The organism is Bradyrhizobium canariense, assembly GCF_018130465.1.
In the GTDB taxonomy this organism is placed as follows: Bacteria; Pseudomonadota; Alphaproteobacteria; order Rhizobiales; family Xanthobacteraceae; genus Bradyrhizobium; species Bradyrhizobium canariense_C.
Genome location: NZ_JAFCKJ010000015.1, coordinates 1 through 115,343 on the forward strand (window position 1 = coordinate 1; position 115,343 = coordinate 115,343).

Here is a 115,343-nt window from a genome sequence, read left to right on the forward strand (position 1 = left end):
TCTGGATTGCTTCGCTGCGCTCGCAATGACGGAGTGTGCGGTAATACCTGGTGCAATCAGATCAGCGTCTCGTACAAATCCATCCAGTCCGGATTGACGCTCTCGATCAGCGCGAGCTTCTTTTCCCGGCTGCCGGCCTTGATCTGCTTCTCGCGTGTGATCGCGTCGGTCATCGTCGCGTGCAGCTCGTACCAGACGAGAAGCTTGCAGCCATACTTTGACGAGAACCCCTTCACCAAGCCCTCGCGGTGCTCGAACGCGCGGCGCGGTGGATTGGACGTGACGCCTGTATAGATCGTCCCGTTGCGGCGATTGGCGAACATGTACACGCAGGGCTGCTTCATGATCGTGCTCAGCTGAGGAGAGCATTCATGATATCACAACCAAGAGATGATTGCGAGACTTTCGCCACATCGTCATTGCGAGGAGCACTTGCGACGAAGCAATCCAGGTTGCCTCCGCGGAAATATTCTGGATTGCTTCGCTGCGCTCGCAATGACGGAGTGTGCGGTAATACCTGGTGCAATCAGATCAGCGTCTCGTACAAATCCATCCAGTCCGGATTGACGCTCTCGATCAGCGCGAGCTTCTTTTCCCGGCTGCCGGCCTTGATCTGCTTCTCGCGTGTGATCGCGTCGGTCATCGTCGCGTGCAGCTCGTACCAGACGAGAAGCTTGCAGCCATACTTTGACGAGAACCCCTTCACCAAGCCCTCGCGGTGCTCGAACGCGCGGCGCGGTGGATTGGACGTGACGCCTGTATAGATCGTCCCGTTGCGGCGATTGGCGAACATGTACACGCAGGGCTGCTTCATGATCGTGCTCAGCTGAGGAGAGCATTCATGATATCACAACCAAGAGATGATTGCGAGACTTTCGCCACATCGTCATTGCGAGGAGCACTTGCGACGAAGCAATCCAGGTTGCCTCCGCGGAAATATTCTGGATTGCTTCGCTGCGCTCGCAATGACGGAGTTTGTGGCACGGCCGTCGCGCCCCCTACTCAGCCAGCGCCTTCATTTCCTTGTAGAGATCCGATTTGCCTTCGAAGCCGATGCCGGGGAGATCGGGCATGGTGATGTGGCCGTCCTCGACGCGGACGCCGTCGGGGAAGCCGCCGTAGGGCTGGAACAGGTCGGGGTAGCTCTCGTTGCCGCCAAGGCCGAGGCCGGCGGCGATGTTGAGCGACATCTGGTGGCCGCCGTGGGGGATGCAGCGGCTCGGCGACCAGCCGTGGGTCTTCAACACCTCCAGCGTGCGCTGGTATTCGCACAGGCCGTAGGACAGCGCGCAGTCGAATTGCAGCCAGTCGCGGTCGGGCCGCATGCCGCCGTAGCGGATCAAATTGCGGGCGTCCTGGTGGCTGAACAGGTTCTCGCCCGTTGCCATCGGCCCCGGATAGAATTCGGCGAGGGCTGCCTGCAGCGCGTAGTCGAGGGGATCGCCGACCTCCTCGTACCAGAACAGCGGATAGTCGCGCAGCATCTTGGCATAGGCGATCCCGGTCTCCAGATCGAAGCGGCCATTGGCGTCGACGGCGAGCTGCGCGTCCTTGCCGATCTCCTTCAGCACCGCCTCGATGCGGGTGCGGTCATCCTCGATATCAGCGCCACCGATCTTCATCTTCACGACGTTGTAGCCGCGATCGAGATAACCGCGCATCTCGCCGCGCAGCATCGAGAGGTCCTTGCCCGGATAATAGTAGCCGCCGGCGGCGTAGACGAACACGCGCGGATTTGCCTTGACGCCATGACGCTCGGCCAGCATGCGGAATAGCGGTTGGCCTGCGATCTTCGCCACGGCATCCCACACCGCCATGTCGATGGTGCCGACCGCGACCGAGCGCTCGCCATGACCGCCCGGCTTCTCGTTGGTCATCATCGCGCCCCAGACCTTGTCGGGGTCGAGATTGTCGCCGGCCGCGTTCAGCAACGATTTCGGATCGGCCTCCAGGATACGCGAGGCAAAGCGCTCGCGGATCAGGCCGCCCTGCCCGTAGCGGCCGTTGGAGTTGAAGCCGTAGCCGACGACGCGCTTGCCGTCGCGGACGACGTCGGTGACGACGGCAACCAGGCTCGTCGTCATCTTGGTGAAATCGATATAGGCGTTGCGGATCGGCGAAGAGATCGGTTTCGTGATCTCGCGGACGTCGACGATGCGGATAAACATGGGGTTTCCTTTCGTCATTGCGAGCGAAGCGAAGCAATCCAGAAATGCATCCGCGGAGATAGTCTGGATTGCTTCGTCGCAAGGGCTCCTCGCAATGACGAGGAGAGAGCGCGCGCTCTTACTTTTTATCCCTGAAATACGGCTCGACCGGGCCGTGCACCTTGATGGTCAGCGGGTTGCCGTGGCGGTCCTTGGCGTTGCCTGCGGTGACGCGGACCCAGCCTTCGCTGATGCAGTATTCCTCGACATTGGTCTTCTCGACACCCTTGAAGCGAATGCCGACGTCGCGCGCCAGGATGTCGGCGTTGTAATAGGGACTGTTCGGATCGACCGAGAGGCGGTCCGGAAATTCGTCGCTCATGATTGTCTCGCTCATAACAGGGTCTCGATTTGCTGCCGCAATCCTTCGGGCCGTGCGGTCGGCGCGTAGCGCGAAACCACCTTGCCGGCGCGATCCACCAGGAATTTGGTGAAATTCCATTTGATGGAGGCGCCCAGCAGGCCGGATTGCTGGCGTTTCAGGTACTCATACAACGGATGCGCATTGCTGCCGTTGACGTCGATCTTCTCGAACAGGGGAAAGGTGACGTCGTAATTGGTCGAGCAGAACGCCTGGATCTCGCTCGCCGCTCCAGGCTCCTGCGCGCCGAACTGGTTGCAGGGAAAGCCGAGCACCGAGAAGCCGCGGGGATTGAGATTGCGATGCAGATCCTCCAGCCCGCGATATTGCGGCGTGAAGCCGCATTTGCTCGCGGTGTTGACGATCAGCAGCACCTGTCCCTCGAAGCGTTTCATCGGCACTTCTTCGCCGAGAAGCGAGTTGGCCTTGAAGTCGTAGATCACCGACATCGCTAACCCACGGGGTCGATCGGCGACGGCGGCACGCCGCCCGCCTCGATCGCCTCGCCTGCGAGCAGGCAGAGATCCTCGCGATAGCGGCCGGACACGATGTGCACGCCGACCGGCGCCTTGCCGACGAGGCCGGTGGAGACCACGAGGCCCGGCAGGCCCATGAAGGGAGTGGCGATCTGCGGCAGCTGTGCTTCCCAGACGCGTTTGAAGGACGAGTCGTCCTTGCGGTCGAGATGATCGGGGAACGGCAATTCGCCGGAGACCGGCGTCAGCAGCACGGCATATGTCTCGAAGAACAGCATCCATTCGCGGGTCAGCGTGGCGCGGCGGGTCAATGCCTTGGCGTAATTCGCCTGGTCCATCGGCGTGACCCTGGCGCGGTTGCCGCGCAGGCACGCCAGCGCGCCGGGATCGCCCTCACGCTCGGCCATTTCGAGTTGCGCCTCGTAGCCGTCGCCGAGCCAGAGTTTTATCTGCCACTCGACGGCCTCGCGCATCGGCGGCGCGTTCTCGATCACGTCGACAGTCCAGCCCGCACGCTCCAGCCGCTTGCCGGCATCGTTCACGGCCGCCTTCACCTCCGGCGTGGTCGCAAGGCCATCCGGATTGAGGCAGAGCGCGGCGCGCTTGGGCCGCGCGGGGCCTTCCAGCGGCGCCGGCACGAACCAGGGATCGCGGATGTCGCGGGCCGACATCGCCGCGAGCGAAATCCTGATGTCGTTTACGGTGCGCGCCAGCGGTCCCGACACCGCCATGATCTGCGGCCCGATCGGGCGCTCCGGCAGGGCCGGATTGAAGGCCGGGATGCGGCCCAGGGTCGGGCGCAAGCCATGCACGCCGCAGGCATAGGCGGGATAACGGATCGAGCCGGCAATGTCGGTGCCGTGGGCGATATGGCCGATGCCGGCCGCGACCGCCGAACCGGCGCCGCCGGACGAGCCGCCCGGCGTCAGCGAGGCGTCGCGGGGGTTCTTGGTGTCGCCGTGGACCAGGTTGGTGGTGAACCAGCGATAGGAAAAGGCCGGGCAATTGGTGCGCCCAAGCAGAATGGCGCCGGCCTTGCGGAAATTGGCGACCACCGGATTGTCCTCGCGCGCGATCAGGTCGCGCTGGAGCTTGAGGCCGTTGGTGGTGGCAAAGCCCTCCTGGTCGACATTGGCCTTGATGGTGACGGGCACGCCGGCCAGCACCCCGGGGTCCTCCCCCCTCGCAATGGCGGCATCGACGGCGTCAGCCTGCTTGAGCACGTCCTCCGGCCGGTGGTCGATCACGGCGTTGAGGCTGGGATTGACGGCGTCGAGCCGGGCGAGGCCGGCCTGCGCGGCCTCCCTGGCGGAGACCTTTTTGGCTTTGACGAGGTTGGCGAGGTCGGCCGCCGACAGGCGCCAGAGATCTTGCATGGTTTGCTCCGTGTAACCGGCGTCTTTTAGCGCCGGGAACGCGGCAAAGCCATGCAGATTTCGCAGGGGCGAAGGACGGGTTTGGTGCCGGATAGCGCCTCATTCTCCGTCATTGCGAGCGCAGCGAAGCAATCCAGACTGCCTCCGCGGAAGCAGTCTGGATTGCTCCGTCGCAAGGGCTCCTCGCAATGACGGGGAGAGAGTCGGGGACCTAATGCCTGGTCGCGGACTGGTCGGGGATGTCCAGCAATGCCTCGGTGAAGGGGAATTCGAGCACAATCTCGCCTTCGAGGTCGGTGACCTCAATGACCGCCTCCATCAGGGCCGGCTGGGTGCCTTCCGATCTCAGCACCTCCAGAATCATCTGGCGGGCAACCTCCCAGGCGCGGTCGGGATTGCGCAAATCCTCTCCCTCAGGATCCACGATCAGTTCGTCGCCGATACGGGTGTTGAAGAAATATCTGGGCATCACGAAGTTCCAATTGGGTCGCCTGTGCCGGATTGAAAGCTGCACCGCACTCACAACTGCTTTATCAGGACAGGGTTCGCGACCGAATGCGCCAAGCGCAAGGCTGCGTCCTCAGAAGTGATGTTCCGCCATCATATTTCGCGGCGCAACATGAGTTTCTCGGGAAGATTTCACTAGCGAACTTTTCCGCCCGCATTACTTTAACCGTGGGCGGATACGTCCGAATTCACGAAAATGGAGAGCCGAAATGGCCTGGAAAGCCCCGAAGATCGTCGAAGTGCCCTGTGGCATGGAAATCAACATGTATGTGAGCGCCACCCGCAAGTAAGTGGCTGGCGATCTGCGTTCAGCGCAGGTGGATCTTTCGGTCACGGCAGGTTTCCGGCCGACGGAAACCGTGTTGGCCTGAGATCCACCTCGCAGCGTTCCTTCCAGGAGACGGATCATGCTTCGCGTCGTCGTCCTGGGCGCCGCAGCCGGCGGCGGAGTGCCGCAATGGAATTGCGGCTGCGAGGGCTGCCGGGCGGCCCGTGAAAACGGCCAGGAGCTCCAACGGACCCAGGCCTCGGTCGCCTTCAGCGGCGACGGCGAGCACTGGTTCCTGATCAACGCCTCCCCCGACCTCCGCCAGCAATTGAATGCCACGCCACAGCTGCATCCGAAGGCAGGCGCGCTGCGCCATACGCCGATCGCAGGCGTGATCCTGACCAACAGCGAAGTGGACGCGGTGGCGGGCCTGCTGTCGATGCGCGAGGGCTCGCCCTTCACCGTCTATGCGCATGAGAAGGTGCTGGCGATCCTGAAGGCCAACAGCATCTTCAACGTGCTGAACGAGAAGAACGTGCAGCGCCAGCCGGTCGACATCAACGAGCCGTTCGAGCCGCGGCTGCCGGACGGGGCGCGCTCAGGACTTGAGGTGCTGCCCTTCGCGGTCTCGGGCAAATCGGCCTGGTACCTGGAAGGCAAGGTGCATCCAGGCGGCGACACCGGCGAAGGTGATACGCTGGGGCTGAAGATCACCGAAAAATCGACCGGCAAATGCTTCTACTTCATCGCCGCCTGCGCCGAGGTCACCGACGCGCTCAAGGCCGAGATCGACGGCGCTTCGCTGGTGTTCTTCGACGGCACGGTGTGGCAGGACGACGAGATGATCAAGGCCGGCCTCGGCCACAAGACCGGCAAGAGCATGGGCCATGTCGCGATGTCCGGCGACCACGGCACCATCGCGCGGCTCGCCGACCTCGCTCTCGACAGGAAGATATTTCTGCATATCAATAACTCGAACCCGGCGCTGCTGCCCGCTTCCCCCGAGCGCAAGGCCGCTGAACAGGCGGGCTGGCAGATACCCGCTGACGGAACGGAGATCGTGCTGTGAATGCCGCGTCACTGACTGGAATGACCGCGCTCTCGGTCGGCAAGGACATCAGGCTCAACTCGGCCGAGGAGCTGGAGGCGACGCTGCGCCATATCGGGGCGACGCGCTATCACAGCCTGCATCCGTTCCATAAGCTGCTGCACGGCGGCAAGCTGAACAAGGGCCAGGTCCAGGCCTGGGCGCTGAACCGCTATTATTACCAGAGCACCATCCCGATCAAGGACGCGGTGGTGATCTCGCGCTTCCGCGATCGCGCCACGCGGCTGGAATGGCGCCACCGCATCGAGGATCATGACGGCGATATCGGCTCCGAAGGCGGTATCGAGCGCTGGCTGAAGCTGACCGACGGCCTCGGGCTGGACACGGCCTATGTGGAATCGACCGAGGGCATCTTGCCCGCGACTCGCTTCGCCGTTGAGGCCTATGTGCACTATTGCCGCGAGAAGTCGCCGCTGGAGGCGATCGCCTCCTCGCTCACCGAGCTGTTCGCGCCGAACCTGCACGAAGAGCGCATTGCCGGCATGCTAGAGCACTATGACTTCGTCAATCCCGATATCATGAGCTACTTCAAGCGGCGCCTAACACAGGCACCGCGCGATGCCGGCTTTGCACTCGACTATGTCAAGGCGCATGCCACGACGCCCGAGCAACGCGCGTCCGTCTGCAACGCGCTGATCTTCAAGACCAACGTGCTGTGGGTCCAACTCGACGCGCTCCAACACGCCTATGTCGAGGGCCACATTCCGCCGGGCGCGTTCGTGCCCCAAGAACACTAAAAAGCGAGCTGAGGAACAATTGATGGCCGGGCCGCGTAACATCAGCGTCAGCGAGACGAGCCGGCCGGTGCTGCCGAGGCACGCCAAGCTGAAATATGACGAAACGCGGAAAGTATGGGTGATCCTGGCGCCCGAACGCGTGCTGGCGCCGGACGAGATCGCGGTCGAGGTCTTGCAGCTCTGCGACGGCGAGCGCAATGTCGGCGACGTTTCCGACCAGCTCGCGGCAAAATACGCCGCGCCGCGCGAGGCGATCCTGGCCGACGTCATTGTCATGCTGCAGGATCTCGCCGACAAGGGCTTTCTCACGGAGGCCCGGGAGAAGACGTCATGAGCGATGTGCTCGGCAATCCCACCATCCCGCCCGACGCCAGCGACAGCCTCGCGGTGCTGGAGAAGAGCCGCTCGACGGCGGAGGCGTTCGGCATTCCGCTCGCCGTGCTGCTCGAAGTCACCCATCGCTGCCCGCTGCAATGCCCCTATTGCTCCAACCCGGTCGAGCTCGACCGCTCGGGCAAGGAGCTGACCACCGAGGAATGGAAGAAAGTCCTGAGCGAACTCGCCGAGATCGGCGTGCTCCAGGTCCATTTCTCCGGCGGCGAGCCGACGGCGCGCAAAGACCTCGTCGAGCTGGTCAAGCATGCCAGCGACGTCGGCCTCTACACCAACCTCATCACCTCGGCCGTGCTGCTGACGCGCGAGCGGCTGAGCGAGCTTGCCGATGCCGGGCTCTGCCACGTGCAGATCAGCTTCCAGGGCACCGAAGAGGGCCTGGCCGATCGCGTTGGCGGTTACAGAGGCGGGCACCACAAGAAGCTCGAAGTGGCAAAATGGACGCGCGAGCTTGACCTGCCGCTCACGGTGAATGCGGTGATGCACCGGCAGAACCTGCACCAGCTCCCCGACATCATCCAGATGTCGGTCGATCTCGACGCCGACCGGCTCGAGGTCGCCAATGTGCAATATTACGGCTGGGCGCTGAAGAACCGCGCCGCGTTGATGCCGACGGTGGCGCAACTCGACGAGTGCACCCGCATCGTCGAGGAGGCCCGCGAGCAGCTCAAGGGCCGGCTTACGATCGACTATGTCGTTCCCGACTATTATGCGCTGCGGCCGAAGAAGTGCATGGGCGGCTGGGGCCGGCAGTTCTTCAACATTTCGCCGGCCGGCAAGGTGCTGCCCTGCCACGCTGCCGAGAGCATCACCGGGCTCGACTTCGAATCGGTGCGCTCCAACCATTCGATCGCCTGGATCTGGCAGAATTCGGACGCCTTCAACCGCTATCGCGGCACCGGCTGGATGAAGGAGCCGTGCAAGTCCTGCGAATTCCGCGAGATCGATTTCGGCGGCTGCCGCTGCCAGGCCTTTGCGCTGACCGGTGACGCCGCCAACACCGATCCTGCCTGTGCTCTGTCGCCGCTGCACGAGACCATCTTCAAGCAGGCCGAGCGCGAGGCCGAGGGCGAAACCAACCGCTTCATCTACCGCAATTTCGCCGGCGGCACCCTGGAATCCGAGAATGGTGCCTGACGCCGACGCGGCCAGCTCAGTCAAGCGCGCCGATCCCTTTGCGCCGCTGACCTCCGAAACGCTCGACGTCGGCGACGGCCACGAGCTCTATGTCGAGGGCGTCGGCCGCACTGGCGGAATCCCCGCGGTCTATCTGCATGGCGGCCCCGGCAGCGGTTGCCAGCCCGACCATCGCCGGCTCTTTGATCCTGACCGTTTCCATGCCGTGCTGTTCGACCAGCGCGGCTGCGGCCGCAGCCGGCCGAAGGGATCGCGCGAGCACAACACCACGCAGCATCTGATCGCGGACATGGAAAAGATCCGCGAAAAATTCGGCTTCGACCGCTGGATGGTGGTCGGCGGCTCCTGGGGCGCGACGCTGGCGCTGGCTTACGCGCAGGCGCATCCCAAGCGCGTCTCCGGGATTGCGCTCCGCGCGACGTTTCTCGGCACGCGTGCTGAAGTCGAGATCGCCTTCACCTCGCGCCTGTCGCAATTCTACCCCGCGCTCCACGAGGATTTTCTGAGCGTGCTGCCGGTCGAGGAGCGCGCGCGGCCGGTGGAAGCCTACTATCGCCGCATCCTCGATGCCGATCCGGCCGTGCATGGCCCCGCATCGCGCGCCTGGCACGACACCGAGCGCGCATTGTCGGAGCACAAGGCGGCAAAGACGCGGCTGGACCTGGCGTCGCTGAATGTCTGGCGCACATTGCCGGCGACGCCGTTCATGGAGGCGCATTATTTCGTCCAGGACAGCTTCATGACGGAGAACCAGTTGTTGCGAAACGCCGGCAAGCTCGACGGCATTCCCGGCATCATCGTCCAGGGCCGCTACGATCTGTTGTGTCCTCCCGAGACATCTCAGGCGCTCGCGAAGGCGTGGCCGGGTTCCGAGATTCGCATCGTGGAAGAAGCCGGCCATTCGCTCTATGATGGCGGCGTGCGGGACGCGGTCATGAAGTCGATCGCGGATCTTGCTTCGAAGACCTCGCGCTAGATCTATCTCCTCATCCTGAGGAGCGCTCCGACGGAGCGCGTCTCGAAGGATGTAGGCCGAGATGCAGCAGCGGGGGCCTTCATGGTTCGAGACGCAACTTCGTGGCTCCTCACCATGAGGGTCTGAATGGGAAGGACAACAAGAAAATGCCGCTCGCCGGTAAGGGCATGCTGCTGACGTCGATGGACATCGACGCGGCCGATGAAGCCGATTTCAACCGCTGGTACGATCGTGAGCATCTGGAAGAGCGCGTCGCGATCGACGGATTCCTCGAGGCGCGGCGCTATGTCGCGCATGCCGCCAATCCCAAATATCTCTCCTTGTATTCGACCGCGACGCTCGACGTGCTCGACAGTCCCGCCTACCGGGCGCGGCTCGCCAATCAGACTGAATGGTCGCGGCGGAGCATGGCGCATTTCAAGAACATGCTGCGGGTGGTGGCCCGCATCACGGTCAGCAACGGCACTGGCCGCGGCGCGGCGCTCGGCCTCGTGCGGCTGCGGCCGGCGCCGGACAATGCAGTCGCGTGGCGTGACGCACTGCAAGAAAGGCTGGCGCCGGAAAAGCGCGAGGGCGTCATCTCGATGCATCTGCTCGAGAGCGAACCGGAATTGTCGGGCGCAACCGCGGACATTCCGGCGATGCGCAACGAAGGCGCGCGCGACTGGTTCGTGCTGATCGACGGCACGCATGTCGGCGCGGTCTCGGCCGTGATCGCCGAGCGCTTCACCGGCCCTGCCGCCCCGCCATTCCCGCTTCCTGTGTCGGTCGGCACCTACAGCCTGATGTGGGACCTCGCAAAGAGCGACATCGCGCGCAACTGAGCAATCGGACGCATCGCAACATATTGCACCGCCACATGCTGCGCGCGGCCGTTAATGCTGTGCGCGCGTAGCTCCCATGAAAGAGGGGAAGCGCGGAAATTTGCCGTTGTACTTCGGAGTGGTTCTAATAAGCTAACCCAATGACGTCATTCAGAAACCAGATCGCCGCGCGTTAGCGTTCGCCAAGCTCAAGAAAAGGCCGCGGGGTCTTTGAGCCTGCGCGGACAGGGTAGGAATGAAACCGACCGATATCGCGGCCCCCGACTACTTTCACAAGGTGGTCGATTGCCAATGGGCCTGTCCTGCGCACACCCCGGTTCCCGAATACATCCGACTGATCGCCCAAGGCCGCTACAGCGACGCCTACATGATCAATTGGAAATCGAACGTGTTTCCCGGAATTCTGGGGCGCACCTGCGATCGTCCATGCGAGCCGGCGTGCCGCCGCGGACGCGTCGAGGAAACGCCGGTCGCGATCTGCCGCCTGAAGCGCGTCGCCGCCGACTTCAAGGACGACATCACGCAACGCTTGCCGCGGCCCTCGGCCAAGAACGGCAAGCGCGTTGCATTCGTCGGCGGCGGTCCCGCTTCGCTGACGGTGGCGCGCGATCTCGCGCCGCTCGGCTATCACTGCACCGTGTTCGACGGTGATCCCCAAGCCGGCGGCATGATGCGCTCGCAGATCCCGAAATTCCGCTTGCCCAATTCGGTGATCGACGAGGAGACCGGCTACATCCTCAATCTCGGCGTCGAATTCAAGGGCGGCCACCGCATCGAGAGCATGAAGGCGCTGCTCGCGGAGAAGTACGACGCGATCTTCGTCGGCTCCGGCGCACCGCGCGGCCGCGAGCTCGACATTCCCGGTCGCAAGGAAGCAACCGCCAACATCCATATCGGCATCGATTGGCTGTCCTCGGTCTCGTTCGGTCATATCGACAAGATCGGCAAGCGCGTCATCGTGCTCGGCGGCGGCAACACCGCGATGGATTGCTGCCGCACCGCGCGCCGCCTCGGCGGCGAGGACGTCAAGGTGGTCGTGCGGTCCGGCTTCGAGGAGATGAAGGCCTCGCCCTGGGAGAAGGAAGACGCGCTCCACGAGGACATCCCGATCCTCAACTACCTCGTCCCCGTCGCTTTCGTCCACGACAACGGCAAGCTCACCGGCATCACCTTCCAGAAGGTGAAGGCCGAATACGACGCCAAGGGCCGCCGCAACCTCGTGCCCTCGGGCGAACCGGACCAGACCATCGAGTGCGACGACGTGCTGGTCGCGGTCGGCCAGGAGAACGCCTTCCCCTGGATCGAGCAGGACTGCGGCATCGAGTTCGACAAATGGCACATGCCGAAGGTCGATCCGAAGACCTTCGTCTCCACCAATCCAAAAGTGTTTTTCGGCGGCGACGCCGCGTTCGGGCCGAAGAACATCATCTGGGCGGTGGCGCAGGGCCATGATGCCGCGCTGTCGATCCACAAGATGCTCTCGGGCGAGGACATCACCGAGCGGCCATTGCCCGAGGTGTACATCTCCTCGCAGAAGATGGGCATCCACGAATGGAGCTATGACAACGACATCTCCAACGACAAGCGCTTCAAGGTGCCGCATCGCGACAAGGTGATCGCGCTGAAGGACATCCGCGCCGAGGTCGAGCTCGGCTACGACGTCAAGCTCGCGCTGGGCGAGGCCGAGCGCTGCCTGAACTGCGACGTCCAGACCGTGTTCTCGACCTCGCTCTGCATCGAGTGCGATGCCTGCGTCGACATCTGTCCTATGGACTGCATCACCTTCACTGACAACGGCGAGGAAGGCGATCTCCGTCAGCGCCTGAAAGCGCCCTCGCCGCATCCAGACCAGGATCTCTATGTGTCCAGCGACCTCAAGACCGGGCGCGTGATGATCAAGGACGAGGATGTCTGCCTGCATTGCGGGCTGTGCGCCGAACGCTGTCCCACCGGCGCGTGGGACATGCAGAAATATCTCATCGAGATGACTTACGCAGGTTCAGCATGTCCGACAAAAAGCCGATCAGCAGCGTAAACGACTTCGTCGTCCGTTTCGCAAACGTCAACGGATCGGGCTCGGCCAGCGCCAACGAGATGTTTGCGCGCGCGATCCTGCGCCATGGCGTTCCGGTGAGCCCACGCAACATCTTCCCCTCCAACATCCAGGGCCTGCCGACCTGGTACGAGGTGCGGGTGACCGAAGACGGTCATCTCGGCGCCCGCGGCGGCGTCGACATGATGGTGGCGATGAACCCGCAGACCTGGGACAAGGACGTGGCCGGCATCGAGCCCGGCGGCTATCTGTTCTACGATTCCACCAAGCCGATGCCGTCGACGAAATTCCGCGACGACATCACCGTGATCGGCGTCCCCCTGACCGCGATCACCAACTCGACTTACACCGATCCGCGCCAGCGCCAGCTGTTCAAGAACATCATCTATTTGGGCAGCCTTTCGGCGCTGCTCGACATGGACCCGAAGCTGATCGAGCAGCTGATCGGCGAGCAGTACAAGGGCAAGGAGAAGCTCTTGTCCTCCAACGTCCACGCGCTGCATCTCGGCCGCGACTGGGCGCTCCAGAATCTGAAATGCCCGACCGGGCTGCGGGTGAAGAAGTCCGACAAGGTCGGCGACCGCATCTTCATCGAGGGCAACAGCGCGGCCGCGCTCGGCGCCGTCTATGGCGGCGCCACGGTATGCGCCTGGTATCCGATCACACCGTCCTCGTCGGTGGCGGAGGCTTTTACCGCCCACTGCAAGAAGTACCGGCATGATCCGGAGACCGGCAAGGCGAAGTACGCGATCGTGCAGGGCGAGGACGAGCTGGCTTCGATCGGCATCGTGATCGGCGCCTCCTGGAACGGCGCGCGCGCCTTCACCGCCACCTCCGGCCCCGGCATCTCGTTGATGACCGAGTTCATCGGCCTGTCATATTTCGCCGAAATCCCGGCCGTGATCATGAACATCCAGCGCGCCGGTCCCTCGACCGGCATGCCGACCCGGACCCAGCAATGCGACATCATCGCCTGCGCCTATGCTTCGCATGGCGACACCAAGCATGTGCTGCTGTTTCCGGAGGATCCCGCCGAAGCGTTCGAGTTCGCGGCCGCGGCTTTCGATCTCGCCGAGCGGCTCCAGACCACCATCTTCCTGATGCTCGACCTCGACATCGGCATGAACCACCGGCTCTGCCGTCCGCTGAAATGGGACGACGCCCGGCAATATGACCGCGGCAAGGTGATGACGGCGGAGATGCTGGACGAAGGCCGCGACTTCGGCCGCTATCTCGACGTCGACGGCGACGGCATCCCCTACCGAACCTATCCCGGCACGCATCCGACCAAGGGCTCCTATTTTACCCGCGGCACTTCGCGTGACCGCTATGCGCGTTACTCCGAGGAAGGCTCGGTCTACGCCGACAACATGCAGCGCCTCATGCGCAAGTTCGAGTCCGCGCAGGATATGGTGCCGCGGCCGCTCCAGGCCAATGCGGAACGGCCGACTAAATACGGCGTGATCTATTTCGGCTCGACCTCGCCGGCGATGGACGAGGCGATCGGATTGCTGGACGCGCGCGGTCATCAGCTCGACCGCCTGCGCATCCGCGCCTTCCCGTTCCACTCCAGCGTGGCGAGCTTCCTCGCCGAGCACGATTTCGTCTACGTGGTCGAGCAGAATCGCGACAGCCAGCTGCGCCAGCTCATCGTCAACGAGAACGGCATCGACCCGGTGCGGCTCGTGCCGATCGTGCATTACGACGGCTCGCCGATCACCGCCCGCTTCATCGCAAAAGCCATTGGCGACCACCAGGATCACCTCAAGGTGACCCCGCTCCGCAAGGCCGTGTCATGACCGACGTCTTGCTCTCTCTTTCGTCATGCCCGGGCTTGACCCGGGCATCCACGCCTTTCTTCCCTGCCACCGAGACGTGGATGGCCGGGACAAGCCCGGCCATGACGGCCTTGGAATCGCAGGTGCCCTGATGACCTACATTGCAAAGCCGAAATTCCACCATCCGGGCCTGAAGAAGAACGAGCTCGGCTACACCCATCGCGACTACGAGGGCAAGATCTCGACGCTGTGCGCCGGGTGCGGCCATGACTCGATCACGGCCTCGATCATCGAGGCCTGCTATGAGCTTTCGATCGAGCCGCACCGGGTGGCGAAGATCTCCGGCATCGGCTGCTCGTCGAAGACGCCGGACTATTTCCTCGGCAATTCGCACGGCTTCAACTCCGTGCACGGCCGCATGCCCTCGGTCCTGACCGGCGCCAACCTCGCCAATCGCGACCTGATCTATCTCGGCGTCTCCGGCGATGGCGATTCCGCCTCGATCGGTTTCGGCCAGTTCGCGCATTCGATCCGGCGCGGCGTCAACATGACCTATATCGTCGAGAACAACGGCGTCTACGGCCTGACCAAGGGCCAGTTCTCGGCGACCGCCGACCGCGGTTCGAAGTCCAAGAAGGGCGTCACCAACACCGACAACGCCATCGACCTCGTCGCGATCGCGCTGCAGCTCGGCGCCACCTTCGTCGCGCGCTCGTTCTCCGGCGACAAGACCCAGCTGGTGCCGCTGATCGCGGCTGCGATCGGCCACAAGGGCGCGTCGTTCATCGACGTCATCAGCCCCTGCATCGCCTTCAACAACCACGCCGGCTCGACCAAGAGCTTCGACTATGTCCGCGAGCACAATGACGCGGTGAACCGGCTCGACGTGCTGGTCGGCCGCGATCCGATCGCGGTGGATTACGCACCGGGCACGGTGCAAATGGTCGAGCAGCATGACGGCAGCAAGATCGCGCTGCGCAAGATCGACGCCGACTACGATCCGCATGACCGGCTCGGCGCCCAGACCTTCCTGCAAAAGCACGCCGCAAAGGGACAGATCGTCACCGGCCTGCTCTACGTCGATCCCGACGCGGATGATTTGCACGAGCATCTCAACACGGTCGAAACGCCGCTCAACACGCTGGAAGCGGACACGCTCTGCCCGGGTTCGGCCGCGCTGGACAAATTCAACGCCAGCCTGCGGTGATCGCCTACCGCGCCGTGACGGGCTGCCTGACGCGTACGGTGATCTTCTCCGACACGATGGGCGGCTCGAACGGATAGTGCTTGGCATCGCCCAGCACGAGTTGAAGCGTGTGCGTCCCGGGCGGAAGCTCGAGAAGCGTTTCGGTCTGCCCTGCCCCGAAATGCAGATGCGACTTGTCCTGCAGGATCGGCTCCTTGGGATCGACGGGGTCGTTGACGTCGATCAGCAAATGATGATGACCGGCGTTCTGATACTCGTCGCCGGCATGGGTCACTCCCATGTTGCGCAAGCCGAACCGGACCCAGAATCCGCCGCGGACCTTCTGCCCGTCATGCGGGGTGATGAAATAGAGCTTTGCGTCCTTGGGGGCTGCCTTGCCTTGCGAAAAGGCGACCCCCGGAAGCAATGCGAGCGCCGCCGCCAGCGCGACGCAACGAAGGATCTGCATCAAACCAACTCCTCCACTTAAGGACTGAGCGCCACGCGGAATCCGTGCGTCGGGTAACGAACATTGGTGTCGTAGCCATCGCGGTTGGACGGCCGGACATATCTCGAATCGTTCTTCCAGGAGCCCGAGCGCAGGACGTGAGCGCTGCAGTCCCCGCTGCTCCATGCCGAGCCGTCGCCGGGCGCGCCCTGATAGGTTTTGTGCCAGCAGTCCTCGACCCACTGATCGACACCGCCGCCCATGTCGTGGAGCCCGAACGGATTCGGCCTGAAGCTACCGACCTTCGCGGGCTGCTCGGCCGCGAGATCACCGCAATCCTTGCAACCGGCCATGCCCGGCTGCAGCTTGTCGCCCCACCAATATTTGGTCTGCGTTCCGCCCCGCGCGGCAAATTCCCATTCGGCTTCGCTCGGAAGCCGATAAGTCTTCTTCGTCGCCTGAGCGAGATAGGCCGCATATTGCTGCGCGTCTGTCCAGCTCACATTGCTGACTGGCGCTTCGTCCTTGCCGATGGCCGTGAAGCCGCACGCCTTTGCAGCGGCGCACTCGTTCCATTCCTGCACGGTCACCGGATATTTGCCGATCGAAAACGGCTTGACCGTAACCTGGTGGACCGGACGCTCGGTCGGGTCGTCATTGCTTCCCATCGCAAAGCTGCCGCCGCGAACGGCGACCATCTCGGGTTCGCGGACGGGAGTTGCCGATTGACTTGGACTTGGCGCCGGAGCGGGCGATGGAGGTGACGAAGCCGATGAGGGAGAAGGCTGCGGCGTCTGCGCCGCTTCGCGCGGCGGAGGCTGCGGGCTTGGTGATACGGCAGGAGAAGCGGCAGGGGAAGCGGCGGGCACGGCGGCCTGCTCGCTCACCCTGCCCGGCGGCTGCGCCAGCAGATACCACAGGACGCCGGCGGCAATCACCGACAGCGTGATTCCCAGGAGAAAGATCAGGGCATTCTCGCGCCGCCCCCGCGTCCCGCCGACGGCATCTGCATCCGGCAGCACGCGATAGACGCGCACGGGATCGGTGATGTTCTTGACTTTGCGGTCCCCGAGCGACTCGTAACCGCACACGACCTTGTGCTTGATCTGCTCGTAGATCGCGCCGGAGATATAGACTTGGCCTGGCTCGGCGATGCCCTCGATGCGCGTTGCGATGTTGACGCCATCGCCATAGACGTCGTCCGGCTCGACGATGACGTCACCGAGATTGACGCCAATCCGGTACTCGATCCGGGTATCCTTCGGAAGCGAGGCGTTGCGGCCGATGAGATTCTGCTGGATGACGATGCTGCATCGCACGGCCTCGACCGGACTGTCGAAAATCGCGATGAAGCCATCGCCCGTCGTCTTCACCAGACTTCCATGGTGCTCGACGATGCTCGGCTGGATGAGATCCCGCTCGATCCGCTTGACGCGGACGTGCGTGCCCTCCTCGTCAGCCTGCATCAGGCGGCTGTAGGAAGCGATGTCGCCGACAATGATGGCCGCGAGACGACGCGGCATTGGGCCGTGTGAGGGCGGCTCGTCATTCCCGGATCTGAAGTTGCGAATTTCGCCCATTGCGGGGGGACTCCACAAACTTGCAAAGGCAGGCCCCAGCCTACGACTGCCAAAGGCGATCGTCTGTGAACGCTATCACATCGATGAAATGGGGCAATGTCGCAGGAATCGCAGGCGTCGAGTTCCGGATGGCGAAGACGTCACATCGAATGAACCTTCATGACCCCACCGATGACTAATGCCCGGCGTGGAACTAATCACCTCGCTCCGCCCTGCGATGGTCATGTCAGGGATGTGCGAACGTTGAACGCGTTGCACCTGGGCCGCGTCTACAGCGTACAGCTCAGCTGCTGCACGCGAGGCCCTCATGAAGCTTTCTCTCTTTGCTGCCGTCTTCCTTGCCGCGCTCGGCGGCGCCGCCCACGCCGAGGAGGCCGACGATATCCGTGAGGCCAGCAAGGCCGAAGCCGAGACCTTCAACGCGCGCATCTACGGCGGCGCGCCGGGCAACAAGGCCTATGCCTGCTTCGTGCGGCGCTACGACGCCGAGCATCTGGCGCGTCATCCAAAGCAGAAGGTCGCCTCGATGAAGCTGCTGATCTCGGCGGAATTGGACACGGAAGACAAGCAGCTCCACAACTCCTTCCGCCTCGGCTTCAGATATCGTCACCGCTCCGGCGATTTCGACTCCAGCGGCTCCTGCCATCACGCCGTGTTCACCAAGGACGGCACCGAGGTCCGCCTCGGCTGCGGTGTCGACTGCGAGGGCGGCGGCATCGGCGTTGCGCTCTCAAAGGACGACAAATCGGCGATCGTGCGGCTGGCACGGGTCAGGGTCTGGCAGAACAACAAGCCGGATGACGACGCCGAGCAATCGCTGGTCGCCGGTGCCGACGACGGGATTTTCCGCCTAGATCGAACGGACAACAGGGAATGCGCCTCGCTCGTGACCGACCGCAAGGAACTCGCCGCGCTCCGCCACAAATGATATGTGTCCGGCGCAATCGAGGGAGATCGTCATGAACCGCCGGAACATCTTGTGGAGCGCCGTCTCGGCTTTGGGCGCGGCGCTCGGCGCCTCCCGCGCGAAGGCCGCGCCGGAAGCCGGTACGGGCGGCAAGCTGAAGGTGGTCTATCACCTGAGCGATGCCGAGAAGGTCCATTTCGTGCTCGGCAACATCCAGAACCACATCGACGGCGTCGGCGGTCCAGACCATGTGACGATCGCGCTGGTGATCCACGGGCCGGCGCTGAAGGCGTTTCACTGGGCGCAGGCCAACCCTGACATCAGCAAGCGCGTCGGCGATTTCTCCAAAGATGGCGTCGAGCTTGCCGCCTGCGGCAACACGATGAAGGCGCAGAACGTCACGCTCACGGATCTCTTGCCGGGCTTCGTCAGCGCGGAGAAGGGCGGCGTGGTCCGTTTGGCCGAGCTCCAGTCGCAGGGCTATCTCTATCTGCGGCCGTAGGTCCGCGAGAGGCACCGCCACATTCTCCGTCATTGCGAGCGCAGCGAAGCAGTCCCTCCGCGGAGGCAGGCTGGATTGCTTCGTCGCAAGGGCTCCTCGCAATGACGGCGGAGCGGGTTGCGCGCGAGGGCCCATCCTCGCATCGCGCTTGACTCATCCATAACTCCAGGGTTATGAGTATATCCATAACTTACAGGTTATGGATTTTATGTCCGCCGCTCACGACCTTCTGTTCAGGGCGCTCGCCGACCCCACCCGTCGGGCGATCTTCGAGCGTTTGTGCCGCGAGGGCGAACAGACGGTCGGGGCCCTGACAGCACTGTCGGGCGTTTCCCAGCCGGCGGTCTCAAAACATCTCGGCGCGCTGAAGCAGGCTGGCCTCGTGCGCGACCGGCATCAGGGACGGCAAACCCATTACAGCGCACAGCCCGGCGCGCTCAATCCGCTGATCGACTGGACCAGCCAGATGGCCGGGTTCTGGCAAAACCGGCTCGATGCGCTCGACGATCTCCTGAAGAGGATGGACCAATGAACGAAACTGCCGCCGACATGCGTTCTGTCGTCATCGAGCGCGAATTTGCCTTTCCGGCAGAGCGGATCTGGCGCGCGCTGACGCAGCCGCATCTGATCGAGGAATGGCTGATGAAGAACGACTTCAAGCCGACCGTCGGCCACCGCTTCAACCTTCGCGGCGAGTGGGGCGGCGTGCTGGACTGCGAGGTCCTCACCATCGAGCCGCAGAAGACGCTCGCCTACACCTGGAATTTCTCGCATGACGACGCGGCGTTCGATCTCAAGAGCGTCGTGACCTTCACGCTGACGCCGACGGGCGCGGGCACTCAGTTGCGCGTCGAGCAAGCCGGCTTCAGCCCGACGCAGAAGCAGGCTTTTGGCGGCGCGCATGCCGGCTGGAAGCAGTTTTTCGCCAAGCTAGACGAGCTGCTGGCAAAGGTGGACTAGCTCCGCCACCGGCCTTCATTCGATCATCTCAACAGGAGGTTTCATTGACCGGGAATATGTGGATTCGACAGATCCATCGCTGGCTGTCGCTCGCTTTCACGCTCGCCGTCATCGCCAACTTCGTCGCCATGACCATGCAGCTCCAGGCCGTGTGGATCGGCTTCCTCGCGCTCGTCCCGCTGATCCCGTTGCTCGCGACCGGGCTCTATATGTTCGCGCTGCCCTATCTCGGCCGGCGCGACGGCACGCGACAGGAGGCGAGATCGTGAAAAAGGCCGTGACCGCGACAAAGAGCAGCGCGAAGGACGCGAATGGGCCCTCGCCCTCCAGGCTGATCGACGGCAGGATCAAGGAACTCGGCGACTGGCGCGGCGAAATGCTCGGGCGAATCCGCGGCCTGATCAAGGAGGCCGATCCTGACGTCGTCGAGGAATGGAAATGGCGCGGCGTGCCGGTGTGGGAGCATGACGGCATCATCTGCACCGGCGAGACCTACAAGGCCGTGGTGAAGATGACGTTTGCCAAGGGCGCGGCACTGGACGATCCCGCGGGGCTGTTCAATTCCAGCCTCGAGGGAAATGTGCGGCGCGCGATCGATTTTCGCGAGGGCGAGAAGATCAATGAGAAGGCGTTGAAGGCACTCATCCGCGCAGCCGTGGCGTTGAACGCGTCCAAAGCCAAGAAGAAGCCGGCGAAGCTTTCCGGATAGAACAGCCGTTGTGGAGCCACGAACGCTTTCCTTCTCCCCTTGTGGGAGAAGGTGGCGCGAAGCGCCGGATGAGGGGTCTCTATCGACACGGGAAATGTGGAGAGATACCCCTCACCGCAGTGAGCTTGTGTCTCCCGGCGTCGCCGCCCTCTCCCGCAAGGGGCGAGGGCACATCAACGTGCATCTCGCCGTATTGCTCCGCATAGTCAGCAGCGTCAGGCCACCGCCGAGATCGGGCGCGGGCTCACGACATATTCGCGCAGCACCTTGTCGTTGGCATCGACCTCGATCAGCGCGACGTCGTAGGTCCAGAGATCGGCCAGATGCTGGAGCACGCGCTTGGCGTCGGTCTCGTTGAGCTGCGAGCCCTTGATGACATGGTGATGCAGGATCAGCCGCCGGTCGCCGGAGAGATCGACGTCGATCACCTCGATATTCGCGTCGATGTAGCCGACATCGTGCTGCCGTGCCAGCTCGCGCCGGACGCGGCGGAAGCCGCGCTCGTCGTGGATGGCGTCGACCCGGATGCCGGCGCGTTCCTCGGGATCGTCATGCAAGTGGAACATGCGGAGGTGCCGCATCAGCTTCGGACTCAGGAACTGGGCGATAAAACTCTCGTCGCGGTAGTTGGCCCAGACGTCGCGCAGCACGCCCATCACGTCGTTCTTGCCGGCGATATCCGGGAACCACTCACGGTCCTCGTCTTCCGGCCTGGTGACGATGCGCTCGATGTCCTGCATCATTGCGAAGCCGAGCGCATAGGGGTTGAAGCCGGAAAAGCGCTGGTCGTCGAATTCGGGCTGGAACACGACGTTGGTGTGCGACTGCAGGAATTCGAGAAAATTGCCGTCGCTGATGCGACCCTGCTGATGCAGCTTGGTCATGATGCGATAGTGGACGTAGGTTGCCGTCCCCTCGTTCATCACCTTGGTCTGGCTCTGCGGATAGAAATATTGCGCGATGTGGCGGACGATGCGCAACAGCTCGCGCTGCCAGGGCGCCAGCCGCGGCGCGCTCTTCTCGAGGAAATACAGCAAGTTCTCCTGCGGCAGGCCGAGCAGCTTGCGGCGGCGTTCGATGCTGATCGTTGACCGGGTCTTGCTCTTTCCTGCCGGCACGGTGCGCCAGAGGTCGTTGAAGACCTCCTCCTCGTGCTGGCGACGGCGCCCTGCCCGCTTCTCTTCGGCGCGAAGGTCGAGCTTCTTCTTGCCGGGATAGCGGTCGATCCCGTGCGACATCAGCGCATGCGCGGCATCCAGGGTGCGCTCGACCTCGACGCGGCCGTAGCGATCCTCGCATTGCATGACGTAGTTCTTGGCGAAATCCAGATAGTCCAGGATGCCGTCGGCGTCGGTCCACTGCTTGAACAGATAGTTGTTCTTGAAGAAGTGATTGTGCCCGAAGGCGGCGTGCGCGATCACCAGGGTCTGCATCGTCGCCGTGTTCTCCTCCATCAGATAGGAGATGCAGGGCGAGGAGTTGATCACGATCTCATAGGCGAGCCCCATGAGGCCCTTGCGATATGAGGCCTCGTGATACGCAAAGTGCTTTCCGAACGACCAGTGCTTGTAGAACAGCGGCATGCCGACCGACGAGTAGGCATCCAGCATCTGCTCGGCGGTGATCACCTCGATCTGGTTCGGATAGACGTCGAGCCCGAGATCTTTCGTCGCCACCTCCTCGCAGGCATCGGTGATGCGCTGCAAGGTGTGAAAATCCCAATCGGCGCCTTCGAACAAGCGTTCCGTCATGGAGCGGATTTCTCCTGGGAAGTTTCGCGGCGCTGGAACAGATCGTGGAACACCGGAAAAATCTCGCTGCGTTCGCTGACCTTGCGCATCGAGAGCGGTGCGCCGCTGTTGCGCAGGCGCTCGTAGAGGGTCCAGAGCGAGGAGTCGGACAGATCGAAGGCGCTGCCGCCGGACTCGCCGACCTCGAGATAGGCGAAGAACTGGCAGACCGGCAGGATCTTGTCGGTCAGCAGCATGCCCGTGAGCTCGCCGTCGGAATAGGAATTGTCGCCGTCGGAGGCTTGCGCGGCGTAGATATTCCAGTCCGACGGGCTGAAGCGTTCGCGCACGATCTCGTGCATTGCCTGCAGCGCGCTGGAGACCAGCGTGCCGCCGGAGGCCGGGCCGTAGAAGAAGGTCTGCTCGTCCACCTCCTCGGCGCGATCGGTGTGGCGGATGAAGACGATGTCGACATGCTTGTAGCGGCGCTTCAGGAACACGTAGAGCAGCATGTAGAAGCGCTTGGCGAGATCCTTCATGTGCTCGGACATCGAGCCCGACACGTCCATGAGGCAGAACATCACGGCCTGGGCAACGGGCTTGGGCACCGTCTCGAAGCGGCGGTAGCGGATGTCGAGTGGATCGATGAAGGGAATGCGCTTGGTCTTCGCTTTCAGCTTTTCGAGCTGGGCCAGCAGCACCAGACGCTCGTCCTCATCCGCGCATGCGGCGATGGCGGATTCCAGCTCTTCGATCTCTTCCTTGCTGGGGCGCTTGAGCGCGATACGGCGCGCCATTGCGCGCCGAACCGTCCGGCTCACCGAGATGTTGGATGGCGAGCCCGACGTGGTGTAGCCGGCGCGCTGGATGCCCTCGCTCTCGGTGTGCGCGATCTTGCGCTTGGCAAGGTCGGGCAGCTCGAGATCGTCGAGGAAGAGATCGACGAATTCGTCGCGGCTCAGCACGAAGCGGAAGGCGTCCTCGCTGTCGCCTTCGCCTGGACCAGAGTCCTTGGCGCTGCCCTGCCCGGAACGCTGGAGATAGTCGCCCTCGATGAACTTCTTGTTCCCGGGCAACACCATATCACGGGTTCCGCCGTCGCGGCGGAAACGCGGCTCGTGCATGCCGTCGAGCGGGATCGTGACTTCGCCACCCTCCAGGACGTCCTTGATGTCGCGTTCCTGCGAGGTCTTCTTGACGGCGCCCTGCACCAGGGATTTGGCCCGACGCAAGAACCGCTGCCGGTTCTCGAGACTCTTGCCGCCTGGATTCAGGCGCCTGTCAATAATGTGAATCGGCACTTTTCCATCCGCCTCAACCGGCCTGCTTCACGCGCATGTACCATTCGACGAGCCGGCGAACCTGACGCTCGGTGTAGCCACGCTCCACCATGCGTGCGACGAACTCGCCGTGCTTCTTCTCCGTCTCGCCGTCCTTCTTCGACCCGAAGGAGATGACCGGAAGCAGATCCTCGACTTGGGAGAATATCCGCTTTTCGATCACATCGCGAATCTTCTCGTAGGAGATCCAGGTCGGATTCTTGCCACCGTTCTGGGCGCGGGACCGTAACGAGAATTTGACCACCTCGTTGCGGAAATCCTTCGGGTTGGCGATACCCGCCGGCTTCTCGATCTTGGTCAATTCCTGGTTCAAGAGTTCGCGATCAAGCAGCTGGCCGGTGTCGGCGTCCTTAAAATCCTGGTCCTCGATCCAGGCATCGGCGTAGTCGACGTAGCGGTCGAACAGGTTCTGGCCGTAATCCGAGTAGGATTCGAGATAAGCCTTCTGGATCTCGTTGCCGATGAACTCGGCATAACGCGGTGCAAGGTCCGCCTTGATGAATTCGAGGTAGCGCTTCTCGACCTCCTCGGGCAGCTGCTCGCGCTTGATCGACTGCTCCAGCGCGTACATCAGATGCACGGCGTCGGCGGCGACCTCCTGCGGATCGTGGTTGAAGGTGGCAGCCAGGATCTTGAAGGCAAAGCGGGTGGAAACACCGTCCATGCCCTCGTCGACGCCGGCGGCCTCGCGATATTCCTGGACGCTGCGCGCCTTCGGATCGGTCTCCTTCAGGCTCTCGCCGTCGTAAACCCTCATCTTGGCGTACGTCGTCGAATTCTCGTGCTTGCGCAGGCGCGACATCACCGAGAACCGCGCCAGCGTCTCCAGCGTCGAGGGCGCGCAAGGCGCGGCCGCGAGCTCGGAACCCTGGATCAGCTTCTCGTAGATCTTCTGCTCTTCCGTGATCCGCAGGCAATAAGGCACCTTGATCACGCAGATGCGGTCGATGAAGGCCTCGTTGTTCTTGTTGGCCTTGAAGCTCGACCACTCGGCCTCGTTGGAGTGCGCGAGGATGACGCCGGTGAACGGGATCGCGCCGATGTTCTCGGTGCCGATGTAGTTGCCTTCCTGCGTCGCGGTGAGCAGCGGGTGCAGCATCTTGATCGGCGCCTTGAACATCTCGACGAACTCGAGCACGCCCTGGTTGGCGCGGTTGAGGCCGCCGGAATAGCTGTAGGCGTCGGGATCGTTCTGCGCGTAGGTCTCGAGCATGCGGATATCGACCTTGCCGACCAGCGAGGAGATGTCCTGGTTGTTCTCGTCACCCGGCTCGGTCTTGGCGATCCCGATCTGGCGCAGCCGCGACGGCTGGATTTTTGCGACCCGAAACTGGGAAATATCGCCACCGAAGGCTTCCAGCCGCTTGTAGCACCACGGGCTCATCAGGCCGGTGAGACGACGGCGCGGAATGCCGTATTTCTCTTCCAGCATCGGGCCGAGCTGATCCGGATCGAACAGGCTGAGCGGGCTTTCGAACACGGGCGAGAGTTCATCGCCGGCCTTGAGCACGTAGATTGGATGCACTTCCATCAGCGACTTCAGCCGCTCGGCGAGCGAGGATTTGCCGCCGCCGACCGGGCCGAGCAAATAGAGGATCTGCTTGCGCTCCTCGAGGCCCTGCGCCGCGTGACGGAAGAAACCGACGATGCGCTCGATGGTTTCTTCCATGCCGTAGAAGCCGGCGAAGGCCGGATAGGTGCGGATCGTGCGGTTCAAAAAAATACGGCCAAGGCGTGGGTCCTTGGCCGTGTCAATCGTCTGAGGCTCACCGATCGCTGCTAGCAGTCGTTCGGCCGCGTTCGCGTATTTCATGGGATCGCTTCGACACGATTCCAGATATTCCGCCATCGACATGTCGTGTTGGCTTCTCGCCTCGAACGACTTAGCGAAAGCGTTGAATAGAGAATCGTTATACATGATCCCTCTCCGCGTGAGTTCCGCTACACAACTGAACGAAAGCAGCGACTGGACCGTTCCTTAGCGCCACTCTCGAATCAGCGTGAGCACATGACGATCATTCGACACCCGGGCGCCTTCTCGGCGCAACGCACAACGTAGGCACAGGGTGAGTTACGAACAGGCACCTGCCTGATATTTGAGCGAATCTCCGTCTATATTGGCTCATTTCCAGAAAATGTCACTCGCTCGCAACATCCGGGCGTTACCGGGTATGAGTCCGTCCGGCGCCGCAGCATAGCGGTCTGCGAACGGCGATCTTATGACGCTTGTACGGCGAAGCCTTGCGTGCTGCGTTCATCTTCCTGCTGCAATGCGGTGCGTGGACCGGCGGCAGCGTGACAGTCCCGGCAAGCGCGCAGCAGTGTATCAAAATCGGTCGCCAGGCCCTCCGACCGGATGACAACCCGGCCGTTCCGCCGATCGTCCTGCGCACAACGGGTCAAGCCGCGGATGGTGCAGAGCTGCCGCTGCAAGGCCGGCGTCGGGGTCAGCACGATCATCTTGCGCCCGCGGCATTCTTCAGCCGAAATCTCCGCGATCGAGTCCCACAGCAGAAATTCATTGCCGATGCGGAGATCGCGAATGCCGTAGGGGGTGACGATCACCACCGGTCCCCGTTCGGAGGGGAGCATCCAGATCAGCCGACTGGTCATCAGGGCGAACACCACGACGCCGGCATAGCCGACCGTCGTATCGTAATCGCCAAGAGCGTTCCACCAGTCCAAGGCGAGGGTTGCGCTGAGCAGCGTCATGGCGAAGCCCGCTACGACCAGCAGCCGCAGTTGGGTCGTACATGGACCGATTTCGAGATCGTGGGACGCATCGACGCATCCGGCCGACATGACCGATTGCGGGCTGTCTGTGACGGCGAGCGCCAGGCCGTCATGATGTGCGTGCATGCTTTCCCCCAGCATGGCCATTCGCGACCGAGCCACGATGCATCAGGCGGACCGGAATCCGCTGATGGTACTCCGCACAGCCACTAGCGGCGAGGCGAAGCAGCTGACGTTACGCAACGAGGCCCCGGCCGATTCCTCACGGCCAACGACTTTTTACGCAACTCGGCTCCTTCTACGCGGATCGCCATGACCGCGACGGAGTTACACTGGAGGGTATGACGCCCATACCCTTGATTGGTTCCCTCAAGGAAGCATGTAAGCTAGAGGATAGCGCGTCAGGACCGGCGCGGAAACCCCTCGCCCGCAGGCTTGGAGATAAATAAGCATCATGAATCCCGTCAAAGAACTGGAAAAGCACGGACAAGCCGTCTGGCTGGACTTCCTGGCCCGTGGCTTCATCGCCAAGGGCGACCTGAAGCGGCTGATCGACACCGACGGCGTCAAGGGCGTCACCTCCAATCCCTCGATCTTCGAGAAAGCGATCGGCAGCTCGGACGAGTACGACGCGCCGATCGGCAAGGCGCTGAAGCGCGGCGATCGGTCGGTCGCCGACCTGTTCGAGGCTGTCGCGGTCGAGGACATCCAGAACGCCGCCGACGTGCTGCGCCCGGTCTATGACCGCCTCAAGGGCGGCGACGGCTATGTCAGCCTGGAAGTCTCGCCCTATCTGGCGATGGACACCGCCGGCACGGTCGCCGAGGCACGGCGGCTCTGGAAGGACGTCGACCGCAAGAACCTGATGGTGAAGGTGCCGGCGACGCCGGAGGGCCTGCCGGCGATCGAGCAGCTCATCGGCGACGGCATCAGCATCAACATCACGCTGTTGTTCTCCAAGGACGTCTATCTGCAAGTCGCCGAGGCCTATCTCGCCGGTCTGGAGACATACGTCGCTGGTGGCGGCGACCCCTCGCATGTGGCCAGCGTGGCGAGCTTTTTCGTCAGCCGCATCGACTCGGTGGTCGACAAGCAGCTCGACGAGAAGATCGCCCGCGCCAACGATCCGAGCGAGAAGGAACGGCTCGCCGCGCTGAAGGGCAAGGTCGCGATCGCCAACGCCAAGGTCGCCTACCAGGATTACAAGCGCCTGTTCTCGGGTCCCCGCTGGGACAAGCTCGCGGCCAAGGGCGCCAAACCGCAGCGCATGCTGTGGGCCTCGACCGGCACCAAGAACAAGGACTACAGCGACGTTCTCTATGTCGAGGAATTGATCGGTCCCGACACCATCAACACCGTGCCGCCCGCGACACTGGATGCGTTCCGCGACCACGGCACGCCGCGCGACAGCCTGGAAGAAAATGTCGACGATGCCCGCCGCGTGCTGGAAGAACTGGAGCGCTCCGGCGTCTCGCTCGATGCCATCACCGAGGAGCTCGTCAAGGACGGCGTCAAGCAGTTTGCGGACGCCGCCGACAAGCTCTATGGCGCGGTCGCCCACAAGCGCGCCACCGTGCTCGGGCCCGCGATCGACCGCCAGCTTCTCTCGCTCGGCGACGGTCTCGGCAAGGCCGTGGCCAAGAGCACCGAGGAATGGCGCGCGTCGGCAAAGATCCGCAGGCTGTGGCAGCGCGACAAATCGGTCTGGACCGGCACCGACGAGGACAAATGGCTCGGCTGGCTCGACAGCGCCGCCAAGGCCGACGTCGCCGACTACGAGGATTATGCAAGCCGCGTGAAGGGCCAGAAGTTCTCCGACGCCGTCGTGCTCGGCATGGGCGGGTCCAGCCTCGGCCCCGAGGTGCTGGCCGAGACGTTCGCACGGAAGTCCGGCTTCCCGAAGCTGCACGTGCTGGATTCCACCGATCCGGCGCAGGTGCGGGCGATGGAGGCCAGAATCGACATCGCCAACACCGTGTTCATCGTCTCCAGCAAGTCCGGCGGCACCACCGAACCGAATGCGATGAAGGATTATTTCCACGCGCGCGTCGCGCAGGCGGTCGGGCCGAAGGTCAAGACCGGCCATCGCTTCATCGCGGTCACCGATCCCGGATCGTCGCTGGAGAAGGCGGCGAAGACGCTGAACTATGCGCGCATCTTCCACGGCGAGCCCTCCATCGGTGGACGCTACTCGGTGCTCTCGCCGTTCGGCCTCGTGCCGGCGGCAACCGCGGGCATCGATATCAAGACCTTCGTCAAGCACGCGCTTGCGATGGCCCGCTCCTGCGGACCCGACGTGCCGCCAGCCGAGAACCCGGGCGTGCAGCTCGGCCTTGCCATGGGCCTCGCGGCGCTCGAAGGCCGCGACAAGGTGACGATCCTGTCGTCGAAGAAGATTGCCGATTTCGGCGCCTGGGCCGAACAGCTCATCGCGGAATCGACCGGCAAGGATGGCAAGGGCCTGATCCCGATCGACGGCGAGCCGCTGGGCGAGCCCGCGATCTACGGCAATGACCGGCTCTTCATCGACATCCGGATCGAGGGCGAAGCCGACGCCGCCCATGACTCGAAGCTTGCCGCGGTCGAAGCGGCCGGTCATCCCGTCGTGCGCATCGTGATGAAGTCGATCGACCATCTCGGCCAGGAGTTCTTCCGCTTCGAGATGGCGACGGCGGTGGCGGGCAGCATCCTCGGCATCAACCCGTTCGACCAGCCGGACGTGGAAGCGGCCAAGATCAAGACCCGAGAGCTCACCGCGTCGTTCGAAAGGACTGGCGTGCTGCCGGCCGAGCAGCCGGTGGTCAGCACCGCAGACGCCGATCTCTATACCGACGAGACCAATGCCGCGGCCCTGCGCGCCGCCGGCGCCAACGGCGATCTCACCTCATGGCTGAAGGCGCATCTGTCGCGCTCCAACCATGGCGATTATGTCGCCCTGCTCGGCTACATCGCGCGCGACAAGGCGACGATCGACGCACTGCAGACCATGCGGCTCGAAGTGCGCGAGAAGCGACATGTCGCAACCTGCGCCGAGTTCGGACCGCGCTTCCTGCACTCCACCGGGCAAGCCTACAAGGGCGGGCCCGACAGCGGCGTGTTCCTGCAGATCACCGCCGACGATGCCAAGGACTTGCCCGTGCCGGGCCAGAAGGCCAGCTTCGGTGTCATCAAGGCCGCGCAGGCGCGCGGCGACTTCGACGTGCTCACCGAGCGCGGCCGGCGCGCGCTGCGGGTCCACCTGAAGGGCGGGCTCAAGAAAGGTCTCGCGGCGCTCAACGCCGCGCTCACGGACGCACTGAACTAAGGGAATCTCTCAGATGCAACTCGGCATGATCGGCCTCGGCCGGATGGGCGGCAACATCGTTCGCCGGCTGATGCGCCACGGCCATTCGACCGTGGTCTACGACAAGGACGCCAAGGCCGTCGCGGGCCTTGCCGCAGACGGTGCGACTGGTTCGGCGACGCTCGAGGAGTTCATTGCGAAACTGGAGCGGCCGCGCGCGGCCTGGGTGATGCTGCCCGCGGGGCGCATCACCGAGATGACGATCGACACGATCGCGGGCGCGATGCAGGAAGGCGACGTCATCATCGACGGCGGCAACACGTTCTGGCAGGACGACGTCCGTCGCGGCAAGGCGCTGAAGGAGCGCGGCATCCACTATGTCGACGTCGGCACCTCCGGCGGCGTCTGGGGCCTCGACCGCGGCTATTGCATGATGATCGGCGGCGAGAAACAGGTGGTCGATCGGCTCGATCCGATCTTCGCCGCGCTCGCGCCAGGCGCCGGCGACATTCCACGCACGGAGGGACGTGAGGGGCGCGATCCCCGCATCGAGCAGGGCTACATCCATGCCGGCCCTGTCGGCGCCGGGCATTTCGTCAAGATGATCCACAACGGCATCGAATACGGCCTGATGCAGGCCTATGCCGAAGGCTTCGACATCCTCAAGAACGCCAATATCGAGGCGCTGCCCGCGGATCATCGCTACGACTTCGATCTGGCCGACGTCGCCGAGGTGTGGCGGCGCGGCAGCGTGATCCCGTCCTGGCTGCTCGACCTTACGTCAACCGCGCTCGCGGATAGCCCTGCACTGGCGGAATATTCCGGCTTCGTCGAGGATTCCGGCGAAGGACGCTGGACCGTGAATGCGGCAATCGACGAGGCCGTGCCGGCCGAAGTCCTGACCGCGGCGCTCTACACACGTTTCCGTTCCCGTCGGGAACACACCTTCGCCGAAAAAATTCTCTCCGCGATGCGTGCGGGATTTGGCGGCCACAAGGAGCCGAAGCAGCCGGGCGCTTCGAAACCCAAATAAGAACCAGCAAAGCGAAGGCCGACAATTCGTGACAAAAGACCCGCAAGCCAAGCGCAAGCCCGAAAATTGCGCCTTCGTCATCTTTGGTGTCACCGGCGATCTCACCCATCGCCTGGTGATGCCCTCGCTCTACAATCTCGCCGCCGAGCATTTGCTGCCCGAAAAATTCTGCGTGGTCGGCGTGGCCCGCAAGAGCCAGTCCGACGACGAGCTGCGCGACAGCCTGTTGAAGGGACTGCGCGAGTTTGCAACGCGCCCGGTCGACGACGACATCGCCCGCAAGCTGCTGCAATGCGTGACCTTCGTCGAGGCCGATCCGAAGGATCCCCCCTCGTTCGACCGTTTGCGCGAGCATCTGGATTCGCTGGAATGCGCTCAGGACACCGGCGGCAACCGGCTGTTCTATCTGGCAACGCCGCCTGCCGCGTTCGCGCCGACTGCGCGCGAGCTTGGCCGTACCGGCATGATGAAGCAGAACGGCGCGTGGCGGCGGCTCGTGATCGAAAAGCCGTTCGGCACCGACCTCGCCTCGGCGCGCGCGCTGAACGCCGAACTGCTGAAGATCATGGACGAGCAGCAGATCTACCGGATCGATCACTATCTCGGCAAGGAGACGGTGCAGAACATCCTGGTGCTGCGCTTTGCCAACGGCATGTTCGAGCCGATCTGGAATCGCAACCACATCGACCACATCCAGATCACCGTGGAGGAGAAGCTCGGCGTCGGCCATCGCGGCGGCTTCTACGACGCCACCGGCGCGCTGCGCGACATGGTGCCGAACCATCTGTTCCAGCTGATGTCGCTGGTCGCGATGGAGCCGCCTGCCCGGTTCGATGCGCATTCCGTACGCTCCGAGAAGGCCGACGTGCTCAACTCGATCCAGCAGGCGAGCCGGGAGGAAGCGCTGAAAAATTCTGTCCGCGCGCAATATCTGGCAGGCCGCATCGGCGACGACGAGATCACGGACTATCGCAAGACCGAGGACGTCAAGCCCGGCAGCACCACCGAGACCTTTGTCGCGCTCAAGCTGATGATCGACAATTGGCGCTGGGCCGGCGTGCCCTTTTACCTGCGCACCGGCAAGGCGCTGGGTCACAAGCGGACGGAAGTGGCGATCAAATTCAAACAGGCGCCGCTGTCGATGTTCTCGGGCACTGACATCGACCGCCTGTCGCAGAACTTCTTGACCATCGGCATCGCGCCGACCGAGACCATCGAGCTGCAGTTCAACGCCAAGATTCCCGGTCCGAGCATCACCATCGACGGCGTCGAGATGAAGTTCCGCTATGGCGACTATTTCCGTGCCGATCCCTCGACCGGCTACGAGACGCTGATCTACGACTGCATGATCGGCGACAACATCCTGTTCCAGCGCGCCGACGGTATCGAGGCCGGCTGGCAGGCGGTGCAGCCGTTCCTGGACGCCTGGAAGAGTGAAGGCACCAACGGCATCGAGACCTATCAAGCCGGCAGCGACGGTCCGAAATGCGCCGACGAGCTGCTGCGGCGCGACGGGCGAAGCTGGCGGAAGTTTACGTGATGGCGGCGGCCATCCAGCCGAAGCTGATCGTCGCGGCCGATGCCGAGGCGCTGGCGCAAACCGCCGCCGAGCGGTTGATGGCGCGGATCGCGGCCAACCCCGGGCGGATCGCGATCTGCCTGACCGGCGGCTCGAGCCCGAAGAAGCTCTATCAGTTGCTCGGCAGCGATGCCTGGCGCGGCAGGATTCCGTGGGAGCGCGTGCACTGGTTCATCGGCGACGAGCGCTTCGTGCCCGAAAGCGATCCCCTCAACAACATGGCGGTCGCGCGCGCGACCTTTCTCGATCGCAATGCGCGCTCCGGCCATATTCACCCGATCCCGACGACGGCTGACAACCCTGACCAGAGCGCCGAGGCCTATGCGCGCGAGCTGCAGTCCTTCTACGGCGCGGAAAGCCTCGATCCGGCACGGCCACTGTTCGACATGGTCTTGATGGGCGCGGGCCCGGACGGCCACACGGCTTCGCTCTTCCCGGGCTATCCCGCGATCGAGGAGACCGGACGCTGGGTGGTCGGCGTCCCCAAGGCCAATGTTGCCCCCTTCGTGCCGCGGGTCTCGCTCACCCTGCCCGCGCTGGCGTCATGCCGCGAAATGCTGTTCGAGATTGCCGGGCACGACAAGCAGCCGATCTTGACGCGCCTGCTCAATGGCGAGACTCTGCCGGCTGTACGCGCGCGCTCGAATGGTGAGACCGTCTGGCTGGTCGACCAGGCCGCGCTTCCGGAGGGAATTCGTGGGCCGCGTTGAAGCACCTTGTGCATTGATCGTGATGGGCGTGTCGGGCTCGGGCAAGAGCACGGTTGCAAAAGCGCTCGGCGAGCGCCTCGGCTGGCGTTTCGAGGACGGCGACAGCTTTCACCCCGCCAGCAATGTCGAGAAGATGCGGGCCGGCCATCCCCTCACCGACGAGGACCGCTGGCCCTGGCTCAACGCCATCGCCGACGAGATCGCGCGGGTCTGTGACAAAGGCGAGCACGTCATCATCGCCTGCTCTGCGCTGAAGCACACTTATCGTGACGTGCTGCTGCGCGGACGCGACGACGTCCGCTTCGTCTTCCTGAGGGGCACGAAGGAGCTGATCGCCGCTCGCCTTGCGCAACGCAAGGGGCACTTCATGCCGCCCGGCCTGCTGACGAGCCAGTTCAACACGCTGGAGCCGCCGGAGACTGGCGAGCACGTGATCACCGTCTCGATCGACGAATCCGTCGAAGCGATCGTGGACGGCGCGGTGCGGCAGCTGAAACTGGGCGGCGCGAAACGCTGAGGCCAAACACCCAAGAAATACCCAAGAAACACTCAAGGGACTGCCATGACAAAAATCTCACTCGTGGTCTCCGACGTCGACGGCACGCTGCTGACCAAGGACAAGACGCTGACCGACGGCGCGAGGTCCGCGGTGCAGCGGCTGCACCAGGCCGGCATCGGTTTCACGATTACGTCGAGCCGCCCCGCGATCGGCATGCGCTTCCTGATCGAGCCGCTGGCGCTCTGGCTGCCGGTCGGCCCGTTCAACGGCTCCTCGATCGTCGATCCCGAGATGAATCCGGTCGAGCAGCATCTCATCCCGGCCGGCGCGGCCGAACGAAGCTTGCAAATTCTCCGAGACTTCGGCGCCGACATCTGGCTGTTCACCACCGACAAATGGCTGATCGATAATTCGAGCGGCAAATACGTCGCGCATGAGCAGCACACCATCCGGTCTGCCCCGACCATCGTGACGGACTTTTCGCCCTACCTTGCGAGCGCCTGCAAGATCGTCGGCGCCAGCGCCGACGCGGCGGGCCTCGAAGCTTGCGAGAAGGCGATGCGGGAGGCGCTCGGCAGCGAGGCGACCGCAGTGCGCTCGCAAACCTATTATCTCGACATCACCCCGCCCGGCTTCGACAAGGGCACGTTCGTGCAAGCCATGGCCAAGCGCCTCGGCATTTCGACCGATTCAGTCGCGACCATCGGCGACATGCAGAACGACCTCGCGATGTTCCGCGTCAGCGGCACCTCGATCGCCATGGGCAACGCCACCGACAGCGTCAAGGACCAGGCCACCCACGTCACCGCCACCAACGAGCAGGACGGTTTTGCCGAGGCGATGGAGATGATCTTGAAGCGGAACGGGGGCGCATAAGTCGCTACTTCGACCGCTGAACCGCCGGCTTGTCGCACTCCTGCCTCGCCGCAGACAGATTATGCGCGGTGTTGATCAGCGCGATATGGGTCAGCGCCTGCGGGAAATTTCCGGTCTGACGGCGCGCAATGGAATCATATTCCTCGGCCAGCAATCCGACGTCGTTCGCCAGGGCGGCCACGCGGTCGAACAGCTCCTGCGCCTTGTCGAGATTGCCGGACAGCACATGGGCATCGGCCAGCCACAGGCTGCAGGCCAGGAACGCGCCCTCGATCGGCTGATGCTCTTCGGACACTTCGCGCGGATCGTGCCGCAGCACGAAGCCGTCGCGCAGCAGGTGTTGTTCGACGGCCGCGACGGTGCCGCGGATGCGCCGGTCTTCCGCCGGCAGGAAGCCGACGGCCGGCAGCAGCAACACGCTGGCATCGAGCAGTTTCGAGCCGTAGGATTCGACAAAGGCGTTTTCCCCGGCGTCGAAGCCGTTGTTGCAGACGTCGCGATGAATGGCTTCGCGCAAGGCGCGCCAATGCAAGAGCGGCGCCTTGAAGCCAAACGTCTCGGCGCTCTTGATGCCGCGGTCGAAGGCGACCCAGGTCATCACCTTGGAGAAGACGTAGTGCCTCGGCTGCCCACGCCGCTCCCAGATGCCGTGATCGGGCTGGTCCCAGACCTCGGCGAGATGGTCGAGCACGGCGCATTCCAGCGCCCAGGTCGTCTCGTCGTCGAGCTTCAGCTTGGCCATCCGCGACTGGTGAAAAGCGTCGATCAGCTCGCCGTAAACGTCGAGCTGGAGCTGCGCATGCGCGGCATTGCCGACGCGCACCGGCTGCGCGCCCTCATAGCCGTCGAGCCAGTCCGCCTCCCATTCCAGCAATCGCCGCTGGCCCCATATGCCGTACATGATCTGCATGTTCGCCGGCGCGCCGGCGGCCGCGCGCAACAGCCAATTGTGCCAGGCCGAGGCTTCGTCCGTGTAACCGGAATTCATCAGCGCGAGCAGCGTGAAAGTTGCGTCGCGCAGCCAGCAGAAGCGGTAATCCCAATTCCTGGCGCCGCCGAGCTTTTCCGGCAATGACGTGGTCGGTGCCGCGACGATGCCGCCGGTCGGTCCGAAGGTCAGCGCCTTCAGCGTGATCAGCGAGCGCACGACGAGATCGTGATACTCGCCGTCATGCGTCGAGCGGCTGCACCACTCCTTCCAGAAGTTTTCGGTCTCCTGGAGCGCGATCTCCGGGTCAATCGGCGCGGGTGGATCGAGATGCGAGGGACCATAGGTCAGCACGAAGGGCACGGTCTCACCGGCCGCCACCTCGAACTCAGCGACCGTCGTCAGATCCTCGCCGCGGGTCTCGACCGGCGTGCGCAACACGGTCATGTCCTGGCCGGCGACCGCCAATAGCGAGCCATCATTGCAACGCCGCACCCAGGGAATGTCGGTACCGAAGCCGAAGCGGATCACGAGCTCCATCCGCATCTTCACCGTGCCCGTGAGGCCGCGGACCAGCCGCACGATGTCGGAGGCCTTGCCGCGCGGCGGCATGAAGTCGATCAGCGCAACGGCGCCGCTCTTGGTCTCAAAGCGCGTTTCGAGGATGAGGGTGTCGCCGAGATAGCGGCGCGACGTCGCGGTGACGTCCCCGGCCGGGGCTATCAGCCAGCGGCCGTTCTTGTGCGTGCCGAGCAGTGCGGCAAAGCAGGCATCGGAATCGAAGGCCGGCCAGCACAGCCAGTCGATCGAGCCGTTGCGCCCGACCAGCGCCGCGGTCTCGCAGTCGCCGATCAGCGCATAATCCTCGATCCTCTGAGACAATGTCGTGCGAGCCTCGAAACGGCGTCCTGGAAGACCCCGGCGATCAACGCCCGCCGGGCAACGAGCGTTCCCGTGTCGCGGCCTTCAAAGCCGCGAGATCGACCTTCGAGGCGATCTTGTCGAGCGCCACAGGCAGGCGCTGGCGCCAGTTCGGATGCTCGTCGATCGTGCCGGGAATGTTGGGCTGGTCGATCACCCCGAGCAGATCCTCCATCGACACCGCAAGCAGCCGCGAGGGCGTGCGCGACAGGAAGGCGAGCACCGAATAGAGGTCGTTGGCGTCGATGCCGTTCTGGCGCAGGATCTCGTCGAGCCTGCCGAGCGCATCCCAGCGCGCCTGCTCGTCCTCGCCGGGGTCGAGCCCGAGCGAGAGCTTCATCCTGAGATCGCTGAAGGAGCGCCAACCGGCATAGGTGCACAGATCATGCGTGTTCAGCGTGACCAGGGCGTTGGGCCGGTAATGATCGGTATCGCGGAAATGGCCGGCATCGTCGCGCTCGAACATCATGACGAGATAGGACCAGATGCCGAAATCCTGCATGGTCTCGCGGAAACCTTCCGGCACGGTGCCGAGGTCTTCGCCGATCACGATGCATTTGTGGGCCGCGCTTTCGCGCACCACGGCGCCAAGCAGCGCCTCGAACGGCATCTGCACATAGGCGCCGTTGTCGGGCTTGAAGCCACGCGGCACCAGATACAGCCGCTTCAGGCCCAGCACGTGATCGAGCCGGATCGCGCCGGCATGCCGCATCGAGGCCGCCAGCATGTCGGCGAACGGCACGAAGGATTGCGCCTCCAGGCCGCCGGCGTTGAAGCCGGCAAGGCCCCAATCCTGGCCGATGGTGTTGAGCACGTCCGGTGGCGCGCCGACGGCGAGATGACGGGAGATCGCCCCCTGCTCGTTCCAGGCATCGAAGCCGTTCGACTGCACGCCGACGGCAACGTCGAGATAGAGCCCGACCCGCATGCCGAGCTGACTGGCAAGCTCCTTGGCCGCATGCAACTGGCTGTCAGCCGTCCATTGCACGAATTCGACGAACTCGACTTCGCGCTTGCCCGGGCCATTGCGCAGCTCGGCGCATTTCGTCTCGTCCGGCTTTTGCCATTCCTCCGGCCATTCCCACCACGGCGCCGTGAAGCGATGACGGAGCACCTCGAAGCAGGCAAAACGGGACAACAGCGGCGCGCGCGCCGCGCGGAAGGCGTCGAACTGGTTGCGGCGGACACCGCTCGCGCTTTTCACGAAACTGTCGAAGGCGGCGCGCAGGCCGAGCCACTTCAAGGCGGCCATGTCCGGATAGGGCACACGATCGCCTTCGCGGAGCCGCGCGGCGGTCGCAGCCGCGTCGGGGACGAGGTCGGGGGAAAATTCCGGGATCGCCTCGACGTCGATATAGAGCGGATTGAGAAACAGCCGACTGTTCGGCGAATAGGGGCTGCAATCGGCAGGATGGTCGTCGAACAACACGTGCAGGGGATTGAGCCCGACGCCGTCGGCCCCCAACTGCTTGGCGAGCCGGACGAGATCGGCGAGGTCGGTGAAATCGCCGATGCCCCAATTGCGGTCGGAACGGACGCTGTAGAGCTGCACCGCAAGCAGCCAGCCGCGGTCGAAATCGCCGCCAAAGGCCCGTTCCGGCGCCACGATCATCGGCACCTCTTCCGTCACGCCTTCGGCATCGGTCAGCGTCAGGCGGTGGTAGCCGAGCGGCAGGCCGGCGGGCCAGGCAATCACGGGCTCGCGCGTGTCGCCTTGCGCGATCACGTTGCCGTTGCCGGTCATCTTCCATTTGAGCGGAGGCGCACCGACCGTCGCCAATTCGGTGCGCGGATGTCCCAGGGCGCGTACCACCACGGGCCCGCTGACGAAGCGGTAAACCCGCTTCTCCGGCAGGGCCTCGAGGATGGATTTGAGGGCCACGGGATCGGTGACCCGCCGCTTTCCGAGGGCATCGACGAATTCGGATTGAACGCCCTTGATCCGGGCTTGAGCTAAAAGATCCATACGGCACGCAGTTTGCAGGCCATCTTCTGGCCGGGGGCATCGATTTTAACGAGGTCGCGGAAGAGGTTAGTCGGGGTTAAGTCGCAAACCGTGCCTGCCGTTCCCCAGGGAACCAATGACACACAAGCGGCTTTCTATATAGGTATCAAGCGTAGGTTCCCGGCAAGGGAAACGGGCTCCTGCTTTCTTGTCAATGGCATCACCGTGAACAAGACAATTCAAACTGTCGAGAGTGCCGCAGCCGGCAGCGCTTTCCTCATCGAGGACGTCTATCCCTTGATCGACGGCGGCCGCTTCCCCGTGAAGCGGATCGCGCGCGAACGGGTCGAGGTCTGGGCCGACATCTACCGCGACGGCGACGCCGTGATCGGCGCAGCGCTGATCTGGCGACAGGAGCAGGACCGCGAATGGCGGAGCGAGCCGATGATCCCTCACGGCAATGACCGCTGGTCCGGCGCATTCACGCCCGTCGAGCCCGGCAAATATGTCTATGCGATCGAAGCCTGGACCGACGAGTTCGCCACTTGGTCGCACGCGGTCGCGCGCAAGCAGCGCTCCGGTGCCGACGTCACTCTCGATGCGATCGAGGGAGCCGGCCTTCTGACCAAGGCGCATGGTGCGCAGCAGGACGCCGCCGCTGTCATCGTCAGGCAATGCGAGGACTATCTTGAGACCGGCGACGTTGCCCCACTGCTGGCAACCGAGCTCGGCGAAGCCATGGCCGAGAGCCAGTCGCGGCCCGACCTCACTCGCTCGGCGCCCTTCCCGCTCATCGTCGACCGCGACAAGGCGCGCTTTGGCGCCTGGTATCAGATGATGCCGCGCAGCCAGAGCGCGGTGCCAGGACAGCATGGCACGCTCCGCGACTGCATTGCGCGCGTGCCCGGCATCGCCGCGATGGGCTTTGACGTGCTCTACTTCACGCCGATTCACCCTATTGGCCGCACCCGGCGCAAGGGCCGCAACAATACGTCGGCGGCAACCGCAGGCGATCCCGGCTCGCCTTATGCGATCGGCGCCATTGAGGGCGGGCACGATGCGCTGCATCCCGAACTCGGCACGATCGAGGATTTTCGCGCGCTGGTCGCGACCTGCCTGGAATACGGCCTCGAGCTCGCGCTCGACTTCGCCGTGCAATGCTCGCCGGATCATCCCTGGCTGACACAGCATCCGGAATGGTTCAAATGGCGCCCGGACCGCTCGGTGCGGGCGGCCGACGGGCCCTATTCCGATATCGTCATCCCCGATTTCACGTCCGTTGACCGGGCTGGACTGTGGAACGCGTTCCGCGACGCGATGCTGTTCTGGATCGACCACGGCGTCACCATCTTCGCCATCGACAATCACGACACCGCGCCTCTTGCCTTCTGGGAGTGGCTGACCCGTGACATCCGCCGCCGGCATCCCGAGGTGATCCTGTTCTCCAAGACGTTTGCGCGCCCGAAGCTGATGAAGGGCCTCGCCAAGCTCGGCTTTGCACAATCCTTCAGCTATTTCCCGTGGCGCACGGCGAAGTGGGAGCTGGAGCAATATCTCGGCGAGCTGACGCGCTATCCCGAACGTGATTTCTATCGGCCGAACCTGTTCGTGAACACACCCGACCTGCTACCCTATCATCTCCAGGGCGGCGAGACCTGGGCATTCAAATCGCGCGTCGCGCTGGCCGCGACGTTGTCCGGCAGTTACGGCGTCTACAGCGGGTTCGAGTTGCTGGAGCACGACGCGATCCCCGGCCGCGAGGAGTATCTCGACTCCGAGAAATATCAGCTCAAGCAGCGCGACTGGAACAAGCCCGGCCATATCAAGACCTACATCGCGGCGCTCAATCGCATCCGCAACGAGAATGCTGCGCTTCAGCAGACGGCGAACCTGCGCTTCCTCGGCATCAAAGACGACGAGACGATCGCCTTCGTCAAGGAGGCGACCGACCCGGCCAACGTCGTCGTGGCCCTGATTGCGCTGTCGCGCCACGTGCGCGAATTCTGGTTACCGCTCGGCGACGTCACGGTTGACGCCGGCGGGCAGCGACACCATGTGTCGGCACTCGAAAACGTCCTCACCGGCGAACAGTCCCGCATCGAATGGGGCGGGATCAGGTTGCGTATCGATCCCGACCGCGATCCGGCGCTGCTGTTCCGCTGCCTGGCGTAAAGGCTCACGCCATGAACGTATTGTCTTCCGTCGACACCAAGAAAGCCGAGGCTGCCGAGATCGTGGATGAGCTCTGGTACAAAGACGCCATCATATATCAGCTCCACGTCAAGGCCTTCGCCGACAGCAACCATGACGGCATCGGCGATTTCGCAGGGCTGACCGAGAAGCTGCCCTATCTCCAGGAGCTCGGCGTCACCGCGCTCTGGCTGCTGCCGTTCTATCCCTCGCCCGGCCGCGACGACGGCTACGACATCGCCGACTACGGCGCGGTCAATCCCGATTTCGGGACGATGAAGGATTTCAAGCGCTTCATCCAGGAAGCGCAGAAGCGCGGCTTGCGCGTCATCACCGAGCTCGTCGTCAACCACACCTCGGACCAGCACAAATGGTTCAAGCGCGCGCGCCGCAGCCCACCGGGCTCGAGCGCCCGCAACTGGTATGTCTGGAGCGACACAGACGAGAAATACCAGGGCACGCGCATCATCTTCACCGACACCGAAAAGTCGAACTGGACCTGGGATCACGAGGCCGGCGCCTTCTACTGGCACCGCTTCTTCTCGCACCAGCCCGACCTCAATTTCGACAATCCGCGCGTCGTCAGCGCCCTCATCCAGGTGATGAAGCGCTGGCTCGATGCCGGCGTCGACGGCTTCCGCCTGGACGCCATTCCCTATCTCTGCGAGCGCGAAGGCACCTCGAACGAGAACCTCCCGGAGACGCATGCGATCATCAAGCGCCTGCGCCAGGAGCTGGATTCCTACTCCAAGGGCAAGCTGCTGCTGGCCGAGGCCAACCAATGGCCGGAGGACGTGCAGGAATATTTCGGCCGCGGCGACGAGTGCCACATGGCCTACCACTTCCCGCTGATGCCACGATTCTACATGGCGATCGCCCAGGAGGACCGCTTCCCGATCACCGACATCCTGCGCCAGACGCCGGACATTCCCGCAAGCTGCCAATGGGCGCTGTTCCTGCGCAACCATGACGAGCTGACGCTGGAGATGGTGACGGACGTCGAGCGCGACTATCTCTGGACCACCTACGCCAACGATCCGCGCGCCCGTATCAATGTCGGCATCCGCCGGCGCCTCGCGCCGCTGATGGACAACGACCGGCGCAAGATCGAGCTGATGAACTCGCTGCTGCTGTCCTTCCCCGGCACGCCGATCATCTATTACGGCGATGAGATCGGGATGGGCGACAACATCTATCTCGGCGACCGCAACGGCGTGCGCACGCCGATGCAGTGGAGCCCGGACCGCAACGGCGGCTTCTCGCGCTGCGACCCGGCCCGCCTCTACGCGCCGCTGATCATGGATCCCGTCTACGGCTACGAATCGGTGAACGTGGAGGCGCAGTCGCGCAGCCTGTCCTCGCTGCTCAGTGCCACCAAACGGCTGATCTCGGTGCGCAAGTCGACGCTCGCCTTCGGCCGCGGCACCATGACCTTCATCCGCCCGGCCAACCGCGCCGTGCTGGCCTATGTCCGGCAGTACCACGACGAGGTGATCCTCTGCGTCGCCAATCTATCACGCGCGGCCCAGGCGACCGAGCTCGATCTGTCGCCATGGAAGGACCGCATCCCGCAGGAGATGCTCGGCCGTACGCGTTTTCCGCCGATCGGCGAGCTGCCCTACATGGTGACGCTGGGGCCCTATGGCTTCTACTGGTTCCAGCTCACGGAGCGCGACAAGTCCGAGCCGGTGACGCCGCGCGCGGTGCCGGAATTCGAGACGCTGGTGGTGCCGGTGAACTCGACCTGGGTGTCGCTGGCGCGCGAGCGCGGCGTGTTCGAGCATGAGGTGCTGCCGGGATTCCTGTCGCGCACGCGCTGGTATCCAGAGCACAATCCCAAGCACATCAAGCCGACGCTGACCTCGGCGGTGCCATTCTGCGACATCGGCGACAACAGGCCCTGGATCGCGTTCTTCGAGGCGGCGCAGGACGACGTCACCACGCGCTACGTGCTGCCGATGCAGATCGAATGGGTGCGCTTCGACCGCGAACGCTTCAATCCCAGGGCACTCGCCGCCGTGCGCCAGGGCGCCCGCGAAGGCACGCTGCTGGATGTGGCAACCGAGCAGATCTTCATCGGCCTGTTCCTGCGCAATCTGTCGCAGAACCTGGTGGTGGAAGAAAACAATCTGCGGCTGGAGTTCAAGGCGACCAGCCGGTTTGCCGAGTACACCATCAAGGAGCCCGAACGCATCCGCGCGATCGAGCAGTCGAACAGCACCGCACTGGTCGACAACCAGTATGTCGCCAAGATCTATCGCCAGCTCGAAGGCGGTATCAATCCCGAGATCGAGATCGGCTCCTACCTCACCGAAATCGCCCGGTTTGCCAATACGCCGGCACTGCTCGGCAGCGTCGAGCTGGTCGAAGACGGCAGTCGCAGCGCAGTCGGCGTGCTGCACGCCTATGTCGAGAACCAGGGCGACGGCTGGGCCGTCACCGCGGGCTATCTCGACCGCTACATCGACGAGCAGCGGGTGCTGCCACCGGGCGAGATGCCCCGCGAGACCCAGGAGCAAGCGCCTTATCTGCACTTCATCGCCCAGATCGGCCGGCGGCTCGCCGAGCTGCATGTGGCTCTGGCCGCCGCAAAGCCCGACGATCTCGCGCCGGAGCCGATCGGCTCCGCACACGTCAAGCACTGGTCATCAGAGCTCAAGGCACGGGCCGAGCGGGTTTTCGAGCGGCTGGCAGGCAGCAGCGACGGCCTGCGCGAGGTGGACCGGCCGCTGGTCAATCAGCTCGCCGCGGAGCGCGCGTCCCTGTCCAGCCGGCTGACTGCGCTATTGCCTTCCGAGATCGGCGGGTTGAACATCCGTCATCATGGCGACTTCCGTCTCGGGCAAACTCTGATCGTGAAGGACGATATATTCATCATCGACTTCGACGGAGATCCGCGTTCGCCGCTGGCCGGCAAGCGGCGCAAGCTGCCTGCGGCGCGCGACGTTGCCGGCCTGATCCGCTCGATTGATCTTTCAGTTAACGCGGCGCTCAACCGCGCGCTCACGGGCGCCTCCGACGAGCAGGACCGGCTCGCGACTGCGCTTGGCGAATGGCGCGAGCGCGCCACCGCGACGTTCCTCACCGCCTACCATGACGCCATGACCGATCGGCGGCTGTGGCCGGCGGATCGGCAATCTGCGGCAGGCCTGTTAAGGTTTTTCCTGCTTGATCAAGCGTTCGACGAAGTAGAGTACGAGCTGTCCCACCGGCCTGAGGGGCTCCATGCGCCGCTGTCCGGACTGCTTCGCATTCTGTCCAGTATCGAGAGCGAAGCCCATGCCTAAACTCCCAGCCGAGGCCTATGCGATCATCGAGGGCCGCCACGCCGATCCCTTCCACTATCTCGGGCTGCACCCCGAGGGCGGCAAGAGCGTGGTGCGCGCGTTTCTTCCCGAAGCCTCCAACGTCGAGGCGGTGGGCGATCACGGCGAGGTGGCGAAGCTCGATCGGGTCCATGATTCCGGCCTGTTCATCGGCGCTCTGCCGAACGGCTCGAAGCACTACCAGCTCCGCGCGAAGTTCGGCGACAGCGTCATCGAATTCGAAGACACCTATCGCTTTCCGCCGATCTTGACCGATTTCGACCTCTATCTGCTCGGCGAAGGCACCCACCAACGCCTTTACGACAAGCTCGGCGCACATCCGATGCGGCTCGAAGGTATCGACGGCATCGGCTTCGTGGTGCTGGCGCCGAACGCCCGGCGTGTATCCGTGGTCGGCGACTTCAACTTCTGGGACGGGCGGCGCCATCCGATGCGGGTCCGCGGCGCGGGTTATTGGGAATTGTTCATCCCTCACGCCAAGGCCGGCGACCACTACAAGTTCGAAATTATCGGACCGCATGGCCATCTGCTTCCGCTGAAGTCCGATCCGATGGCGTTTGCGAGCGAGGTGCGCCCGAAGACGGCGTCCATCGTGTTCGACGAAGCGCATCTGCCGCGGCCGCGACCGGCGCCCGACGGCATCAACGCATTGTCCGCGCCGATGTCGATCTACGAGGTCCATCTCGGCTCATGGCGGCGCAAGAACGGCGATGAATGGCTCACCTATCGCGAGCTGGCCGAGCAGCTGCCGGCCTACGCCCGCGACATGGGCTTCACCCATCTCGAATTCCTTCCCGTCAGCGAGCATCCCTTCGACGGCTCATGGGGCTATCAGCCGACCGGCCTGTATGCGCCGACCAGCCGCTTCGGCACGCCGGAGGATTTTGCCGCGCTGGTCGACGCCTGCCACCGCGAAGGCGTCGGCGTGCTGCTCGACTGGGTGCCCGGCCACTTCCCCGACGATCCGCACGGGCTCGGCAGTTTTGACGGCACGGCGCTGTACGAGCACGCCAACCCGCTCCAGGGCCGTCACCTCGATTGGGGCACGCTGATCTACAATTACGGCCGCACCGAAGTGACGAACTTCCTGGTGTCGAACGCGCTGTTCTGGCTCGAGCGCTACGCAATCGACGGACTGCGCGTCGATGCCGTCGCGTCCATGCTCTACCTCGACTACAGCCGTCCGCCCGGCGCGTGGATTCCGAACCAGCATGGCGGCCGGGAGAACATCGAGGCGATCGCGTTCCTGCGCCGCTTCAACACCGAGCTGTTCGCGCGTTTCCCGCAGGCGACCACGGCCGCCGAAGAGTCCACCGCCTGGCCGCAGGTCTCGCGCCCGGTCGAATTCGGCGGGCTCGGCTTCGGCTACAAGTGGAACATGGGCTGGATGCACGACACGCTGAACTACATCAGCAAGGACCCGATCCACCGCAAGCATCATCACGGCGATATCCTGTTCGGCCTGCACTACGCCTTCTCGGAAAACTTCATCCTGCCGCTGTCGCATGACGAGGTCGTGCATGGCAAGCGCTCGATCCTGGGGCGCATGCCCGGCGACGAATGGCAGCGCTTTGCGAATTTGCGCGCCTATTACAGCTTCATGTTCGGCCATCCCGGCAAGAAGCTGCTGTTCATGGGCGCCGAGATCGCGCAAAGCCGCGAATGGAATCACGACCAGTCGCTCGACTGGCACTTGCTCGAGCACAAGACCCATTCCGGTATCCAGGCGCTGATCCGCGATCTCAACCGGCTCTATCGCGCGGTGCCCGCTCTTCACCAGATGGACTGCGATCCGGCCGGCTTCGAATGGCTGATCACCGACGACGCCAACCGCAACGTGTTCGCCTGGCTGCGCAAGGGATCTGACGAGCACGCCCGGTGCATGGTGATCGTCAACTTCTCACCCAACGTCTATCGCAACTACCGCGTTCGCGCGCCCTTCGGCGGCAAGTGGAAGGAAGTGTTCAACTCGGACTCCGCCCACTACGGCGGCAGCAATGTCGGCAACATCGGCGAAGTGCACGCCGTCAATGGCGAACTCCGCCTCACCATTCCGCCGCTCGCCGCGATCTTCCTCGTTCCGGAAAGCTGAACGATGCGCCTGACTGCTGGATCGCCCGCACGCCTCGGCGCAAGCTGGGACGGACGCGGCACCAATTTCGCGCTGTTCTCCGCCAACGCGCAGAAGGTCGAGCTGTGCCTGTTCGACATGCAAGGCCGCCGCGAGCTCGAGCGCATCGAGCTGCCGGAGCGCACCGAGGATGTCTGGCACGGCTATCTCAACGACGTCTCGCCCGGCCAGCTCTACGGCTACCGCGTGCATGGCCCCTACGAGCCCGAGCATGGTCATCGCTTCAACGCCAACAAGCTGCTGCTCGACCCCTATGCCAAGCGCCTTTCAGGGCGGCTGGTCTGGAGTGACGCGCATTTCGCCTATCGCACCGGAAGCCCGCGCGAGGACCTGTCCTTCGACCGGCGCGACAACGCCCGCGGCATGCCGAAAGGCGTCGTCGTCGACGAGACTTTCAACTGGGGCCGCCGCGAGATCCGGCCCAACATCCCCTGGGAAGACACGATCATCTATGAGGCCCACGTCAAGGGCCTGACCCAAAAGCGCGACGACGTTCCGCCGAATCTGCGCGGCACCTATGGCGGCCTGTCATCGCCGGCGATGATCGAGCATCTGAGGAAGCTCGGCGTCACCACGGTCGAGCTGTTGCCGATCCATGCCTTCGTTGACGACCGCATCCTGGTGGAGAAGAAGCTCGCCAATTACTGGGGCTACAACACCCTGTCCTTCTTCGCGCCCGAGCAACGCTACGCCCAGGACAACGCACTCGATTCCTTCCGCACCACGGTCGCGCGCCTGCACGACGCCGGCATCGAGGTGATGCTCGACGTCGTCTACAACCACACCGCCGAGGGCAATCACCTCGGCCCGACGCTGTGCTACCGCGGCATCGACAACGCCTCCTATTACTGGCTGAACCGCGAGAACCCGCGTTATTACGACGATTTCACCGGCTGCGGCTCGTCGGTGAACCTCACCCACCCGCGCGTGCTGCAGATGGTGATGGATTCCTTGCGCTACTGGGTCGAGGTCTGCCACGTCGATGGTTTCCGTTTCGATCTCGCCACCACGCTGGCGCGGGGGCCGAACGGTTATGATCGCGGCAGCTCGTTCCTCACCGCGATCCGGCAGGATCCGGTGTTGGCGAGCGTCAAGCTCGTCGCCGAGCCTTGGGACCTCGGCCTCGGCGGCTACCAGGTCGGCGCATTTCCCTCGCAATGGTCGGAGTGGAACGACCGTTACCGCAGCGCCATGCGCCGCTACTGGAGCGGCGAAGGCAGCCTGATCGGCGACATATCCAGCCGAATGACGGCGTCCTCCGACCTGTTCAACCACGATGGACGGCGGCCGCGCGCCAGCATCAACCACATCACCGTCCATGACGGCTTCACGCTCGCCGATCTCTTCAGCTACAACGAGAAGCACAACGAGGCCAATGGCGAGGACAATCGCGACGGCTCCAACGACAACCACAGCAACAATTGCGGTGTCGAGGGCCCGACCGACGATCCCCAAATCCTCGGCTTGCGCCGGCAGCTTCGCAAGAACGTGCTGGCCTGCCTCATGCTGGCGCAGGGCATTCCGCTGATCCTCGCCGGCGACGAGGTCGGGAATTCACAATCAGGCAACAACAACGCCTATTGCCAGGACAACGAGGTTGGCTGGGTCGGCTGGAACAATCTCGGCAAGGACGGCGACGACATGATCGATTTCGTCGCCGAACTCGCCGATATCCGCCGCCGGTTCTCGCAGCTTCGCAGCCATCGCTGGCTCGACGGCCGCCCCAAGGACGGCATCTCCTACGGCGCACTGTGGCTGACGCCGGCCGGCGACGAAATGACGGAAAGCGACTGGAAATTCCCGGAAGGGCGGTTTCTCTCCTATGTGATGGGGCCGATGGAACCGGGCAGCGCCGCGATCTTTATCGTACTGAACGCAGCCCCCGAAGAGATCGCATTCAAATTGCCCAAAATGACCGAATACAAGAGCTGGCAGCAAATCCTGAATACGACCGACGCCAAGCTGAACACGATCGACTTTCCGCCCGGAAGTGACAGCAAGGCGCCGCCGCGCTCCGTGCTCGCTTTCGCGGGGGCGCTATGAGGCCATCGTTCGGGGCGAGGCCGACGAAGGACGGCGTGTCGTTCCGGCTGTGGGCGCCCGCCGCGCGCCGTGTCGATCTCCTGCTCGACAGACGACACGCGATGCAGCGCCGGCAGGATGGCTGGTATGTCGCCGAGATTGCCGGCCTGGTCATTGGCAGCACCTACAAATTCAGGATCGACGACGAGATCGACGTGCCAGATCCGGCGTCTGCATTCCAGCCCGAGGACGTGTTCGGCCCGAGCGAGGTGATCGATCATGACGCCTTCGCCTGGCGCGCGCGCGATTGGCGCGGCCGTCCCTGGGAAGAGACGGTGCTGATCGAGACGCATGTCGGCACCTTCACTGCGGAAGGCACCTATAGTGCCATGATCGACAAGCTCGATCATCTCGTCACGACCGGCATCACCGCGGTCGAGCTGATGCCGCTGGCTGATTTCGCCGGTCGCCGCGGCTGGGGCTATGATGGCGTGCTGTGGTACGCGCCCGACAGCGCCTATGGCCGTCCCGATGATCTGAAGACGCTGATCGACGAAGCGCATCTGCGCGGGCTGATGGTGTTCCTCGACGTCGTCTACAATCATTTCGGTCCCGAGGGAAATTACATCGGCCGCTACGCGCCGACCTTCTTCACCGACGCGCACACGCCATGGGGCAGTGCGATCGATTATCGCGTGCCGCAGGTTCGCGCTTTTGCCGTCGAGAACGCGCTGTCATGGCTCAGCGACTACCGCTTCGACGGCCTGAGGCTGGATGCCGCCAATCACATCATGGCGATTCCCGGCGAGCAATCGATGCTGCAGGACCTCAGCGTCGCCGCGGGCGAGCTTGCCAAGGCCACGGGTCGGCATCTCCATCTCGTGCTGGAGAATGGCGACAACCGCGCGAGCCTGCTCGACGCCGCGCAGGAGCCCCCGAACGGCAAATATCGCGCGCAGTGGAACGACGACTATCACCACGCCTGGCACGTGATGCTCACCGGCGAACTCGCCGGCTATTACGCCGACTATCAAACGCCGCGCCTCGATCTCGCACGCGCGCTCGCCTCCGGCTTCGTCTATCAGGGCGAGATCTCGGAATTCTGGGGCAAGCAGCCGCGCGGCGAGAAGAGCGGCGAGCTGCCGCCGGCAACCTTCGTCAACTTCCTGCAAAACCATGACCAGATCGGCAACCGGCCGCTCGGCGACCGGCTCGAAAGCCTGGCATCGCCCAGGCAGATCGAAGCCGGGCTTGCGGTGACCCTGCTCGCGCCGATGGTACCGATGCTGTTCCAGGGCGAGGAGTGGGGCTCCACCGCGCCCTTCCCGTTCTTCTGCGACTTCCAGGGCGGACTGGCTGATGCCGTCCGCAAGGGGCGCAAGCAGGAGTACGCCTGGGCCTATGAGAAATACGGCGACGAGGTGCCCGACCCACTCGATCCGGCAACGCTGCAATCGGCCGTGCTCGACTGGACCGGCCACACGCCGGAGCAGCACGCACGTCTCGCGCTGGTGCGGGATCTGCTCGCACTCCGCCATAAAGAGATCGCGCCACGACTGAAAGGTGCCCGCTTCGGTGATGCCGCCGTGGCCGATAGCGGCCTGCTCACCGCACATTGGCGCATGGGAGATGGCGCGACGTTGCGCCTCGTCGCCAATCTCTCCGACAACGACATCGCATACTCCAACAGCGGTGGGGGGACCCCGATTTGGGGCGGCGCGATCGGCGACCGGCTTGCGCCCTGGTCGGTGGTCTGGCGCCTCGGAGGTTGACATGCCTCCAGCCATTCCTCTCGCAACCTACCGGCTTCAGCTCACCGCGGATTTCGACTTCGACAAGGCCGCCGCGGTGGCGCCCTATCTGAAGGCGCTGGGGATCACGCATCTCTACACCTCGCCGGTGATGAAGGCCCGCCAGGGCTCGACGCACGGCTATGACACCGTCGATCACAGCCAGTTCAATCCGGAGCTCGGCGGCGAGGCCGGCTTCGCGCGGCTGAGCGAGGCGCTGACGCGGAACGACCTCGGCCTCATCATCGATTTCGTCCCGAACCATGTCGGCGTCCACTTTGCCGATAATCCCTGGTGGCTGGACGTGCTGGAATGGGGCCAGACTTCGCCGCACGCAGTTTCCTTCGACATCGACTGGGATCTGCTGCCCTACCGCGCCCGCGACGGCGTGCTGCTGCCGATTCTCGGCGCCCCCTATGGCGAGGCACTGGAACGCGGCGAGATCGAGCTGCGCTACGATTCCGAAGAAGGCAGCTTTTCGGCGTGGTATTTCGAGCACCGCCTGCCGATCGCGCCGGAGCGCTATGGCGAGATGCTGCGGATGATCGTGAAGGAGGCGGATGCGGCAGAGACTGAGGCCGGCAAGGGCCTGCTGTCGCTTGCGGCGCGCTACACGGGACTGCGCCGCCCCAACCGCAAGGAAGCGCCCGGCTTCAAGGCGGAGCTCAAGGAGATCGCAGGCAGCGCCGACATCATCGCGCGCGGCCTCGGCGCCTATCGCGCCGCCAAGGACCGCCCCGCGCAGACGCTGGCGCTGCATCATTTGCTGGAGCGCCAGCACTACAAGCTCGGGCACTGGCGGCTTGCCTCCAGCGACATCAACTATCGCCGCTTCTTCGACGTCAACGGGCTCGCCGGACTGCGCGTCGAGGATCCCGGCACGTTCGCCGCCACGCACCGGCTGGTGAAGCAACTCATTGCCGACGGCAGACTTCAAGGCATCCGCCTCGATCATATCGACGGCCTGCGCGATCCTGCTCAATATTGCCAGCGGCTGCGCCGGCTGGTGCGCGACGCGCAGGGCACCACAAAGCCGTTCTATACGGTGATCGAGAAAATCCTGTGCGAGCACGAGCGCCTGCCGCATTTCGCCGGCGTCCAGGGCACCACCGGCTATGAGTGGATGAACGCCATCACTCACGTTCTGGTCGACGCCAAGGGGCTGGAGGCCCTGGACGAGACCTGGCGGCAGATCAGCAACCGGCCGCCGCGGCTCGCGCCTTACGTCAAGGACGCCAAAAGGCGCGTGCTGGAGACGCTGCTGACCAGCGAATTCTCGGTTCTGACGCGCCTGCTTGCGCGCATCGCCAACGGGCACTACTCGACCCGCGACTTTTCCGCCGACAGTCTGCGGCAGGCGCTCGAGCTCTATGTGCTGCATTTCCCGGTGTACCGCACCTACCTGACGACAAGCGCGCCAACGGCGAACGATCGCAAGCTGATCGACGACACCATCAAGCACGCTCGCCGGGAATGGTTCGCCGCGGACGAAGGCATTTTCGACTTCCTGCGCGACGCGCTCACCATGGACCTGCTCAAGCCTGGCCGTCCCCCGCACAGCGCCACGCGCGTGCGCCGCTTTGCGCTGAAGGTGCAGCAATTCACCGGGCCGATGATGGCGAAGTCGCTGGAGGACACCGCCTTCTATCAATTCCACCGGCTGCTCGCCCTGAACGAAGTCGGCGGCGATCCCGCGAGCAAGGGCCTCGCCATTCCCGCTTTCCACGAGACCATGCAGGCCCGCGCCAGGGAATGGCCGCAAGGGATGACGGCGACCGCCACGCACGACACCAAACGTGGCGAGGACGCCCGCGCGCGGATCGCCGCCTTAAGTGAAATTCCCGGCGAATGGACCAGTGCCGTGGCACGCTGGAAAGTCCTGAACGCGCCGCACCTCGCGCTCGACGGCAATCTGCGCGCTCCGTCGGCCACGTTCGAATACATGCTCTACCAGACGCTGCTCGGCGCATGGTCCCTCCAGGAGCCGGTCAATGTCGGCTTCGTCGAGCGTATCCAGGCCTATGCGCTCAAGGCCGCGCGCGAGGGTAAGGAGGAGACCAGCTGGCTCAACCCGCACGAGGCCTACGAGAACGGCGTAACGAGCTTCATCGCGAAGATTCTCGATCCAGCGCAATCCGGCGAATTCCGGGAGGCGCTGCAAACCCTGGCACGCCGCGTCGCGCTGCTCGGCGCGCTGAACGCGCTGAGCCAACTCACCCTCAAAGCGACGTTGCCGGGCGTGCCCGACTTCTACCAGGGCACCGAATTCTGGGACCTGTCGCTGGTCGATCCCGACAACCGGCGACCGGTGGATTTTTCCGCGCGACACGCGGCGCTGGGCACGCTGGACAATCCGGATTGGAATCATCTGATCAAGAGCTGGCCGGACGGCCAGCTCAAGCTGGCCTGGACGCGGCACCTCCTCAAGCTGCGCAACGAGCTCCCCGACGTCTTCGCGCGAGGTGACTATCAGCCGCTTCAGGTGCGGGGCGCACATGCCGACCATGTCGTGGCCTTTGTCCGCCGCCACGGCCGCGCTGCGGCGATCGTCGCTGTCGGACGCCACTTCGCACCTTTCACGCAAGCAGGACGCGAATGGCCGGCGCTCGATGGGTCCGACGCCACCATCGACGTCAGGGGCTACAACGTGCCGGGTTTCGCCGGCAACGATCTGCCGCTCGCGCAGGCGCTTCGCGGTTTTCCCGCTGCGGTCATCCCGGCGCGCCCCGCGGGCGCGGCGAAGCCGGTGCGACAGCGCACCCGCGCTTGAGCGCTAGCTTTTCCCGTCTTTGCCCAACAGCAGCTGGCCGCGCTTGCGGATCGTGGCCTGCGCCATCTCGGCAAATCGCTGCAACAGCCAGGGCAGCACCACCTGCACCTTGACATGGTCGTCAGCGACGTCGACCTGGCCGCTCGCAATCTGCCCCAGCGCACGGATGCGAAAATTCATGCTGTCACCACTCCAGCGCTCCTCCTCGACCTGCATGACGGGAATGCTGGCTGCAGCGCGCCCCAGCCCGGTCTTGAGCCGGCGCACCGCCTCCTCGCGGCCGAGACTGTGCGGAATAGAGACGACTAGCGGTGCTGACATGGCCCTGCCCTGTGAGTGATTGATCCTCACATAATCATGCCGGCCCGTGCGTCAAAGGTTCCATGCAAGTTGACCGTGCAACTGCTGTTTCATCGGCGGAACTTTAAAACCTGCGGCAAGTTGCCCTCGCACAACGGGACAAGTTGCAGACGACCCTTTCAACAAAGGGCTGGAGGAGAATTCGCATGTCTATCGGTACGATCATTCTGATCATTCTGGTCATCGCCTTGCTCGGCGGCTTCAGCGGCATCGGCGGCGGCCCGTTCTACGGCACCGGCTATTATGGTGGCGGCGGCCTCGGGCTCGTCATCGTCATCCTGCTGATCCTGCTGCTGCTGGGACGGATCTAGCGACCGAGCGAAGATCTAGTAGGGTGGGCAAAGCCGCAACGCGCCGTGCCCACCTTTTTGCTCGGCTGAGAGAAGATGGTGGGCACGCTTCGCTTTGCCCACCCTACTTCATTTTCCCGGCGAGCTTCTTAATCGCGGCCTTGATCGACGCGGCTGCATCGTCGTAGCCATCCCACGCCTTCGATCGCGCCAGCAAGCCGGGCACTGTCCGCACCGTATATCGCTTCGGATCAAGGTCGCTCTTCACCTGCGCCCACGTGACCGGCATCGACACGGTGGCGCCATCTCGCGCCCGGGGGGATAACGGCGCCACCGCCGTCGACATCCGATCGTTGCGCAGATAGTCCAGAAAAATCTTCCCGTTGCGCAGCTTCTTCGACATGTTGAGCAGATAGCGCTCGGGCTCGTCATCCGCCATCCATTGGCAGACGCCTTGCGCGAAGGCCTTGGCCTCCTTCCAGCTCACCTTGTCCCGTGCGCCATGGAGCAGCGGCACGACCACGTGCAGGCCCTTGCCGCCGGTGGTCTTGCAGAAGCTTTCCATGCCGACATCGGTCAGGCGCTGCCGCATCTCCTTGGCTGCATCGACGACCTCGGGAAAATCAACGTCCGGCGCGGGATCGAGATCGAACACCAGCCGGCCCGGCGTGTCATAAGCGCCGGGCGCGCAATTCCAGGGATGCAGCTCGACGCCGCCGATCTGCGCCACGGCCGCGAGCCCCTCGACGCAATCGATCTGCAAATAGGGCTTGCGATCGCCCGAAACCTTGGCGAGCTCGATCAGGTTCGAGGTGCCCTGCATGGCGTGTCGCTGGAAGAATTTTTCGCCGCCGATGCCATCAGGCGCACGCACGATCGAGCAGGGACGGCCCTTGATATGCTCGATCATCCAGGAACCGATCGCCTCGAAATAGCGCGCGAGATCGAGTTTTGTCACGCCCTCGCCGTCGCCGCCGTCCGGCCACAGCGCCTTGTCCGGCTTGGAGAGCACGACGCCCATCACCTCGGCCCCGCTGCTTGCCTTCGGCCGGGCGGCAGGCTTGGCCCTGGCCCGGGACCTGCTGGAAGGCTCGGCGAGCTTGGTATCCACGGGCGTTTCCGCCTCGACCTCCTCCGCCGGCTTGTCCTGCCGCAGACCCTTGAAGGCGGCTTGGCGGATATTGCCGTCGGCGGTGAAGCCGGCGAACTCGATCTCGGCCACAAGCTTTGGCTTCAGCCAGTGCACCTCGCGCGCTTTTTTCGGTGCGTTCTTGCCGCCGAAGGGGCTTTGCGTAGCCTCCATGGCCTTCAAGGACGGCATGATGCGCTTGACCGTGTCGGCGCCGAAGCCGGTGCCGACCATGCCGACGAAGGCGAGATGATCACCGCGGTGCACGCCGGCCATCAGCGAGCGGAATTTGCCATTGGTGGTCTTGTAGCCGCCGATCACGACCTCATGGCCGGCGCGGCATTTTGCCTTGGCCCAGCTCTCGGTGCGACCGGAGCGATAGGGTGCATCCAGCTTCTTCGACACCACGCCCTCAAGCTCGAGCTTGCAGGCCGATTGCAGCACGGCGTCGCCGCCGCTTTCGAAATGCTCGACATAGCGAATCTGGGTCGATTTGCGCTTGCGCGCCTCCAGCACCCCCTTCAACCGCGCCTTGCGCTCGCCGAGCGGCAGCCGGCGGTAATCGAGGCCTTCCGCAAACAACAGGTCGAATGCAAAGAAGATGAGCTCTTCGGTCTTGCCGTCCGAGAGCGCGGCCTGGAGCGACGAAAAATTCGGTGCCCCGTTGTGGTCGAGCGCGACGATCTCGCCGTCGATCATCATATCCGGCAACGCGCCCGCCTCCTTCGCGATATTTGCGAATTTGCCGGTCCAGTCGAGGCCTTTGCGCGTCTTCAACGTCGCCTTGCCGTCCTCGACCCGAAGCTGCACGCGGTAGCCGTCGAACTTGATCTCGTGACACCAGCCATCGCCACCCGGCGGGCGCTCGACCGGCGTGCAGAGCTGCGGCGCCACGAAATCCGGCATCTCCACGGCCTTCTTCGCGGTCGTCGCGGTCGTGGCTTTCTTCTTCGCCGTCTTGCCGGTCTTCAACGCCGCGCGCGGCGCCGGCTTGACCGTGCGTCCTTTCGTCTCCTCGGCCCGGTTGGACTGCCAGACCGCGTCGGCCTTGCCCTTGGCGCCCTTGGCGCCCTTCGCCAGCATGAACGGTTTTGGCGCGCGTCCCTTGCCTCCGGCGATCTGATCCATCGCGCGGCCGGAGGCGACCGACTTGTCCTCCTCGAGAATGTCGTTCTCCGCACCTTCGCGGACATATTCGTCGCGGTGCTTGATCAAGAGCCAATTGGTCCGTTTGCCGCCGGTGCGGTCGTTGCGCATGCGCACCAGGACCCAGCTTCCGTGCAGCTTGTCGCCATGCAGGGTGAACTTGAGGTCGCCCTTCTTGAAACCGCGTTCGGGATCATCGGATTCCCAGGTGCCGCGGTCCCACAGCATGACCGTTCCGCCGCCGTACTGGCCCTCTGGAATCGTGCCCTCGAAATCACCATAGTCGAGCGGATGGTCTTCGACCTCGACGGCCAAGCGCTTGTCGCGCGGATCGAGCGAGGGACCTTTCGTCACCGCCCAGGACTTGAAGACGCCGTCGAACTCGAGCCGCAGATCGTAGTGCAGCCGCGAGGCGTCATGCTTCTGGATCACGAAGCGCCGCTGCTTCGATGGCGCCACCGCCGTCTTCCCCGACGGCTCCGACGTCTTCTCGAAATCACGTTTCTGTCGATACTTGGAGAGCTTTTGCAGCACGACTGGTCCCGGATTCTCTTTCGGCGTGGAAGCCTATCATGGCCTGCGTCCCACCCGGAACCAAAACCCCACGGGACGGTTGGGGTTCCAAAATGCCTCGAAGACACTGGAGAACGGAATGGCCCCGCGCGCCTATTGGAAGGGAACGTTGAAGCTCTCGCTGGTCAGTTGCCCGGTCGTGCTTTATCCGGCGACCACCGCGGCCGAGAAGACGCGGTTTCACATGATCAACCGCGAGACCGGCAACCGGTTGAAGCAGCAGATGATCGATTCCGAGACCGGCGACGTCGTCGAGAGCGACCAGAAGGGACGCGGCTACGAGCTGCGCAAGGGCAAATATGTCGAGATCGAGCCGGAGGAGCTCGAAGCGGTCCAGATCGAGAGCAACCACACCATCGACATCGAGAGTTTTGTGCCGAGCGACGAGATCGACCAGCGCTATCTCAATCATCCCTATTATATCGCACCCGACGGCAAGGCTGCGGCCGATGCCTTTGCCGTGATCCGCGACGCCATGAAGGACCAGGATCGCGTCGCGCTCGCCAAGATCGTGCTCACCAACCGCGAGCACATCATCGCGATCGAACCCCTCGGCAAGGGCCTGCTCGGCACGACGCTGCGCTTCCCTTACGAGCTGCGCGACGAGGACCAGTTCTTCGACGACATCAAGAGCCCGAAGATCACCAAGGACATGGTTGAGCTCGCCAGCCACATCCTCCACACCAAGGCGGCGCATTTCGACCCCAGCAAGTTCAAGGACGATTACGAGAGCGCGCTGAAGGCCCTGGTGAAGCGCAAAGCCAGCGGCAAGACAATCGAGCTGCCGGAGCCGGAAGAGCAGCCGAGCAATGTCGTGAGCCTGATGGATGCGCTGAAGCAGAGCTTGAAGGGACGCGGCGGCGGAAAAAAGACGGCGAAGTCCCACGCGCGCCGAGCATCGGGGCGACAGCGGGCCGCAAAGAAGACGCACCGGTCCACGGCAGCGCGTCGAAAGGCGGGGTGATTTGCCCCGTCATTGATGCTGTCGTCGTAGGATGGGTAGAGCGCAGCGAAACCCATCACGCGTCGTCAGGCGCGGAGGGATGATGGGTTTCGCTGCGCTCTACCCATCCTACGGATCTGCGAGAATCAGTCCCCCGCCTTCAACCGATAGCCAATCCCCGTCTCCGTCAGCACATATTGCGGCCGCTCCGGATCGGCTTCGATCTTTTGCCGGAGCTGGCGGACATAGACGCGCAGATATTGCGCGTCGGTCAGTTCGTCCCAGAGCTCCTTGAGCAGGAAGCGGTGGGTGAGCACCTTGCCGGCGTGCTGCACCAGCACACGCAGGAGGTCATATTCCTTCGGCGACAGTTTGACGTCGCGCTCGCCGACCTTGACGATCCGGCGCACCAGATCGACCGAGAGATCACCGGCACGGAACACCGGGCGTTCGCCCTGGATCTGAAGCTGGTGCCGCAGCGCGGCGCGCAGGCGCGCCAGCAATTCGTCCATGCCGAACGGCTTTGTCAGGTAATCATCGGCGCCGAGGTCGAGCGCCTGCACCTTGCCGGCCTCGTCGCCACGGCTCGACAGCACCACGATCGGCACAGCTTCATTGCGGGCGCGGATGGTGCGCAACAACTCATGGCCCTGGATGTCGGGCAGGCCGAGATCGAGGATGATCAGCGCGGGATCCTCGCCGAGCTTCTCCAGCGCGATCTTGCCGTTCGGCGCCTCCAGGATTTCATAGCCTTGCGTCGAGAGCCCCATCCGCAGCAATTTGCGGATCGGCGGCTCGTCGTCGATGACCAGCACTTTGATCGGGGCAGCGCTCATGCGGCGGTATCCAATGCGCGGGTCCGGGCCGGAATGGGCAGACGGATGGTTAGAACCGCGCCGCTCCGGTCGCCGCGATTCGCGGCCGAGATCGTGCCACGCATCGCCTCGACGAAGCCACGGGAGATGGCGAGCCCGAGCCCGGTGCCGGGACGGACATGGTCGCCCTTCTGCACGCGGTAAAACTTGTCGAACACGCTTTCGAGCTCTTCGGACGGAATGCCGTCGCCCTCGTCGGCAATTTGGAGCACCACATGGTCGCTGTCGCGCCGGCTGCGAATCGAGACCGTCGCGTGGGGCGGCGAATATTTTGCGGCGTTGTCGAGCAGGTTGAACAGCACTTGCTCGAACAGCACCGCATCGAGCTGGAGCATAGGAAGGTCTGCGGCCAACTCCAACTCGACCTTGTGGGCGGTGAGGATCTTGGCTGCACGCCGGAGCGCGCTGCCGACAATCTCTCCGAGATCGTGCAACGCAGTGTTGGGCACGATGGCGCCGGATTCGAGCTTGGTCATGTCGAGCAGATTGGCGATGAAGCGGTTGAGCCGTTCGGATTCGTCGATCACCGTCGCGAGCAGGTCGCGCTTCTCGGTGTCGGAGAGCGCGCTGGCGAGATCGCGCATGGTCGAGGCCGCACCCAGCACGGATGCGAGCGGCGTCTTCAGGTCGTGTGAAATCGAGGTCAACAATGCGGAGCGCAGCCGCTCGGATTCGACGGTGCGCTTGACGCGATCGACGTCCTCGACCAACAGCACGCGCTCGATCGCCAGCGCGCCCTGGTCGACCAGCGCGTCGAGCAGGCGACGCTGGTCCGGAGTCAACAGCGGACCGGTGCGGTCGTTGTCGATGCCGATCACGCCGATCGGGCCACGCCCGGTGCGCATCGGCAGGAACAGCCGTTTTGCGCCCGGCAACGTGTCCGAGCCGCGGCCTGCAGGGCGGTCATTGCTCCAGGCCCAATTGGCGGCGGCAAGGTCAGCCTGATCGAGATCGTCCTCGGGGGGATAGCCCGACTTCACCGTCAACAGGCCGTCTTCCGGCAGCAACAGCACGACGCGGACCTTGAGCATCAGCGCGGTCTGGTAAGCGGTCGCCCACAGCACGTCGTCGAGCGTGCCTGTCCCCGCAAGCTTGCGGCTGAACGCATAGAGCTGTTCGGTGGTCCTGATGCGCCCGATCGCGGTGTCGGCCTGGGTCCGCACCCGTCCCGCGACATTCGAGACCACGAACGCAATCAGCATGAAGAAGAAGAACGCCGCGACGTTGGTTGGATCGGTGATGGTAAAAGTGTAGACCGGCGGCAGGAAGAAGAAATTATATGCCAGCGACGCCGCGATGCTTGCAAGCAACGACGGCCACAAGCCATAGCGGACCGCCACGGCGACCACCGCGGTCAGGAACATCAGGTCGACGTTCTCAATGCCGAAATACGGCTTGATGGCCACGGCGGCGGCAAGGCCAAGCGCGGTGATCCCGAGTGCCTTCAGATAGGGCCGGGCATCGAACGGGTCCGATCGCGCTGCGGTCTGCACCGCCGTCTTCGGCGCCGGCTCGCTCGTGAGTTCGTCGCCAGGAATGACGTGCACGCTGATATTGCCGGAGCGGCGCACCAGATCGTGCACCACGGAGCCGCGCGTCATCTCGAACCACTGCGAGCGCGTCGACTTGCCGATCACGATCTGGGTGACATTGTTGCCTTGCGCAAAGCTGACGACGTCGTCGGCGATGCGGCGGCCGACAGCCGGAATGGTCAACGCCTCGCCGCCGAGCGCTTCGGCAAGCCGCAGCGTGTCGGCGAGCCGGTCTCGCGCCTCGTCTGAGAGCTGGAGCGAGCGCCGCGTCTCGATCGAGATCGCAGTGAACGGCGCATGCAGCCGGTCGGCCAGGCGCTTGGTATAGCGCACGAGCCCGGCCGCGCGCGGATCTTCGCTGACGCAGACGAGGATGCGCTCGCCCGCAGCCCAGGGACCGGCGATCGCGTTCGCCTGCATGTGGGTGAGCAGCTGCTCGTCGACCCGTTCGGCCGTGCGCCGCAGCGCGAGTTCGCGCAGCGCGGTGAGGTTGCCCGGCGAGAAATAATGCTCCAGCGCCCGCTCGGCCTGCCTGGAGACATAGACCTTGCCCTCTTTCAGCCGCTGGATCAGGTCGTCGGGCGTGAGGTCGATCAGCTCGATGGCGTCTGCGCGGTCGAACACCGAATCCGGCACGGTCTCGCGCACCCGCACATGGGTGATCTGCGCGACGACGTCGTTCAGGCTCTCGATGTGCTGGATATTGACGGCGGTGTAGACGTCGATGCCGTGGGACAGAAGTTCTTCGACATCGAGATAGCGTTTTGGATGGCGGCTGCCGTCGGCATTGGTGTGGGCGAGCTCGTCGACCAGCGCGATTTTCGGCCGGCGCGCAATCACGGCGTCGAGGTCCATTTCCTCGACAATCTGGCCGCGGTAATCGAGCTTCTTGCGCGGGATCACTTCCAGCCCGCGCACCAGCGCCTCGGTCTCGGCGCGGCCATGGGTCTCGACGAAGCCGACCACGACGTCGATGCCGGCCTTGCGCCTGGCGTGTGCGCTTTGCAGCATCTCATACGTCTTGCCGACGCCGGGGGCGGCGCCGACGAAGATCTTCAGCTTGCCGTTCGCGCCCTCCTCCCGGCGCGCTGCTTCCAGCAGCGCCTCGGGCGACGGACGTTGTTCGGTATCGCGGCGCTCTCGAACCATTTTGCCAATATAATCATCCGCGCGCCGCGAGCCTAGACCGCTATTTGGCGGCGGCGCGATCCAGTGAAAGATTCAACGCCAGAACGTTAACCTGAGGTTCGCCAAGCAGGCCGAGCAACCGGCCTTCAGTGTTGGCGGTCACGAGCTGCTTGACCTGATCCTCCGGCATATTCCGCGCCTTCGCCACGCGCGGGACCTGGAATTGCGCCGCCTCCGGCGAGATGTCGGGATCGAGGCCGCTGGCTGACGTCGTCACCAGATCTACCGGCACGGCCGCGTTGGGATTCTCGCCCCTGAGCTTGTCCACGTCTTCCTTCAGCCGGTCCGCCAGCGCCTTGCTGGTCGGACCGAGATTGGAGCCACCCGAATTGGCGGCGTTGTAGGGCGCCGGCACCGTCTTGGTCGAATCGTTCGGGTCCGGCGCGACCGTCGCCGAGGGGCGGCTATGGAAGTATTTGTCGTCCTTGAACTCCTGCCCGATCAGGGCGGAGCCTATGACCTTGCCATCCTTCTCGATCAGGCTGCCCTGCGCCCGTGCGGGAAAGAGCGCGCCGGCAATAGCGGTCATTGCGAGCGGATAGGCAAGTCCGGTGATGGCGGTGAGCACCAGCAGCAGGACGATGGCGGGACGGATTTCTCTGAGCATGTTGTGTCTCCTAAGTCTTCGTCATTGCGCGGGCGTCGTGCGCCCGGCGATGACGGTTAAGCCAGGTGCAAAGCGGTCACCACAAGGTCGATCGCCTTGATGCCGAGGAAGGGAATGACGATGCCGCCGAGGCCGTAGATCAAGAGGTTGCGCCGGAGCAGTGCGCCGGCACCGACCGCGCGATAGGCGACGCCCTTCAGCGCCAGCGGGATCAGCGCGACGATGATCAGCGCGTTGAAGATGATCGCCGACAGAATGGCGCTCTGCGGGCTCGACAGGTTCATGACGTTGAGCACGTTGAGCTGGGGGTAGAACGCCAGGAACATTGCCGGGATGATCGCAAAATACTTCGCGACGTCGTTGGCGATCGAGAACGTGGTCAGCGCGCCGCGCGTCATCAGCAGCTGCTTGCCGATCTCGACCACCTCGATCAGCTTGGTCGGGTTGGAATCGAGGTCGACCATGTTGCCGGCCTCGCGCGCGGCCTGGGTGCCGGTGTTCATGGCGACGCCGACGTCGGCCTGGGCGAGCGCCGGGGCGTCGTTGGTGCCGTCGCCGCACATCGCCACCAGCTTGCCCTTGGCCTGCTCGTCGCGGATCAGCTTGAGCTTGTCCTCGGGGGTTGCCTGCGCCAGGAAGTCGTCGACGCCGGCTTCCGCTGCGATCGCGGCGGCCGTCATCGGATTGTCGCCGGTAATCATGACAGTACGGATGCCCATGCGCCGCAGCTCGGCAAAGCGCTCGCGAATGCCGCCCTTGACGATGTCCTTGAGCTGGATGACACCGAGCAGCTTGCCGTCCCTGGCGACCGCCAGCGGCGTGCCGCCGGCCTTCGATATTTCGTCGGCAATGGTCTGGACCTCGCGGCCGATGTCCGAGAGCCCGCCGGGCTGGATGGAACGAGCCGTGTTGCCTGAGGCGACCACCAGCGGTGCACCGCCACCGACATAGTTGAGGATCGCATCGACCGCGCCCTTGCGCACCGACGAGCCGCCGGCATCGACACCGCTCATACGGGTCTGCGCCGTGAACGGGATGAAGGTGGCTCCCAGCTCGGCCATGTCGCGGCCGCGGATGCCGTATTTCTCCTTGGCCAGCACCACGATGGAGCGACCTTCCGGGGTCTCGTCGGCGAGCGAGGCGAGCTGGGCCGCATCGGCGAGCTCCTGCTCGGTGACGCCGCGCACGGGACGGAACGCGGTCGCCTGCCGATTGCCGAGCGTGATCGTTCCGGTCTTGTCGAGCAGCAGCGTGTCGACGTCGCCGGCGGCCTCGACCGCGCGGCCAGACATCGCCAGCACGTTGAAGCGGACCAGGCGGTCCATGCCGGCGATGCCGATCGCCGACAGCAGCGCACCGATCGTGGTCGGGATCAGCGTCACGAACAGCGCGACCAGCACAACCACCGAGATCGAGCCGCCGGCATAGGCCGCGTAGCTCGGGATGGTGACGGTGGCGAACACGAAGATGATGGTGAGGCCGGCCAGCAGGATGTTAAGCGCGATCTCGTTCGGGGTCTTCGCCCGCTCGGCGCCCTCGACCAGCTTGATCATGCGGTCGATGAAGGTCGAGCCTTGCGCGGCGGTGATGCGGACGCGGATCCAGTCGGACAGCACCTGGGTGCCGCCGGTCACCGCCGAACGGTCGCCGCCGGACTCGCGGATCACGGGCGCGGATTCGCCGGTGATGGCGGCCTCGTTGACGGACGCCACACCCTCGATCACCTCGCCATCGGAGGGAATGGTATCGCCGGCCTCGACCAGCACGATGTCACCAACCTTGAGGCTGGTCCCCGGCACGAGATTGAAGGCCAGGCCGGCGCCGGTCAGCAGCTTGGCCTGGCTCTCGGTGCGGGTCTTGCGCAGCGATTCCGCCTGCGCCTTGCCGCGGCCTTCGGCCACCGCTTCGGCGAAGTTGGCAAACAGCACCGTGAACCAGAGCCAAACGATGATCTGGAAGGTGAAGCCGAGATTCTCGCCGCCGGTGAGGAGATCGCGGAGGAAGATCACCGTGGTGAGCGCAGCCACGATCTCGACCACGAACATCACGGGGTTCTTGATCATCAGCCGCGGATCGAGCTTGGCGAAAGCAGCGCCGATGGCGGGCACCACGATCTTCGGATCCAGCATCGCCGAAATCGGCATGCGTTTGTTGGTCTTAAGGACAGTTTCCATGGACGTAACTCCGAAAGAGCTCGATCAGAAGACGTTGCCGGCGTTCATCGCGAGATGCTCGACGATGGGGCCGAGGGCGAGGGCCGGGAAGAAGGTCAGCCCGCCGATGATCAGAATGACGCCGACGACGAGGCCGACGAACAGCCCGCCCGTGGTCGGGAACGTGCCCGCCGACGGCGCGATCGATTTCTTGGCGGCCAGAGAGCCAGCAATTGCCATCGCCGGAACGATCATGAAGAAGCGGCCGACGAACATCGCGCTTGCAAGCGTGAGGTTGTAGAAGATGGTGTTGCCGGTGAGGCCCGCGAAGGCCGAGCCGTTGTTGCCGGTCGCCGAGGTGAAGGCATAGAGCACCTCGGTGAAGCCATGCGGCCCGGCATTCGCCATCGAGGCGACCGCAGCCGGATAGACCACGCCGACCGCGGTCCAGCCCAGATACATCAGCGGCAGCACCAGGATCGCGAGCATCGCCATCTTGACCTCGCGCGCCTCGATCTTCTTGCCGACATATTCCGGCGTGCGGCCGACCATCAGGCCTGCCACGAAGATCGCGAGCACGACGAACAGCAGCATGCCGTAGAGACCGGCGCCGACGCCGCCGATGATGATCTCGCCGAGCTGCATGTTGATCAGCGGGATCATACCGCCGAGCGCGGTAAAGCTGTCATGCATGGCATTGACGGCACCGCAGGAGGCGGCCGTCGTGATCACGGCGAATAGCGAGGACGCGACGATGCCGAAGCGCACCTCCTTGCCCTCCATGTTGCCCCCGGTCAGGCCGAGCGCATGCAGCGTCGAGGTACCGTTGGCCTCGGCCCAATAGGTGACGGCGACACCGGCGAGGAACAGCACGCCCATGACCGAGAGAATCGCCCAGCCCTGGCGCTGGTTGCCGACCATGCGGCCGAACACGTTGGTGAGCGCGGCGCCGAGCGCGAAGATCGACAGCATCTGGATGAAGTTCGACAGCGCGGTCGGATTCTCGAACGGGTGCGCCGCGTTGGCGTTGAAGAAGCCGCCGCCATTGGTGCCGAGCATCTTGATCGCGACCTGCGAGGCGACCGGCCCGACCGCGATGGTCTGCTTGGCGCCTTCGAGCGTGGTCGCCTCGACATAATCGCCGAGCGTCTGCGGCATGCCCTGAGAGACGAGGAACAGCGTGTAGACGATGCAGATCGGCAGCAGCACATAGAGTGTGCAGCGGGTGACGTCGACCCAGAAATTCCCGATCGTGCGCACCGAGGCGCGCGAGAAGCCGCGGATCAGGGCGACCGCGAGCGCGATGCCGGTGGCTGCTGACAGAAAATTCTGGTGCGTCAGGCCGAGCATCTGCACGAGGTAGGACAGCGTGCTCTCGCCACCGTAGTTCTGCCAGTTGGTGTTGGTGATGAAGGAGATCGCGGTGTTGAAGGAGAGATCCTCGGCGACCGCCGACTGCCCGGCCGGATTGAACGGCAGCACGGCCTGAAGCCGCATCACGCCGTAGATGATGAGGAAGCCGCCGACATGGAACAGCAGCATGGCGACGGTATAGGTCAGCCAATGCTGCTCGCGCTTCTCGTCGACGCCGGAGAACCAGTAGATGCCGGCCTCGATCGGACGCAGCACCGGCGACAGGAAGGTCCGCTCGCCGTTGAACACGCGCGTCATGTACCAGCCGAGCGGCTTTGTGAGCGCGACGATAATGACGCAGAAGAGAATGATCTGGAGCCAACCGATCACAGTCATGGAATTAACCCTTTAGATCTTGTGTCCTGCGCAGGAGCGGCAGGATCAGCGCGAGCAGGCACGCGACGAGCGCGGCGTCCGCGAGCAGCAGTTCGAGAAGCAGGAGCACGGTCAGAATCGCTCGGGCCGCAGCAGCGCATAAGTGAGGTAGAACAGGAGGCCGAGCGAGACGGCGCCGGCGAGCGAATAATCGAAGATCATGGTCCGCTCCCTCAAAGCCGTTCGCAGGCGTAGGTGTAGCCGATCGCAAGGGCGAAGAAGCCGAAGCCCAGCGCCAGCATCAGAATGTCCATCATCGGAAAACTCCTCGTTGTGCTCTGTTCGAGAGGCAATCGTGCCTTTGTTCCCCCGGCAGGCAGCTGGCGGTAGATCAAGCGCAACACGTGTTCCGCAGACCCGATCGGGACTTTCACCGCGCTGAAGTGCCACCACGCACATAGGTTTTCGAGATGAGGCCTATGGCGGAGTTATAGGAATCCCATAAAGGCCGGCCGTTCGGGACAACGGTCGCAGCGCGCGATCCACCATCACCATGCCCCCCGATAGTTACGGCAGGCTGCGGCAAGTTCTTTTCAAAACGCCGGTTTGTATAAGCCTCCATCTGCGGCGGAGACGACAGTCGGGAAATGGGCGCCGTCCGCGCCTCTTGCCCGCACCGCGTGCATACTTATGAAATCCCTATATCTCCCGCCCCCTCCTCATCTCGTTTTCAAATGCGCTTCCAGCCATCTTGGGAATGCCGGCCGACTGACCGACGCCAATTCCAGGAGGCCTACATGACCGCCGCACTTCGATGTTACGATCCGCTTTCGCTAGGCGAACGCCTGCGCAATGCGCGAGCGATGACCCGGCCGCTGATGCTCGAGATCATCGATCGCGTCTGTCGGCGTTTCCCCTCGCCCGGCCAAAGCAAGCGCGCCACACGCATCGTGCGCCTGATCGACGTTGAGGCCTGGGCCGATGCCGCACTGGCGCTGATGGAGCTCGAGCTGCCGCTATGGCAGGTCCGCCGCATCGCCTATGACGAGGGGGAGTGGCACTGCGCGCTGTCGCGCGAGCGCGAATTGCCGGATTGGCTGGACGCCGCCGTCGAAGCCCACCACGCCGACCTCGCGCTCGCCGTGCTGTCGGCTTTCGTCGAGGTGCAAGCATTGGCCGTGGAGGTGCCGCGGCCCAGCGTCCCCACCGTGCGCCCGACCCTGGAATCGCTCTACGAGCCGGTCGGCTGCGACAATTTCGGCTAGGACGCCGAACGAGGTTTGGCCTTGTCGCAAGCTCCGGACATGCCACGCACGCTGAGCCCGACACGCGTGATGGCTCGATTTGCCGTCCGCGTGGCGCTGCTCGCCACCTTTGCCGCATTCGGCAGCGTCGGTTTTGGCCGCAGCCTCGCCGCCCTGCTCTGGATGTCCATTATCCTGTGCAGCCTCGCCGGCCTCGTCAGGCGCGAGCCGCTGTTCGGCCCCGACCTCAACCATTGGGACGAAGGCGTCGCGTTCGGCGCGCTGTTCGCGCTGGTCCATACCGTCAATCAACTGATCTGAACAGCCGGCTCGCGGCTTTATGACGTTCCTATGAGATCACCGCGGGGGCACCCTCGAAATCATATCCGCAAGACAGGATATTGAGCGCGCTGGTGCGGCAGATGTTGCCACCGCCTGTAGCGATCAGAAGGAATACGGAAGTGAAACTCGTCGAACCTCCCTCGTGCAGCGCGCCTTCCACCATCGTCTTCATTGGCAGGAACAGTCGCGGCCAGTGGATCGCGCAGGAGCAGAACGGTCTCTATGGCGGCCTGTTCGTCAGTCGCGCCCAGGCCATCAAATATGCGCTGTTCGAAAACGGACAGCATCCCGAGACCATCGTCGAGCTGCCACGCGAGATCGAGCTCGACATGGGCAAGACCCCCAATCTCTCGCAACGCGCCGCCTGAGCGCGCCCTTTCCGGCGAAACGCCATGTTCATTCCCCCCTCTGCCTGGTTCACCGGCTTCATTCCGGACCTGCCGACCCCGTTCGACGCGGCTGACGCCATCGATCTCGAGGCGTTCGCCGCGCTCTGCGAGCGCCAGATCGCGGCGGGTGTCCCCGCGATCGTGGTCTGCGAGACAGCCGGTGAAGCATCAACACTCTCGTCGGCCGAGCAGGAGCTCGTCATCCGCGCCGCGGTCGACGCTGCCCGCGGCCGCGTCCGGATCATCGCCGGCGCGCTGTCGAATGCCACCAGCCAGGTCATCGAAGTTGCGCGGCGGGCGGAAGCGGCCGGCGCCGATGCCGTCATGGCGGTGGTGCCGGCCTACAACAAGCCGATGCAGGAGGGCATGCTCGCGCACTTCCGCGCGATCGCCGGCGGGATCGGCCTGCCCGTGATCCTGCACGACGTTCCCTCCCGTACGCTGCGCCCACTTGCCGACGAGACGCTTCTGCGCCTGGTCGAATCCCGTCAGTTCGTGGGCCTGCGCGACGCAAGCGGTGACATCACCCGCCCGATGCGCCTCGCCCGGCTGCTGCCATCAGGCTTTCGCCTGCTCTCCGGCGACGACGTCACCGCCTTCGGCTATATCGCGAGCGGTGGCGACGGCGCGATCTCGGAGGTCTCCAACATCGCCCCCGACCTTTGCCGCACGATCTTTTCGCAGATCAAGCAGGGCCGCCTGCAATCCGCCGGCTACCTGCACAAGCGCCTGGTCCCGCTCGTCGCCTGTCTCGCCAAGGACAGCCCGGCAGCGCTCAAGAGCGCCCTGAGCGTGCTGGGTCTGATGTCGCCGGCCACGAGGCTGCCGATCGTGCCGCTGAACGCGGCCGCGCAGAGGGAGGTGGTACGCGCCTTCGCCGCGATCGCCGACGAGGAGCTGATCGACAGCGTCGGAGCCTGACGCGTCTCGGCGTTGCGGATATCACATGCAGCCATCAGTCGAAGACCATCACAGGCTGCTCTGCGCCTGGCAGCTGGCAGTCCTGCGCTTTGCAGCGACCCGAACCTCTTCAAAGGACTGCCGGCGCGACCGCCAGCATCTTTATGACATTCCTATGCGGAGGTCCCAGCGATCATCTCGCAATCCTACGCGGCGGCGGCCATCATGAGAGGCAGATTGGAGCGGCCGTCTCGCCGCACCACAGACAAGGACTTCCAAGATGTCGATGCTGACACATAGCCTTGACCGGCCCTTCGATGAAGCCGATCGCCCGTCGCGGATCTCGACGGCGCGCAAGGCCCAGCTCAAGCGCGTCGCCCTGCAAGGGCTCGCCCTGCTCTCGATGGGCAGCGTGCTCACTGCGCTGATCGCACTGAGGACCGCAATCTATGTCTGGCACATGCACGGCTGACCCGCAGGGAGGCCCCTATGACCTTGCAGATGTGTGAAGAGGCCGCCATGACCGCAATCGCCCTTCAGGCTTCCCGTCGCCGAGCTGACACCAAACAGGCGGCAACGCTCAGGCCGCTCGATCCGGATGTCGTCAGCGCCGCCATTCCCGCCTTCTTCATTGGGCGCAACAGCGCCGGCCTCTGGGTCGCACGCGAAGCGAATGAACGTGTCGGCGGTCTATTCCTGTTCAAGAGCTCGGCGGTGGATTTTGCCCACCGTCAGAGCGCACCGGCGCACTGCGCCCTGGTGTTCCCGACCGAGACCTTCGAACTCGACGTCGATAACCGCGGCAATTTCCTGATCGTGCTGGCGCAGGGAGCCAGGCAGATTCTTGCGCGCGTGGTGGCGAGGCTGCGGCCATGATCGAGCTCAAGATCGCCATCCTGGTCGCATTGCTGGCTGCACTGCTGCTCGGCACGCACTTCGGCGCAGCACCTGCCGCGGACAAGTAGCGTGCAACTCTTCAAGGGACATCTCGAGCACGCGGTCACCACGACGATCCTGACCATGACGCTGAGCCTGGTCTGGGGCGCGATCCTGACGATTGTGATCACGCTCGTGGCGCGGGGGCTTGGGGCCTAGCCCCCTCACCTCGTCGCTTCCGCCTCGATCAGCCGCGCCAGTTCCGCCGCCGTGACCTCGATCGGCCGGCCGCTGCGTTCGACGCGGGCCTGGATCAGCGCGCCCTGGAGGGCCGAGGTACAGAGCACGGCCAGCGCGTCCGCACGCGGCCGGGCAAGGCCGTCGGCGAGAAGCTTGTCGCGCAGGATAGCGATCCGCGCCGCATAGGCCTTGCGGCCGGCATCCGACACGGCCCGCTCGCGTGGCGCGAGTTCCAGCAGCACGGTCGTGATCGGACAACCATTGCGATAGCCGGAGCCCTGCATCCACCCTGCCAGCAACCTTGCGTGCGCGCGCAAAAGTTCGCCGGTCGAACCGCACTCCTCCGCGAGCTTTGCGATCGTTGCCGCCACGCGCCGGCCTGCCTCCTCGACCGCCGCCACCGCGATCGAGGATTTGCCATCCGGAAAGTAATGATAGAGCGACCCTTTTGGCGCGCCGCTGACATCGACGATGTCGTTCAGGCCGGTCCTGGCAAAGCCCTGGCGCCGGAACAGCGTCACCGCCGCGTTGATGATGGGCTGGCGATGCTTCGGCACGGCCGGCATGGCATTCTCCTTCGGACAAAAACTATATTGATTGGTCTACATCAGCCTCCGACAGTCAAGGTGTGGCAACGACAGGAAAGAGGCAAATGACTGAGGGAATGAGCTACGAGCTGAAAGACGGCGTCGCGCGGATCGTGCTCGACGACGGCAAGGTCAATGTGATGTCGACCGCGATGCTGGCCAAGATCGGCGCGGCCTTTGACCGTGCCGAGACGGAGGCTCAGATCGTGGTGCTGCGCTCGACGAGGCCTGGCATTTTTTCCGCCGGCTTCGATCTCAAGGTGTTCGCATCGGGCGACGCCGCCAAAAGCCTCGAGATGATCCGGGCCGGCGCCGAGCTTGCGCTGCGGCTGATGTCGTTTCCGCATCCGACCATCGGCGTGATGGAAGGCCACGCCTTCCCGATGGGGACGTTCCTGCTACTCGCCTGCGACGTCAGGCTGGGCGCGGCCGGGCCGCACCGCATGGGGCTGAACGAGGTCGCCATCGGCATCGCGCCGCCGGGCTTTGCCATCGAGCTTGCCCGCAGCCGCCTGCATCCGGCCTGGCTCAGCCGCACCGCGACGCTGGGCGAGATGTATGAGCCCGGGGAGGCGTTGACGGCGGGCTTTCTCGATCGCGTGGTTGCGCCGGAAGCCATCGACAACACTCTCGAGGAGACCATCGCGACATTGCGCGCGATCCACCAGCCGTCGCACGCGATCGCAAAGAAGCGCCTGCGCCAGCCGGCCATGGACGCCATGCGTACGGCAATCGACCGCGAATTGACCATGGCTGCCTACGAGGCGAGCAATCGGCTCCGCAGCGCGGTCGCGATGCCCGGCTGAGGCCGCGTCCCCCTCGGAAAACGCCAGCCCGATCTGGCGCGATTTCAAGGAACCGTGTAGATCGGTTTCATGAGCAGCAGCAACGTCCACGTCGTCGCCCATCCCCTGGTCCAGCACAAGCTCTCCCTGATGCGGGAGAAGGACCGCTCGACCAAGAGCTTTCGCGAGATCCTGAACGAGATCGGGATGCTGCTCGGCTACGAGGTGACGCGCGATCTGCCGCTGGAGCTGGTCGAGATCGAGACGCCGATTGCGTCGATGCGGGCGCCCAAGATCGCCGGCAAGAAGCTCACGCTCGCGCCGATCCTGCGCGCGGGCGTCGGCTTCCTCGACGGCATGCTGGCGCTGATGCCCTCGGCGCGCATCGCCCATATCGGGCTCTACCGCGATCCTGATACGTTGCAGGCCGTGGAATATTACTTCAAGGCGCCGCAGGACCTGTCGGACCGCACCGTGATCCTGATGGACCCGATGCTGGCGACCGGCAACTCGGCCTGCGCCGGCGCCTCCCTGCTGAAGGCGCGCGGCGCCCGCGACATCCGCTTCGTCTGCCTCCTGGCCGCGCCTGAAGGCATCGCGCAGTTCCAGAGCGAGCATCCGGACGTGCCGGTCTGGACCGCCGCGATCGACGAGTGCCTCAACGACCACGGCTACATCGTGCCGGGCCTGGGCGACGCCGGCGACCGGATGTTCGGCACCAAGTAGACAGGTTTGCGCGATCGGGTTAGTCCGGTTGCCATGAACGCCAACCAATTTTCGCTGCAATCGCTGATCCGGACCGAGGCCGCCGCCGATCCGGCCTTCGTGTTCGACGGCACGCCGGTCTCGCACGCCGAATTCTCAGAGAAGATCGAGCAGACCGCCGCCTGGCTTGCCGCGCACGGTATCGGCAAGGGCGACGTCGTCGCGGTCTGCCTGGTCAACCGGATCGAATGGATCGCGCTGCTGTTCGCCGCCGCCCGGCGTGGTGCGGTGATCGCCGCCGTCAACACGCGCTATCGCAGTGCAGAGGTCGCGCATCTGCTTAGGGTGTCCGGTGCGAAGCTGATGGTGGTCGAGGCCACATTCCGCGCGATCGATTTCTCCGCCATTCTCGCCGACGTCGCCAAGGACGAGGTGCCCGCGCTGCAAAAGCTTGCGGTGGTCGGTGCGGATAAGATTCCCTCCCAATGGCCCTGCGTGCGCTTCGATGCCTTCGACAAATCCTACCCGTCGGCCTCGCCGCCGCCGGACGATGTCGATCTGCCGGTTCTGCTCTACACCACGTCAGGCACGACCAAGGGGCCAAAGCTCGTCGCGCATTCGCAGCGGACGCTGGCGACCCATGCCGCCTCCGTTGCCAAGGCGCTCCAGCTCGATCCGCAGCGCCATTCGCTGCTGGCCATGCTGCCGTTCTGCGGCACCTTTGGCATGACGAGCCTGCTCGGCTTCGTCGCAGCGGGCGCGACCGTCCATGCGCTCGACGCCTTCGAGGCGGCGCCGGCGCTGGAGATTCTCCGCGAGTGCGGGATCACGCACGCCTTTGGCTCGGATGAGATGTTCCGCCGCATCCTCGCCCTCACCGAGGCGCCGCGTCCGTTTCCGCATCTCGAAGTCTGCGGCTTTGCCGCGTTCCAGCCCGGCTGGCGCGAGCTTGCCGCGGAGGCCGAAGCGCGCGGCATGCCCCTGTTCGGCCTCTACGGTTCGAGCGAGGTGCAGGCGCTGTTCTCGATCGCCCGCTCGAGTGACGCGTTCACCGATCGCATCGAGGGCGGCGGCTGGGCGATGTCGCCGGAGGCCAAGGTCCGTGTGCGCGACACCGAGACCGGCGAACTCGCCGCTCGCGGCGTCTCTGGCGAGATCGAGATCAGCGCGCCGTCGCGCTTCCTCGGCTATTTCAACAACCCGGACGCGACGCGCGATGCGATCACGGCCGACGGCTTCTTCCGCACCGGCGACATCGGCCGGCTGCGCGGCGACGGCGCCTTCGTCTACGAAACCCGCGCGGGTGATGCGATGCGGCTCGGCGGCTTCCTGGTCGCGCCCGGCGAGATCGAGGACGAGCTCAAATCGTGCGCTGGCGTGGCCGACGCCCAGGTGGTTGCGGTCGATCTGAAGGGACAGGCGCGCTGCGTCGCCTTCGTGATCCCGGCCCAAGGACCTCACACAGAGCCGCCACGGCAGGACAAGCTGGTCGCACGCCTGCGTGAGCGGCTTGCCGGCTACAAGGTCCCGGCGCGGATCTATGTCGTGGAGGCCTTCCCCGTCACCGACAGCGCGAACGGCGTCAAGATCCAGCGCGCCCGGCTTCGTGCCATCGCGATGGAGCGCATCGCGGCCGAATGAGCCTGCCCTATTTCAGATAGCTCGAAAGATTCAGGCTCAGGATCTTGCCAAGCGCCGAATAGGACGCAGTAAGTTGCGCCTCGTAGGTCGAGAGCTCCGCCGTAACGGCAGCGACGTCGACGCTGGTGAGGTCGCTCGACAAAGTCTCGGCATAGCTCTTGTAGTCGCTCTGGCGGGCGCTGGCCGTCTCGATCGAGGACGCCGCGCTGGAAAGCTTTGCCTGCACGGCCGCCGTGTCGTCGAGCGCCGTGCCGGCAAGATCGAGCGCGCTGGAGATGTCCGCGGACGACAGCGAGGTGCTGTTGGCGACGAATTTCAGCACACGCATCACCTCCTCGAACGCCGAATTGTCGGCGGTTACACCATAGGAGACGGTCTCACCAGCGCCGACACGCACCGAGGCGATCTCGTCGTCGCCCCCGTAGTAACTGCTGTCCGCCGTGGCCAGAGACCCCGCCCCCGACGAAAAGCCCGTGAGATCGACCGGGGCCGTGTCCGTCTTGCCGCCGGCAAAGACATATTGACCGTCATACTGCGTGTTCATGATCGCCCCCATCTCCTCCAGCAACTGCTGGGCGGAGCTGATCACCGAGGTCGCCTCGGTCGAGCTTCCGGTGGAGGCGGCGCTGAGCTGGGAGCGAAGCTGCGTGATGATGTCGGTGATCGAGCCGACCGCCGAATACATCACCTGCACTTTGCTGTCGGCCAGCGTCGCAGCATCGATATAGGACTGCGCGCGCGTCACCGAGACTTGGAGGTTGACGACGTGCTGCGCGTCCGAACCGTAGCCGCCGATATCGCTCGAGATGATGCCGGACGATTCCTGGACCTGCTTCTCGGCCATGACCGCCTGTACGCGCATTGCGTCGGAGATCATCTTGTTCGACTGCGCGAAGGTCGCGACCCGCATCGCCACCATGCCCGAGTGCCTCCTATGTCGACTGCACGGCAGAGAGCAGCGCCGAGTACATGGAGTTGATGGCCTGGATCAGCGCGGAGGCCGCCGAATATTTGTTCTGGAGCGTGCTGAGTTTCGCCGATTCCTCGTCAAGGTTGACCCCCGACTGCGACGACAGCGAGTTCGCATAGGTCGACTGCGCGATATCCTTGGCGGTGTAGTTGGTGGAGGCCTGCGACGACTTGCTCGCGACATCGGACACGACGGCCGAGGCGTAATCGGCGAGGGAGCCGGTGGTGGCGGCGAGCCCGCCGGTGGAGGAAAATGTCCGGGACTCCGTCAAGGCATCGTAGAAGGCATTGACGACGGTGGCAGACCCCGACGACAGCACCGCGCTGCCGACCGTCAGGCTCGACGAAGCGTCCAGTGTCGCGAGCTGAAGCTCGTTGGTTCCGGACAGGATCTTGCTGTTGACCGCGATATCCGACGCGCTCGTTCCCGTCACCAGATCGTTGAGACCGAAATACTCCGAAAACCCCTCGCCGGAGCTTCCCACCGAGCTCGTCATCTCGTTGATGGCGACGCCATTGCCTGAGCCGGTCGCCGTGATCGAGAGATGGCCGTCCGAATCGACCGATGCGGAGAGTCCGGAGATTCCGTTGATCGCGGTGACGAGATCGCCGACCGTGGAATAGGACGAGAGGTCGAGATCACCGTAGGTGACCAGATTGCCGCTCTGGTCGGTGGAGGCGATGCGCACCGAGCCGGTGGCGGAGAGCGCCGTGCTGCTGGTGACGGCCGTCGTGCCGGTCAGGCTGGTCGGCGCCGGCACCGAAGAGGCGCCGTTCGAGACGCTGTTCATGGCCGAGGCGAGCTGCTGCGCGAGCTGGTCGAGCTGGGACTGCGCCGCCGGCAGGGTCTTGTCGCGAAGCGTGACGAGCGCGCCGATGTCGCCGCCGGATATCTGGGAGGTGATATCGACGCCGTTCACCGTGATCGCGCTAAAACCGCTCGACGATGAGCCGGCGCTGTAAGTCGTCGACGCCGTCACGTTGGCCGCGGCGGTATAGCTGATCGTGTGCGCGGAACTGTCGACCAGCGCCTGGCCGGACGTGGTATAGATCTGGAGATCGCCGTTCGACGTCGTGAAATAGCTGATGTTCATCTTGGAGGCGGCGTCCTGGAGCGCGGTGTTGCGCTGGTCCTCCAGGTCCGCGGTCGATTGGCCGGCCGCCGCCGTCTGCTTGATCGCGGCGTTGAGATCCGCGATCTGCTCAAGATCCGTATTCACATCGTCGATCGAGGACGAGATGTCCTGGTCGGCGTCGCCGCGGAGCTTCTGGATACCGCTCGACGTCTCCCGCAACTGGCTCGCGACGTCATCGAGCGCGCTGACGACGTTGGATTGCAGCGAAGCGCTGCTCGGCGTGCTCGCCAGGGACGACAGCGCCGATTCCAGCGTGGCGATGCTGTTTGCGAGCGAGGTTCCCGTGGAGCTTCCATCGGTGCTGCTGGTCGAGCCGTAGAGCTTTTCAAGCGAGGTCAGATAGGTGTTGGTCGTATCGGCCGAGCCGAGCTCGGAGGTCGCCCCGACCAGCGACTTCAGCAGCAGCTTGTCGACGGTCGAGGAGATACCTGTGACGGTAACGCCAGTGCCTACACCGTTGGTGACGCTGCTCGACTGGTTGGCGGTCTTCTCGGTGTAGCCCGTCGTGTCGGCGTTCGAGATGTTCGACGACGTCACGCTGATCTGCACCGACGTGGCCGACAGCCCGCTGAAGGCGATCGATCGTGCGATATTGAGTGACACGGCGAGATCCTCGAATCGTCAGGCGCTGCGGCTGGTGCCGCTGGAGACGGGGCGCGCAGCGACCCGGCCGGAAGCGCCATAGGGCGACACCGCCGCGATCTGCTCGCGGATCGCCTGCATGACGGCCTCGATCCGGCGGTTGCTGGCCTCGATCGCCGCGCGCAGGCGCACCAGGTTCTCGTCCATCGCCGTGCGCAGCTTCAAGATCCGCGCCAAGAGCTGCTCGCGCAGGATCCGGTCCGGTACGTTCAGGCTGGTCGTGCCCGCAGCACATTCGGCAACGGTCTGCTCGAACATCTCCGCCAGGCGATTCTTCTCGTCGACCTGCTTCAGGCGCGAGGCCGGCAGGCCCTTGGCGAGCTCGGCATTCTCCTCGGCGACCAGCGCAGTCAGCGTGTCGATCAGCGCGATCAGCGACTTGATCCGGACGTCGCCATTTGCGGCGCTCGTCCTCGTGGCTTGGCTCTTGGCGTGGGCTACAGTCATGGTCATCGCCTTCTTCTAGTTATTCCGTTTGCCGCGGCTGACCTGCGCATTGCGCAGGTACGCGGCGATCGCAGTCGTCCTGACGGTTGCTTGCCTCATCTCGCCCTCGACCTCCGCGCATTCCCGCAACAAGCCGCGGCGCGCCGTCTCGACGTCGTCGATCAGTGCGAGCAATTGCCTGCGGTCGCCGCCTCTGACGGTCGCGGCCCGTGTCACCAGCCGTTGCAGCCGGCGCAGCAGGGCCTCTCCGACAACCCTGGACTCTTCACTGCGCACCACTCACCTCATCGCCGAGATCAGGGTGTCGTACATCTTGTTGACGGTCGAGATGACCTGGGACGCGGCCGAATAAGCCTGCTGCGCCGAGATCATGCTCGAGAACTGGCTGGACGTGTCGGTGGTCGAAGATTCCAGCTCGCTGCCGTAGATCGTGCCCGCACCGTTCTCGCCGGAGGCCTGCAGGGCGGCGTTGCCCGACGTCACCGTCGCCGAATAGATCCCGTCGCTGGAGGCGGCGAGCCCGTTTGGGGCGGCGAAGGTCGCGACCGCGATCTTGTAGATCGCAATGGTCTGGCCGTTGGAATAGGTGGCGTCGACGACGCCGTCGTCGCCGATCGATATGCTGGACAGCTTGCCGTAGGACAGGCCGTCCGAGTCGATGCTGGTGACGTTGACCGACGGCGTGGTCTCGCCGGACGCGTATTGCGTCAGACCGTCGGTCTTCCCGGCGGTGCCGAGATCCATGGTAATCGTGCTGTCGGCCGCGCCGTCGGTCCAGCCTGTGATCGAGACGGTCGCCGGGTCCGGGCTGGTGCTGGCCAGCGAGCCGTCGCTGTTGAAGGTGATGTCGATCGTGCCTGACGCCGTGCCGGTCGCGGTCGTGGTGTCCGAGGCCGTGGTCGGGTTGGCGAAGCTCGCGCTCCAGGTGTTGGTGCCGGTCTTGGACCAGGTGATCTGCATCGAATTCGCGGCGCCAAGCGAATCGCAGACCGTCATCGAGCTGGTATAGGTATCGCCCGTCGCGGCATCCGAGGGCAAATTGGCTGCGATCGTGGTCTTGGTGGTGGCACTGCCGCTGGTCGATGCGACCTGGGTGTTGATGGGCTCGAGGTTGCTCGCCGTTTCGTTGCCGACGACGTTGCCGTCCGCGTCGGTGCGCCAGCCCTCGAGGTAATAGCCGTTGTTCTGGAGATAGCCGGCATTGTCGGTGGTGAAGGCACCGTTGCGTGTGTAGGCGACGGTGCCGCCCGACTTGGCGTCGGTCACAACGAAGAAGCCCGAGCCCTGGATCGCGATGTCCGTGGCGTTAGAGGTCGCAGCCAGCAGGCCCTGCTGGGTGATGTTGGAGCGGCCCGACACGGTGACGCCGCCCGAGGCATAGGAGGTGGTGTTGCTCGACGCGGTCACGAGCGCGTCGAACATCCCGGACGCCGTCTTGTAGGCGGTCGTATCGGAATTGGCGATGTTGTCGCTGATCATCGACAGGGACTGGCTCTGCGCACTGAGTGCCGAGATCGCCGAGGATAATGCACCGGTCAGACTCATGGTAGAACTCCGGAAGAAATCAGGATGTGACGCCGATGATGTTGGCGGCGCTGACGGAAATGCCGTTCACGGTAAGCGAGGGGGTCGAGGTCGAGGTGTCGATGCCGGTCACGGTGCCAGTGACGGTCGTGTAGTTGAGGACCGAATTGCCGGAGGAATTCGTCGCGGTCACCGAGATCGTGTACTGGCCGCCGTCGGAGAGCTGGTTGCCGCTGGAGTCCTTGCCGTCCCAGGTGAAACTATTGGAGCCGGAATTGCCGGTCCCGGTGCCGGTGTAGACAACATTGCCGGAGGAATCCGAGATGCTGATCGACACGTCCGAGGCGGCCGAGGACAGCGAGTAGCCGAACGTCGCCGAGCCATTGCTCAAGGTCGAGGTGTCCGTCTTCGCCTCGACGGTGTGGCCGATGTAGTTCACGGAATTCAGCGTCACGAGGCTCGAGAATGAGCCCGCGAGCGACGAGAGATTGGAGTTGATCGACTGCTGAGAGGTGAAATTCGCATATGAGGTGAGCTGATTGACGAGGTCGGTGGTCGAGGTCGCATCCAGCGGATTCTGGTTCTGGAGCTCGCTGACGAGCAGGCTCAGGAAATCGCTGGATGTCAGCGTCGAACTGGACGACGTGCTCGACGACGACGATGTCGTCGTCGTGGCGGTCGACGCAGAACTCGTGGCGGAAACGGTCATCAGAAACTCCGGCTTCCTTGCGTTGCCGGCGACGACATGTCGGTCGGCGGCGCTTGAAATCTGTGTGCTGATGAAACGGCTGGGCGTGCGAAGTCAGGCGGCGATTCACGTACGCAAAAACAGCTTTCGACACGGCAAAATCTGCCGCGTGCGCGCGTGTCAAAGCAGCGATGATGTCAGGGTCGCTTGTTGCGGCGACGGAGCCGCGCTTCCTCGCCTCACTCGCGGCAAAGCAATCGCATACAAGATGAGGGTTCGGGGTGCCGACGCTTCCACCGCGTCATTGGCCTGCGAAAGCTTTTGCTGCCGCAACCACAACGAGGTGAAGATACGGGATTTCAGAAGAGCCCTTCAGCTTTCCGCCGTCTCGCCCTCGGTGCGCGGCTCGGCGGTGTCGCCCTTCATTTTCGCGGCAGCAGTGACGATGCGGTCGGCGAGGCCTGCGGGCGCGCGGACCGGGGGTGCTGCAAGCGCGCGGCGCAAGACGCGCGACTCTTCCAGCAAGGCTTGCGCGGCGGCAGACCGCGCCAGCAGCTCTTCGGCGGGTATACGCCGATCGTCTGGCCAGAGGGAGAGATCCTCGCCCAGCCGATCAATCAGTTCCTCAAACTCGGTGACGTCCATCGCCCGCCGGTCCCGCCTCGGTCAGGCCACGTCATAAAGCATTGCTGGCGCGGCGGAAACCGGATTTCGGCGGGTTTGGGCCCCAAAACCGCCCGCAGCACTACGGAAAGCGTCCGAAACGACCGGCCGCAGATTCGCCGGTGCGCTCCGGAATCGGGCAGCCCGCGCTTTCAGCCCTTGCGGACCGAATCGGCCGGCGCGGTCTTGCCTCCGCGCAAGGTCGCATCGACGTGCTCCCAAGCCTCCCGTAACTCCGTGAGCCCGGCGATGATGCGCCCAAAACTCTCGCGGGCGTGCGGGCGACCGTAAGCCTTGAGGCATGCCAGGATCATCGCGTTGTAGGTCTGGAACAGCCGCTCGGCCACGGCGCCGCCCTTGGTGAAATCGAGATTGTGGCTCAGCCCGCGCAGGATCGCGGCCGCCTTCATCAGATATTCGTGCCCCTCCTCGAAGCGCCGCGCTTCCTGCGCGGCCAGCGATTTCTGGAGGAAGGTGATCGTGCCGCCGAGCAGCATCGAAATCGCCTTGAGCGGCGGCACGCTGGTTGCCGCCCCCCGGTAAGCCTGGTTGGCCATGTACGCCGTCGGATTATGCATCATCAATTACTCGAGCTGGAATTGAGCAGGGCCTTGAGATAATCGAGCGTGCTGTTGGCGCTCTCGATCGCCGACTGGTATTTCGCGTATTGCGTCTCAAGCCGCGACTGCAGCGTCGACGCCGCACTGTTGATGTCGTCGACCTTCTGCTGGAGCTCGTCGTCGCGCGTCGTCAGGCTGGTGATCTGCGTTTGCAGCGCGCCGGACGACGACGAGTAGTTCTTCGCGATCTGATAGAGCTGCGTCGCAATGCCCAAGGTCGACGTCACAGTGATCGACTGCGAGGTCGAGCCGCTATAGGTGAAGGCCATGCCGGCATAGATCGAACCAGAGGCGCCGATGATCGTGGTGCCGCTGACGGTGAAGAGCGATGAATCGCCGCCGATCGAGGCCGAGCTGAGATTGCCGGAGGAATCGACCGTCAGGTCCAGAGTGAAGGACTGCGGCGAGGTTCCGGTATTGACGACGCTGAGCTGGCTCGACGAAGTCGTCGTCTGAGCCGACAACAGGGTGGTCACACCGCTCAGATTGGTGCTCAGGATATCCGACAGCGTAGAGGTATCGAGCTCGAGCTCGTTGTTCTCGTTGAAGGACAATCCAAGGTCGGCCATCGTCAGACCGCCCACGGTGCTGTTGAGCCCGCCCTGGAGCTGATCCATGATCTCGCGCACGGTTCCGTCGCCGAACAGCACCGCACTCGAGGACGCGGTACCGTCCGTGTCGGTCGCCTGCTGGGCAATGACTTCGTCGCGAAACGCGTTGTAGTTGGTGACGAACGTCTCCAGCGCCGATTCGATCTGGCTGGTGTCAGTCTCGATACTGATGTTCAGCGTCGCCCCGTCCGGCGTCTCCTGGAGCAGGCTGAAGGTGACCCCATTCAAAACGTCCGTGATGTCGTTGGTGCTGCGAGTCATCGTGATGCCGTCGAGCGTGAATTCGGCAGCCTGCGCCTCCTGGAGCACGTCGGCGAAGCTCCCCGAACTGTCGGTCACGCCGAGCTTGTTCAGAATGTCGTCGCCAGACGTGCTCGAATAGGTGATGTCGGCGGCATCCTCCATACCCGTCAACACCATCTCGTACGAACCGCTGGAGACCTGTACGATCGACGCCTGGACGTTGGTTGTCGAGGTCTGGGCATTGACGGCATCGACGATATCCTGGAGCGACATCGTGCTGGTGACACTGATATCGGCCGTACTGCCCCCCTCTAGGCCGATTGAAAACGTGCCGGCGTAGCCGAGTTCGTCGGTTTGGCTCGACTGCGACGTACCGACCACCTTCTGCGCGGTGGCGAGCTGGCTTATCGTCAGCGTGTGGTCGCCGATCGCAGCCCCGCTCTTGATGGTCATGGAAAGCGCCGACGATGCGCTCACGTCGCCGGTAGAACTGATGCTGGCCGAGCGCGTCGCAAAAGCGCTGGTGGACAGCGAGTTGACCACCGCGGTCGAAAGCGACGCCAGCCCCGAATACAGCGTCTTCAGATCGCTCTGGAGCGTCTGATAGGCCGAGATCTTGGCTTCATTGTTCGTAATCGTGGTCGAGATCGTGTCCGCCTGCGCGGTCTTCGCGTCGACGGCGGATTGGATCAGCGCCGTCCAGTCGATGCTGCTCGAATTGGTGGTTCCGCTCGTCGTGACCGATACGCCCGACGAACTTGTGCTGCTGGTGCTCGAACTGACGCTGGTCACTTTGCTTGGCCGCCTCTGGCAGAGAGGGCCGGGCCGGCATCATGCCGGCCCGGTCAGTTGATCATCAGCCCAGGAGCTTGAGGAGGTACTGCGGCATCTGATTGGCGGCGGCCAGCGCCGACACGGCGGCCTGGGTCTTCACCTCGGCCGAAGACAGCTTGGACTGCTCGGCCGCGATATCCACGTCCTTGATCGCGGAGTTTGCCGACTGGAGATTCTGCGTCTGGGTCGAGATCGAATCCGACGAGAAGTTGAACCGCGATTCCTGGGCACCGATCGAGGCGCGTGCAGCCGAGACTGTGTCGATCGCGGTATCGAGGGCGTCGAGCGCCGAAGTCGCGCCGGACTGGGTGCTGACGTCCAGCGAGGTGACGGCGAGCGACGACGCCGTCAGGCTGGTCAGCGTGATGGTGATGGTGTCGGAGCCGTCCGAGCCGACCAGCACGGACACGCCGGACGAAAATACGCTGGTGCCGTCGAGCAGACTCTGGCTGGAATAGCGAGTGCCGGTCGCGATCGAGTCGATTTCGTCGTTGAGCTGCGAGAATTCCGATTGGATATAGGCGCGGCTGGAGTCGGTCGTGGTGCCCGAGGCCGATTCGGAAGCCAGCGACTTCATGCGCGCGAGAATGTCGGAGATGTTCGAGGCTCCGCCGTCGGCCGTCTGCAGGATCGCGTTGGCCTGCGAGGCGTTGGTCGCGGCCTGCTGCAGCGTGGTGACGTCCGAGGAGATGCGCGTGGAGATCGCAAGGCCCGCCGCGTCGTCGGATGCCGAGGTGATGCGCGAACCGCTCGACAGCTTCGAGAGCGAGCTGCTCTCCTGAGCGGAGTTGATGTTGAGATAGCGGACCGCGGCGTTGGCGGCGGTATTGGTGTTGATTGCGGGCATTGAAGGCTCCTGTGCTGATGGGCATGGCGTGCCGCATCGTTGAAGACGATTGACGACGCGGACCGCAGCCCCGTCCGTTCGCTCAAACGGCAGAGCGCAAGGAGATCAGGCGCGAAATTTTCACAGGGCCAATTTTATGGTTAGCAGTCGGTAAACGCGGTGCGGATGTCGCGTTCGTGCTTGCGCAGGAGCTGGCGAAGCTGCTGGCGGCCGCGCTTGAGCAGCGACTCCACGGCGGCCACCGTCGTGTCCATCACCTGGGCGATCTCGCCGTTGCTCATACTCTCATGGTACGACAGGATCACCGCGATGCGCTGCTGCTCGGGCAGGCGCTGCATCGCGACCTCCAACATGCCGTTCAGCTCGTTGCGCTCGAGGATCTCGACGGCGCCGGGCTGGGCGTCGGCGACTTCGGGCACCGTCTCGACATTCTCGTTGCGCGGCTTGCGGCGCAGATCAATGCAGCGGTTCGAGATGACACGGTAGAGCCAGGTCGAGAACTTGGCGCGGCCGTGCTGCCAGCGACCGCGATGGCTCCAGATCTTGAGCATGGTGTCCTGCACCACGTCCTCGGCGTCCGCCGTGTTGCCGACGATGCGCAGCGCGATCGCGTAGGCACGGTCGATGTGGCGCACAACCAGCGCGCGGAACGCGACCTCGTCGCCGGCCGCGAGCCTGTCGAGGAGTTCGCTGTCCTCGTCGTAGACGACGTCGGCGGTGACAGGCGCGCTGTCCGGCGCGAGCGGCACAGACGGCATCACCGGCACGATCGCATCGACCGGCGTCGTGATCTCCGCCTCAGCGGGAGCCCAGACATCAGCAGCGTAACTCATCCCGCAATCTCCAACCCGCAATGCCGGCAGCGCACATGCCACACGGCTTCCAGGCGTTGAACGCGGCGCCAAAACAATCCAGGCGGCGATTTTTTGTTATTTTTCAAGATCTTAGTCGGTATCTTTTGCCGAGTGTCGGGCAATAATTGCCGACTGCTCGCGTTTCTCGCGCATCACATCTGCGATCATCGCATCGTCTCGCGCCATGGCGGATCATCCATCCTGAACAGATGCACTCGGGGAAAACGCTGACATTACGCGACACTAGGTGATCGAACACGACACGCGCTCTGCGCGTGAAGAAGAGATTGTTTCCGAGTGTGAATGAACGCGAGACGACTTCTGCACTCGGCAATTTTTTCCGAATCACCTTTTTCGAACCTAGCGTTTTTTTTGAATCTGTCAGTCGCGACGAACGCGATTTTGAATCGCGCGTGAACTTTTTTTTGCATTTGTGGCGCCTGACTCCGCGCCTGCGCACGTTAATCGTCCTGGTGGACGGGGAATTGCCGCATGAAGATCGCAACGGCCGGCGCGGAGCGCCGCGGCCAAATTGTTTCTGCTTGGTCGTTCGATGTTTTCGATACGTTTCTGCTTCGCGCCTGCACGACGCCGGATGGCGTATTTGAAAGGAGTTACGAGCTTTCCGACATTTCACGAACTTGTCCGAATGTTTCCACGAGTTTCGTTCAGCATCGAATCCAGGCCGAAGCGCGTGCGCGCCGGACCGCGAAGGCGAAGCGCGGCGGATGCGAGGTACACATCTCCGAGATCTATTCCTGTTTTCCGTTCAGGCTGTTCGGCCTCACCCGCCGTCACCTGAACGATCTGGTCGAATCGGAGTTCGCCGCCGAGATCGAGCTCTGCCGCGCCAATCCCGACATGATCAGGCAATATCTGGACATGAAGCGGGCCGGCCACCGCGTCGGGTTCATCTCCGACACCTATTGGGATTCCGACCAGCTGGCGCGGCTGCTCCGGGCCTGCCATCCCGGACTGACGTGGGACTTCCTCTACGCGTCCTGCGATCATGGCACCAGCAAGAGCGAAACCCTGTTCGCCACATATCTCTCCGAGCAGGGCATCGACGCCACCGCCTCCTTTCACGTCGGCGACAACGACAAGGCCGACATCAAGGGGGCGAAGCGCCACGGCATTCGGCCCCGCTATTATCCGCAGGCGACCGCGCAATTGGCCTCGAAGTTTCAGCGAGAGACCACCCTGTTTGAACTGCTCTGCCATGGCGCGCCGTCGCGGCTCGATCGTGGCGCGCGCACCTTGCGGCGCATGGTCGCCGCGCGTAGCGCCGAGAAATCTCCGGCGTTCCACCTCGGGCTGACGGTGCTGGGCCCGGTGATGGCGGCCTTCGACGCCTTCGTGACGCGGCGCTGCGAGGCGGTTTCCGGTCCCGGCCGAAAGGTCACGCTCGGCTTCCTCGGCCGCGACGGCTTTCTGCCGCACCGGATCTGGCGGGACCTGCACGGCATGAGTTCGGCCTATCTCGAGATCAACCGCCGTGTCAGCCTGATCGCATCGGCCGACACCATGCGGCCGCTGGTCGATCTCCTCAGCAAGGTCTTCAAGATCGATGCACCGACCTTCCGCGACATGGTGAAGATCATGCCGCCGAAGGCCGCGGCGTTCTTTGCCGATTTCCCCGGCGGTATCGCCTCCGGCGAAGCGCTCGCCAAGGCGCTCCCCGGACTGATGGATCCCGCCGAAATCGCCGAACTCGCCGCAGGCTTGCGCGCCCGTCTGCTCGCCTATCTCCGCCTGGCAATCCCCGGCTTCGACGAATGCACCGATCTCGTCCTTGCCGATCTCGGCTATTCCGGCAGCGTGCAGAAGGCGCTGCGCCGCATCTTCGACCTGGAAGGCATCAAGATCCGCCTCCACGGCGCCTATCTGATGTCGCTCGACGACGCCTTCGACGACCTCGCCGAAGACGACAGTGCCGCCGGATTCATCTCTGACCTGGTGGTCACGCCGCACGTCAAACGCATGCTGATCCGCAACATCGCGCTGCTGGAGCAGGCCTGCTGCTCCGCAGATGGCTCCGTGCGAGATTACGACGGCGGCGCGGTGCTGCGCGAGATCAATCCGCGTCCGGCGGAGCAGCTGGCGCTCGCAGCGGAGATTCAGGCCGGCGCGCTGGCCTTCGCGGCAAGCGCGAACGACGTTGCGCTCGACTATGGCCTCTATCCCTATGCTGCGTCCGACGTCGCCGCGCGCTGGTGCGCAGCGACATTGGCGCGGCTTCTGCTGCTGCCCGACGACGACGAACTCGCGCTGCTCGGCACATTGAAGCATGACGTCAATCTCGGCACCCACGCGCTCGCGCCCATGCTCGACGCAAACTTCGTCCGCGACCAGATGGCAGCCCGCGGCCTCTCTGCCGCCTGCGCCTCGGCGGCACCACCGATGTGGCTCGCCGGCAGCTTTGCCGAGCTGTCGCCGTCCTACGGTTACCTCTATGTGCTGTTCGGCGCCAACCGTCTGCCCGCCGACGTCTTTGAGGAGAGACCCTGTGGCCCGGTTCAGGTCGGATTGTTCGGTGCCGGCGGCGATGCGACGCTGGAGACCGCGACCGTCCACCGCACCGGTCTCGGCGAGTTGCGCCTGCGTATCCCCCTGTCGCGCACCATGGCGATCACCATGATCGCGTTGCCGCTGGCAAAATTCGCGCCCCAAGGGCTTCTTCACGGCGTCACCGTGCAGCAGGGCGACGACGTGCGCGACGCCGCGGAGAGCCAGGACGTTGTCAGGATCGCGGCCGAAAGCCTGATCTACGCGGGCGTGCACCGGGACGGTGACCATTATCGCGCCGAGACCGTGGACGGCTGCCTGCTGATCCCCGTCGCCCCGATGACGGAAGATATCGCGGTCTATTCCGTGGCAATCACACCGCTCGGCGCCAGCCCGAAATAATGCGCCTGATCACGCCACCCGGAACGTTGAAGTCCAAGGGCTCGGACTGGGGGTACGGAATTGACGGACGGGACGCACGAAGACCTTGATCTGCTGCTGCAATCCAGCGGCGTCAAGCTTGGCCGGGCCCAGCGCGATCGGCTGGACTGGCTGGTCAGCCAGTACGGCACGCCGACGTTCGGCGATCTGCCGGAGAGCCGGCGAAATGGCGTCATCATCCTCAAGGAACCGCCGAGCGGCGCGGCGGCCGAACTGTTTTACCGCTCGCTCACGCCCGGCTGCGCTCTCGTCATCCCCAGAAGCGAGAATCCCGGCTTCGATTTCCTCAAATCCAAGTTGACGGAATTCGGCACCGTCGGCCCCTGCGGCGCCGACGGCCCGCACGAGATGTGGTGGGGCGGCATCGGCTGGTCGAAATTCCTCGCCGCGGCCGACGCGTCCACCGTCCGCCCGCGGATCGTCTCCTGCTATCCGCGCGGCGACGACGCAACGGCGGCCTTTGCCTTGCGGCGCTCGCTCGAGCGGTTTGACGTCGCCTGCCATATCGAGGCGATCGAGACCGAGTTCAGCGACCGCCTCCTCTGCTTCGAGAAGGCGGAGTTCATGACGCGCATGTGGAACAAATATCGTGAACCGCTGCTGTTCGTCGAAGCCGGCGCGACCTTGCGCGAAGCGCCGCTGCTGCCGTCCTCCCTCGGCTGCGACGTCGCGCTGCACAAGTGGAACCGCTGGGAGATGTCGGCGCGCACGCTCTATTTCGGCCGCTCCAAGCGCGCTGAAATGATGCTTCGCGCATGGCAGCAGCTCGCGGCGTCCTACCCCGCCATCTGGGAGGGCTATCTGCTCGACCAGGCCTGGAGCTTGACCTCGTCGCAGGTGCCGCTCGACACCGTGTGGCTGCCGCGATCCTATCACGCGCTGAAAGGCGATCTCGGCGCGTCGCGCGCCACGATTCTACACGACCGGCAGACGACGACCTTGGAACTCGGTCCCGATCCCGGCTTTGCAAGCATCGTACGCTCCGCTCGCCGTGCGGGCCGCACCGGCGCCCGCGATGCCTTCATGGTCATGACCGCAAAGCCCGAGACCGCCAACGGCGTCGCCGTGATCCTGCGCGACATCTCGGCCAGCGACGCGGGCGCGGTGGCCGCGACGGTCGAGGCCGTGACTGGCGCCTATGCCGCCGATAGCGGCGGATACGGCCGGCTCGAGCTGTCGCTCTGCGCCTGGCAGGACGACATCGGCGCCGCGCGCGACGCCGCCGCTCTCGCGCACTATCGCATCCTGGAGGTCGCGCCGGGACAGTGCATCGGCAACGATTTCTTTGCCGCCCACGCTTCCGACGCGGCGGTCATGACCGCACGACACCTCTTTCCCTGACGGACATTACCAATGCTCAAGACCATCATCCTGCTCACCGACACCGTGCAACAGCAGCGGCCGCTGGCCAATCTGCTCCGCGAGCACAATCACGACCTCGCCTTCTGCTCGGCGCTGCGTCCCCAGGACCTCGCCGCGATCGAACCGGACGTGCTGAGCGAAGCGCGGCTGGTGTCCTTTGCAGCCGACGTCGCCGTCTCCGAAAGATTCCTGCTCCAGCTCGGCTACGGTGCCTACAAGTTTTACGCAGCGCCGGTGCAATATCCCGGCTTGATGCCGGCACCCGACGAAAGCGACGAAGATCCGCGCTGCTACTCCGTGATCGCGCAATCGATGACGATCTGGCCAGATTTCAAGAAAGTGGTCGGCCTCGAAACCGTGACGGTCCCTGATGGTACCGTTCCTGCCGAGCGCGAGCGGCTGGTATTCTCGCACCTTGCCCATCTGTTCTGGCGGATGTCGGGCATGATCGCCGGTGAGGCGACGGATCTCCCCGGGATCATCGAGTCCAGCGAGAGCCAGCGTCCGACGCTCGCGATGATGAACTGAGCTAACGCACGGAGCCACGAAGCTGCGCCGATAGCGCGTCGCGGTGATGGGGCGCCGCGATCGCGATCATGCGGCGCGCACGCTCGGCAAGGCCGCAGCCGCGCAGCTCCGCAATACCCCATTCGGTAACGATGGCATCGACATCGGCGCGAGGGGTCGTCACCGTCTCGACGTCGGCGACGATCCGGCTGGTCCCGTCGGACGCCGTCGCCGGCAGCGCGATGATCGCCCTGCCCCCGCGCGAGTCATTGGCACCACGCACGAAATCGAGCTGCCCGCCGATCGCACCGATGGCGACGCCATTCAGCGTCTCGGAATTGACGCTGCCATCAAGCCCGACCTGGAGTGCCGAGTTGATCGCGATCAGCCGGTTGATCCGCGCCAGCACGTCCTGGCCGTGTGTGTATGACGTCGGCCGCACCGAAACAGCCTTGTTCTCGTGCACGAAGCGATAGAGCCGCTGCGTCCCGATCACCTGGTTGGTAACCGTGATTCCGGCATCGATCTCCTTCTCCGCATTCGTCACCGCACCGCACTCGATCAGATCAACGACGGCGTCGTTGATTAGGCCGGAATGGATTCCGAGATTGCGTGCGTGCGAGAGCGAGGAGAGAATCGCGTCCGGGATTCGACCGACGCCGAACTGAAGCGTGCTGCCGTCGTCGATCAGGCCCGCCGCATGCGCTGCAACGCGCCGCGAAATATCGTCAAGCGGCGGCGAACCCAATTCGACCGGCCTGCGGCGGGCGGGCACGCGCACATGGATCGTCACGTCCGGGGGCCATTCCGCTCCGAACGTAAAAGGCGAATCCGGGTTGATCTCGGCGATGACGAGGCGTGCACCGCGCGCGGCATCGACGACATAGTCGTTGGAGAGGCTGGCGCTGAGCTGTCCTTCGGCATCCGCGAGTTGCACCAGAACGACATCGGCCGTGTGGCTCCGCGCGGCAAAGTCGGCACAAAAGGCGCTGTAGTTGCTCGGAATCACCTCGAGCCGTCCGGCCTTGGCAAGTCGCCGCGCATTGCCGATCACGCCGTAGCTCATGAACGACACGTTGGGCGCGCTGCCTGCGGGAAACGTCTCCGAGAACACCGGTCCGACCATCAAGCGGAAGGGCGGAAGACGGGCCGCTTGTGCCATCAGCGCCTCGGTCAGGGTGACAGGTTCAGCCGTTGCCTGCCCGCACACGACGAGGTCACCCTCACGGACCAGGCTGGAAAAATCGATCGGCGACGCGGGCTCGGGCATCGCCACCTCAGTCGATCGGCATGAGGCGCACGGAGGATTCGCCGAGCAGCGTGCGCAGCTCCGTCTTCACGATCTTGCCATAGCTGTTCTTCGGCAATTCGTCGGTGAGGTAATAGTGCTTCGGCCGCTTGAAGCGGGCGATCCAGGCATTGCACATCTGATCGAGTTCGTCCCGCGTGACCGCCCTGCCCGCGACGGGAACGACGACCGCAACCACCTCCTCGCCCCATTCCGGATGCGGACGGCCGATGACCGAGACTTCGGCGACTGCCCCATGCCGCAACAGCACTTCCTCGACCTCGCGCGGATAGATGTTGGTGCCGCCGGAGATGATGACGTCCTTGGAGCGGTCCTTCAGCGTGAGGAAGCCGTCGGCGTCGAAAGCGCCCATGTCGCCGGTATAGAGCCAGCCGTCGCGCAGCGTGTTCGCAGTCGCCTCGGGATTTTGCCAGTAACCGGACATGACGGTATCGCCGCGCACGATGATCTCTCCGATCTCGCCCGATGCGACGTCGCGGCCCGCCTCATTCACGGTGCGCACCTGTACCACGCCCTGCGCGATCCCGACCGAAGCGAGGCGTTCCTCGTGGCGCGGATGGCCGGCGTCGAGATGCATGGATTTCGGCAGGTAAGTGATGGTCATCGGCGTTTCACCCTGGCCGTAGATTTGCGCAAGCTTTGGTCCGAACACGGCAAGGGCGGCCTTGCAATCGGCAACATACATGGGGCCGCCGCCATAGATGATCGTCTTCAGCCCCAGCGCGGTCGCGCCGGCCGCTTCCGCCGCGACCGTCAGGCGCCGCACCATGGTCGGCGCGGCGAAGAAAGAGATGCCGTCGCGCTTCGCTGTCAGCTCCAGGATCTCATCCGGCTCGAAGCGACCGCTCTCCGGAATGATCTGTGCGCCCATGCCGAGCACGTGTGGCACCATGTAAAGGCCGGAGCCATGCGACATCGGCGCGGCGTGCAGCAGCGCTTCGCCCGGCACGACCGGGTTGATCTCGGCCAGATAGTTCAGCGACATTGCGAGCAGATTGCGATGGCTGAGCACGGCCCCCTTCGGACGCCCGGTGGTACCGCTGGTGTAGAAGATCCAGGCGGGATCGGTGATGGCAACATCGGCGATGGCGATGCCGTCGGTCTTTTCGAGACCACGATGCTCGGCCGAGCCAATTTCGACGATGCGCGGCTTGGCCGCAACAAGTGCCAACGCTTCCGAGGCAACGCTCGCCATATCCTCGGTCACGAACACCACCGCAGCACCCGAATTGTCGAGGATGAACGCGACCTCGCGCGGATGCAGCTTTGCGTTGATAGGAACGGCGACCAGTCCCGCGTGCCAGCAAGCGTAGAGGCAGGCGACGTAATCTGGAACATTTTTCATCAGCAAGGCGACGCGGTCGCCATTGGCCAGACCAAAGCACTGCTGCAGCGATGCAGCCAGCGACGCCACCGTCGTGGCGAGCCGGCCGTAATCGGCGACCGACGTCAAACCCTTGAACAGCGCGGGCGCGGAAGCGTCGAGCTTGGCGGCACGCAGCAGATGGTGAGCGAGGTTCATGGCAATCCTGCCGAACGGTGCGCGCGTCAGCCTAGTAAGACTTGGCCAGTCCAAGCACCTTTTCCGCAATAAAGCTGAGCGCGAGCTGCGGGCTGACCGGCGCGATACGCGGGATCAGGACTTCGCGCAAGTAACGCTCGACGTGGAACTCCTTGGCGTAGCCGAAGCCGCCATGGGTCATCACCGCCTGCTCGCAGGCGTGATATCCGGCCTCACCCGCAATGTACTTCGCGGCATTGGCGGCGCCGCCGCAAGGCATGCCCTTGTCGTATTGCCAGGCCGCCGACATCACCATCAACCAGGCCGCCTCGAGCTCGACCCAATTTACGGCCAGCGGATGCTGAATGCCCTGGTTCTTGCCGATGGGCCGGTTGAACACGACGCGGGTCTTGGCGTATTCGGTGGCGCGCGACAGCGCGAGCTTGCCGAGGCCGACGGCTTCCGCCGCGATCAGGATGCGCTCCGGGTTCATGCCTTCGAGGATGTACTGGAAGCCTTTGCCTTCTTCTCCGATCCGGTCTTCCATCGGGATCTCGAAATCCTCGAAGAACAGCTCGTTGGAATCGACGGCCTTGCGGCCCATCTTCTCGATCTCGTGGACCTTGATCTTGTTGCGGTCGAAGTCCGTATAGAACAGGCTCAGCCCATGCGTTGGCGAGCGCACCTCCTCCAGCGGCGTGGTGCGCGCCAAAAGCAAAATCTTGTGTGCGACCTGCGCGGTCGAGATCCACACCTTCTGGCCGTTGACGACGTAGCGGTCGTTCTTGGCGACCGCGCGGGTCTTGAGCTGCGTGGTGTTGAGGCCGGTGTTGGGCTCGGTGACGGCAAAGCACGCCTTCTCGCGGCCCTCGACCATCGGCGGCAGCATGCGCTTGCGCTGTTCTTCGGTGCCGAACACGACAACGGGATTGAGGCCGAACACGTTGATGTGCACCGCGGAGGCGCCGGACATGCCGGCGCCGGATTCCGCGATCGCACGCATCATGATCGCGGCTTCGGTGATGCCGAGCCCGGAGCCGCCGTAGGCTTCGGGCACGCAGATGCCGAGCCAGCCGGCGTCGGCGAGCGCCTTGTGGAAGTCGTGCGGAAAGCCGCCGTCGTGGTCCTTCTCCAGCCAATAGGCATCGGGAAAGCCTTCGCAGATCTTCGCGATAGCGTCGCGAATGGCCTCCTGCTGATCGGTGAGCGCGAAATCCATGATGGTCTCCTTGCTGGAGGCTCGTTAGTTCTAGCGCCCCATCTGCGAGGGCAGCCAGAGAATGATAGACGGAAACGCCACTAAAATCGCGATGGCGATCAGGTGGGCGATGAAATGCGGGAAGGTGCCGTGGAACACCTCGGCGACCGGCCGCTTGGCGTAGCGGGCGACGATGAAGCAGTTGAGCCCGACCGGCGGCGTGATCATGCCGACTTCGGCGGTGACGATCTTGATGACGCCGAACCAGATCGGATCGAAGCCGAGCGTCTTGATCAGCGGCAGCACGATCGGCACCGTCAGCACCAGGATCGCGATCTGGTCCATGAACGAGCCCAGCACGATGTAGCCGCACAGAATCAGCGTGATGATCACCCAGCGCGAGGTGGGCAGCGAGCCGATCCAGGCGACGAGGTCCTGCGTGACGTGGGTCAACGTGAAGAAATAGCCGAAGATCGAGGCACCGACGAGAATCGTCACGATCATGCAGGTGCCATGGCAGGCGCTCAGCAGCGCCTTGTAGAGCGAGCCAGGCGTAACCCTGCCCTTGGCGATGGCAAGCACCAGCGCTCCCGCGGCGCCGAGAGCCGAAGCTTCCGTCGGCGTCGCGATGCCGAGATAGATCGTGCCGGTGACGAGCGAGAACAGCAGCACCATCGGGCCGACCTGCCAAAGCAATGCGAACCGCTCCCGCCACGGCACCGGCTCCACGCGCGGGGCTCGCGAAGGATCCTGCCAGACCAGGAAGCCGATCGTCGCCATGATCGTTGCCGTCACGAGCATCGCCGGAATGATGCCGCCGATCAGCAGCTGCCCGATATTGACTTCGGCGAGCAAACCGAAAATGACGAGCGCCACGCTGGGGGGGATCAGCATGGCCAGTGTTCCCGAGATCGCCACGACGCCGGCCGCCATCTTGGGCTCATAACCCTGTCGGATCATCGCCGGGAGGCTCGTCGAGGCCAGCGTCGCTGCGGACGCCGTCGAGGTGCCGCAGATCGCGCCAAAGCCCGCGCCTGCCAGCGCAGTCGCCATGCCGAGCCCGCCGGGAATGCGGCCGACCCAGGCAGATGCCGTCTTGAACATGTCGTCGGCGACACCGGACAGCAGGACGAGATCAGCCATCAGCAGGAACATCGGGATGGTAATCAGTTCATAGGACGAAACCGTCGAAAGTGGCGCCGTCTGGAGAATGCCGAACAGCGTGCCAGTGCCGCCGACCATCAGCAGGCCGATCGAGCCGGCGAATCCCATGGCGAAACCGACCGGCGTACCGATCGCCAGCAGGAGGAAGAGCAGCGCAAGAACGATGATGACTGTCATGAATGGGTCGCTACTCGAACGAGTTGGCTTCGCCGGTCCCGGTCTCGGGCGGCAGGGGATAGAGATCATGACCGCTCACCAGGCTGAGCCCGTGGCCGATCAATTGCAGCGCCAGACGCAACACCAGCACACAGCAGCCGAACGGCACCAGCGCAGCCGATATCCACGTCGGCCACGGAATGGCGCCGGCGAGCACGTCGTGCTGCTGGTAGTTCTCGAGCGCGCGCTCGAACCCGACCTTCGAGATCAGGACGAAGACGAACAGCCCCGTGAGCGCGGTCACAACCTCTGACAGCCGCCGGCCCGCCGGCGGAAGGCGTGACAGCAGGATGTCCACGCCGACATGCGCATGCACGCGCAAGGTATCCGACAGCGTCAGGAAGAACACGCCGGCAAGGAGATAGAGTCCGATCAGATCATAGGTGAATGAGAACGGACTGTTCATGACGTAACGCATGAACACGTCGGCCACCACGAGCGCCATGATCGCAAAGAGAGAGATCGCCGCGATCACCGTCAGCGCGCGCTCCAGCACGCCGAGCACATCTGCTGCTCGCTTGATCATCTTCGACGCCTCCCTTCCGCTTCGATCGTGCCGCGCTACTTCGCGCCGCCGGCGGCGAGCAAACCCTCGAACTCCTTGAGCGCGGCAGAAGCCTGCTTGCCGCGGCTGTCCAGCCCGGTCGCCCATTCCTGCGCGACGCCCTTGAGCTTTTCCTTCATTTCCGTGCGTGTGGCATCCGGAAGCGCAGTGAAGCTGATGCCCTGATCCTTCATCTTCTGCCGCGTGACGTCCTGCTCTTTGTCGACATCGGCACAGGCCTTTGGCGCGATCGCCTCCGACGCCTCGTCCATCGCCTTCTTCACATCGTCCGGCAATTTGTCCCAGACCGATTGATTGATCGAGTAGGCGACGATGAAGCTGCCGAAGCTGACGCCTTCGGTCGCATACTTGACGAGCTTGTCCAGGCCGTATGCGACGACGCTGTCCATTGGGAACAGAAGCCCGTCCATGGTGCCGCGCGACAGCGACTCATAGGCATCCGGCGCGGCCATGCGCACCGGCACAGCGCCGAGCGTACGCACGGTGAGATCCTGCGCGCCGCCGGTGGTGCGCAGCTTCAGGCCAGCCATGTCCTTGATCGTCTCGACCTTCGCCTTGGCGGTCCACACCTGGTAGGGCGGCAGCACCACGGCCATCAGCAGTTTGATCTTGTTCGGCGCGTATTCCTGCTTGGCCAGGATGCCTTCCCGCGCGGTCTTCCAATAGGCGAGTGTGCCCTGGCAGCTGGTCTGGAATGAGCCCGGCAATTGCGCGACCTCGGAGAGCGGCATCTTGTCCGAGACGTAGGACGGCCCGATGTAGCCGATGTCGATTACGCCGGACTGGGTCAGGCGCAGCATGTCGGTGGCCTTGCCGATCTGCTGGTTCGGATAATGGACAAAGGTGACAGCGCCGTTGGTCCGCTTGGTGACATCCTCCATCCACGGCTTGAGCATGAGACGGACGAGATAGTGGTCACCGGGGAAGCTATCGGCGACCTTCAGCTCCAGCGCCTGGGACGACATCGTCGAGATCGGCAACGAGAGAGCGAGCGCTGCGACGACCCAGACCAGATTCCTCTTCATTTCGTTCTCCTTGACGCGTCCCCACGCCGAAGGCGGCAGCTAAACGCTGCAGCACCGTCCGGCCCTCACTCCAATTCGTGCTTGAGGAAAATGTACATATATGTGAATTTATATGTCAAGTATATGAACTATGCATAGAGCTATGCGCCGCAGTGCAGGGAGGTCGAATTGACATCCGCAATTTCTGAACTCTAACTCCACGTATATGAATTCATCTAACGAGGCCCCATGGGACCGCTAGCCGGCTTCACCATTCTCGACCTGACCTCGGTGCTGATGGGCCCCTATGGCACCCAGGTGCTGGCGGACATGGGCGCTGAAATCATCAAGGTCGAAAGCCCCGAGGGCGACATCGTTCGCCAGATCGGTCTCGGCCGCACGCCCGGAATGGGCGGGATGTTTCTCAACGCCAACCGCGGCAAGCGTAGCATCGTCCTCGACCTCAAGAAGAAGGAGGGGCGCGACACGCTGCTGCGGCTCGCCAAGCGCGCCAACGCACTCGTCTATAATGTGCGCCCGCAGGCGATGGCGCGGCTCGGCCTCGACTACGAGACGCTGGCCGCGGTCAATCCCGCTCTCCTCTATGTCGGCGCGTTCGGCTACGGCCAGTCCGGCCCATATGCCGCAAAACCCGCCTACGACGATCTGATCCAGGGCGCGGCCACGATCCCGACGCTTCTCGCAGCCGCCGGCGACGGCACGCCACGCTACGTTCCCGTCACCATCGCCGACCGCATCGTCGGACTGATGATGGTCAATGCCATCATGGGCGGATTGATGCACCAGCAGCGCACCGGCATCGGCCAACGCATCGACGTGCCGATGTTCGAATCCATGACGGAGTTCGTGCTGGTCGATCACCTCGGCGGACTGACCTACGACCCGCCGCTCGACCATGGCGGCTACGCCCGCCTGCTCTCGCGCTATAGAAAGCCCTACAAGACCAGCGATGGCTATCTCTGCGTCCTGATCTACAACGACAAGCACTGGCGCAGCTTTTTCGAGGCGATCGGGCAACCGCATTTCCTCGATCAACCGCGCTTTGCCAACCACGCTGCGCGCACGAAGCATATTGACGAGATCTACGAAGAGATCGGCCACATCTTCGTCACGCGCACCACTGCGGAATGGCGCGGACTTCTGGAGCGCGCCGATATCCCGGTGATGCCGATGCACACGCTGGAGACGATTCTGGACGATCCGCATCTCAATGCGATCGACTTCTTCAAGACAGTGGATCACCCCGTGGAAGGTCGCATCCGCCAGATGCGCGTTCCCTCGACCTGGAGCGTGACCCAGCCGGAGCCAGCCGGCCCCGCGCCGACACTCGGCCAGCACGGCCGCGACATTTTGCGTGAGGCCGGCTTCTCGACCAAGGAGATCGAACGGCTCGCAGAGCAGAAAGCAGTTCACCTGGCGCCGCCGCCGTAAGAAGCGGACGCCGGCAAAAAATCAAGACACAGGGAGGAAACCGCGATGGCCGGACTTTATTTCGAAGACTTTTCCGTAGGCCAGGAGTTCAGGCATCCCCTGACGCGGACCGTCACGGAGATGGACAACACCATGTTCAGCCTGCTGACGCTCAATCCGCAGCCGCTGCACATCGACGCACATTTTTCGGCCCAGACCGAGTTCGGCCAGCGCATTTTCAACAGCCTTTACACCCTCGGCATTATGATCGGCATGACGGTCTATGATACGACCATGGGGACCACCGTTGCCAATCTCGGCATGACCGACGTCACTTTTCCGAAACCGGTCTTCCATGGCGACACCCTGCGTGCGACGACGAAGGTGCTTTCGTTGAGGGAATCCAAATCGCGCCCCAAGGCGGGCATCGTCGAGTTCGAGCACCACGCTCTCAACCAGAACGACGAGATCGTCGGCAAATGCCGCCGCATGGCGATGATGCACAAGAGGCCGGTCTGATGCGTTCGATGCTGTTCGTGCCGGGCGACTCCCCGCGCAAATTCGAGAAGGCCAGTGAAGGCAAGGCCGACGCGCTGATCATCGATCTCGAAGATTCCGTCGTCACCGACAAGAAGCCGGAGGCGCGCGGGTTGACGCTGGCGATGCTGAAGGGCCGTAACAAGTCCCATCAGCTCTATGTCCGCGTCAACGCCCTCGACACCGGCATGACCCTCGCTGACCTCGCCGCGGTAATTCCAGGCAAGCCCGACGGCATCGTGCTGCCGAAATCGCAGGGCGGCGACGACGTGCGGCAGGTCGCGACCTGGCTCGAAGCTTTGGAAGCTGCGGCTGGTATCGCAATCGGTTCAACGCGCATCGTCTGCGTCGCGACCGAAACCGCAGGATCGATCTTCGGGCTCGGCAGCTACAAGGGCTGCTCCCCTCGCCTCGCGGGCCTGATGTGGGGCGCGGAAGATCTTTCGGCCTCGCTCGGCGCCACTGAAAAAGCGTCAGGCGGCGTGTTCCACAGCCCTTATCGTCTGGCACGCGATCTCTGCCTGATGGCGGCCGCTGCGGCCGAGGTCGCGCCGATCGACACCGTCTATACCGACATCGACAATCTGGCGGGCCTGGAGCAGGAAACGCGCGCCGCGCGGCGCGATGGATTCTCGGCAAAGGCGCTGATCCATCCCAAGCATGTCGATGTCGTTAACGCCGCCTTCGAGCCGACCGAGGCCGAGCGCAATTGGGCGGAGAAGGTGATCGCGGCGTTCGCGAGCAATCCGAACTCCGGCACGTTGCGTCTCGACGGCCAGATGATCGACAAGCCGCATCTTCGCGCCGCGAAGAAGATCCTCGGCCAGCCCTAGATCAGGACGCAAGCCTCACCATGATCGTTCGCCAAGCCGCCAACGTCCTGGAGATCATGGAATTCTTCGCGCAGACGAGGAAGCCGGCGACGCTTGCCGAGATCGCCGATCATTTCGGCTGGCCCCGTTCGTCGACCTTCAACCTGCTCGCGACGCTGTCGGAGAAAGGCTATCTCTACGAACCGCGGCCGCGCGCCGGCTTCTATCCGACGCCACGCTGGCTGGCGATGGCGCGGATGATCTCCGAGGTCGAGCCGTTGCCGCCATGGACGCATACGCTGGTGACCGACCTCTCGGCCGAGACCGGCGAGACCGCCTCCATCGTGGCGCCGGCCGGCGTGATGGCCGTGTTCATCGACGTCGTCGAGTCCAAGGCAGCGATCCGTTATTTCGCCACCATCGGCCACCGCGTGCCGATCCATGCCACGGCAAGCGGTCGCGCGCTGCTGCTGCAATACTCGCAGGAGGAGCGCGACTCCGTCTATCGCAAGATCGAGTTCAAGCAATACGGCCCGTCCACGCCGATCAGCATCGAAGCAGTCGAGACCGAGCTGCGCAACTCGATCCAACGCGGCTACTGCCAGAGTTTTGGCGACTACAGTCGCGATCTCGCCGGTGCAGCGATCCCGCTGCCGATCAGCGATCGCAGACTTTCGGTTGTCGTCGCGGGCCCTGAGTTCCGGATCGGGCCGAAGGTCGAGGAAGTCGCGGCGCTGATCGCACGGACGGTCGATCGGCTGCGGCCGAAGGCGGCGGCGTAAGCTGACCTCAGTCGAATCCTTGAACCGGCGGCGTCGTGGTCTGCGCGGGCACCGCAGGAGCAGCTTGAACGGGCTGCACCGCAGGCGCGGCTTGAACCGGCGGATTGCTGGCAGCTCTCATCCGGCCGTTCGCATCCATCGCCTCGCGTGTGCGCGGCGGAGCGCCGGTCGCGGCCGCACGGTACGCCTCCCGACGCGGCGGCTGCCGATGTCTTGCCGAGCGTGAATCTCTCGCGCCCCAGGACCGCGCGATTGCAGGTCCGGCGGTATAACCGACCACCGCGCCCGCGACGGCACCGATCGGACCCAGCACGACGGCGCCTGACACGGCTCCCAACGCCGCAGCACCAGCGCGCTCCTGCGCGACGGCGCTCGCAGGCACGCTAGCCAGCATCACGACGGCGGTGATCAGAGCTTTGTTCATCGGAGCGCCTCCCTCACGGGAGTGACTCATACTTAAATATGGCTGCACGAGGTTTGTTCGTTGCCCAACACAGGGCAATCGTCGATGGAACTCCGGCAATTCAAAGGCCCCTGCCTTCAGATCGTGGTCCCAGCGGAGGCAGATCGGCAACTACGGCGCGACCTTGTCGCTGGTAAATCCGTTACCGTCGAGCGCGCTTCGCACCGTGCCATCCGCCTTGGCCTCGTCGAGGAAATGCGCGGCCCAGGCCTTTGCCGCGGCCTTGCCCTTGGGAACGACCACGACCACGCCTGTCGACTGGATCACTTGGTCGAGCACCCTCGTTCCAGGCAGCTTTCGCGAGAGGTCTTCCAAGGCGCCCATGCCCATCGCGAGAGCATCGAGCTCGCCCTTGCCGATCAGCTCAGCCGCCTCTTCCGGCTTCACGAACTTTGTCAGCTTCGCCTGCTTCAGCGACCTCTCGACCGTGCGTGACGTCGACGTCCCCTCGATGCAGCCGACACGCATCCCGGCACGATCGACATCGGCAACGGAGCGGATGTCCGAACCGGCGCGAACGAGATAACCGCTCATATAGGCGACGTAAGCGGGTCCCTGGTCCACGAACTGCTCGCGCTTGACGTCCGCCGGCATGAAGGAGAGGTCCCAGACGTCCTTGCCGCTGGCGGCGGCGATCTCGTCGGAGCTCTGGTATTCGACGAGCAGGAGCGGAACGTGCAGCTTGTCGGCAGCGGCCTTGGCGAGTTCGACGGTGACGCCGCGCGGCTTTCCGGTTGAAGGATCACGCGTTGTCCAGAACGCCGACGCGGCGGGGCCGACGGCCACCGCCACGCGCAGCGCTCCCGTGGGGGCGACGTCGCTCTTGCCTTCAGCGTTTCCCGTTACTGCGCTGGTGACAGCAAAGGCCAGCCCCAACGTGGCGACCATGGCATACCGCAACATGTTGCACTCCCGGTCTGGGGCTCGATCAATCAGACGATCTTGATCGACATGTCCGGCAAGCCGTCGAGCTTGCACAGGAGCACGTCGCCCTTCACGACGGGACCGACATTCTCCGGCGTGCCGGAATAGATGATGTCGCCGGCCTTGAGCTCGAAAGCTTCCGACAGTTTTGCGATCTGCTCGGCCACGCTCCAGATCATCTTGCTGAGATCCGAGCTCTGCTTCACCGTCCCGTTGATCGCCAGCGAAATGGCGCCCTTGTCGAAATGGCCGGTCTTGCTGGCCGGATGGATCGGGCCGATCACCGCGGCGTGGTCAAAGCTCTTGCCGATCTCCCACGGCTTCTTTTCCGCGGCCATGCCGTTCTGGAGATCGCGCCGGGTCATGTCGAGGCCGAGCGCGTAGCCATAGACATGGTCGAGCGCCTTCTCGGCCGGGATGTTGGAGCCGCCGGACTTGAGCGCGGCGACCAGCTCGACCTCGTGGTGATAGTTCTTGGTCAGCGACGGATAGGGATGATCGGCGACCTCGCCCACAGCAACGTTCTGGATTGCGTCGGTCGGCTTCTGGAAGAAGAACGGTGGCTCGCGGTTCGGGTCCGAGCCGCGCTCGATCGCGTGCGCCGCGTAGTTGCGCCCGATGCAGTAGATGCGGCGGACCTGGAACACCTGGGTTTCGCCGACGATTGGGATCGCGACCATCGGCACCGGAAAGATCGGCTTCGACCCGGCCTGCCCCGCAGCCGGCGTTGCTTCGGCGATTGAAGCAGCACTTGCCGCCGCGGCAATTGCAAGCAACTCTCGTCGCGTTGGTGAGGTCTCTTTCATGTTTCGTGCTCCCTTTTATGTTCATTGGGCGCATCATGCGCGCCGGGCCGCCTGATAATCGATATTCAGTATGCCAGCAACGCTGGACTGGCACGGCGTCTAATTGATGAGAACAAGCCCGCCTGCGGCCTAGACATTCAAGCCTGCCACCTTAGCCTAGCATGGAACTTGCATAAATTCTGGGCGACATGGACGCCACATGAACCTCATCAGTCTCGACATCCGCATGCTCCGGTCGCTGATCTCGGTGGTCGAGACCGGCAGCATTACCGAGACCGCGCGCCGGCTGGGCCGCACCCAGCCGGCGATCACCTTGCAATTGCAGCGGCTGGAGGAGCTCACCGGCAAGCAATTGTTCGAGCATGCCGGCCGCCGGCTGACGCTGAGCGAGGATGGCACCACTGTTCTCACCTACGCCAAATCCATCCTCCGGTTGCATGACGAATTGATTTCGCAACTGGCGTCACAGGAGATCGAGGGTCAGGTCGTGCTCGGCACGCCCGACCTCTATGCCGCCTTCATGCTGCCGCAGATCCTCAGCGTGTTCCGAAAATCCTTCCCGCGCGTTCAGGTCGAGCTCAATTGCGCGCTCTCGACGCCGCTGGTGGGCCTCGTCAAGCGCGGCGATGTCGACATCGCGCTCGTCACCCGCATGAACGATTTTACGGGCGGCCAAGTGGTACGGCGCGAGCAACTGGTCTGGATGACCGGCGAGCAGTCCGCCGCGCACCAGGAACGGCCCATTCCGCTGGCGCTGCTGCCGCCCGGCAACATCTACCGCGACTACGCGATCGACACGCTGGAACGCGCGAATCTGCGCTGGCGCATCGCCTGCGTCAGCGAAAGCGTCGGCGGCCTCCAGGCAGCCGCCTTCGCCGGCATGGCCGTGACCGTACTCGGCCGCAGCGCGCTGGTGCCTGCGATGCGCGAGATCGGCCCCAACGAGGGCCTGCCACCGCTGCCGAAGATCGAGCTGCTGCTCTACAAGTCGAGCGGCGCGACCTCGAAGGCGGCGACCGCCCTGCACGACTATCTCGCGCACTATTTGCGCCTCGACGAAGAACTCAGCGGCCGCGGCGCGCCGATCGAGCTGTCTTAGCTTACGCTTTCTGGCGCAGCGCCATCTGCGGCCAGAATTTTGCCCAGGGCTGCGCCGCTTCGAACGCGGCGGCGATGCGGAAAATGGTCGGCTCGTCGAGCCAGCGCGCCACGATCTGCAAGCCGATCGGCAGACCATCGCGATCGAAGCCGCAAGGCAGCGTCGCCGCCGGAAGGCCGGCGAGATTGATCGGCCAGGTGAAGGGCGACCAGCCCAGATGCGGATCGACCTTGCTGCCGTCGATCGTGTCGACGCCGATCCGGCCGGCTTCGAACGCGGTCACCGCGACCGTCGGCGTCACCAGCGCATCGACGCGCTCGAAAAGCTTCAGGAAGCCGCTGCGAGCCTGACCGCGACGATACCCCGCTTCGATATAGTCCGAGCCGCTGTAGCGCCGGCCGGCACTGATGACATCAAGATAATCTGCTTCGGAGCCGGCGAGATCGGCCGTGGTCCTGGTTGCGACCGCAGCCGCCTGTTCGGTAAAGGCGATCGGCTTCAGCGTGTGCTCCAAAATGCCGGGATCGAGGCCCGGACCATCCATGGTGACCTGCGCGCCGCAAGCATCGAGAATGGCCAGCGCCTTGCCGAACGCCGCGCGCACCTCGGGGCTGACGGCGGCGTAGCCGAGATCGACGCTGGCGCCGATACGAATGCCGTTCAACGGCTCGGCGTTCGTATCGAACCGCCGCGCCGCCACCGGCAGGCTCGCGGGATCGCGCAGGTCGTAGCCGGCGATGATCTCCAGTGTCAGCGCGGCATCCGTGACCGTGCGCGTGATCGGCCCGGTATGCGCAAGCGAGCCCCAGGACGGTGGCGAGAAGCCGGGCGAGCGCGGCACCAGGCCAAAGGTCGGCTTGAGGCCGAACACACCGCAAAAGGACGAGGGCACGCGGATCGAGCCGACGCCGTCGGTTCCGATCGCGATCGGACCGCAGCCTGCGGCAACGCCCGCCGCCGCGCCGCCGCTCGATCCGCCGCTGGTGCGACCGGGGTTCCAGGGATTGCGCGTGGTACCGGTGACCGGGCTGTCCGCCGTCAACTTGTAACCGGACTCGCAGGTCGTGGTCTTGCAGGTGACGATCGCACCCGCCTGCTTCAGCGACGAGACAACCGCCGCGTCGACGTCAGGCACGAATGCCTTGTTCATCGGCGAGCCGCCATAAGCCGGCACGCCTGCGACAAAGACGAGGTCCTTGATCGTGACGGGTACACCGGCGAGCGGCCCCTGGGGCTCGCCGGCGCGCATCTCCCTGGTGAGACGATCGGCCTCCGCCCTCGCCTGCTCGTACATCGGCGTCACCACCGCGTTGCAGGTCTCGTTCGTCACCTCCAGCGCGGCAATGGTGTCGTCGACGACATCGCGCGGAGTGAACGCCTTGCGCCGGTAGCCGGCCAGGATCTCGGTTGCGGAAAGCGAGCCAAGGCCAGTCGGCGCCGGCGGGAAGGCCGTTCGGCCGGAACCATCAGTCATCATCAACCCTAAAAGAGCTAGCTGAGCGCCGCGTCGACGGCGCGCTTGGCCATGACCGTGACGAGATGTGCACGGTAGTCGGCTTCGGCGTGGATATCGGAGGTGAGACCGTCGGTGTCGATCCTGATCGCCGCGATCGCGGACGGATCGAAATTTTGCGACAGCGCTTCTTCCATCGGGGGAACGCGGAATACGCCGGAGCCTGCTCCGGTCACGGCCACGCGAACGCCATCGGCGAATTTCGCGACGAACACGCCGACCAGCGCATAGCGCGACGCCGGCGCCTTGAACTTGGCGTAGCCCGCCTTGAACGGCACCGGAAAGCGGATCGCCGTGATGATCTCGCCAGGTTCTAGCGCGGTCTCGAACAGGCCACGGAAGAACCCGTCGGCCGCGATCTCGCGTGTGCTGGTGACGACGGTGGCGCCAAGACCGAGCACACCCGCCGGATAATCGGCCGCCGGATCGTTGTTCGCGACCGATCCGCCGATGGTGCCACGGATGCGTACGGCGGGATCGCCGATCATCGAGGCCAGCGCGGCGAGACCGGGAATCTTTGCCTGCACCAGCTTCGAGGCAGCCACCACCGCATGCGGCGTCATCGCGCCAATGGTGACGGTGGCGCCGTCGTCGGTGATACCCTTGAGGTTCTCGAGCCTCGACAGGTCGATCAAGGCAGGCGGACTGGCCAGCCGCTGCTTCAGCGTCGGGATCAGCGTCATGCCGCCGGCGACGAGCTTGCTGTCCTCGATCGAGGTCAGCAGTTTTGCAGCGTCGGGAATCCGGCCCGGCTGGTGATAGGCGAACGGCTTCATTGTTATCCTCCCTATTCCGCAGCGACCGGCAGCGACGCGTTCTGCAGCAGGCGCCAGATCCGGTTCGGCGTCGCCGGCATGTCGACATGGGTGACGCCGAGATGCGACAGCGCATCCACCACCGCGTTGATGACCGCGGCCGGCGAACCGATGGTACCGACCTCGCCGCAGCCCTTCACGCCCATCGGCGTGTGCGTGCACAGCGTCGAATGGGTCGCGATTTTCATCATCGGCATGTGGTCGGCGCGCGGCATGCAGTAGTCCATCAGCGAGCCCGACAGCAGCTGGCCCGAGCCCTCGTCATAGACCGCGTTCTCGTACAGCGCCTGACCGACGCCCTGCACGATGCCGCCGTGCAACTGGCCCTCGACGATCATCGGGTTGATGACGGTGCCGACGTCGTCGACCGCGGTGTAGTCGACCAGCGTCACCGTGCCGGTTTCCGGATCAACCTCGACCTCGGCGATGTGGCAGCCGCCGGGATAGGTGAAGTTGACGGGATCGTAATAGGCCTGCTCCTCAAGCCCCGGCTCCAGCACTTCGAGCGGATAGTCGTGAGGCACGTAGGCGGCGCCCGCGATCTCCTCGAACGTCTTCATGCGGTCGGTGCCCGCGACCGAGAATTTTCCGGCCTCGAATTGGATATCGACTTCGGCCGCTTCAAGCAGATGCGCCGCGATCTTCTTGCCTTTCGCGACCACCTTGTCCGTCGCCTTCGACAGCGCCGCGCCGCCGACCACCAGCGAGCGCGAGCCATAGGTGCCCATGCCGAACTGCACGCGATCGGTATCGCCGAACACGATGTCGACATTCTCAAAGGACACGCCGAGCTTTTCCGAGACGATCTGCGCAAACGTCGTCTCATGGCCCTGGCCGTGATTGTGGGTGCCAATCATGACCGTCACCTGGCCGGTCGGATGCACGCGCACCGTGGCACTTTCATAGAGCCCGCCGCGCGCTCCCAGCCGCCCGGCAAAACGCGACGGCGCAAGGCCGCAGGCCTCGACATAGGTCGAGTAGCCGAGCCCGCGGAATTTGCCCCTGCGCGCCGAGTCCGCCTTGCGGATTCCGAAGTTCTTGACGTCGGCCGCGACAAGAGCGCCGTCGAGACACCCCATCGGATCGCCGGAATCGTACTGCACCAGCACCGGCGTCTGATAGGGATAGGCCTCCTTCGGGATCATGTTGCGGCGGCGGATCTCGACCCGGTCGATACCCATTTCGGCTGCCGCGACGTCGACGATGCGCTCCAGCACGAAGGTCGCCTCGGGTCGGCCCGCGCCGCGATAGGCGTCGACCGGAACGGTGTTGGTGAACACCACCTTCACGTTGCAGTAGATTGCTGGCGTGGTGTAGACGCCGCCGAGCAGCGGTCCGTAGAGATTGGTCGGGATGTTCGGTCCGAAGGTCGAGAGATAGCCGCCCATATTGGCGAGCGTGTTGACACGGAAGGCGAGGAATTTTCCGGTCTCGTCGAGTGCGAGTTCGGCCTCGGTGACGTGATCGCGGCCGTGCCGATCGGAGACATAACCCTCCGACCGGCTCGCGACCCATTTGATCGGCCGCATCACGCGCTTGGCGGCCCAGGTGATCACGGCCTCCTCGCCATAGTGGAACTGCTTGACGCCAAAGCCGCCGCCGACATCGGGTGCGACCACGCGCAGCTTGTGCTGCGGAATGTTCAGCACCAGCGCGCCCATCAAAAAGCGCACGACGTGCGGGAACTGGCTGGTGGTCCACAGCGTGAAGCGATCGGTGCCGGGCTCATATTCAGCGATCGCCGCGCGCGGCTCCATCGGGTTGCCGATCAGCCGGTTGTTGACGAGGCTGAGCTTTGCGACATGCACCGCTTTCCGGAAGGCGGTCTCGACCGCGGCCTTGTCGCCGAGCTCCCAATCGCAGCAGATGTTGTTCGGCACGTCGTCGAACAGTTGCGGCGCGCCCGGCCGCACGGCTTCGAGCACGCCGACCACCGAGGGCAGCACCTCGTAATTCACCGTCATCAGCTCGGCTGCCGCGTTGGCCTGCTCCGGCGTCTCCGCGACGACGAAAGCCACCATGTCGCCGACGAAGCGCACCTTGCCCTGCGCCAGCATCGGGAATGGCGGCTCCTTCATCGGCACGCCCTTGGCATCCGAGATACCCCAGCCGCAGGGCAGCGAGCCCAGCTTGTCGGCGGCGACATCCTCGCCGGTCAGGACCGCGATGACGCCGGGCGATGCGAGCGCCGCACCCTTGTCGATGCCGCGCAGGATCGCGTGTCCGTGCGGCGAGCGCACGAACACACCCGCCGTCATGCCGGGACGCTTGATGTCGGAGACGTAATTGCCGCGGCCGGTGAGGAAGCGCTGGTCCTCTTTCCGTTTAGGTGACGCGCCGATCCCGATCACATTGCCCATGGTCACTCTCCCTTGGCGGCGTTCATGGCGGCGGCGCCTGATATCACCGAGACGACGATGTTCTGATAGCCGGTGCAGCGGCAGATATTGCCTTCAAGGCCGTGGCGGACGTCGGCTTCCGTCAGGTCCGGCTTCTCGGTCGCGAGCGCCACCGCCGTCATCAGCATGCCGGGCGTGCAAAAGCCGCATTGCAGACCGTGATGCTCACGGAACGCCTCCTGCATCGGATGCATCTGGTTCGAACCGGGGGCGCCGTGAAGCCCCTCGATGGTGAGCAGCGTCGCACCGTCGAGCGCAGGCGCCAGCAGCGTGCAGCTCTTCACCGGCAGGCCGTCGAGATGCACCACGCAGGCGCCGCACTGGCTGGTGTCGCAGCCGATATGGGTGCCGGTGAGGGTGAGCCGCTCGCGCAGCAGCTCGGCGACGAGCGTCGCCGGCTCGACATCGACAGTTGTTGGCCGTCCGTTGAGTGTGAAGGATATCTGCACGATCATACTCCTGTGCGCGACGGGTCTTTAGGCGAGTGGAAGCGCGCTGCCGGTGGCCCATGTGGCCATCACGACGTCGCCGACGGTGAAGGGATCCGCGAAGAAAGTCTTTTCCGGCACATAGGCGACGAACGCGTCGTCCGGCACCGTGTCCAGCATGACCTTGACGAAATAGCCCTGGTATTCGATCGCGAGCACGCGACTCGGCAGCGACGTGGTGCAGCCCGGCGGCAGCTCCCTGCCCGGCCGGACCAGCGCGACATCGTCTCGGCGCACGGCGATGTCGACCTGGTCGCCGACGCTGACCGAAGGCCGCGTCTGAAGCGGAACCTCGATGCCCGACGACGCCGCCTGCGCCAGCGTGAAGCACGACCCGTTGACCTTCTCGACCCGGCCCGACAGCACGTTCTGCCCACCCATGAACTCGGCGACGTAACGATCGTGCGGATGGGCATAGACGTCGCGCGCCGCACCCGCCTGCTTGATCTTGCCCTGCTCCATCACCACGACCAGATCGGCGAGTGCGATCGCCTCGAGCTGGGTGTGGGTGACGTGGATGAAGGTAATGCCGAGCTCCTGCTGCATCCGCCTGAGCTCCTGGCGCATCTGCACGCGGAGTTGCTCGTCGAGGGCAGACAGCGGCTCGTCGAGCAAAAGTACCCTCGGCTCGGTGATCGCGGCGCGCGCCAGCGCCACACGCTGCTGCTGGCCGCCGGAGAGTTGCGCCGGCAGGCGGTCGGCGAATTGCGTCAGACGCACCTTCTCGATCATGACATCGGCCGCACGCAGGCGATCGGCCTTCGACAGGCCGCGCACGCGGAGCGCAAAGGCGATGTTCTCGCGCACGCTCAGGTGTGGGAACAGCGCGTAGGACTGGAACATCATCGCGGTTCGCCGCTGCACCGGCGCGAGCCCGACGACGTTCTGGCCGCCGATCACGATCTCACCCGCGCTCGGGTCTTCATGGCCGGCGATCATGCGCAGAATCGTAGTCTTGCCGCAGCCGGACGGGCCGATGAAGCAGCAATAGGCGCCGTCGGCGATCTTCAGGTTGACACCGTCGACCACATTGGTGACGCCGTCAAAGCTCTTGCAGACGCCCGCCAGTTCGATATCGCCGCGATCGCTCTTCATTCCGCGCTCAACCCTTTGTGCTGCTGCCGCGCTTGTTCTGGATCAGCACGATGCTGCCCAGGCTCGCGCCGATGACGATGAAGGAGACGATCGTCGTCACCGTGCCGAGCGCGTAAAGCGAGGGCGACGTGACGTTCAGGGTCATGCTCCAGATCTCCAGCGGCAATGTGTTCAGTGAACCAGCGGTCTGAAGGCTGCGCGCGAACTCGTCGTAGGAGAGCGTGAACCCGAACAGCGCGACCGCGACCAGGCCGGGCGCCAGCACCGGGATTATCACCAGCCGGATCGACTGCCAGCGGCTGGCGCCGAGGTCGTAGGCCGCCTCCTCCCAGACGTGGTTGAAGCGCGACATCACCGCAAACATCACGAGCACGCCGAACGGCAGCGTCCAGGACAGTTGCGCGCCGAGCGCCGAGGTGTACCAGCTCGCATTGAGCCCGAGCGCCTGGAACAACAGACCGGTACCGAGGCCGAGCACGAGACCCGGTGCGACCAGGCTGCCGATCATCATGTAGAACACGACGGTGTCGCCGCGAAAACGCTTGCGAAAACCGAGCCCGGCGAGGAACGAGACCACCACCGTGATGACGGTGACGATGACGGCGAGCTTGATCGATCGATCAAACGAGCCCTTGACGTCGCCGGTCCTCACCTGGGTGAAGAGATCGACGAACCAGTGCAGCGAGGTGCCCTTCATCGGGAAGACGAGGCCGCCGCGGATGTCCTGGAACGACAGGATGTAGATGCAGAACATCGGGCCGTAGAGGGCAAGCACGTAGAGCGCAAACAGCGTCGCCAGCACGTAGAACGTCCGGGGCCGCTCCCCGCGGCTCGGCGCGATCGCCTTGGTCGTCGCCGGCGCGACCGTCTTGGTCGCTTCAGTCTTGGGCATGTCGGCAAGAACCGCGCTCATCGCGTGATCTCCTGCCGGATGTCGACGGTGCGCAGGATCAGCGAGACGATCGCGACCAGCACCAGCGTCAGCAGCACCGCGCTTGCCGCTGCGGTCGGATATTGCAGCACGCCGACGTCCTCGTAGAACGCGCTGACAACCGAAGCCGAACCGCCGCCGGACATCACTTTGACCACGAAGAAATCACCCATCACGATCGACACGACGAAGATGGTGCCGAGCGCGATGCCGCTCTTGGACATCGGCACCACGATCAGGCGCATGATGTCGAACCGGCTGGCGCCGGCGTCGATCGCGGCCTCGATCAGCTTCTTGTCGATCCGCGCCATGGAATTGAAGATCGGCACGATCATGAAAATGGTGAGCTGATGGACATAGGCGATGACCACCGCGAGGTCGGAGAACAGCAACACCTCAAGCGGCTGGCGGATCACGCCGAGCGCCATCAGCGCCTGGTTGATCAGGCCTTCCTTGCCGAGCAGCGGAATCCATGAAATCATCCGGATGATGTTCGAGGTCCAGAACGGCACCGTGCAGAGCAGGAACAGACCAATCGCCAGCAGTTGGTTGCGGACGTGGAAAACCAGGAAGTATGCGACGAAGAAGCCGATGATCAGCGTGAAGATCCAGGTCAGCACCGAGAACTTGATCGTCGCCAGATACAGCTTCAGCGTCAGCGCAGAATGCAGCACCTCGACATAGCTTGCGAGCGTGAAGCCCGGCGTCAGCCCGCCAAAGCCGTCGGTGGCGAAGAAGCTCGCGGCCAGCACGACCAGGATCGGCGCCACGAAGAACGGCACGAGCACCAGCACAAGCGGCGACACGTAGAGCCAGCCGGCGAGATTTGCGCGTGGTGGAGTTTGACTGGACTGCATGTCGGCAAACGCCTCGAAGTCGGTCTTTTGGCACCAGCGCGTCGCCGCGCCGGCGCTTCGTTCACGTCAGGGAAGGCAGGTTTCAGGCCACCTTGAAGTCGTTCCAGCGCTTGTTCATGTAGGCGGCTTCGTCCATCAGCGTGTTCCAGCACGAGATGTTCTTGACGCGGTCGAGGAATGAGCCGCCGTCGCGCTTGGTGCCGGTCTTCTCCATCGGCACGCCATAGGGGTCGTTGACCACCTCGGGCGCGGGCTGGCCCTCGTACCAGAACGCCCATTCGGCCGGCGTGAGGAATTTCTTCGCAGTCGAGGGGACCGGGCTGTAATAGCCGTAGCGCGCGACGAAGCCGCCCTGCCAGCCCGACAGATACCAGTTGAGATATTCGTAAGCCGCGTCCAGCTTCTTGCCGGAGAGATGCTTCATCAGGCCCATGCCGTTGCACCAGCCGCGATAGCCTTCCTTGCCGTTCTTGATGTTGACCGGCGCGTAGACGCAGGGGATTTCTTTCACGCGCACGGCGGCGACCGCCGGCGACCACATCGACTGGATGACCACTTCGCCCGCCGCCATCAGCTGCACCGACTGGTCGAAGGTGGTCCAGGTCGCGCGGAACTGGCCCTGCTTCTTGAGCTCGATCAGCTTGTTGCAGGTGAAGTCGATCTCCTCCTTGGTCATGTTGCCCTTGTTGCCGTACTTGATCAGCCCGGCGCTTTCGAAGCAGAGCGCGGCGTCCATGATGCCGATCGCGGGCACGTCGAGGATCGCGGCCTTGCCTTTGAATTTCGGATCGATCAGATCCTTCCATTCTGTGACTTCATGGCCGACGAGGTCGGGGCGGTAGCCGATGGAGTCGGCATTGTAGACCTGCGGCAGGAAGGTCGCCCATTCGGTCACGCCGTCGTTCAAATCGGTCGAATCGGGCTTGGCGATATACATGGCCTCGTAGGGCGAGATGCCCTGGCGCGGGATCTTGTGACCGTCGATCTCGCCCTTGGTGAAGATCGGCAGGATGTTGTCGAACTCCTTGACCTTCTTGACCTCGATGCCCTGGATCACGCCGCGCTTGGCAGCGAGCTTGGCCTGCCAGCCCTCGAGGTCGGCGATATCGACCGTATTAGGCTGGCTTATGAAGCGGTTGATGGCGGCAGAGGTGTCGAGGTTCTGCATCGTCACCTTGAAGCCCAGATCCTTGGCCGCCTGGTCGCCGATCGCCTTCACCACCGAATAGGACACGCCGACATGGCGCAGCTCGATGTCCTTGATCTCCTGCGCCCAGATGGTCGGGAATCCGCGGATTGCGTCCGATCCTGCGGCCGCGCCGGCCACCGCCGCGGCGCCCTTCAACAGCATGCGCCGGCTCAGCTTTTTCGCAGACTTGTCGCTCGTCCCCGCCGGATTGGCAGTGGATGTCCCCTTGTCCCTGTCAAGCATGGCAACCCTCGTTGGCTACAATGAACGCTGTGCACCGGTCGCCATTGACCGGCTGCGGACGTGATCAATTGCGGGCGAGGCTATGGGCGGGATGTTGTGAAGTAAAATTGGAAGTAAAAATCTGCTGCATAAACGCGGCTAATGGTTCGCCCCGCTGCATCGGCTTTTGGCAACGCGCATAAGAAGGCGTCAGGACCTGCATACAAAGCGATAGCTTCGAAGGTGCGGGCCCGCTCGCGCGGCAGACGTGATGAAAGCGGTGCTCAGGACCTGAGCGAGTCCCGCGCCGTCTCCGGCGCCATCAGCGTCGCGATGATGGTGACGATCGACAGCGCGACGATGTAGACCGAGACGGCCCAATAAGAACCGGCCCATGCCAGCAGCGCGGTCGCAATCAGCGGCGAGAAGCCGCCGCTCAGCGCGGCCGCAACATTGGCTCCCAGCGATGCGCCGCTGTAGCGCACCTGGGTGCGGAACAACTCCGGCATGAAGGCCGCCTTCGGTCCGAACAGCAGCGCATGCGTCAGTGTCATCGTGACGACGAGCGCGAGCGTGATCAGCACCGGCTCCCTGGTGTCGAGGAACCAGAACAACGGAAACGCCAGCGCCACCGAGAACACGCCGCCGGCGAGATACAGCGCTTTGCGGCCGAAGATGTCGGACAGCCAGCCGGCGAGGGGCAGCGTCGCAAGCTCGACGAGCGCGGCATAGACCACCGCATTCAGGATCACCTGCCGCGGCAGGCCGAGCTGCGTCGTGGCATAGACCACGGTGAAAACAGTGAGGAGATAAGCGAGCCCGACTTCGGACACGGTGATGCCGATCGCCAGCAGGAAGCTGCGCCAGTCGCGGCGCAGGACTTCCAGCGCCGGCTGCGCCAGGACCTCCTTGCGCTCGACCACCTCCTTGAAGTGCGGCGTCTCCGCGAGTTTCAGCCGCACGATGAAGCCGACGCCGACGAGCAGGATGCTGATCAGAAACGGCACGCGCCAGCCCCAGCTCAGAAAGTCCGCTTCGGGCAGCTGCGTCATCAGACCAAAGATGCCGGTGGACGCGGCGACGCCGACGGGGAAGCCGATCTGCACCAGACTGCCGTAGAAGCCGCGGCGGTTGCCGGCGTGCTCGGCCACCATGACCACGGCGCCGCTCCACTCGCCACCGAGCCCGATGCCCTGGACGAAGCGCAAAATGACGAGGAAGATCGGTGCCCAGACGCCGATCTGGCTGTAGGTCGGCAGGCAACCGATCAGGAACGTGCCCAGTCCCATCGCGATCATGGTCGCGACCAGCATCTTCTTGCGGCCGAGCCGGTCGCCATAATGCCCGATGATCGCACCGCCGATCGGCCGCGCGACGAAGCCGACCGCATAGGTCGAGAACGCCGCCAGTGTGCCGACGAAGGGATCGAAGCTCGGGAAGAACAGCTTGTTCAGCACCAGCGCCGCCGCCGTGCCGTAGATCAGGAAGTCGTACCACTCGATCGCGGTGCCGAGCGCGCTCGCCCACACCACATGCGCCGTCGCCGATTTCTCCACCGCCGTGGAGATCCCCGATGCTGCCGTCATGCCATGCCCCAAGATTCCAGGTTGCATCATGGCCAATCGTTGTGGCGGTTGCAACTTGCAGGAGTGTTAGTTCTCCCCAAGATCACGATGCGAGATTTTCGCGCCACTGCCTCCTCACCGTCGTCCCGGCGTAGGCCGGGACCCATAACCACAGGGAGGAGTTTGGCGAAGACCCGTGCTCCGGTACTGCGGCCACCCGGCATCGAGAGATCACGCGACATGGGTCCCGGCCTTCGCCGGGACGACGGCGAGCCTTTATTCGCCATTGACAAACTTATTTGCTAATATCTAATTTGCCGCCACAATAACCGGCCGTCCCAAGCGGCCCATAAACGAGAGGGAACGACGATGAGAGGGTTTTTGGCCTGCGCCATGCTCGCGGCCATGACTTCGGCTGCCATGACCACCGTTGCGAACGCGCAAATCTCCGACGACGCCGTGCGGATCGGCGTGCTGACGGATCTGTCGAGCTGGGGCCGCGACAACAGCGGGCCGGGCTCCGTGGAGGCCGCGAAAATGGCGGTGGAGGAATTCGGGCCCACCGTGCTCGGCAAGCCGATCGAGATCATCAGCGCCGACCACCAGATGAAGACCGATGTCGGCGTGCAGATCGTGCGCGGCTGGTTCGACAACGGCAAGGTCGATGCCGTCGTCGACATCCCCAATTCCGGCATCGCGATCGCCGTCCACAACATGGTGCGCGAGCGCAACAAGATTGCACTGCTCTCCGGCCCCGGCGCGAGTTCGCTGACCGACGAGCTTTGCAGCCCGAACACCGTGCACTTCACCTACGATACCTACGCGCTGTCGAAGGTGACGGCCTCCGCCGTGATCAAGGAAGGCGGAAAATCCTGGTACTTCATCACCGCCGACTACGCGTTCGGCCAGCAGCTCGAGAAGGACGCCACGCGCTTCATCAACGAGATGGGCGGCAAGGTTTTAGGTGGCGTGAAACACCCGACCAACACCGCCGATTTCTCGTCCTTTGCGCTCCAGGCGCAAAGCTCGAAATCGGACGTCGTCGCCTTCGCCAATGCGGGCCAGGACACGGACAATGCGATCAAGCAGTCGGGCGAGTTCGGCCTGGTCCAAGGCGGCCAGAAGCTGGTCGGCCTCTTGATGTTCGACACCGACGTGCATGCGATCGGCCTCAAATCCGCGCAGGGCACCTACATGACCACGGCCTCGTATTGGAACATGGACGAGGCGACCCGCGCATGGTCGAGGAAATTCTACGAGCGAACCAAGGTGATGCCGACCATGATCCAGACCGGCGTCTACGGCTCGGTGCTGCATTATCTCAAGGCCATCAAGGCCGCCGGCACCGATGATCCCGCCAAGGCGATGGCCGGGATGCGCGAGCTGCCAATTGAGGATACATTCGTTCATGGTGGACGCTTGCGCGAGGACGGCCGCGTCATTCGCGACATGTATCTCGCCAAGGTGAAAACGCCAGAGCAGTCCAAGGAGCCGTGGGATTACCTGGAAATCATCAAGACGGTGAAGGGCGAGGACGCCTTCCGCCCGGTCTCCGAGTCCAAATGTCCGCTGCTCAAGAAGTGAGGCCTGCATGACCGGCAACGAGCGCAACGCAATTGAGACTTACGAGTGCGACGTGCTCGTGGCCGGATCGGGCGCCTCCGGGATGTCGGCCGCGATCACCGCGCGCTATCGCGGCCTCGACGTCCTGATCGTCGAGAAGGAGCCACGCTTCGGGGGCACCACCGCCCGCTCCGGCGGTTGGTTGTGGATTCCCGGCACCTCGCTGGCGCGCGCCTACGGCATCTCCGAGACGCCGGAGCAGGCCCGCACCTACCTGCGGCACGAAGCCGGCAACAATTACGACGCCGCACGTGTCGATGCATTCCTGAGCGCCGGGCCCGAGGCGGTCGATTTCTTCACCAGCAAGACCGCGCTCCGTTTCGACATGCCGCTGGTGTTCCCGGACTACCACGCCGAGGCGCCCGGCGGCACCCAGGGTGGTCGTTCGATGGTGGCACGCCCGTTCGACGGCCGCGAGCTCGGCGACCAGATCAAGACCCTCGGCACGCCCCTGCCCGAGCTGACCGTATTCGGCATGATGCTCGGATCCGGCAAGGACATCGTCCATTTCATGCGCGCGACGAAGTCGCTGACCTCGGCGGTCTATGTCGCAAAGCGCCTGTCGCGGCATCTGATGGACGTGCTGCGCTACGGCCGCGGCATGACGCTGACCAACGGCAATGCGCTCGCCGGGCGCCTGGCAAAATCCGCGCAGGATCTGAAGATTCCGATGTGGCTGTCCGCGCCGGTGCGCGAGCTGACGGTCGAGAACGGCGCCGTCACCGGCGCCATTGTCGCCCGCGAGGGACGCGACGTCCGCATTCGTGCAAGACAAGGCGTCGTGCTCGCCTGCGGCGGTTTTCCGCATGATGTTGAGCGGCGCAAGAAGATGTTCCCGCACGCGCCGACCGGGAACGAGCATTTCTCGCCGGGGCCGACCGGCAACACTGGCGACGGCCTGCGCCTTGCGGAAAGCGCCGGCGGACATGTCGAGGACCGCCTGCCGAACGCGGCAGCCTGGGTCCCGGTCTCGGTCACCAAGCGCAAGGACGGCTCAAACGGCGTGATGCCGCATTTCATCGACCGCGCCAAACCCGGCGTGATCGCGGTGATGCGTGACGGCAAGCGTTTTGCCAACGAGGGCAATTCCTATCACGACTTCGTCCAGGCCATGGTCAAGGCGGCGAAGCCCGGCGAGGAGATCGCGGCGTACCTGGTCTGCGATCACCAGACCCTGCGCAAATACGGCCTCGGCTGCGTGCCGCCATTCCCGATGCCGCTGGGTCATCACCTCAATACCGGCTATCTCATGCGCGGCGAGACGCTTGAGGCGCTCGCGGCAAAAGCGGGCATCGACGCCGTGGCGTTGGTCGAGACCGTCAAGCAATTCAATGCCACCGCGCCGCAAGGGCACGACGCGGCCTTCGGCAAAGGCTCAAAAGCCTATAACCGCTACCAGGGCGATGCGCT

Annotated in this window: 102 protein-coding genes and 1 pseudogene (1 of these 103 running past the window's edge); 50 read left to right on the plus strand and 53 right to left on the minus strand. The window is 64.2% G+C overall.

Annotated elements, in window-relative coordinates; translation table 11 throughout:
- Positions 1-56: 56 nt before the first annotated feature.
- From JQ591_RS29465 to JQ591_RS29495, 7 genes are all read right to left on the minus strand, one after another.
- Positions 57-344 carry a GIY-YIG nuclease family protein gene (locus JQ591_RS29465; RefSeq protein ID WP_027519749.1) on the minus strand — a complete coding sequence of 96 codons (288 nt, stop codon included), beginning with the start codon at positions 342-344 and terminating at the stop codon, positions 57-59.
- Between the two features lie 182 nt (positions 345-526).
- Positions 527-814, minus strand: coding sequence for a GIY-YIG nuclease family protein (locus JQ591_RS29470; RefSeq protein WP_027519749.1), 288 nt, complete (start codon positions 812-814; stop codon positions 527-529).
- Between the two features lie 184 nt (positions 815-998).
- Entirely contained in the window at positions 999-2,168 is a 1,170-nt protein-coding gene (gene tarD / locus JQ591_RS29475) for a D(-)-tartrate dehydratase (protein WP_211399488.1), read from the minus strand.
- Between the two features lie 118 nt (positions 2,169-2,286).
- Positions 2,287-2,544, minus strand: a complete 258-nt coding sequence (locus tag JQ591_RS29480) for a DUF3297 family protein (protein ID WP_018318553.1) — start codon at positions 2,542-2,544, stop codon at positions 2,287-2,289.
- The gene (locus JQ591_RS29485; protein WP_211399489.1) at positions 2,541-3,017 is read right to left on the minus strand and encodes a glutathione peroxidase; all 477 of its coding nucleotides are present in this window, start codon (positions 3,015-3,017) and stop codon (positions 2,541-2,543) included. Before JQ591_RS29485 ends, JQ591_RS29480 begins: the two co-directional genes overlap by 4 nt.
- 2 nt (positions 3,018-3,019) lie before the next feature.
- Positions 3,020-4,420 (minus strand): amidase family protein, encoded by a 1,401-nt coding sequence (locus JQ591_RS29490; protein ID WP_211399490.1) that lies wholly within the window; start codon positions 4,418-4,420, stop codon positions 3,020-3,022.
- 211 nt (positions 4,421-4,631) lie between these two features.
- Entirely contained in the window at positions 4,632-4,889 is a 258-nt protein-coding gene (locus JQ591_RS29495; protein ID WP_211399491.1) for a DUF6894 family protein, read from the minus strand.
- Between the two features lie 247 nt (positions 4,890-5,136).
- Here JQ591_RS29495 and pqqA point away from each other — a divergent pair, with 247 nt between their 5' ends.
- From pqqA to JQ591_RS29545, 10 genes are all read left to right on the plus strand, one after another.
- A complete protein-coding gene (gene pqqA, locus JQ591_RS29500) occupies positions 5,137-5,217 on the plus strand; it encodes a pyrroloquinoline quinone precursor peptide PqqA (RefSeq protein WP_007595659.1) in 81 nt (26 codons plus the stop codon).
- Positions 5,218-5,334: 117 nt separating this feature from the next.
- The gene (gene pqqB / locus JQ591_RS29505; RefSeq protein WP_211399492.1) at positions 5,335-6,264 is read left to right on the plus strand and encodes a pyrroloquinoline quinone biosynthesis protein PqqB; all 930 of its coding nucleotides are present in this window, start codon (positions 5,335-5,337) and stop codon (positions 6,262-6,264) included.
- Positions 6,261-7,040: a pyrroloquinoline-quinone synthase PqqC gene (gene pqqC / locus JQ591_RS29510; RefSeq protein WP_211399493.1), complete on the plus strand. Its 780-nt coding sequence runs from the start codon at positions 6,261-6,263 to the stop codon at positions 7,038-7,040. Before pqqB ends, pqqC begins: the two co-directional genes overlap by 4 nt.
- Positions 7,041-7,062: 22 nt before the next feature.
- Positions 7,063-7,374 (plus strand): pyrroloquinoline quinone biosynthesis peptide chaperone PqqD, encoded by a 312-nt coding sequence (gene pqqD, locus JQ591_RS29515; protein ID WP_211399494.1) that lies wholly within the window; start codon positions 7,063-7,065, stop codon positions 7,372-7,374.
- The gene (pqqE, locus tag JQ591_RS29520) at positions 7,371-8,570 is read left to right on the plus strand and encodes a pyrroloquinoline quinone biosynthesis protein PqqE (protein ID WP_211399495.1); all 1,200 of its coding nucleotides are present in this window, start codon (positions 7,371-7,373) and stop codon (positions 8,568-8,570) included. Before pqqD ends, pqqE begins: the two co-directional genes overlap by 4 nt.
- A complete protein-coding gene (gene pip / locus JQ591_RS29525) occupies positions 8,560-9,546 on the plus strand; it encodes a prolyl aminopeptidase (protein ID WP_211399496.1) in 987 nt (328 codons plus the stop codon). Before pqqE ends, pip begins: the two co-directional genes overlap by 11 nt.
- A 146-nt stretch (positions 9,547-9,692) precedes the next feature.
- Positions 9,693-10,370 (plus strand): DUF4286 family protein, encoded by a 678-nt coding sequence (locus tag JQ591_RS29530; protein WP_211399497.1) that lies wholly within the window; start codon positions 9,693-9,695, stop codon positions 10,368-10,370.
- A gap of 235 nt (positions 10,371-10,605) precedes the next feature.
- Positions 10,606-12,405 (plus strand): FAD-dependent oxidoreductase, encoded by a 1,800-nt coding sequence (locus JQ591_RS29535; protein WP_211399498.1) that lies wholly within the window; start codon positions 10,606-10,608, stop codon positions 12,403-12,405.
- Positions 12,375-14,222: a 2-oxoacid:acceptor oxidoreductase subunit alpha gene (locus tag JQ591_RS29540; RefSeq protein ID WP_211399499.1), complete on the plus strand. Its 1,848-nt coding sequence runs from the start codon at positions 12,375-12,377 to the stop codon at positions 14,220-14,222. Before JQ591_RS29535 ends, JQ591_RS29540 begins: the two co-directional genes overlap by 31 nt.
- A 130-nt stretch (positions 14,223-14,352) precedes the next feature.
- Complete coding sequence (locus JQ591_RS29545; protein WP_211399500.1) at positions 14,353-15,408, plus strand: 2-oxoacid:ferredoxin oxidoreductase subunit beta; 1,056 nt, start codon at positions 14,353-14,355, stop codon at positions 15,406-15,408.
- 4 nt (positions 15,409-15,412) lie between these two features.
- On the opposite strand, the gene JQ591_RS29550 is transcribed toward JQ591_RS29545, so the two are convergent.
- Positions 15,413-15,856 (minus strand): DUF4399 domain-containing protein, encoded by a 444-nt coding sequence (locus JQ591_RS29550; RefSeq protein ID WP_211399501.1) that lies wholly within the window; start codon positions 15,854-15,856, stop codon positions 15,413-15,415.
- A 17-nt stretch (positions 15,857-15,873) separates the two neighbouring features.
- Positions 15,874-17,415, minus strand: coding sequence for an SUMF1/EgtB/PvdO family nonheme iron enzyme (locus JQ591_RS29555; protein ID WP_211399502.1), 1,542 nt, complete (start codon positions 17,413-17,415; stop codon positions 15,874-15,876).
- 307 nt (positions 17,416-17,722) lie between these two features.
- Between JQ591_RS29555 and JQ591_RS29560 the strand changes: the two genes are divergently transcribed.
- The 6 genes from JQ591_RS29560 (at position 17,723) to JQ591_RS29585 (ending at position 20,493) form a co-directional block, all read left to right on the plus strand.
- Positions 17,723-18,343 (plus strand): hypothetical protein, encoded by a 621-nt coding sequence (locus JQ591_RS29560; protein ID WP_211399503.1) that lies wholly within the window; start codon positions 17,723-17,725, stop codon positions 18,341-18,343.
- Positions 18,344-18,374: 31 nt separating this feature from the next.
- Entirely contained in the window at positions 18,375-18,824 is a 450-nt protein-coding gene (locus JQ591_RS29565; protein WP_211399504.1) for a DsrE family protein, read from the plus strand.
- Between the two features lie 208 nt (positions 18,825-19,032).
- On the plus strand, positions 19,033-19,356 hold the full coding sequence (locus JQ591_RS29570; RefSeq protein WP_211399505.1) for an ArsR/SmtB family transcription factor: 324 nt from the start codon (positions 19,033-19,035) through the stop codon (positions 19,354-19,356).
- Positions 19,353-19,784 (plus strand): SRPBCC family protein, encoded by a 432-nt coding sequence (locus tag JQ591_RS29575; RefSeq protein WP_211399506.1) that lies wholly within the window; start codon positions 19,353-19,355, stop codon positions 19,782-19,784. Before JQ591_RS29570 ends, JQ591_RS29575 begins: the two co-directional genes overlap by 4 nt.
- 44 nt (positions 19,785-19,828) lie before the next feature.
- Positions 19,829-20,053 (plus strand): hypothetical protein, encoded by a 225-nt coding sequence (locus JQ591_RS29580; protein ID WP_211399507.1) that lies wholly within the window; start codon positions 19,829-19,831, stop codon positions 20,051-20,053.
- Complete coding sequence (locus tag JQ591_RS29585; RefSeq protein WP_211399508.1) at positions 20,050-20,493, plus strand: DUF1801 domain-containing protein; 444 nt, start codon at positions 20,050-20,052, stop codon at positions 20,491-20,493. Before JQ591_RS29580 ends, JQ591_RS29585 begins: the two co-directional genes overlap by 4 nt.
- A gap of 215 nt (positions 20,494-20,708) precedes the next feature.
- On the opposite strand, the gene JQ591_RS29590 is transcribed toward JQ591_RS29585, so the two are convergent.
- From JQ591_RS29590 to JQ591_RS29605, 4 genes are all read right to left on the minus strand, one after another.
- Positions 20,709-22,244, minus strand: a complete 1,536-nt coding sequence (locus tag JQ591_RS29590) for a SpoVR family protein (RefSeq protein ID WP_211399509.1) — start codon at positions 22,242-22,244, stop codon at positions 20,709-20,711.
- Entirely contained in the window at positions 22,241-23,518 is a 1,278-nt protein-coding gene (locus tag JQ591_RS29595) for a YeaH/YhbH family protein (protein WP_211399656.1), read from the minus strand. The genes JQ591_RS29590 and JQ591_RS29595 overlap by 4 nt, the downstream gene beginning before the upstream one ends.
- A gap of 19 nt (positions 23,519-23,537) precedes the next feature.
- Entirely contained in the window at positions 23,538-25,481 is a 1,944-nt protein-coding gene (locus JQ591_RS29600) for a PrkA family serine protein kinase (protein WP_211399510.1), read from the minus strand.
- A gap of 299 nt (positions 25,482-25,780) precedes the next feature.
- Positions 25,781-26,443, minus strand: a complete 663-nt coding sequence (locus tag JQ591_RS29605; RefSeq protein WP_211399511.1) for an STM3941 family protein — start codon at positions 26,441-26,443, stop codon at positions 25,781-25,783.
- 307 nt (positions 26,444-26,750) lie between these two features.
- Between JQ591_RS29605 and JQ591_RS29610 the strand changes: the two genes are divergently transcribed.
- The 6 genes from JQ591_RS29610 to JQ591_RS29635 are packed head-to-tail and all read left to right on the plus strand — an operon-like array spanning position 26,751 to position 34,276.
- The gene (locus JQ591_RS29610) at positions 26,751-29,600 is read left to right on the plus strand and encodes a bifunctional transaldolase/phosoglucose isomerase (RefSeq protein ID WP_211399512.1); all 2,850 of its coding nucleotides are present in this window, start codon (positions 26,751-26,753) and stop codon (positions 29,598-29,600) included.
- Positions 29,601-29,613: 13 nt separating this feature from the next.
- Positions 29,614-30,612: a phosphogluconate dehydrogenase (NAD(+)-dependent, decarboxylating) gene (gene gnd / locus JQ591_RS29615; protein WP_211399513.1), complete on the plus strand. Its 999-nt coding sequence runs from the start codon at positions 29,614-29,616 to the stop codon at positions 30,610-30,612.
- A gap of 28 nt (positions 30,613-30,640) precedes the next feature.
- Positions 30,641-32,152 carry a glucose-6-phosphate dehydrogenase gene (gene zwf / locus JQ591_RS29620; RefSeq protein WP_211399514.1) on the plus strand — a complete coding sequence of 504 codons (1,512 nt, stop codon included), beginning with the start codon at positions 30,641-30,643 and terminating at the stop codon, positions 32,150-32,152.
- Positions 32,152-32,901 carry a 6-phosphogluconolactonase gene (gene pgl, locus JQ591_RS29625; protein WP_211399515.1) on the plus strand — a complete coding sequence of 250 codons (750 nt, stop codon included), beginning with the start codon at positions 32,152-32,154 and terminating at the stop codon, positions 32,899-32,901. The genes zwf and pgl overlap by 1 nt, the downstream gene beginning before the upstream one ends.
- Positions 32,888-33,418 (plus strand): gluconokinase, encoded by a 531-nt coding sequence (locus JQ591_RS29630; protein ID WP_211399516.1) that lies wholly within the window; start codon positions 32,888-32,890, stop codon positions 33,416-33,418. Before pgl ends, JQ591_RS29630 begins: the two co-directional genes overlap by 14 nt.
- Positions 33,419-33,463: 45 nt before the next feature.
- Positions 33,464-34,276 carry an HAD family hydrolase gene (locus JQ591_RS29635; RefSeq protein WP_211399517.1) on the plus strand — a complete coding sequence of 271 codons (813 nt, stop codon included), beginning with the start codon at positions 33,464-33,466 and terminating at the stop codon, positions 34,274-34,276.
- A gap of 4 nt (positions 34,277-34,280) precedes the next feature.
- Here JQ591_RS29635 and JQ591_RS29640 read toward each other — a convergent pair whose 3' ends face one another.
- Together JQ591_RS29640 and malQ are read right to left on the minus strand one after the other, a co-directional pair.
- Positions 34,281-36,086, minus strand: a complete 1,806-nt coding sequence (locus tag JQ591_RS29640; protein ID WP_211399518.1) for a glycoside hydrolase family 15 protein — start codon at positions 36,084-36,086, stop codon at positions 34,281-34,283.
- A gap of 43 nt (positions 36,087-36,129) precedes the next feature.
- A complete protein-coding gene (malQ, locus tag JQ591_RS29645; protein ID WP_211399519.1) occupies positions 36,130-38,091 on the minus strand; it encodes a 4-alpha-glucanotransferase in 1,962 nt (653 codons plus the stop codon).
- Between the two features lie 204 nt (positions 38,092-38,295).
- On the opposite strand from malQ, the gene JQ591_RS29650 reads away from it, so the two are divergent.
- From JQ591_RS29650 to treY, 6 genes are read left to right on the plus strand one after another with little or no spacing between them, the layout of a single operon-like run.
- Positions 38,296-40,242, plus strand: coding sequence for a maltotransferase domain-containing protein (locus JQ591_RS29650; protein ID WP_211399520.1), 1,947 nt, complete (start codon positions 38,296-38,298; stop codon positions 40,240-40,242).
- 11 nt (positions 40,243-40,253) lie between these two features.
- A complete protein-coding gene (gene treS, locus JQ591_RS29655; RefSeq protein WP_211399521.1) occupies positions 40,254-43,547 on the plus strand; it encodes a maltose alpha-D-glucosyltransferase in 3,294 nt (1,097 codons plus the stop codon).
- Positions 43,540-45,678, plus strand: a complete 2,139-nt coding sequence (gene glgB / locus JQ591_RS29660; RefSeq protein ID WP_211399522.1) for a 1,4-alpha-glucan branching protein GlgB — start codon at positions 43,540-43,542, stop codon at positions 45,676-45,678. The genes treS and glgB overlap by 8 nt, the downstream gene beginning before the upstream one ends.
- Positions 45,679-45,681: 3 nt before the next feature.
- Positions 45,682-47,760 (plus strand): glycogen debranching protein GlgX, encoded by a 2,079-nt coding sequence (gene glgX, locus JQ591_RS29665; RefSeq protein WP_211399523.1) that lies wholly within the window; start codon positions 45,682-45,684, stop codon positions 47,758-47,760.
- The gene (treZ, locus tag JQ591_RS29670; RefSeq protein ID WP_211399524.1) at positions 47,757-49,511 is read left to right on the plus strand and encodes a malto-oligosyltrehalose trehalohydrolase; all 1,755 of its coding nucleotides are present in this window, start codon (positions 47,757-47,759) and stop codon (positions 49,509-49,511) included. The genes glgX and treZ overlap by 4 nt, the downstream gene beginning before the upstream one ends.
- A gap of 1 nt (position 49,512) precedes the next feature.
- Positions 49,513-52,299, plus strand: a complete 2,787-nt coding sequence (gene treY / locus JQ591_RS29675) for a malto-oligosyltrehalose synthase (RefSeq protein ID WP_211399525.1) — start codon at positions 49,513-49,515, stop codon at positions 52,297-52,299.
- 3 nt (positions 52,300-52,302) lie between these two features.
- Here treY and JQ591_RS29680 read toward each other — a convergent pair whose 3' ends face one another.
- Positions 52,303-52,620 (minus strand): polyhydroxyalkanoic acid system family protein, encoded by a 318-nt coding sequence (locus tag JQ591_RS29680; RefSeq protein ID WP_211399526.1) that lies wholly within the window; start codon positions 52,618-52,620, stop codon positions 52,303-52,305.
- Positions 52,621-52,805: 185 nt separating this feature from the next.
- Here JQ591_RS29680 and JQ591_RS29685 point away from each other — a divergent pair, with 185 nt between their 5' ends.
- The gene (locus JQ591_RS29685; protein WP_007595743.1) at positions 52,806-52,970 is read left to right on the plus strand and encodes a DUF3309 family protein; all 165 of its coding nucleotides are present in this window, start codon (positions 52,806-52,808) and stop codon (positions 52,968-52,970) included.
- 103 nt (positions 52,971-53,073) lie between these two features.
- On the opposite strand, the gene ligD is transcribed toward JQ591_RS29685, so the two are convergent.
- The gene (gene ligD / locus JQ591_RS29690) at positions 53,074-55,758 is read right to left on the minus strand and encodes a DNA ligase D (protein ID WP_211399527.1); all 2,685 of its coding nucleotides are present in this window, start codon (positions 55,756-55,758) and stop codon (positions 53,074-53,076) included.
- A gap of 118 nt (positions 55,759-55,876) precedes the next feature.
- On the opposite strand from ligD, the gene JQ591_RS29695 reads away from it, so the two are divergent.
- On the plus strand, positions 55,877-56,761 hold the full coding sequence (locus tag JQ591_RS29695) for a Ku protein (protein WP_211399528.1): 885 nt from the start codon (positions 55,877-55,879) through the stop codon (positions 56,759-56,761).
- A 125-nt stretch (positions 56,762-56,886) separates the two neighbouring features.
- On the opposite strand, the gene JQ591_RS29700 is transcribed toward JQ591_RS29695, so the two are convergent.
- The 6 genes from JQ591_RS29700 to JQ591_RS29725 all read right to left on the minus strand — a co-directional run bounded on the left by JQ591_RS29700 (position 56,887) and on the right by JQ591_RS29725 (position 65,045).
- Complete coding sequence (locus JQ591_RS29700) at positions 56,887-57,576, minus strand: response regulator (RefSeq protein ID WP_211399529.1); 690 nt, start codon at positions 57,574-57,576, stop codon at positions 56,887-56,889.
- Positions 57,573-60,296, minus strand: coding sequence for a sensor histidine kinase (locus JQ591_RS29705; protein ID WP_211399530.1), 2,724 nt, complete (start codon positions 60,294-60,296; stop codon positions 57,573-57,575). The genes JQ591_RS29700 and JQ591_RS29705 overlap by 4 nt, the downstream gene beginning before the upstream one ends.
- Before the next feature lie 40 nt (positions 60,297-60,336).
- Entirely contained in the window at positions 60,337-60,942 is a 606-nt protein-coding gene (locus JQ591_RS29710; RefSeq protein ID WP_211399531.1) for a K(+)-transporting ATPase subunit C, read from the minus strand.
- A gap of 56 nt (positions 60,943-60,998) precedes the next feature.
- Positions 60,999-63,116, minus strand: coding sequence for a potassium-transporting ATPase subunit KdpB (gene kdpB / locus JQ591_RS29715; protein WP_211399532.1), 2,118 nt, complete (start codon positions 63,114-63,116; stop codon positions 60,999-61,001).
- 24 nt (positions 63,117-63,140) lie between these two features.
- The gene (gene kdpA, locus JQ591_RS29720) at positions 63,141-64,844 is read right to left on the minus strand and encodes a potassium-transporting ATPase subunit KdpA (RefSeq protein WP_211399533.1); all 1,704 of its coding nucleotides are present in this window, start codon (positions 64,842-64,844) and stop codon (positions 63,141-63,143) included.
- Positions 64,845-64,955: 111 nt separating this feature from the next.
- Positions 64,956-65,045 carry a K(+)-transporting ATPase subunit F gene (locus JQ591_RS29725; RefSeq protein WP_018454042.1) on the minus strand — a complete coding sequence of 30 codons (90 nt, stop codon included), beginning with the start codon at positions 65,043-65,045 and terminating at the stop codon, positions 64,956-64,958.
- A gap of 575 nt (positions 65,046-65,620) precedes the next feature.
- Here JQ591_RS29725 and JQ591_RS29730 point away from each other — a divergent pair.
- The 7 genes from JQ591_RS29730 to JQ591_RS35610 all read left to right on the plus strand — a co-directional run bounded on the left by JQ591_RS29730 (position 65,621) and on the right by JQ591_RS35610 (position 68,793).
- A complete protein-coding gene (locus JQ591_RS29730; RefSeq protein ID WP_211399534.1) occupies positions 65,621-66,088 on the plus strand; it encodes a hypothetical protein in 468 nt (155 codons plus the stop codon).
- Between the two features lie 69 nt (positions 66,089-66,157).
- A complete protein-coding gene (locus JQ591_RS29735; protein WP_433995220.1) occupies positions 66,158-66,388 on the plus strand; it encodes a hypothetical protein in 231 nt (76 codons plus the stop codon).
- 140 nt (positions 66,389-66,528) lie between these two features.
- Positions 66,529-66,777 (plus strand): hypothetical protein, encoded by a 249-nt coding sequence (locus JQ591_RS29740; RefSeq protein WP_211399536.1) that lies wholly within the window; start codon positions 66,529-66,531, stop codon positions 66,775-66,777.
- Positions 66,778-66,801: 24 nt separating this feature from the next.
- Positions 66,802-67,719: a 4-hydroxy-tetrahydrodipicolinate synthase gene (gene dapA / locus JQ591_RS29745; RefSeq protein WP_211399537.1), complete on the plus strand. Its 918-nt coding sequence runs from the start codon at positions 66,802-66,804 to the stop codon at positions 67,717-67,719.
- Between the two features lie 259 nt (positions 67,720-67,978).
- The gene (locus tag JQ591_RS29750) at positions 67,979-68,170 is read left to right on the plus strand and encodes a hypothetical protein (protein ID WP_211399538.1); all 192 of its coding nucleotides are present in this window, start codon (positions 67,979-67,981) and stop codon (positions 68,168-68,170) included.
- Between the two features lie 17 nt (positions 68,171-68,187).
- Positions 68,188-68,574 (plus strand): hypothetical protein, encoded by a 387-nt coding sequence (locus tag JQ591_RS29755; RefSeq protein WP_211399539.1) that lies wholly within the window; start codon positions 68,188-68,190, stop codon positions 68,572-68,574.
- A gap of 90 nt (positions 68,575-68,664) precedes the next feature.
- Complete coding sequence (locus tag JQ591_RS35610; protein ID WP_283817973.1) at positions 68,665-68,793, plus strand: hypothetical protein; 129 nt, start codon at positions 68,665-68,667, stop codon at positions 68,791-68,793.
- A gap of 5 nt (positions 68,794-68,798) precedes the next feature.
- On the opposite strand, the gene JQ591_RS29760 is transcribed toward JQ591_RS35610, so the two are convergent.
- Entirely contained in the window at positions 68,799-69,380 is a 582-nt protein-coding gene (locus JQ591_RS29760) for a TetR/AcrR family transcriptional regulator (RefSeq protein ID WP_211399540.1), read from the minus strand.
- Between the two features lie 86 nt (positions 69,381-69,466).
- On the opposite strand from JQ591_RS29760, the gene JQ591_RS29765 reads away from it, so the two are divergent.
- The 3 genes from JQ591_RS29765 to JQ591_RS29775 all read left to right on the plus strand — a co-directional run bounded on the left by JQ591_RS29765 (position 69,467) and on the right by JQ591_RS29775 (position 72,532).
- A complete protein-coding gene (locus JQ591_RS29765) occupies positions 69,467-70,207 on the plus strand; it encodes a crotonase/enoyl-CoA hydratase family protein (protein WP_211399541.1) in 741 nt (246 codons plus the stop codon).
- A gap of 69 nt (positions 70,208-70,276) precedes the next feature.
- A complete protein-coding gene (upp, locus tag JQ591_RS29770) occupies positions 70,277-70,912 on the plus strand; it encodes a uracil phosphoribosyltransferase (RefSeq protein ID WP_211399542.1) in 636 nt (211 codons plus the stop codon).
- 33 nt (positions 70,913-70,945) lie between these two features.
- Complete coding sequence (locus JQ591_RS29775) at positions 70,946-72,532, plus strand: AMP-binding protein (RefSeq protein ID WP_211399543.1); 1,587 nt, start codon at positions 70,946-70,948, stop codon at positions 72,530-72,532.
- Between the two features lie 7 nt (positions 72,533-72,539).
- Here the strand turns inward: JQ591_RS29775 and JQ591_RS29780 are convergent, their stop codons facing one another.
- The 11 genes from JQ591_RS29780 to JQ591_RS29830 form a co-directional block, all read right to left on the minus strand.
- The gene (locus tag JQ591_RS29780) at positions 72,540-73,451 is read right to left on the minus strand and encodes a flagellin (protein WP_211399544.1); all 912 of its coding nucleotides are present in this window, start codon (positions 73,449-73,451) and stop codon (positions 72,540-72,542) included.
- Between the two features lie 13 nt (positions 73,452-73,464).
- Positions 73,465-75,240 (minus strand): flagellar hook-associated protein FlgK, encoded by a 1,776-nt coding sequence (gene flgK, locus JQ591_RS29785; protein ID WP_211399545.1) that lies wholly within the window; start codon positions 75,238-75,240, stop codon positions 73,465-73,467.
- An 18-nt stretch (positions 75,241-75,258) separates the two neighbouring features.
- Positions 75,259-75,732: a flagellar protein FlgN gene (locus JQ591_RS29790; protein ID WP_211399546.1), complete on the minus strand. Its 474-nt coding sequence runs from the start codon at positions 75,730-75,732 to the stop codon at positions 75,259-75,261.
- 9 nt (positions 75,733-75,741) lie between these two features.
- Positions 75,742-76,002 (minus strand): hypothetical protein, encoded by a 261-nt coding sequence (locus tag JQ591_RS29795; protein WP_211399547.1) that lies wholly within the window; start codon positions 76,000-76,002, stop codon positions 75,742-75,744.
- 3 nt (positions 76,003-76,005) lie between these two features.
- Positions 76,006-77,271: a flagellar hook protein FlgE gene (flgE, locus tag JQ591_RS29800; RefSeq protein ID WP_211399548.1), complete on the minus strand. Its 1,266-nt coding sequence runs from the start codon at positions 77,269-77,271 to the stop codon at positions 76,006-76,008.
- Positions 77,272-77,290: 19 nt separating this feature from the next.
- A complete protein-coding gene (locus tag JQ591_RS29805; RefSeq protein WP_211399549.1) occupies positions 77,291-77,959 on the minus strand; it encodes a flagellar hook assembly protein FlgD in 669 nt (222 codons plus the stop codon).
- Between the two features lie 351 nt (positions 77,960-78,310).
- On the minus strand, positions 78,311-78,583 hold the full coding sequence (locus tag JQ591_RS29810; RefSeq protein ID WP_211399550.1) for a hypothetical protein: 273 nt from the start codon (positions 78,581-78,583) through the stop codon (positions 78,311-78,313).
- 170 nt (positions 78,584-78,753) lie between these two features.
- A complete protein-coding gene (gene fliS, locus JQ591_RS29815; RefSeq protein ID WP_211399551.1) occupies positions 78,754-79,182 on the minus strand; it encodes a flagellar export chaperone FliS in 429 nt (142 codons plus the stop codon).
- Positions 79,182-80,867, minus strand: coding sequence for a flagellar filament capping protein FliD (fliD, locus tag JQ591_RS29820; protein ID WP_211399552.1), 1,686 nt, complete (start codon positions 80,865-80,867; stop codon positions 79,182-79,184). The genes fliS and fliD overlap by 1 nt, the downstream gene beginning before the upstream one ends.
- 64 nt (positions 80,868-80,931) lie before the next feature.
- Positions 80,932-81,756, minus strand: a complete 825-nt coding sequence (locus JQ591_RS29825; protein WP_211399553.1) for a flagellin — start codon at positions 81,754-81,756, stop codon at positions 80,932-80,934.
- Between the two features lie 140 nt (positions 81,757-81,896).
- Entirely contained in the window at positions 81,897-82,589 is a 693-nt protein-coding gene (locus JQ591_RS29830) for an RNA polymerase sigma factor (protein ID WP_211399554.1), read from the minus strand.
- A gap of 513 nt (positions 82,590-83,102) precedes the next feature.
- On the opposite strand from JQ591_RS29830, the gene JQ591_RS29835 reads away from it, so the two are divergent.
- Genes JQ591_RS29835 through JQ591_RS29845 form a run of 3 tightly spaced genes read left to right on the plus strand, consistent with a single transcriptional unit; the run spans position 83,103 to position 87,446 of the window.
- Complete coding sequence (locus JQ591_RS29835) at positions 83,103-85,517, plus strand: HAD family hydrolase (RefSeq protein ID WP_211399555.1); 2,415 nt, start codon at positions 83,103-83,105, stop codon at positions 85,515-85,517.
- Between the two features lie 60 nt (positions 85,518-85,577).
- Positions 85,578-86,897 (plus strand): hypothetical protein, encoded by a 1,320-nt coding sequence (locus JQ591_RS29840; protein ID WP_211399556.1) that lies wholly within the window; start codon positions 85,578-85,580, stop codon positions 86,895-86,897.
- Positions 86,898-86,909: 12 nt separating this feature from the next.
- Positions 86,910-87,446, plus strand: coding sequence for a hypothetical protein (locus JQ591_RS29845; protein ID WP_211399557.1), 537 nt, complete (start codon positions 86,910-86,912; stop codon positions 87,444-87,446).
- 1 nt (position 87,447) lies between these two features.
- Here the strand turns inward: JQ591_RS29845 and JQ591_RS29850 are convergent, their stop codons facing one another.
- The 6 genes from JQ591_RS29850 to dctP are packed head-to-tail and all read right to left on the minus strand — an operon-like array spanning position 87,448 to position 94,403.
- On the minus strand, positions 87,448-88,695 hold the full coding sequence (locus JQ591_RS29850) for an acetyl-CoA hydrolase/transferase family protein (protein ID WP_211399558.1): 1,248 nt from the start codon (positions 88,693-88,695) through the stop codon (positions 87,448-87,450).
- Between the two features lie 7 nt (positions 88,696-88,702).
- Positions 88,703-90,256 carry a class I adenylate-forming enzyme family protein gene (locus tag JQ591_RS29855; RefSeq protein WP_211399559.1) on the minus strand — a complete coding sequence of 518 codons (1,554 nt, stop codon included), beginning with the start codon at positions 90,254-90,256 and terminating at the stop codon, positions 88,703-88,705.
- Positions 90,257-90,287: 31 nt separating this feature from the next.
- Positions 90,288-91,454, minus strand: coding sequence for an acyl-CoA dehydrogenase family protein (locus tag JQ591_RS29860; protein WP_211399560.1), 1,167 nt, complete (start codon positions 91,452-91,454; stop codon positions 90,288-90,290).
- Positions 91,455-91,484: 30 nt separating this feature from the next.
- Positions 91,485-92,774 (minus strand): TRAP transporter large permease, encoded by a 1,290-nt coding sequence (locus JQ591_RS29865; RefSeq protein WP_211399561.1) that lies wholly within the window; start codon positions 92,772-92,774, stop codon positions 91,485-91,487.
- A gap of 10 nt (positions 92,775-92,784) precedes the next feature.
- A complete protein-coding gene (locus JQ591_RS29870; protein WP_211399562.1) occupies positions 92,785-93,339 on the minus strand; it encodes a TRAP transporter small permease in 555 nt (184 codons plus the stop codon).
- A 35-nt stretch (positions 93,340-93,374) separates the two neighbouring features.
- A complete protein-coding gene (dctP, locus tag JQ591_RS29875; RefSeq protein ID WP_211399563.1) occupies positions 93,375-94,403 on the minus strand; it encodes a TRAP transporter substrate-binding protein DctP in 1,029 nt (342 codons plus the stop codon).
- 228 nt (positions 94,404-94,631) lie between these two features.
- Here dctP and JQ591_RS29880 point away from each other — a divergent pair, with 228 nt between their 5' ends.
- The 4 genes and pseudogenes from JQ591_RS29880 (at position 94,632) to JQ591_RS29895 (ending at position 97,944) form a co-directional block, all read left to right on the plus strand.
- Positions 94,632-95,834 (plus strand): CaiB/BaiF CoA transferase family protein, encoded by a 1,203-nt coding sequence (locus JQ591_RS29880; protein ID WP_211399564.1) that lies wholly within the window; start codon positions 94,632-94,634, stop codon positions 95,832-95,834.
- Positions 95,835-95,861: 27 nt separating this feature from the next.
- Positions 95,862-96,332 (plus strand): annotated as a pseudogene (locus JQ591_RS29885) (MaoC family dehydratase); the annotation flags it as partial.
- Entirely contained in the window at positions 96,332-97,183 is an 852-nt protein-coding gene (locus tag JQ591_RS29890) for an HpcH/HpaI aldolase/citrate lyase family protein (protein WP_211399566.1), read from the plus strand. The pseudogene JQ591_RS29885 and the gene JQ591_RS29890, both read left to right, overlap by 1 nt.
- 20 nt (positions 97,184-97,203) lie before the next feature.
- Complete coding sequence (locus JQ591_RS29895) at positions 97,204-97,944, plus strand: IclR family transcriptional regulator (RefSeq protein WP_211399567.1); 741 nt, start codon at positions 97,204-97,206, stop codon at positions 97,942-97,944.
- 7 nt (positions 97,945-97,951) lie between these two features.
- Here the strand turns inward: JQ591_RS29895 and JQ591_RS29900 are convergent, their stop codons facing one another.
- The 3 genes from JQ591_RS29900 to JQ591_RS29910 all read right to left on the minus strand — a co-directional run bounded on the left by JQ591_RS29900 (position 97,952) and on the right by JQ591_RS29910 (position 100,137).
- Positions 97,952-98,368, minus strand: coding sequence for a hypothetical protein (locus JQ591_RS29900; RefSeq protein WP_211399568.1), 417 nt, complete (start codon positions 98,366-98,368; stop codon positions 97,952-97,954).
- Positions 98,369-98,518: 150 nt separating this feature from the next.
- Positions 98,519-99,310, minus strand: coding sequence for a transporter substrate-binding domain-containing protein (locus JQ591_RS29905; RefSeq protein ID WP_211399569.1), 792 nt, complete (start codon positions 99,308-99,310; stop codon positions 98,519-98,521).
- A 29-nt stretch (positions 99,311-99,339) separates the two neighbouring features.
- Positions 99,340-100,137, minus strand: coding sequence for a fumarylacetoacetate hydrolase family protein (locus JQ591_RS29910; RefSeq protein WP_211399570.1), 798 nt, complete (start codon positions 100,135-100,137; stop codon positions 99,340-99,342).
- A gap of 199 nt (positions 100,138-100,336) precedes the next feature.
- Between JQ591_RS29910 and JQ591_RS29915 the strand changes: the two genes are divergently transcribed.
- A complete protein-coding gene (locus tag JQ591_RS29915) occupies positions 100,337-101,236 on the plus strand; it encodes a LysR substrate-binding domain-containing protein (protein ID WP_211399571.1) in 900 nt (299 codons plus the stop codon).
- A 1-nt stretch (position 101,237) separates the two neighbouring features.
- Here the strand turns inward: JQ591_RS29915 and JQ591_RS29920 are convergent, their stop codons facing one another.
- The 9 genes from JQ591_RS29920 to JQ591_RS29960 all read right to left on the minus strand — a co-directional run bounded on the left by JQ591_RS29920 (position 101,238) and on the right by JQ591_RS29960 (position 112,331).
- Positions 101,238-102,710, minus strand: a complete 1,473-nt coding sequence (locus tag JQ591_RS29920) for an amidase (protein WP_211399572.1) — start codon at positions 102,708-102,710, stop codon at positions 101,238-101,240.
- A gap of 17 nt (positions 102,711-102,727) precedes the next feature.
- Positions 102,728-103,525, minus strand: a complete 798-nt coding sequence (locus JQ591_RS29925) for an FAD binding domain-containing protein (protein WP_211399573.1) — start codon at positions 103,523-103,525, stop codon at positions 102,728-102,730.
- A gap of 11 nt (positions 103,526-103,536) precedes the next feature.
- The gene (locus tag JQ591_RS29930; protein WP_211399574.1) at positions 103,537-105,924 is read right to left on the minus strand and encodes a xanthine dehydrogenase family protein molybdopterin-binding subunit; all 2,388 of its coding nucleotides are present in this window, start codon (positions 105,922-105,924) and stop codon (positions 103,537-103,539) included.
- Between the two features lie 2 nt (positions 105,925-105,926).
- On the minus strand, positions 105,927-106,418 hold the full coding sequence (locus JQ591_RS29935; RefSeq protein WP_211399575.1) for a (2Fe-2S)-binding protein: 492 nt from the start codon (positions 106,416-106,418) through the stop codon (positions 105,927-105,929).
- Positions 106,419-106,439: 21 nt separating this feature from the next.
- A complete protein-coding gene (locus tag JQ591_RS29940; RefSeq protein ID WP_211399576.1) occupies positions 106,440-107,546 on the minus strand; it encodes an ABC transporter ATP-binding protein in 1,107 nt (368 codons plus the stop codon).
- Between the two features lie 7 nt (positions 107,547-107,553).
- Positions 107,554-108,459, minus strand: a complete 906-nt coding sequence (locus tag JQ591_RS29945) for an ABC transporter permease (protein WP_211399577.1) — start codon at positions 108,457-108,459, stop codon at positions 107,554-107,556.
- Positions 108,456-109,334 (minus strand): ABC transporter permease, encoded by an 879-nt coding sequence (locus tag JQ591_RS29950; RefSeq protein WP_211399578.1) that lies wholly within the window; start codon positions 109,332-109,334, stop codon positions 108,456-108,458. The genes JQ591_RS29945 and JQ591_RS29950 overlap by 4 nt, the downstream gene beginning before the upstream one ends.
- 82 nt (positions 109,335-109,416) lie before the next feature.
- Entirely contained in the window at positions 109,417-110,766 is a 1,350-nt protein-coding gene (locus JQ591_RS29955; RefSeq protein WP_211399579.1) for an ABC transporter substrate-binding protein, read from the minus strand.
- A gap of 263 nt (positions 110,767-111,029) precedes the next feature.
- Positions 111,030-112,331, minus strand: coding sequence for an MFS transporter (locus JQ591_RS29960; protein WP_211399580.1), 1,302 nt, complete (start codon positions 112,329-112,331; stop codon positions 111,030-111,032).
- Positions 112,332-112,679: 348 nt separating this feature from the next.
- Between JQ591_RS29960 and JQ591_RS29965 the strand changes: the two genes are divergently transcribed.
- Together JQ591_RS29965 and JQ591_RS29970 are read left to right on the plus strand one after the other, a co-directional pair.
- Entirely contained in the window at positions 112,680-113,894 is a 1,215-nt protein-coding gene (locus JQ591_RS29965; protein WP_211399581.1) for an ABC transporter substrate-binding protein, read from the plus strand.
- Between the two features lie 7 nt (positions 113,895-113,901).
- On the plus strand, positions 113,902-115,343 hold the 5' portion of the coding sequence (locus tag JQ591_RS29970; RefSeq protein ID WP_211399582.1) for an FAD-dependent oxidoreductase. It continues 292 nt past the right edge of the window; only the first 1,442 of its 1,734 coding nucleotides appear in the window; its start codon is at positions 113,902-113,904; the stop codon falls past the right edge of the window.

Excerpts from the sequence above, each read along its gene's own strand:
- JQ591_RS29465 (WP_027519749.1), bottom strand. The coding sequence starts at position 344 with ATGAAGCAGCCCTGCGTGTACATGTTCGCCAATCGCCGCAACGGGACG.
- JQ591_RS29470 (WP_027519749.1), bottom strand. The coding sequence starts at position 814 with ATGAAGCAGCCCTGCGTGTACATGTTCGCCAATCGCCGCAACGGGACG.
- tarD (WP_211399488.1), bottom strand. The coding sequence starts at position 2,168 with ATGTTTATCCGCATCGTCGACGTCCGCGAGATCACGAAACCGATCTCT.
- JQ591_RS29480 (WP_018318553.1), bottom strand. The coding sequence starts at position 2,544 with ATGAGCGAGACAATCATGAGCGACGAATTTCCGGACCGCCTCTCGGTC.
- JQ591_RS29485 (WP_211399489.1), bottom strand. The coding sequence starts at position 3,017 with ATGTCGGTGATCTACGACTTCAAGGCCAACTCGCTTCTCGGCGAAGAA.
- JQ591_RS29490 (WP_211399490.1), bottom strand. The coding sequence starts at position 4,420 with ATGCAAGATCTCTGGCGCCTGTCGGCGGCCGACCTCGCCAACCTCGTC.
- JQ591_RS29495 (WP_211399491.1), bottom strand. The coding sequence starts at position 4,889 with ATGCCCAGATATTTCTTCAACACCCGTATCGGCGACGAACTGATCGTG.
- pqqA (WP_007595659.1), top strand. The coding sequence starts at position 5,137 with ATGGCCTGGAAAGCCCCGAAGATCGTCGAAGTGCCCTGTGGCATGGAA.
- pqqB (WP_211399492.1), top strand. The coding sequence starts at position 5,335 with ATGCTTCGCGTCGTCGTCCTGGGCGCCGCAGCCGGCGGCGGAGTGCCG.
- pqqD (WP_211399494.1), top strand. The coding sequence starts at position 7,063 with ATGGCCGGGCCGCGTAACATCAGCGTCAGCGAGACGAGCCGGCCGGTG.
- pqqE (WP_211399495.1), top strand. The coding sequence starts at position 7,371 with ATGAGCGATGTGCTCGGCAATCCCACCATCCCGCCCGACGCCAGCGAC.
- pip (WP_211399496.1), top strand. The coding sequence starts at position 8,560 with ATGGTGCCTGACGCCGACGCGGCCAGCTCAGTCAAGCGCGCCGATCCC.
- JQ591_RS29530 (WP_211399497.1), top strand. The coding sequence starts at position 9,693 with ATGCCGCTCGCCGGTAAGGGCATGCTGCTGACGTCGATGGACATCGAC.
- JQ591_RS29535 (WP_211399498.1), top strand. The coding sequence starts at position 10,606 with ATGAAACCGACCGATATCGCGGCCCCCGACTACTTTCACAAGGTGGTC.
- JQ591_RS29540 (WP_211399499.1), top strand. The coding sequence starts at position 12,375 with ATGTCCGACAAAAAGCCGATCAGCAGCGTAAACGACTTCGTCGTCCGT.
- JQ591_RS29545 (WP_211399500.1), top strand. The coding sequence starts at position 14,353 with ATGACCTACATTGCAAAGCCGAAATTCCACCATCCGGGCCTGAAGAAG.
- JQ591_RS29550 (WP_211399501.1), bottom strand. The coding sequence starts at position 15,856 with ATGCAGATCCTTCGTTGCGTCGCGCTGGCGGCGGCGCTCGCATTGCTT.
- JQ591_RS29555 (WP_211399502.1), bottom strand. The coding sequence starts at position 17,415 with ATGGGCGAAATTCGCAACTTCAGATCCGGGAATGACGAGCCGCCCTCA.
- JQ591_RS29560 (WP_211399503.1), top strand. The coding sequence starts at position 17,723 with ATGAAGCTTTCTCTCTTTGCTGCCGTCTTCCTTGCCGCGCTCGGCGGC.
- JQ591_RS29565 (WP_211399504.1), top strand. The coding sequence starts at position 18,375 with ATGAACCGCCGGAACATCTTGTGGAGCGCCGTCTCGGCTTTGGGCGCG.
- JQ591_RS29570 (WP_211399505.1), top strand. The coding sequence starts at position 19,033 with ATGTCCGCCGCTCACGACCTTCTGTTCAGGGCGCTCGCCGACCCCACC.
- JQ591_RS29575 (WP_211399506.1), top strand. The coding sequence starts at position 19,353 with ATGAACGAAACTGCCGCCGACATGCGTTCTGTCGTCATCGAGCGCGAA.
- JQ591_RS29590 (WP_211399509.1), bottom strand. The coding sequence starts at position 22,244 with ATGACGGAACGCTTGTTCGAAGGCGCCGATTGGGATTTTCACACCTTG.
- JQ591_RS29600 (WP_211399510.1), bottom strand. The coding sequence starts at position 25,481 with ATGTATAACGATTCTCTATTCAACGCTTTCGCTAAGTCGTTCGAGGCG.
- JQ591_RS29605 (WP_211399511.1), bottom strand. The coding sequence starts at position 26,443 with ATGGCCATGCTGGGGGAAAGCATGCACGCACATCATGACGGCCTGGCG.
- JQ591_RS29610 (WP_211399512.1), top strand. The coding sequence starts at position 26,751 with ATGAATCCCGTCAAAGAACTGGAAAAGCACGGACAAGCCGTCTGGCTG.
- gnd (WP_211399513.1), top strand. The coding sequence starts at position 29,614 with ATGCAACTCGGCATGATCGGCCTCGGCCGGATGGGCGGCAACATCGTT.
- pgl (WP_211399515.1), top strand. The coding sequence starts at position 32,152 with ATGGCGGCGGCCATCCAGCCGAAGCTGATCGTCGCGGCCGATGCCGAG.
- JQ591_RS29635 (WP_211399517.1), top strand. The coding sequence starts at position 33,464 with ATGACAAAAATCTCACTCGTGGTCTCCGACGTCGACGGCACGCTGCTG.
- malQ (WP_211399519.1), bottom strand. The coding sequence starts at position 38,091 with ATGGATCTTTTAGCTCAAGCCCGGATCAAGGGCGTTCAATCCGAATTC.
- treS (WP_211399521.1), top strand. The coding sequence starts at position 40,254 with ATGAACGTATTGTCTTCCGTCGACACCAAGAAAGCCGAGGCTGCCGAG.
- glgB (WP_211399522.1), top strand. The coding sequence starts at position 43,540 with ATGCCTAAACTCCCAGCCGAGGCCTATGCGATCATCGAGGGCCGCCAC.
- glgX (WP_211399523.1), top strand. The coding sequence starts at position 45,682 with ATGCGCCTGACTGCTGGATCGCCCGCACGCCTCGGCGCAAGCTGGGAC.
- treZ (WP_211399524.1), top strand. The coding sequence starts at position 47,757 with ATGAGGCCATCGTTCGGGGCGAGGCCGACGAAGGACGGCGTGTCGTTC.
- treY (WP_211399525.1), top strand. The coding sequence starts at position 49,513 with ATGCCTCCAGCCATTCCTCTCGCAACCTACCGGCTTCAGCTCACCGCG.
- JQ591_RS29680 (WP_211399526.1), bottom strand. The coding sequence starts at position 52,620 with ATGTCAGCACCGCTAGTCGTCTCTATTCCGCACAGTCTCGGCCGCGAG.
- JQ591_RS29685 (WP_007595743.1), top strand. The coding sequence starts at position 52,806 with ATGTCTATCGGTACGATCATTCTGATCATTCTGGTCATCGCCTTGCTC.
- JQ591_RS29695 (WP_211399528.1), top strand. The coding sequence starts at position 55,877 with ATGGCCCCGCGCGCCTATTGGAAGGGAACGTTGAAGCTCTCGCTGGTC.
- JQ591_RS29700 (WP_211399529.1), bottom strand. The coding sequence starts at position 57,576 with ATGAGCGCTGCCCCGATCAAAGTGCTGGTCATCGACGACGAGCCGCCG.
- JQ591_RS29705 (WP_211399530.1), bottom strand. The coding sequence starts at position 60,296 with ATGGTTCGAGAGCGCCGCGATACCGAACAACGTCCGTCGCCCGAGGCG.
- JQ591_RS29710 (WP_211399531.1), bottom strand. The coding sequence starts at position 60,942 with ATGCTCAGAGAAATCCGTCCCGCCATCGTCCTGCTGCTGGTGCTCACC.
- kdpB (WP_211399532.1), bottom strand. The coding sequence starts at position 63,116 with ATGGAAACTGTCCTTAAGACCAACAAACGCATGCCGATTTCGGCGATG.
- kdpA (WP_211399533.1), bottom strand. The coding sequence starts at position 64,844 with ATGACTGTGATCGGTTGGCTCCAGATCATTCTCTTCTGCGTCATTATC.
- JQ591_RS29725 (WP_018454042.1), bottom strand. The coding sequence starts at position 65,045 with ATGATCTTCGATTATTCGCTCGCCGGCGCCGTCTCGCTCGGCCTCCTG.
- JQ591_RS29730 (WP_211399534.1), top strand. The coding sequence starts at position 65,621 with ATGACCGCCGCACTTCGATGTTACGATCCGCTTTCGCTAGGCGAACGC.
- JQ591_RS29735 (WP_433995220.1), top strand. The coding sequence starts at position 66,158 with ATGGCTCGATTTGCCGTCCGCGTGGCGCTGCTCGCCACCTTTGCCGCA.
- dapA (WP_211399537.1), top strand. The coding sequence starts at position 66,802 with ATGTTCATTCCCCCCTCTGCCTGGTTCACCGGCTTCATTCCGGACCTG.
- JQ591_RS29750 (WP_211399538.1), top strand. The coding sequence starts at position 67,979 with ATGTCGATGCTGACACATAGCCTTGACCGGCCCTTCGATGAAGCCGAT.
- JQ591_RS29755 (WP_211399539.1), top strand. The coding sequence starts at position 68,188 with ATGACCTTGCAGATGTGTGAAGAGGCCGCCATGACCGCAATCGCCCTT.
- JQ591_RS29760 (WP_211399540.1), bottom strand. The coding sequence starts at position 69,380 with ATGCCGGCCGTGCCGAAGCATCGCCAGCCCATCATCAACGCGGCGGTG.
- JQ591_RS29765 (WP_211399541.1), top strand. The coding sequence starts at position 69,467 with ATGACTGAGGGAATGAGCTACGAGCTGAAAGACGGCGTCGCGCGGATC.
- upp (WP_211399542.1), top strand. The coding sequence starts at position 70,277 with ATGAGCAGCAGCAACGTCCACGTCGTCGCCCATCCCCTGGTCCAGCAC.
- JQ591_RS29775 (WP_211399543.1), top strand. The coding sequence starts at position 70,946 with ATGAACGCCAACCAATTTTCGCTGCAATCGCTGATCCGGACCGAGGCC.
- JQ591_RS29780 (WP_211399544.1), bottom strand. The coding sequence starts at position 73,451 with ATGGTGGCGATGCGGGTCGCGACCTTCGCGCAGTCGAACAAGATGATC.
- JQ591_RS29790 (WP_211399546.1), bottom strand. The coding sequence starts at position 75,732 with ATGACCATGACTGTAGCCCACGCCAAGAGCCAAGCCACGAGGACGAGC.
- flgE (WP_211399548.1), bottom strand. The coding sequence starts at position 77,271 with ATGAGTCTGACCGGTGCATTATCCTCGGCGATCTCGGCACTCAGTGCG.
- JQ591_RS29805 (WP_211399549.1), bottom strand. The coding sequence starts at position 77,959 with ATGACCGTTTCCGCCACGAGTTCTGCGTCGACCGCCACGACGACGACA.
- JQ591_RS29810 (WP_211399550.1), bottom strand. The coding sequence starts at position 78,583 with ATGGACGTCACCGAGTTTGAGGAACTGATTGATCGGCTGGGCGAGGAT.
- fliS (WP_211399551.1), bottom strand. The coding sequence starts at position 79,182 with ATGATGCATAATCCGACGGCGTACATGGCCAACCAGGCTTACCGGGGG.
- JQ591_RS29825 (WP_211399553.1), bottom strand. The coding sequence starts at position 81,756 with ATGCCCGCAATCAACACCAATACCGCCGCCAACGCCGCGGTCCGCTAT.
- JQ591_RS29830 (WP_211399554.1), bottom strand. The coding sequence starts at position 82,589 with ATGAGTTACGCTGCTGATGTCTGGGCTCCCGCTGAGGCGGAGATCACG.
- JQ591_RS29835 (WP_211399555.1), top strand. The coding sequence starts at position 83,103 with ATGAAGATCGCAACGGCCGGCGCGGAGCGCCGCGGCCAAATTGTTTCT.
- JQ591_RS29845 (WP_211399557.1), top strand. The coding sequence starts at position 86,910 with ATGCTCAAGACCATCATCCTGCTCACCGACACCGTGCAACAGCAGCGG.
- JQ591_RS29850 (WP_211399558.1), bottom strand. The coding sequence starts at position 88,695 with ATGCCCGAGCCCGCGTCGCCGATCGATTTTTCCAGCCTGGTCCGTGAG.
- JQ591_RS29855 (WP_211399559.1), bottom strand. The coding sequence starts at position 90,256 with ATGAACCTCGCTCACCATCTGCTGCGTGCCGCCAAGCTCGACGCTTCC.
- JQ591_RS29860 (WP_211399560.1), bottom strand. The coding sequence starts at position 91,454 with ATGGATTTCGCGCTCACCGATCAGCAGGAGGCCATTCGCGACGCTATC.
- JQ591_RS29865 (WP_211399561.1), bottom strand. The coding sequence starts at position 92,774 with ATGACAGTCATCATCGTTCTTGCGCTGCTCTTCCTCCTGCTGGCGATC.
- JQ591_RS29870 (WP_211399562.1), bottom strand. The coding sequence starts at position 93,339 with ATGATCAAGCGAGCAGCAGATGTGCTCGGCGTGCTGGAGCGCGCGCTG.
- dctP (WP_211399563.1), bottom strand. The coding sequence starts at position 94,403 with ATGAAGAGGAATCTGGTCTGGGTCGTCGCAGCGCTCGCTCTCTCGTTG.
- JQ591_RS29880 (WP_211399564.1), top strand. The coding sequence starts at position 94,632 with ATGGGACCGCTAGCCGGCTTCACCATTCTCGACCTGACCTCGGTGCTG.
- JQ591_RS29890 (WP_211399566.1), top strand. The coding sequence starts at position 96,332 with ATGCGTTCGATGCTGTTCGTGCCGGGCGACTCCCCGCGCAAATTCGAG.
- JQ591_RS29895 (WP_211399567.1), top strand. The coding sequence starts at position 97,204 with ATGATCGTTCGCCAAGCCGCCAACGTCCTGGAGATCATGGAATTCTTC.
- JQ591_RS29900 (WP_211399568.1), bottom strand. The coding sequence starts at position 98,368 with ATGAACAAAGCTCTGATCACCGCCGTCGTGATGCTGGCTAGCGTGCCT.
- JQ591_RS29905 (WP_211399569.1), bottom strand. The coding sequence starts at position 99,310 with ATGTTGCGGTATGCCATGGTCGCCACGTTGGGGCTGGCCTTTGCTGTC.
- JQ591_RS29910 (WP_211399570.1), bottom strand. The coding sequence starts at position 100,137 with ATGAAAGAGACCTCACCAACGCGACGAGAGTTGCTTGCAATTGCCGCG.
- JQ591_RS29915 (WP_211399571.1), top strand. The coding sequence starts at position 100,337 with ATGAACCTCATCAGTCTCGACATCCGCATGCTCCGGTCGCTGATCTCG.
- JQ591_RS29920 (WP_211399572.1), bottom strand. The coding sequence starts at position 102,710 with ATGACTGATGGTTCCGGCCGAACGGCCTTCCCGCCGGCGCCGACTGGC.
- JQ591_RS29925 (WP_211399573.1), bottom strand. The coding sequence starts at position 103,525 with ATGAAGCCGTTCGCCTATCACCAGCCGGGCCGGATTCCCGACGCTGCA.
- JQ591_RS29930 (WP_211399574.1), bottom strand. The coding sequence starts at position 105,924 with ATGGGCAATGTGATCGGGATCGGCGCGTCACCTAAACGGAAAGAGGAC.
- JQ591_RS29935 (WP_211399575.1), bottom strand. The coding sequence starts at position 106,418 with ATGATCGTGCAGATATCCTTCACACTCAACGGACGGCCAACAACTGTC.
- JQ591_RS29940 (WP_211399576.1), bottom strand. The coding sequence starts at position 107,546 with ATGAAGAGCGATCGCGGCGATATCGAACTGGCGGGCGTCTGCAAGAGC.
- JQ591_RS29945 (WP_211399577.1), bottom strand. The coding sequence starts at position 108,459 with ATGAGCGCGGTTCTTGCCGACATGCCCAAGACTGAAGCGACCAAGACG.
- JQ591_RS29950 (WP_211399578.1), bottom strand. The coding sequence starts at position 109,334 with ATGCAGTCCAGTCAAACTCCACCACGCGCAAATCTCGCCGGCTGGCTC.
- JQ591_RS29955 (WP_211399579.1), bottom strand. The coding sequence starts at position 110,766 with ATGCTTGACAGGGACAAGGGGACATCCACTGCCAATCCGGCGGGGACG.
- JQ591_RS29960 (WP_211399580.1), bottom strand. The coding sequence starts at position 112,331 with ATGACGGCAGCATCGGGGATCTCCACGGCGGTGGAGAAATCGGCGACG.
- JQ591_RS29965 (WP_211399581.1), top strand. The coding sequence starts at position 112,680 with ATGAGAGGGTTTTTGGCCTGCGCCATGCTCGCGGCCATGACTTCGGCT.